This is a genomic window from Streptomyces sp. NPDC054834, assembly GCF_053611185.1.
Genome location: NZ_JBSGZV010000017.1, coordinates 1 through 111,270, shown reverse-complemented (window position 1 = coordinate 111,270; position 111,270 = coordinate 1). Strand labels below are relative to the sequence as shown.

At 70.9% G+C, this 111,270-nt stretch carries 108 protein-coding genes and 4 pseudogenes; 40 read left to right on the top strand and 72 right to left on the bottom strand.

Features of this window, described 5'->3' with window-relative positions:
- Positions 1-946: 946 nt before the first annotated feature.
- A complete protein-coding gene (locus tag ACWGJM_RS23455) occupies positions 947-1,480 on the bottom strand; it encodes a DUF6817 domain-containing protein (protein WP_453413632.1) in 534 nt (177 codons plus the stop codon).
- Between the two features lie 165 nt (positions 1,481-1,645).
- Between ACWGJM_RS23455 and ACWGJM_RS23450 the strand changes: the two genes are divergently transcribed.
- Positions 1,646-2,539, top strand: coding sequence for a LysR family transcriptional regulator (locus tag ACWGJM_RS23450; RefSeq protein WP_453413631.1), 894 nt, complete (start codon positions 1,646-1,648; stop codon positions 2,537-2,539).
- On the opposite strand, the pseudogene ACWGJM_RS23445 reads toward ACWGJM_RS23450, so the two are convergent.
- Positions 2,478-2,837 (bottom strand): annotated as a pseudogene (locus ACWGJM_RS23445) (ATP-binding protein); the annotation flags it as partial. The gene ACWGJM_RS23450 and the pseudogene ACWGJM_RS23445 overlap by 62 nt on opposite strands.
- 35 nt (positions 2,838-2,872) lie before the next feature.
- Between ACWGJM_RS23445 and ACWGJM_RS23440 the strand changes: the two are divergent.
- On the top strand, positions 2,873-3,019 hold the full coding sequence (locus ACWGJM_RS23440; protein WP_453413630.1) for a DUF397 domain-containing protein: 147 nt from the start codon (positions 2,873-2,875) through the stop codon (positions 3,017-3,019).
- Here the strand turns inward: ACWGJM_RS23440 and ACWGJM_RS23435 are convergent.
- From ACWGJM_RS23435 to ACWGJM_RS23425, 3 genes are all read right to left on the bottom strand, one after another.
- Positions 2,979-4,184 (bottom strand): cytochrome P450, encoded by a 1,206-nt coding sequence (locus tag ACWGJM_RS23435; protein ID WP_453413629.1) that lies wholly within the window; start codon positions 4,182-4,184, stop codon positions 2,979-2,981. The two genes, ACWGJM_RS23440 and ACWGJM_RS23435, sit on opposite strands and share 41 nt — an antisense overlap.
- The gene (locus ACWGJM_RS23430; RefSeq protein WP_453413628.1) at positions 4,184-5,191 is read right to left on the bottom strand and encodes a DUF1259 domain-containing protein; all 1,008 of its coding nucleotides are present in this window, start codon (positions 5,189-5,191) and stop codon (positions 4,184-4,186) included. The genes ACWGJM_RS23435 and ACWGJM_RS23430 overlap by 1 nt, the downstream gene beginning before the upstream one ends.
- A gap of 135 nt (positions 5,192-5,326) precedes the next feature.
- On the bottom strand, positions 5,327-7,285 hold the full coding sequence (locus ACWGJM_RS23425) for an AMP-dependent synthetase/ligase (RefSeq protein ID WP_453413627.1): 1,959 nt from the start codon (positions 7,283-7,285) through the stop codon (positions 5,327-5,329).
- 306 nt (positions 7,286-7,591) lie between these two features.
- On the opposite strand from ACWGJM_RS23425, the gene ACWGJM_RS23420 reads away from it, so the two are divergent.
- Together ACWGJM_RS23420 and ACWGJM_RS23415 are read left to right on the top strand one after the other, a co-directional pair.
- Positions 7,592-8,935, top strand: a complete 1,344-nt coding sequence (locus tag ACWGJM_RS23420; protein ID WP_453413626.1) for a 3-oxoacyl-ACP reductase — start codon at positions 7,592-7,594, stop codon at positions 8,933-8,935.
- Between the two features lie 3 nt (positions 8,936-8,938).
- Positions 8,939-9,820 (top strand): MaoC family dehydratase, encoded by an 882-nt coding sequence (locus ACWGJM_RS23415; RefSeq protein WP_453413625.1) that lies wholly within the window; start codon positions 8,939-8,941, stop codon positions 9,818-9,820.
- Here ACWGJM_RS23415 and ACWGJM_RS23410 read toward each other — a convergent pair.
- The 9 genes from ACWGJM_RS23410 to ACWGJM_RS23370 form a co-directional block, all read right to left on the bottom strand.
- A complete protein-coding gene (locus tag ACWGJM_RS23410; RefSeq protein ID WP_453413624.1) occupies positions 9,802-10,503 on the bottom strand; it encodes a TetR/AcrR family transcriptional regulator in 702 nt (233 codons plus the stop codon). The genes ACWGJM_RS23415 and ACWGJM_RS23410 overlap by 19 nt on opposite strands.
- 60 nt (positions 10,504-10,563) lie before the next feature.
- Positions 10,564-10,863 (bottom strand): DUF4229 domain-containing protein, encoded by a 300-nt coding sequence (locus tag ACWGJM_RS23405; RefSeq protein WP_453413623.1) that lies wholly within the window; start codon positions 10,861-10,863, stop codon positions 10,564-10,566.
- A 94-nt stretch (positions 10,864-10,957) separates the two neighbouring features.
- On the bottom strand, positions 10,958-11,482 hold the full coding sequence (locus ACWGJM_RS23400) for an N-acetyltransferase family protein (RefSeq protein WP_453413622.1): 525 nt from the start codon (positions 11,480-11,482) through the stop codon (positions 10,958-10,960).
- 39 nt (positions 11,483-11,521) lie between these two features.
- A complete protein-coding gene (locus tag ACWGJM_RS23395) occupies positions 11,522-12,175 on the bottom strand; it encodes a UdgX family uracil-DNA binding protein (RefSeq protein ID WP_453413621.1) in 654 nt (217 codons plus the stop codon).
- A 35-nt stretch (positions 12,176-12,210) separates the two neighbouring features.
- Positions 12,211-13,374 (bottom strand): aminofutalosine synthase MqnE, encoded by a 1,164-nt coding sequence (gene mqnE / locus ACWGJM_RS23390; protein WP_453413620.1) that lies wholly within the window; start codon positions 13,372-13,374, stop codon positions 12,211-12,213.
- 82 nt (positions 13,375-13,456) lie between these two features.
- The gene (locus tag ACWGJM_RS23385) at positions 13,457-13,912 is read right to left on the bottom strand and encodes an Lrp/AsnC family transcriptional regulator (RefSeq protein WP_132856389.1); all 456 of its coding nucleotides are present in this window, start codon (positions 13,910-13,912) and stop codon (positions 13,457-13,459) included.
- A gap of 67 nt (positions 13,913-13,979) precedes the next feature.
- Positions 13,980-14,636, bottom strand: a complete 657-nt coding sequence (locus ACWGJM_RS23380) for a UbiX family flavin prenyltransferase (protein WP_453413619.1) — start codon at positions 14,634-14,636, stop codon at positions 13,980-13,982.
- Positions 14,637-14,761: 125 nt separating this feature from the next.
- Positions 14,762-15,685, bottom strand: coding sequence for a menaquinone biosynthesis prenyltransferase MqnP (mqnP, locus tag ACWGJM_RS23375; RefSeq protein WP_453413618.1), 924 nt, complete (start codon positions 15,683-15,685; stop codon positions 14,762-14,764).
- A complete protein-coding gene (locus tag ACWGJM_RS23370; protein ID WP_453413617.1) occupies positions 15,682-17,139 on the bottom strand; it encodes a menaquinone biosynthesis decarboxylase in 1,458 nt (485 codons plus the stop codon). The genes mqnP and ACWGJM_RS23370 overlap by 4 nt, the downstream gene beginning before the upstream one ends.
- A gap of 351 nt (positions 17,140-17,490) precedes the next feature.
- Here ACWGJM_RS23370 and ACWGJM_RS23365 point away from each other — a divergent pair, with 351 nt between their 5' ends.
- The 3 genes from ACWGJM_RS23365 (at position 17,491) to ACWGJM_RS23355 (ending at position 18,981) form a co-directional block, all read left to right on the top strand.
- On the top strand, positions 17,491-17,793 hold the full coding sequence (locus ACWGJM_RS23365; RefSeq protein ID WP_453413616.1) for a PLD nuclease N-terminal domain-containing protein: 303 nt from the start codon (positions 17,491-17,493) through the stop codon (positions 17,791-17,793).
- A gap of 217 nt (positions 17,794-18,010) precedes the next feature.
- Positions 18,011-18,631: a DUF6232 family protein gene (locus ACWGJM_RS23360; RefSeq protein ID WP_453413615.1), complete on the top strand. Its 621-nt coding sequence runs from the start codon at positions 18,011-18,013 to the stop codon at positions 18,629-18,631.
- Positions 18,628-18,981, top strand: coding sequence for a hypothetical protein (locus tag ACWGJM_RS23355; RefSeq protein ID WP_453413614.1), 354 nt, complete (start codon positions 18,628-18,630; stop codon positions 18,979-18,981). The genes ACWGJM_RS23360 and ACWGJM_RS23355 overlap by 4 nt, the downstream gene beginning before the upstream one ends.
- Before the next feature lie 190 nt (positions 18,982-19,171).
- On the opposite strand, the pseudogene ACWGJM_RS23350 reads toward ACWGJM_RS23355, so the two are convergent.
- Positions 19,172-19,264, bottom strand: a pseudogene (locus ACWGJM_RS23350) (SPFH domain-containing protein); the annotation flags it as partial.
- Positions 19,265-19,324: 60 nt separating this feature from the next.
- Here ACWGJM_RS23350 and ACWGJM_RS23345 point away from each other — a divergent pair.
- From ACWGJM_RS23345 to ACWGJM_RS23330, 4 genes are all read left to right on the top strand, one after another.
- Positions 19,325-19,777 carry a nucleoside deaminase gene (locus tag ACWGJM_RS23345; protein ID WP_453413613.1) on the top strand — a complete coding sequence of 151 codons (453 nt, stop codon included), beginning with the start codon at positions 19,325-19,327 and terminating at the stop codon, positions 19,775-19,777.
- Complete coding sequence (locus ACWGJM_RS23340) at positions 19,755-20,747, top strand: isopenicillin N synthase family dioxygenase (RefSeq protein WP_453413612.1); 993 nt, start codon at positions 19,755-19,757, stop codon at positions 20,745-20,747. Before ACWGJM_RS23345 ends, ACWGJM_RS23340 begins: the two co-directional genes overlap by 23 nt.
- Before the next feature lie 91 nt (positions 20,748-20,838).
- Positions 20,839-22,965: a hypothetical protein gene (locus tag ACWGJM_RS23335; protein ID WP_453413611.1), complete on the top strand. Its 2,127-nt coding sequence runs from the start codon at positions 20,839-20,841 to the stop codon at positions 22,963-22,965.
- Positions 22,965-24,515: an ABC transporter substrate-binding protein gene (locus tag ACWGJM_RS23330; RefSeq protein ID WP_453413610.1), complete on the top strand. Its 1,551-nt coding sequence runs from the start codon at positions 22,965-22,967 to the stop codon at positions 24,513-24,515. The genes ACWGJM_RS23335 and ACWGJM_RS23330 overlap by 1 nt, the downstream gene beginning before the upstream one ends.
- On the opposite strand, the gene ACWGJM_RS23325 is transcribed toward ACWGJM_RS23330, so the two are convergent.
- Entirely contained in the window at positions 24,512-24,925 is a 414-nt protein-coding gene (locus ACWGJM_RS23325; RefSeq protein ID WP_453413609.1) for an SRPBCC family protein, read from the bottom strand. The genes ACWGJM_RS23330 and ACWGJM_RS23325 overlap by 4 nt on opposite strands.
- Before the next feature lie 283 nt (positions 24,926-25,208).
- Here ACWGJM_RS23325 and ACWGJM_RS23320 point away from each other — a divergent pair, with 283 nt between their 5' ends.
- On the top strand, positions 25,209-25,553 hold the full coding sequence (locus ACWGJM_RS23320; protein ID WP_453413608.1) for a hypothetical protein: 345 nt from the start codon (positions 25,209-25,211) through the stop codon (positions 25,551-25,553).
- Positions 25,554-25,686: 133 nt separating this feature from the next.
- A pseudogene (locus ACWGJM_RS23315) lies at positions 25,687-25,786 on the top strand (IS481 family transposase); the annotation flags it as partial.
- Positions 25,787-25,903: 117 nt separating this feature from the next.
- On the opposite strand, the gene ccsB reads toward ACWGJM_RS23315, so the two are convergent.
- From ccsB to hemL, 7 genes are all read right to left on the bottom strand, one after another.
- Positions 25,904-27,001: a c-type cytochrome biogenesis protein CcsB gene (gene ccsB, locus ACWGJM_RS23310; protein WP_453413607.1), complete on the bottom strand. Its 1,098-nt coding sequence runs from the start codon at positions 26,999-27,001 to the stop codon at positions 25,904-25,906.
- Entirely contained in the window at positions 26,998-28,710 is a 1,713-nt protein-coding gene (resB, locus tag ACWGJM_RS23305) for a cytochrome c biogenesis protein ResB (RefSeq protein ID WP_453413606.1), read from the bottom strand. The genes ccsB and resB overlap by 4 nt, the downstream gene beginning before the upstream one ends.
- A gap of 3 nt (positions 28,711-28,713) precedes the next feature.
- Positions 28,714-29,487, bottom strand: a complete 774-nt coding sequence (locus tag ACWGJM_RS23300) for a cytochrome c biogenesis CcdA family protein (protein WP_453413605.1) — start codon at positions 29,485-29,487, stop codon at positions 28,714-28,716.
- 1 nt (position 29,488) lies between these two features.
- Complete coding sequence (locus ACWGJM_RS23295; protein WP_453413604.1) at positions 29,489-30,076, bottom strand: TlpA family protein disulfide reductase; 588 nt, start codon at positions 30,074-30,076, stop codon at positions 29,489-29,491.
- A 91-nt stretch (positions 30,077-30,167) separates the two neighbouring features.
- Positions 30,168-31,457, bottom strand: coding sequence for a hypothetical protein (locus tag ACWGJM_RS23290; protein WP_453413603.1), 1,290 nt, complete (start codon positions 31,455-31,457; stop codon positions 30,168-30,170).
- 166 nt (positions 31,458-31,623) lie between these two features.
- Positions 31,624-32,307, bottom strand: a complete 684-nt coding sequence (locus tag ACWGJM_RS23285; protein ID WP_453413602.1) for a histidine phosphatase family protein — start codon at positions 32,305-32,307, stop codon at positions 31,624-31,626.
- Positions 32,304-33,623 carry a glutamate-1-semialdehyde 2,1-aminomutase gene (hemL, locus tag ACWGJM_RS23280; protein ID WP_453413711.1) on the bottom strand — a complete coding sequence of 440 codons (1,320 nt, stop codon included), beginning with the start codon at positions 33,621-33,623 and terminating at the stop codon, positions 32,304-32,306. The genes ACWGJM_RS23285 and hemL overlap by 4 nt, the downstream gene beginning before the upstream one ends.
- A 302-nt stretch (positions 33,624-33,925) precedes the next feature.
- On the opposite strand from hemL, the gene ACWGJM_RS23275 reads away from it, so the two are divergent.
- Positions 33,926-34,564: a hypothetical protein gene (locus ACWGJM_RS23275; RefSeq protein WP_453413601.1), complete on the top strand. Its 639-nt coding sequence runs from the start codon at positions 33,926-33,928 to the stop codon at positions 34,562-34,564.
- A 223-nt stretch (positions 34,565-34,787) separates the two neighbouring features.
- Here ACWGJM_RS23275 and ACWGJM_RS23270 read toward each other — a convergent pair whose 3' ends face one another.
- Together ACWGJM_RS23270 and ACWGJM_RS23265 are read right to left on the bottom strand one after the other, a co-directional pair.
- On the bottom strand, positions 34,788-35,108 hold the full coding sequence (locus tag ACWGJM_RS23270; RefSeq protein WP_453413600.1) for a hypothetical protein: 321 nt from the start codon (positions 35,106-35,108) through the stop codon (positions 34,788-34,790).
- A 201-nt stretch (positions 35,109-35,309) separates the two neighbouring features.
- Positions 35,310-36,176, bottom strand: coding sequence for a helix-turn-helix transcriptional regulator (locus ACWGJM_RS23265; protein ID WP_453413599.1), 867 nt, complete (start codon positions 36,174-36,176; stop codon positions 35,310-35,312).
- A 114-nt stretch (positions 36,177-36,290) separates the two neighbouring features.
- On the opposite strand from ACWGJM_RS23265, the gene ACWGJM_RS23260 reads away from it, so the two are divergent.
- Positions 36,291-36,989, top strand: a complete 699-nt coding sequence (locus tag ACWGJM_RS23260; protein WP_453413598.1) for an SDR family NAD(P)-dependent oxidoreductase — start codon at positions 36,291-36,293, stop codon at positions 36,987-36,989.
- Positions 36,990-37,070: 81 nt separating this feature from the next.
- Here the strand turns inward: ACWGJM_RS23260 and ACWGJM_RS23255 are convergent, their stop codons facing one another.
- The 12 genes from ACWGJM_RS23255 to ACWGJM_RS23200 all read right to left on the bottom strand — a co-directional run bounded on the left by ACWGJM_RS23255 (position 37,071) and on the right by ACWGJM_RS23200 (position 48,948).
- Entirely contained in the window at positions 37,071-38,045 is a 975-nt protein-coding gene (locus ACWGJM_RS23255) for an L-tyrosine/L-tryptophan isonitrile synthase family protein (protein WP_453413597.1), read from the bottom strand.
- Positions 38,046-38,181: 136 nt separating this feature from the next.
- Complete coding sequence (locus ACWGJM_RS23250; protein ID WP_453413596.1) at positions 38,182-39,420, bottom strand: cytochrome P450 family protein; 1,239 nt, start codon at positions 39,418-39,420, stop codon at positions 38,182-38,184.
- A 9-nt stretch (positions 39,421-39,429) separates the two neighbouring features.
- Entirely contained in the window at positions 39,430-41,274 is a 1,845-nt protein-coding gene (gene asnB / locus ACWGJM_RS23245) for an asparagine synthase (glutamine-hydrolyzing) (RefSeq protein WP_453413595.1), read from the bottom strand.
- Between the two features lie 16 nt (positions 41,275-41,290).
- A complete protein-coding gene (locus ACWGJM_RS23240) occupies positions 41,291-42,688 on the bottom strand; it encodes an MFS transporter (protein WP_453413594.1) in 1,398 nt (465 codons plus the stop codon).
- A gap of 19 nt (positions 42,689-42,707) precedes the next feature.
- Positions 42,708-43,514 (bottom strand): ABC transporter ATP-binding protein, encoded by an 807-nt coding sequence (locus ACWGJM_RS23235; RefSeq protein ID WP_453413593.1) that lies wholly within the window; start codon positions 43,512-43,514, stop codon positions 42,708-42,710.
- Positions 43,511-44,620, bottom strand: a complete 1,110-nt coding sequence (locus ACWGJM_RS23230; RefSeq protein ID WP_453413592.1) for a FecCD family ABC transporter permease — start codon at positions 44,618-44,620, stop codon at positions 43,511-43,513. Before ACWGJM_RS23230 ends, ACWGJM_RS23235 begins: the two co-directional genes overlap by 4 nt.
- Before the next feature lie 2 nt (positions 44,621-44,622).
- Positions 44,623-45,705 (bottom strand): ABC transporter substrate-binding protein, encoded by a 1,083-nt coding sequence (locus ACWGJM_RS23225; protein WP_453413591.1) that lies wholly within the window; start codon positions 45,703-45,705, stop codon positions 44,623-44,625.
- Positions 45,706-46,023: 318 nt separating this feature from the next.
- Positions 46,024-46,686 carry a sigma-70 family RNA polymerase sigma factor gene (locus ACWGJM_RS23220; protein WP_453413590.1) on the bottom strand — a complete coding sequence of 221 codons (663 nt, stop codon included), beginning with the start codon at positions 46,684-46,686 and terminating at the stop codon, positions 46,024-46,026.
- A gap of 181 nt (positions 46,687-46,867) precedes the next feature.
- Complete coding sequence (locus ACWGJM_RS23215) at positions 46,868-47,536, bottom strand: hypothetical protein (protein ID WP_453413589.1); 669 nt, start codon at positions 47,534-47,536, stop codon at positions 46,868-46,870.
- A gap of 91 nt (positions 47,537-47,627) precedes the next feature.
- Positions 47,628-47,951 carry a copper chaperone PCu(A)C gene (locus ACWGJM_RS23210; protein ID WP_453413588.1) on the bottom strand — a complete coding sequence of 108 codons (324 nt, stop codon included), beginning with the start codon at positions 47,949-47,951 and terminating at the stop codon, positions 47,628-47,630.
- Positions 47,885-48,685 (bottom strand): cation transporter, encoded by an 801-nt coding sequence (locus ACWGJM_RS23205; protein WP_453413587.1) that lies wholly within the window; start codon positions 48,683-48,685, stop codon positions 47,885-47,887. Before ACWGJM_RS23205 ends, ACWGJM_RS23210 begins: the two co-directional genes overlap by 67 nt.
- A complete protein-coding gene (locus ACWGJM_RS23200) occupies positions 48,685-48,948 on the bottom strand; it encodes a hypothetical protein (protein WP_453413586.1) in 264 nt (87 codons plus the stop codon). The genes ACWGJM_RS23205 and ACWGJM_RS23200 overlap by 1 nt, the downstream gene beginning before the upstream one ends.
- Before the next feature lie 167 nt (positions 48,949-49,115).
- Here ACWGJM_RS23200 and ACWGJM_RS23195 point away from each other — a divergent pair, with 167 nt between their 5' ends.
- The gene (locus ACWGJM_RS23195) at positions 49,116-51,506 is read left to right on the top strand and encodes an ATP-binding cassette domain-containing protein (protein ID WP_453413710.1); all 2,391 of its coding nucleotides are present in this window, start codon (positions 49,116-49,118) and stop codon (positions 51,504-51,506) included.
- A gap of 117 nt (positions 51,507-51,623) precedes the next feature.
- Here ACWGJM_RS23195 and ACWGJM_RS23190 read toward each other — a convergent pair whose 3' ends face one another.
- Together ACWGJM_RS23190 and ACWGJM_RS23185 are read right to left on the bottom strand one after the other, a co-directional pair.
- Positions 51,624-51,746, bottom strand: a complete 123-nt coding sequence (locus ACWGJM_RS23190) for a hypothetical protein (protein WP_453413585.1) — start codon at positions 51,744-51,746, stop codon at positions 51,624-51,626.
- Positions 51,747-51,923: 177 nt separating this feature from the next.
- Entirely contained in the window at positions 51,924-53,375 is a 1,452-nt protein-coding gene (locus tag ACWGJM_RS23185; RefSeq protein ID WP_453413584.1) for an amino acid permease, read from the bottom strand.
- A gap of 153 nt (positions 53,376-53,528) precedes the next feature.
- Here ACWGJM_RS23185 and ACWGJM_RS23180 point away from each other — a divergent pair, with 153 nt between their 5' ends.
- The 3 genes from ACWGJM_RS23180 (at position 53,529) to ACWGJM_RS23170 (ending at position 56,269) form a co-directional block, all read left to right on the top strand.
- Complete coding sequence (locus ACWGJM_RS23180) at positions 53,529-54,227, top strand: FadR/GntR family transcriptional regulator (RefSeq protein ID WP_453413583.1); 699 nt, start codon at positions 53,529-53,531, stop codon at positions 54,225-54,227.
- A gap of 44 nt (positions 54,228-54,271) precedes the next feature.
- Entirely contained in the window at positions 54,272-55,738 is a 1,467-nt protein-coding gene (locus ACWGJM_RS23175; RefSeq protein WP_453413582.1) for an APC family permease, read from the top strand.
- 138 nt (positions 55,739-55,876) lie between these two features.
- Positions 55,877-56,269 carry a hypothetical protein gene (locus tag ACWGJM_RS23170; protein WP_453413581.1) on the top strand — a complete coding sequence of 131 codons (393 nt, stop codon included), beginning with the start codon at positions 55,877-55,879 and terminating at the stop codon, positions 56,267-56,269.
- A 6-nt stretch (positions 56,270-56,275) separates the two neighbouring features.
- Here ACWGJM_RS23170 and ACWGJM_RS23165 read toward each other — a convergent pair whose 3' ends face one another.
- Positions 56,276-57,106 carry a M55 family metallopeptidase gene (locus ACWGJM_RS23165; RefSeq protein ID WP_453413580.1) on the bottom strand — a complete coding sequence of 277 codons (831 nt, stop codon included), beginning with the start codon at positions 57,104-57,106 and terminating at the stop codon, positions 56,276-56,278.
- Positions 57,107-57,257: 151 nt separating this feature from the next.
- Here ACWGJM_RS23165 and ACWGJM_RS23160 point away from each other — a divergent pair, with 151 nt between their 5' ends.
- Positions 57,258-57,548, top strand: a complete 291-nt coding sequence (locus tag ACWGJM_RS23160) for a hypothetical protein (protein ID WP_453413579.1) — start codon at positions 57,258-57,260, stop codon at positions 57,546-57,548.
- Positions 57,549-57,799: 251 nt separating this feature from the next.
- Positions 57,800-59,614 carry a phosphatidylglycerol lysyltransferase domain-containing protein gene (locus tag ACWGJM_RS23155; protein WP_453413578.1) on the top strand — a complete coding sequence of 605 codons (1,815 nt, stop codon included), beginning with the start codon at positions 57,800-57,802 and terminating at the stop codon, positions 59,612-59,614.
- Between the two features lie 55 nt (positions 59,615-59,669).
- Here ACWGJM_RS23155 and ACWGJM_RS23150 read toward each other — a convergent pair whose 3' ends face one another.
- The 5 genes from ACWGJM_RS23150 to ACWGJM_RS23130 form a co-directional block, all read right to left on the bottom strand.
- Complete coding sequence (locus ACWGJM_RS23150) at positions 59,670-61,109, bottom strand: HAMP domain-containing sensor histidine kinase (RefSeq protein WP_453413577.1); 1,440 nt, start codon at positions 61,107-61,109, stop codon at positions 59,670-59,672.
- Positions 61,110-61,847 (bottom strand): response regulator transcription factor, encoded by a 738-nt coding sequence (locus ACWGJM_RS23145; RefSeq protein ID WP_453413709.1) that lies wholly within the window; start codon positions 61,845-61,847, stop codon positions 61,110-61,112. It abuts the gene before it with no gap.
- Positions 61,848-62,129: 282 nt separating this feature from the next.
- Positions 62,130-62,720 carry an FMN reductase gene (locus tag ACWGJM_RS23140; RefSeq protein WP_453413576.1) on the bottom strand — a complete coding sequence of 197 codons (591 nt, stop codon included), beginning with the start codon at positions 62,718-62,720 and terminating at the stop codon, positions 62,130-62,132.
- Positions 62,717-63,808, bottom strand: a complete 1,092-nt coding sequence (locus ACWGJM_RS23135) for an LLM class flavin-dependent oxidoreductase (RefSeq protein WP_453413575.1) — start codon at positions 63,806-63,808, stop codon at positions 62,717-62,719. Before ACWGJM_RS23135 ends, ACWGJM_RS23140 begins: the two co-directional genes overlap by 4 nt.
- A gap of 102 nt (positions 63,809-63,910) precedes the next feature.
- Complete coding sequence (locus ACWGJM_RS23130; protein ID WP_453413574.1) at positions 63,911-64,801, bottom strand: NADP-dependent oxidoreductase; 891 nt, start codon at positions 64,799-64,801, stop codon at positions 63,911-63,913.
- Between the two features lie 135 nt (positions 64,802-64,936).
- Here ACWGJM_RS23130 and ACWGJM_RS23125 point away from each other — a divergent pair, with 135 nt between their 5' ends.
- Positions 64,937-65,386, top strand: coding sequence for a winged helix-turn-helix transcriptional regulator (locus tag ACWGJM_RS23125; RefSeq protein ID WP_453413573.1), 450 nt, complete (start codon positions 64,937-64,939; stop codon positions 65,384-65,386).
- A 10-nt stretch (positions 65,387-65,396) separates the two neighbouring features.
- Here ACWGJM_RS23125 and ACWGJM_RS23120 read toward each other — a convergent pair whose 3' ends face one another.
- Positions 65,397-65,882: a MarR family winged helix-turn-helix transcriptional regulator gene (locus tag ACWGJM_RS23120; protein WP_453413572.1), complete on the bottom strand. Its 486-nt coding sequence runs from the start codon at positions 65,880-65,882 to the stop codon at positions 65,397-65,399.
- 69 nt (positions 65,883-65,951) lie between these two features.
- Positions 65,952-66,410: a hypothetical protein gene (locus ACWGJM_RS23115; protein WP_453413571.1), complete on the bottom strand. Its 459-nt coding sequence runs from the start codon at positions 66,408-66,410 to the stop codon at positions 65,952-65,954.
- A gap of 166 nt (positions 66,411-66,576) precedes the next feature.
- On the opposite strand from ACWGJM_RS23115, the gene ACWGJM_RS23110 reads away from it, so the two are divergent.
- The 5 genes from ACWGJM_RS23110 (at position 66,577) to ACWGJM_RS23090 (ending at position 70,194) form a co-directional block, all read left to right on the top strand.
- The gene (locus ACWGJM_RS23110) at positions 66,577-66,915 is read left to right on the top strand and encodes a YnfA family protein (protein ID WP_453413570.1); all 339 of its coding nucleotides are present in this window, start codon (positions 66,577-66,579) and stop codon (positions 66,913-66,915) included.
- Positions 66,916-67,007: 92 nt separating this feature from the next.
- Positions 67,008-67,784, top strand: a complete 777-nt coding sequence (locus ACWGJM_RS23105) for an SDR family NAD(P)-dependent oxidoreductase (RefSeq protein ID WP_453413569.1) — start codon at positions 67,008-67,010, stop codon at positions 67,782-67,784.
- On the top strand, positions 67,781-67,933 hold the full coding sequence (locus tag ACWGJM_RS23100) for a hypothetical protein (protein WP_453413568.1): 153 nt from the start codon (positions 67,781-67,783) through the stop codon (positions 67,931-67,933). The genes ACWGJM_RS23105 and ACWGJM_RS23100 overlap by 4 nt, the downstream gene beginning before the upstream one ends.
- A 14-nt stretch (positions 67,934-67,947) precedes the next feature.
- Positions 67,948-69,228, top strand: coding sequence for a GNAT family N-acetyltransferase (locus tag ACWGJM_RS23095; RefSeq protein WP_453413567.1), 1,281 nt, complete (start codon positions 67,948-67,950; stop codon positions 69,226-69,228).
- Positions 69,229-69,360: 132 nt separating this feature from the next.
- Positions 69,361-70,194 (top strand): LAGLIDADG family homing endonuclease, encoded by an 834-nt coding sequence (locus ACWGJM_RS23090; RefSeq protein ID WP_453413566.1) that lies wholly within the window; start codon positions 69,361-69,363, stop codon positions 70,192-70,194.
- A gap of 43 nt (positions 70,195-70,237) precedes the next feature.
- Here the strand turns inward: ACWGJM_RS23090 and ACWGJM_RS23085 are convergent, their stop codons facing one another.
- A complete protein-coding gene (locus tag ACWGJM_RS23085) occupies positions 70,238-71,431 on the bottom strand; it encodes an RtcB family protein (protein WP_453413708.1) in 1,194 nt (397 codons plus the stop codon).
- A gap of 215 nt (positions 71,432-71,646) precedes the next feature.
- On the opposite strand from ACWGJM_RS23085, the gene ACWGJM_RS23080 reads away from it, so the two are divergent.
- From ACWGJM_RS23080 to ACWGJM_RS23070, 3 genes are all read left to right on the top strand, one after another.
- Positions 71,647-72,564, top strand: a complete 918-nt coding sequence (locus tag ACWGJM_RS23080; RefSeq protein WP_453413565.1) for a DUF3558 domain-containing protein — start codon at positions 71,647-71,649, stop codon at positions 72,562-72,564.
- 118 nt (positions 72,565-72,682) lie between these two features.
- Positions 72,683-73,630 (top strand): DUF3558 family protein, encoded by a 948-nt coding sequence (locus ACWGJM_RS23075; RefSeq protein ID WP_453413564.1) that lies wholly within the window; start codon positions 72,683-72,685, stop codon positions 73,628-73,630.
- Positions 73,631-73,729: 99 nt separating this feature from the next.
- The gene (locus tag ACWGJM_RS23070) at positions 73,730-74,974 is read left to right on the top strand and encodes a DUF2637 domain-containing protein (RefSeq protein ID WP_453413563.1); all 1,245 of its coding nucleotides are present in this window, start codon (positions 73,730-73,732) and stop codon (positions 74,972-74,974) included.
- 92 nt (positions 74,975-75,066) lie between these two features.
- On the opposite strand, the gene lysS is transcribed toward ACWGJM_RS23070, so the two are convergent.
- Positions 75,067-76,836 (bottom strand): lysine--tRNA ligase, encoded by a 1,770-nt coding sequence (lysS, locus tag ACWGJM_RS23065; protein ID WP_453413562.1) that lies wholly within the window; start codon positions 76,834-76,836, stop codon positions 75,067-75,069.
- A 128-nt stretch (positions 76,837-76,964) separates the two neighbouring features.
- Between lysS and argS the strand changes: the two genes are divergently transcribed.
- The gene (gene argS, locus ACWGJM_RS23060) at positions 76,965-78,734 is read left to right on the top strand and encodes an arginine--tRNA ligase (protein ID WP_453413561.1); all 1,770 of its coding nucleotides are present in this window, start codon (positions 76,965-76,967) and stop codon (positions 78,732-78,734) included.
- Here the strand turns inward: argS and ACWGJM_RS23055 are convergent, their stop codons facing one another.
- The 3 genes from ACWGJM_RS23055 to ACWGJM_RS23045 all read right to left on the bottom strand — a co-directional run bounded on the left by ACWGJM_RS23055 (position 78,735) and on the right by ACWGJM_RS23045 (position 82,973).
- Positions 78,735-80,498 (bottom strand): protein kinase domain-containing protein, encoded by a 1,764-nt coding sequence (locus ACWGJM_RS23055; RefSeq protein ID WP_453413560.1) that lies wholly within the window; start codon positions 80,496-80,498, stop codon positions 78,735-78,737.
- 55 nt (positions 80,499-80,553) lie between these two features.
- The gene (locus ACWGJM_RS23050; protein ID WP_453413559.1) at positions 80,554-82,467 is read right to left on the bottom strand and encodes a P-loop ATPase, Sll1717 family; all 1,914 of its coding nucleotides are present in this window, start codon (positions 82,465-82,467) and stop codon (positions 80,554-80,556) included.
- A gap of 86 nt (positions 82,468-82,553) precedes the next feature.
- On the bottom strand, positions 82,554-82,973 hold the full coding sequence (locus tag ACWGJM_RS23045; protein WP_453413558.1) for an ATP-binding protein: 420 nt from the start codon (positions 82,971-82,973) through the stop codon (positions 82,554-82,556).
- 90 nt (positions 82,974-83,063) lie between these two features.
- Here ACWGJM_RS23045 and ACWGJM_RS23040 point away from each other — a divergent pair, with 90 nt between their 5' ends.
- From ACWGJM_RS23040 to ACWGJM_RS23030, 3 genes are read left to right on the top strand one after another with little or no spacing between them, the layout of a single operon-like run.
- The gene (locus tag ACWGJM_RS23040) at positions 83,064-83,891 is read left to right on the top strand and encodes a helix-turn-helix domain-containing protein (protein WP_453413557.1); all 828 of its coding nucleotides are present in this window, start codon (positions 83,064-83,066) and stop codon (positions 83,889-83,891) included.
- Positions 83,888-84,064, top strand: coding sequence for a DUF397 domain-containing protein (locus tag ACWGJM_RS23035; protein ID WP_453413556.1), 177 nt, complete (start codon positions 83,888-83,890; stop codon positions 84,062-84,064). Before ACWGJM_RS23040 ends, ACWGJM_RS23035 begins: the two co-directional genes overlap by 4 nt.
- Positions 84,065-84,101: 37 nt before the next feature.
- Positions 84,102-84,944, top strand: a complete 843-nt coding sequence (locus tag ACWGJM_RS23030) for a DUF4253 domain-containing protein (protein WP_453413555.1) — start codon at positions 84,102-84,104, stop codon at positions 84,942-84,944.
- 16 nt (positions 84,945-84,960) lie between these two features.
- On the opposite strand, the gene ACWGJM_RS23025 is transcribed toward ACWGJM_RS23030, so the two are convergent.
- From ACWGJM_RS23025 to ACWGJM_RS23010, 4 genes and pseudogenes are all read right to left on the bottom strand, one after another.
- Positions 84,961-85,818, bottom strand: a complete 858-nt coding sequence (locus tag ACWGJM_RS23025) for an arylamine N-acetyltransferase family protein (RefSeq protein ID WP_453413554.1) — start codon at positions 85,816-85,818, stop codon at positions 84,961-84,963.
- 20 nt (positions 85,819-85,838) lie between these two features.
- Positions 85,839-87,047, bottom strand: coding sequence for an aminotransferase-like domain-containing protein (locus ACWGJM_RS23020; protein WP_453413553.1), 1,209 nt, complete (start codon positions 87,045-87,047; stop codon positions 85,839-85,841).
- A 124-nt stretch (positions 87,048-87,171) separates the two neighbouring features.
- A pseudogene (locus tag ACWGJM_RS23015) lies at positions 87,172-87,911 on the bottom strand (SAM-dependent methyltransferase).
- A gap of 58 nt (positions 87,912-87,969) precedes the next feature.
- A complete protein-coding gene (locus ACWGJM_RS23010; protein ID WP_453413552.1) occupies positions 87,970-89,262 on the bottom strand; it encodes a helix-turn-helix domain-containing protein in 1,293 nt (430 codons plus the stop codon).
- Positions 89,263-89,470: 208 nt separating this feature from the next.
- On the opposite strand from ACWGJM_RS23010, the gene ACWGJM_RS23005 reads away from it, so the two are divergent.
- Positions 89,471-90,226 (top strand): DUF4232 domain-containing protein, encoded by a 756-nt coding sequence (locus tag ACWGJM_RS23005; RefSeq protein ID WP_453413551.1) that lies wholly within the window; start codon positions 89,471-89,473, stop codon positions 90,224-90,226.
- Here the strand turns inward: ACWGJM_RS23005 and hemB are convergent.
- Complete coding sequence (gene hemB, locus ACWGJM_RS23000; protein WP_453413550.1) at positions 90,220-91,218, bottom strand: porphobilinogen synthase; 999 nt, start codon at positions 91,216-91,218, stop codon at positions 90,220-90,222. The two genes, ACWGJM_RS23005 and hemB, sit on opposite strands and share 7 nt — an antisense overlap.
- Positions 91,219-91,445: 227 nt before the next feature.
- Between hemB and ACWGJM_RS22995 the strand changes: the two genes are divergently transcribed.
- A complete protein-coding gene (locus ACWGJM_RS22995; protein WP_453413549.1) occupies positions 91,446-92,438 on the top strand; it encodes a phospholipase D-like domain-containing protein in 993 nt (330 codons plus the stop codon).
- On the opposite strand, the gene ACWGJM_RS22990 is transcribed toward ACWGJM_RS22995, so the two are convergent.
- Positions 92,439-93,116 (bottom strand): DUF998 domain-containing protein, encoded by a 678-nt coding sequence (locus tag ACWGJM_RS22990; protein ID WP_453413548.1) that lies wholly within the window; start codon positions 93,114-93,116, stop codon positions 92,439-92,441. It lies immediately after the preceding gene.
- On the opposite strand from ACWGJM_RS22990, the gene ACWGJM_RS22985 reads away from it, so the two are divergent.
- Positions 93,001-93,399, top strand: a complete 399-nt coding sequence (locus tag ACWGJM_RS22985) for a DUF397 domain-containing protein (RefSeq protein WP_453413547.1) — start codon at positions 93,001-93,003, stop codon at positions 93,397-93,399. The two genes, ACWGJM_RS22990 and ACWGJM_RS22985, sit on opposite strands and share 116 nt — an antisense overlap.
- A 205-nt stretch (positions 93,400-93,604) precedes the next feature.
- Here the strand turns inward: ACWGJM_RS22985 and ACWGJM_RS22980 are convergent, their stop codons facing one another.
- From ACWGJM_RS22980 to ACWGJM_RS22960, 5 genes are all read right to left on the bottom strand, one after another.
- Positions 93,605-95,311, bottom strand: coding sequence for a uroporphyrinogen-III synthase (locus tag ACWGJM_RS22980; protein WP_453413546.1), 1,707 nt, complete (start codon positions 95,309-95,311; stop codon positions 93,605-93,607).
- Entirely contained in the window at positions 95,308-96,318 is a 1,011-nt protein-coding gene (gene hemC, locus ACWGJM_RS22975) for a hydroxymethylbilane synthase (protein WP_453413545.1), read from the bottom strand. Before hemC ends, ACWGJM_RS22980 begins: the two co-directional genes overlap by 4 nt.
- The gene (locus ACWGJM_RS22970; RefSeq protein WP_453413544.1) at positions 96,315-98,039 is read right to left on the bottom strand and encodes a glutamyl-tRNA reductase; all 1,725 of its coding nucleotides are present in this window, start codon (positions 98,037-98,039) and stop codon (positions 96,315-96,317) included. Before ACWGJM_RS22970 ends, hemC begins: the two co-directional genes overlap by 4 nt.
- Positions 98,036-98,797, bottom strand: a complete 762-nt coding sequence (locus tag ACWGJM_RS22965) for a redox-sensing transcriptional repressor Rex (protein WP_390740330.1) — start codon at positions 98,795-98,797, stop codon at positions 98,036-98,038. Before ACWGJM_RS22965 ends, ACWGJM_RS22970 begins: the two co-directional genes overlap by 4 nt.
- Before the next feature lie 258 nt (positions 98,798-99,055).
- Positions 99,056-99,337, bottom strand: coding sequence for a glutaredoxin family protein (locus tag ACWGJM_RS22960; protein ID WP_390740329.1), 282 nt, complete (start codon positions 99,335-99,337; stop codon positions 99,056-99,058).
- A gap of 94 nt (positions 99,338-99,431) precedes the next feature.
- On the opposite strand from ACWGJM_RS22960, the gene ACWGJM_RS22955 reads away from it, so the two are divergent.
- The 3 genes from ACWGJM_RS22955 (at position 99,432) to ACWGJM_RS22945 (ending at position 103,040) form a co-directional block, all read left to right on the top strand.
- Positions 99,432-100,379: an HAD family hydrolase gene (locus ACWGJM_RS22955; protein ID WP_453413543.1), complete on the top strand. Its 948-nt coding sequence runs from the start codon at positions 99,432-99,434 to the stop codon at positions 100,377-100,379.
- 402 nt (positions 100,380-100,781) lie between these two features.
- Positions 100,782-101,561 carry an ECF subfamily RNA polymerase sigma factor, BldN family gene (locus ACWGJM_RS22950; RefSeq protein ID WP_453413542.1) on the top strand — a complete coding sequence of 260 codons (780 nt, stop codon included), beginning with the start codon at positions 100,782-100,784 and terminating at the stop codon, positions 101,559-101,561.
- A gap of 246 nt (positions 101,562-101,807) precedes the next feature.
- Entirely contained in the window at positions 101,808-103,040 is a 1,233-nt protein-coding gene (locus tag ACWGJM_RS22945) for a DUF5667 domain-containing protein (RefSeq protein WP_453413541.1), read from the top strand.
- Positions 103,041-103,233: 193 nt separating this feature from the next.
- On the opposite strand, the gene ACWGJM_RS22940 is transcribed toward ACWGJM_RS22945, so the two are convergent.
- From ACWGJM_RS22940 to ACWGJM_RS22900, 9 genes are all read right to left on the bottom strand, one after another.
- Positions 103,234-104,295 carry a lysophospholipid acyltransferase family protein gene (locus ACWGJM_RS22940; protein WP_453413540.1) on the bottom strand — a complete coding sequence of 354 codons (1,062 nt, stop codon included), beginning with the start codon at positions 104,293-104,295 and terminating at the stop codon, positions 103,234-103,236.
- 14 nt (positions 104,296-104,309) lie between these two features.
- Entirely contained in the window at positions 104,310-105,371 is a 1,062-nt protein-coding gene (locus ACWGJM_RS22935; protein WP_453413539.1) for an NAD-dependent epimerase/dehydratase family protein, read from the bottom strand.
- A 199-nt stretch (positions 105,372-105,570) separates the two neighbouring features.
- The gene (locus tag ACWGJM_RS22930) at positions 105,571-105,669 is read right to left on the bottom strand and encodes a 30S ribosomal protein bS22 (RefSeq protein ID WP_003948845.1); all 99 of its coding nucleotides are present in this window, start codon (positions 105,667-105,669) and stop codon (positions 105,571-105,573) included.
- Between the two features lie 134 nt (positions 105,670-105,803).
- Positions 105,804-106,016, bottom strand: a complete 213-nt coding sequence (locus ACWGJM_RS22925) for a helix-turn-helix domain-containing protein (protein WP_004984898.1) — start codon at positions 106,014-106,016, stop codon at positions 105,804-105,806.
- Between the two features lie 129 nt (positions 106,017-106,145).
- On the bottom strand, positions 106,146-106,961 hold the full coding sequence (locus ACWGJM_RS22920; protein WP_453413538.1) for a phosphatase: 816 nt from the start codon (positions 106,959-106,961) through the stop codon (positions 106,146-106,148).
- A gap of 347 nt (positions 106,962-107,308) precedes the next feature.
- Positions 107,309-108,484 carry an acetoin utilization protein AcuC gene (locus tag ACWGJM_RS22915; protein ID WP_453413707.1) on the bottom strand — a complete coding sequence of 392 codons (1,176 nt, stop codon included), beginning with the start codon at positions 108,482-108,484 and terminating at the stop codon, positions 107,309-107,311.
- Positions 108,435-109,658 (bottom strand): MFS transporter, encoded by a 1,224-nt coding sequence (locus ACWGJM_RS22910; RefSeq protein WP_453413537.1) that lies wholly within the window; start codon positions 109,656-109,658, stop codon positions 108,435-108,437. Before ACWGJM_RS22910 ends, ACWGJM_RS22915 begins: the two co-directional genes overlap by 50 nt.
- A gap of 79 nt (positions 109,659-109,737) precedes the next feature.
- On the bottom strand, positions 109,738-110,427 hold the full coding sequence (locus ACWGJM_RS22905) for a VC0807 family protein (RefSeq protein ID WP_453413536.1): 690 nt from the start codon (positions 110,425-110,427) through the stop codon (positions 109,738-109,740).
- 69 nt (positions 110,428-110,496) lie between these two features.
- Positions 110,497-111,141, bottom strand: a complete 645-nt coding sequence (locus tag ACWGJM_RS22900; protein WP_453413535.1) for an HAD family hydrolase — start codon at positions 111,139-111,141, stop codon at positions 110,497-110,499.
- Positions 111,142-111,270: the final 129 nt, after the last annotated feature.

Sequence of the window (111,270 nt, the reverse complement as noted above, 5' to 3'; positions counted from 1 at the left end):
GTCGCCTGCGGCGATCGGCCTTGCGGCCGACCCTTGACTCGGCTCGCTCCAGCGCGGGTGAGAAGCGAGCGGGCAGCCCGGGAAAGCGGGGGCCCGGGCGGGCGTCCCTTGCGTGGGCTGGGCTGCTGGGCGGGGTTGGGGGCGCGGTCGCGCCTCGCCCGCACGCCGGGCTGGCTTAGCGGCTTGCGGCCGGTGGTTGGTGGGCGCGCTGGGTGGTGGCGGCACGCCGGGCCGGCTCAGCGGCGATCGGTGGGTGGAGGCGGGGCGCGCAGTCGGCGGGTGGTGGCACGCCGGGTCGGCTAAGAGGCTTGCGGTGTGTGGGGGATGCGGGCGTGGAGACGGCGGCTTTCGTGCGGAACACCTCCCACAGCAGTACCAAAAGGGACAAATCGGTCGGGAGGGTGGGGTGGCGGCCATGATTGGCAGATATGGGCCACCTCCCAACTCAGTGACCTGCGGTTTTGCGGCCCATCCCTGGTACAAATCTGCCAATCACCAGCCGGCCCACGGCGACTGTGACTGGTGGTGTGAGTGTGACGAACCCTCACCGACCGCAAGCCGCCAGGCCGACCTGGCCTGCCGCCCCCCACTCACCGCTAGCCGCTGAGCGTCCCGGCGTGCCACCACCCACCCAGCGCGCATCCGCACCACCCACTCACCGATCGCCGCCGATCCCACCCGGCGTGCTGGCGAGGCGCGTCCGCGCTCCCTATCCCGGCCCGCAGCCCAGCTGGCGGAAGGGAAGACCGGCCTCGGCCCCCGCTTCCCTGGGCTGCCCGCTCGCTTCTTCCCCGTGGTGGAGCGAGCCGAGTCAAGGGTGGCCCGAAGGGCCATCGGCGCAGCCGACGCGAAGCGCCCTTTACTCGGGTCGCGGAGGCACGACAATCGCGAAGAAGCGGGCGGCCCACGGCAACCACTCAACCAGCGGCAACCTCACCCCGCCCCCTTACCCACCCAGCACCCTCACGCAGTCCTGCCAGGCCGGTGGGGTGAGTAGGGGGCGGAGGCGGGTGAAGAGGGTTAGGAGGGCTGGGGCGTGGTGATTGCGGAAGGTGGGGTCTTCGGCGGCCAGGTCCAGTTCGTTGGCGGCTGTGAGTTCGGCGAAGTCTCGGGCCTCGCGGGGCGGCAAGGAGACCGCCCGAGTCGTGAAGCGGTCGTTGAACGGGGAGTTGGGGGCCGTGGCCCCCAGGGTCGGGTACGTCGTGCCGCGGTCGCAGCTCGCGTATGTGTAGACGATCGCTTCCGCTTCCTCCCCGATGGCTGCCCTTAGTTCGTCGCGGTGCGTGTGCGGGAGCAGGGGTTTCGGGAAGCCGTCGGTGCCGTAGCAAGCGTGGCAGAGGCCGGCCAGTTGGAGGGCCGGGCGGGCGCCCCAGCCGGCCAGCCGGGCGCGTACTCGGTCGCAGTGGGCGAGGAGGGTGCCGCCCGGGTGGGGGATCGTATCCGCGTTCAGCCGGCGTAGTAGCGCGGTCGCTTCCTCCATGTGCCTCCCCGTCCCCGTTCCCGTCCCCGTTTCCTCGCCGTGGGCGGTCGGCACCCGCTCCCGGGAGCGGGTTGCCGCCTGGGCCCTGGGGAAATCGTCGTACGGGGCAACTCACCAGTCAATCCTGGGGATTTGGCAGCAGACCCAAGTGTTAACTTGGGGGTCGTGACGCTCGATGATCTGCGCGTGTTCGTGGCCGTGTGCCGGGGCGGGAGCCTCAGCGCGGTGGCCCGGGAGCTGGGGTGTACGCAGTCGGCGGTGAGCCAGCACGTGAAGCGGCTGGAGCGGGAGACCGGCGTGGCCCTGCTGGAGCGGCAGCCCCGCGGGGTCGTGCCGACGCAGGCTGGGCGGGTGCTGGAGGCCGCCGCCGCGGAAGGGATCGCGGGACTCGACCTCGCCGTACGGGAGTTGCGGGACCTCGTCGACGGGCGCAGCGGGTATGTGCGGGTCGCCACGGGGGCCACCACCGTGCGGCACTTCATGTCGGACGCCGTCGTGCGGTTCCGGCGGCGCTATCCGCACGTCAACCTCGAGTTCCGGACCGTCAGTTCAGGGCGCGGCAGCTTCGACGCGCTCGCCGACGGCACGCTCGACCTCGCCTGGATCACCCTCGGTCCCTCCGTGCGCGGGATCGAGCAGCGGGCGGTGGTCGAGCTGCCCTGGGTACTGGCCGTACGGGCCGACGATCCGCTCGCCCGGCGCCCCCACCTCGACGCCGGCGAACTGCGTGACGTACGGCTGATCCGGCTGCCGCCCAACTCCGCTTCCGCCGCCCATCTCGACGTCGCCTGCGAGGAACTCGGCGTGCGTCTTGCCTACGAGCCCAGCGTCGCCGACTGGGACACCGCCCTGCTCCTCGCCGAGCTGGGGGCCGGGCGGGCCGTCGTGCCCGCCGTGCCCGGGTTGCCCGTTCCGGGGGAGGGGCAGCTCCGGCTCGTTCCCCTCCCCGGGCTGCGGCCACTTCCCGTCGGGTGGGCCGTACGCCGCTGGGACGCGCTCAGTCCGGCGGCGCGGGCCTTCGCCGACACGGTCGTCGAGAGCCGAGTGCGGGCGAGCTGAGGGGGAATTCCGCCCACACCGTCTTGCCGACCGTGCGCTCGGTGACGCCCCAGGCTTGCGACAGCAGTGATACGAGGATCAGGCCGCGGCCGTGCTCGTCGTCCTCCGTGGCGAACCTCAGCCTTCTGTCTCCTCTCGCGTCGGTCACCTCGATACGGAGGGTTTCCTCGGGGAGCAGTCGGAGGCGCAGCTCGAAGTCCCTGCCCGGTACGCGGCCGTGCGTCACCGCGTTCGCCGCGAGCTCTGCCACGAGGTGTTGGGCGGTGTCGTTCACGTCTCCGTCGTGGGGATAGCCCCAGCTCGGGTGAGGGCGGCCAGTGCCTCGAAGTCGCCATGCGCCCCCACTCCATCCACATCCGCGACTCCAAAACCCCCACCGCCCCTCACCTGACCCTCTCCCCCACCGCCTGGCTCGCCTTCCTCCCCCTCCCCCTCCCCCTCACCAAGTCACCGGCAGCTCCACAGGGAACCGGCGAATAGTCTTCGCGTCCCACTGGATCTTCTCCGGTGGCACCGCCAACCGCAGCCGGGGGAAGCGTTCCAGCAGCCGCCCGATGGCCACCTCCAGCTCCGCCATGGCCAAGGGCACGCCGATGCACCGGTGGCCGCCCCAGCCGAAGGTCATGTGGGGGGCGTGCGGGCGGGCCGGGTCGATGGTGTGGGGGTCGGGGTAGCGGGCGGGGTCGCGGTTCGCGGTCAGGTAGGAGACGTGGACGAAGTCGCCGGCCCGGATCTTCGCGCCGGACATCTCGACGTCCTCCAGGGCCACCCGGGGGATGCCGACGCCCTTGCGGAACGGGATGTAGCGGAGCAGTTCGTGGATGATCCCGGGCAGGCTGTCGGGGTGCCGCTTCAGGTGGTCCATCAGTTCGGGCCGGGTCAGCAGCAGGTACACCATGTTGCTGATCTGGCAGGTGGCGGTGTCCTGGCCGCTGAGGACCAGGGTGAGGGTCATGACGGCCATTTCCTGGTCGTCGAGCTGGTCCTCGCCGTCCCGGGCGGCGATCATCCCGCTGATGATGTCGTTGCCGGGGGTGCGGCGGCGCTGCTCGACGAGAGTGCGGAAATAGGAGGTCAGGTCGGTCTTGACCTGGGCGGCCGCTTCTTTGTTGTCCCGGCCGGTGACCAGGAGCTTGAGGACGAGCTCGCGCATCCGGGGCCATTCGTCGCGGGGGATGCCGAGCAGGTCGAGGATGGTGTGCTGGGGGAACGGGTCCGACAGGTGGCGTACGAGGTCCGTGGGCGGGCCTTCCTCCGCCATCTCGTCGAGCAGCGAGTCCGCGAGCCGGACGATCCGTTCCCGCATGGCGTCGACGCGTTCCTGGGCGAAGGCCTGGGAGACCAGGCTCCGTACGCGGCTGCTCTGCGGCGGGTCCATGACGTTGACGGACTCGGGGGACACGATGGGTTCCGGGGTCATCCGGGGATAGTCGTGGCCCATGATCTGCGCGCGGCTGAAGCGGCGGTCGACGGTGACCTGCTGGACCGAATGGAAGTCGGTGGCCAGCCAGGCGTCGGCGTCGCCGTACGGGAGGCGGATGCGGGTGAGGGACTCGCGTTCCATGAGGGCGGCGAGTTCGGGGTCGAACTCGAGGGCGTGGCTGTAGTCGAAGGGGCAGGTGCGGGGCTCTTCGTCGGTGGTCATCAGCCGGTCACCCCTGCCATGGGTACGACGTCGGTGGCGTCCACGGCCGGGCGCAGCGCCTTCGCGAGCTGGACGGCGTCGCCGACGGCCCAGTAGTGGACGAAGAAGAGGCGGGGCTCGTCGGTGAGGTTGTGGTGGTGGAGCTCGACGAGGTCGATGCCGGCGCGGCGGAGGGCGACGAGGGTGTCCTGGACCTCTCTGGCGACCAGGACGAAGTCGCCGTTGATCGCGACCCGGCCGCCGCCGAGGGGCTGGTAGTTGATGGAGGTGGTGGAGCCCAGGCCCGGGGGGAGGACGAGGTGGCCGTCGGTGACGGTTTCCTTGCGGACGAAGGTGCTCTTGTAGATGTTTCCGTCGCGTGCGCCCGGCACGCCGATCGCGGCGTCTACGGCGGCGGTGTCCATGTCGAGGGGCGGCAGGGAGTTGGCGGTGGCCGCTACCGGCCGTGGGGTGGCCGTCCGGTCGAACGCCGCGCGGAGGCCGTGGGCGACGGTCACCGGGTCGTGGGCGTGGGCGTGTACATGTACCCACCAGATGTCGGGCCGCTGCGCGAGCAGGTGCTTGTGGATCGCGGTCGTCAGGATGCCGTGCTGCTGGAGGACGTCGATGAACGGCTGGAGTTCCTGCTCGGTGAGCACCACGTCGCCCATGAGCAGCGTGCTGCCGTCGGAGTAGCGGACGAAGGACACGTGGGTGCCGAGGGCGAGGCCGGCGTCGATCCTGACGCCACGTGAGTACACCTTCAGGTCCCGGCGCGGGAGGCCGGTGTGGTACATGAACCGCTTCATGTCGCCGGGGCCGCCGAGGGCCTGGCCCACGTCCGTCCAGTCGGACAGTTGGGTCATCACGGGCTCGATGAGCGTGCGGGCTGCCGTAGTGCGGGCTGCCGCGTGCGCGCTTGCGGCCATCGCCCCGGGAAGTACGGGCGCGAACGCGGCGGTGGCCAGGATGCGGCGCCGGGACGGGATGAACGGGAGTTCGGGGTGCTTCTGCCTGTCGTCAGTCATGTCATATGCCTCCTGGCGCGATGGAAACACGGCAGGAGGCACGGACCCGTGATCCGCACCCGCTGGTGGGCCAGGTGGGCTAAGCGGGCTGCGGCGGGCGGGTGAGCCCTCCGGGGAGCGGCCGTATCAGCCGTATCAGCTGTACAGCTCCTCCACCTGCGTCGCGAAGTCCCGCATGATCGCCTCGCGGCGGAGCTTCATCGAGGGGGTGAGGTGGCCGGCCTCCTCGGTGAAGTCGACGGGGAGGACGGCGAACCGCCGGATGGACTCCGGGCGGGAGACCAGCTTGTTGGCCTCGTCCACCGCCCGTTGCAGGATGGCCGTCAGTTCCGCGTCGCCGATGAGGAGTTCGGGCGGCACCGGGTGCTTGCCGTTCATCTGGCGCCAGTGGGTGATGCCGTCGGGGTCGAGGGTGAAGAGGGCGCCGACGTAGGGGCGGCCGTCGCCGACCAGCATGCACTGGGAGATCAGGGGGTGGGAGCGGATCCAGTTCTCCATGGGGGCGGGGGCGACGGACTTGCCGCCGGCCGTTATGAGGAGTTCCTTCTTGCGGCCGGTGATGGTGAGGTAGCCCTCGTCGTCCAGTTCGCCTATGTCGCCGGTGGCCAGCCAGCCGTCCCGGGTGGCGGGGACCACTCCGCCCGCCTGGGGGTCCCAGTAGCCGCGGAGCACGTGGTCGCCGGAGACCAGGATCTCGCCGTCGGCCGCGATGCGGACCTTGGTGCCGGGCATGGGCCAGCCGACGGTGCCGAGGCGGGGTTTGAGGGGTGGGGTGACCGTGGAGGCCGCGGTGGTCTCGGTGAGGCCGTAGCCCTCGAAGATCTCGATGCCCGCACCGGCGTAGAACGCGGCGAGGCGGCGGCCGAGCGGGGAGCCGCCGCAGATCGCGTACCGCACCCTGCCGCCCATGGCGTTGCGGATACGGCGGTAGACCAGGGGGTCGTAGAGGGTGCGGCCGGCCTTCAGGGAGCGGCTGGGACCGCTGCCGGTGCCGGTCTGGCGGGCTTCGAGGGCCTCGCCGTAGCGGATGGCGGTGGCGGCCGCGCGGTCGAAGGTGGAGAGGCGTCCGCCCGCCTCCGCCTTGGCGCGGGCGGAGTTGAAGACCTTCTCCAGCATGTAGGGGATGGTCAGGAGGCAGGTCGGGCGGAAGGCGGCCAGATCGGGGAGCAGGTCCTCCGCCTTCAGGCTGGGGGCGTGCCCGAGCCGTAGCCGGGCCCGGACGCAGGCGATGGCGACCATCCGGCCGAAGACGTGGGACATCGGCAGGAACAGCAGCACCGACGCCTCCTCGTCGGACTTCGCCTTGAAGACCGGGTGGAGGAGTTCGATGGCGTTGTCGACCTCGGCGAAGAAGTTGCCGTGCGAGAGGGCGCAGCCCTTGGGGCGGCCGGTGGTGCCGGAGGTGTAGATGATGGTGGCGAGCGTGTCGGGGACGAGCATGCCCCGGCGTACGGCGACCTCCGCGTCCGGCCATTGGGCGCCGAGTTCGGCCAGGCGGTCCACGTGGCCCTTCTCGATCACCCACACGTGGTGCAGGTCGGGGAGGCGTTCGAGTTCGGGGCCGACGGCGGCGGCCTGGCCGACGGTCTCGGTGACCAGGGCGACCGCGCCGGAGTCCTGGAGGATCCAGCGGGTCTGGAAGACGGAGGAGGTGGGATAGACGGGGACGGTGACCAGTCCGGCCGCCCAGGCGGCGAAGTCCAGCAGCGTCCACTCGTACGTCGTGCGGGCCATGACGGCGATCCGGTCGCCGGGCATGAGGCCCTCGGCGACCAGGCCCTTCGCCACCGCCAGTACCTGGTCGGCGAACTGGTTCGCCGTCACGTCCTGCCAGCCGCCGTCGGGGGTCTTGCGGCTGAGGACCACCGCGCCGGGGTCCGCCTCCGCGTTGTCGAACGGCAGGTCCGCCAGGGATCCGTGGGTGACCGGCGGGGCGAACGGCGGGACGGACGCCTCCCGTACCACCCCGTTCAGGCGCCGTGTCTCGGGCTCGACGAGGATCGGTACGCCGTCGTAGTCGGTGGCGTGGACGGGGATGCCGGCAGAGACGGGGGCGCCGGAGGAGACGGGGGCGTTCGGGTACGGCGTGGACACGGGCGGCTCCTCGGGCGTGCAGCGTGAACTGCTTGCTGCATGACGTACGTGCCTCGCGCACCGAGGCGTTCACCGGCGGACCTGCCACAGAAAAGGGTTACCGACGGTTGGGCAGGTGATCGTACGAGGTTCCTGTGGTGGGTTTGTGGGGGTTCGGGAATGGTCCGGCGCCAGGCCTGTGCAGTCTCGGGGATCACCTGACGGGCGCTCACGTTCTCGACCTTCTCCTCACCGTGAACCCTGACATAGGCTTACCTCCGGTAACCTTACTCCAGAGTAAGCATTTGAGCCCCTGGGAGTCGTCAGATGGCCGACCGCTACCTGAGCTTCACCGGCACCGCGCCCGGCCGCTTCCTGACCCGCCGGCTCGGGCTGCCGCAGCCGGCGCCGCTGCGGCGCTGGTCGGAGCGGGAGAGCTCGCTGGACGGTCCGCTGCTCCACCTCACCGCCGGGAAGTCCGACCTCGACCTGACCCCCGTCCTCGCCCGTACGGGGCTCGGCGCGGGCCCCGAGAAACCTGCCGCCATCGTCCTCGACGCCACCGGCGTCCGGGACGTCGAGACGCTGGGCGAGGTGCACGGGGCCCTGCACCCTGTCGTACGGTCGGTCGCCGCGAGCGGGCGGGTGGTGGTGCTGGGCGCCCCGCTCGACCCCGCCGACCACCACCAGGCGGCCGCCCAGCAGGCCCTGGAGGGCTTCACCCGGTCGCTGGGCAAGGAGATCGGGCGGGGCAGGACCGTCAACCTGGTCCGGCTCACCGACGCGGCGGCCGCCGAGTCCACCCTGCGCTTCCTGCTCTCCCCCAAGTCCGCCTACGTCAGCGGCCAGGTCATCGGCGTCGGCGTCGGCGTCGGCGTCGGCGTCGGCGTCGGCGTCGGCGTCGGCGAGGGAAGCGTCACCGGCTCCGGCGACTGGGAGCGGCCCCTCGCCGGGCGCACCGCGCTGGTCACCGGCGGCGCGCGCGGAATCGGGGAGGCGGTCGCGGAGACGCTGGCGAGGGACGGCGCCCGGGTCGTCGTACTGGACGTACCGGCGGCGGAGGCGGATGCCCGCCGGGTCGCCGAACGGCTCGGCGGCACCGCCCTCGCCCTCGACATCACCGCCGACGACGCCGGTGAGCGGATCGCGGCGGCGCTGCCCGACGGGCTCGACGTGCTCGTCCACAACGCCGGGATCACCCGGGACCGGCGGCTGGTGAACATGCCCACCGAGCGGTGGAGTTCCGTGCTGGAGGTCAACCTGGCCAGTGTGCTGCGCACGACCGACGCGCTGCTCGCGCGTGGCACCCTGCGCCCCGGCGGGCGGATCGTGGCCACCGCGTCGATCGCGGGGCTGGCGGGGAACGCGGGGCAGACGAACTACGGGGCGAGCAAGGCGGGGGTGGCCGGGCTGGTGCGGTCGCTCGCGCCCCGGGCGCTGGACGGGCACGGGGTCACCGTCAACGCGGTCGCTCCCGGATTCATCGAGACCAGGATGACCGCCTCGATCCCCCTGTTCATCCGGGAGGCCGGGCGGCGGATGAACTCCCTCGCCCAGGGCGGGCTGCCCGTCGACGTCGCCGAGACCACCGCCTGGCTCGCCCACCCGGCCTCCGCCGCGGTCAACGGGCAGGTCGTCCGGGTCTGCGGCCAGAGCCTGCTGGGGGCGTAGCGCATGACCGAGCTCGCCGGACTCCCCGCCCTCCCGCCGCTCCTCCTGCGCGGCGCCCTCCTCTCCCCCTTCAAGCGCCCCCGCCCGGACGCGGACCATCCCCGCGACCGGCTCGTGGTGCCCGGGCTGCGCGTGGACCTGGATCGGCTGGCCGCCTACGAGCGGGTGTGCGGGTTCCCGACCGGCGAGGACGCGCTGCCGGTGACGTATCCGCATGTGCTGGGGTTCCCGCTGGCCATGCGGCTGATGAGCGGGCGGGCCTTCCCGCTGCCGCTGCTGGGGCTCGTCCACACGTCGATCGAGATGACCCGGCGCGGCGCGCTGGCGGCCGGCGAGACGTACGAACTCGGCGTGCGCGTCGGCGGGTTGGTGCCGCACCGGCGCGGCACCGAGGCGGTCGTGGTCACGGAGCTACGGGCGGACGGGGAGGCGGTGTGGGAGTCGCGGAGCACGTATCTGGCACGGCACCGCACCCCGGACGCCACCGCGGCGGAGGCCCCCGGCGGACGTGAGGAGCGCGCCCCTGCCCCACTCTCGGCTTCGCTCGAGCGGGAGGGCCCCCATCCCGAGGTCGAGGAGTGGCAGCTCGGCGGTGACGTCGGGCGGCGGTACGGCGCGGTGTCCGGCGACCGCAACCCGATCCACCTCAGCCCGCTGACCGCCCGCCTCTTCGGCTTCCCCCGTGCCATCGCGCACGGCATGTGGACCGTGGCCCGCTGTCTCGCCGCGCACGGGACACCGGACGCGGTACTGGTGCGGGCGGAGTTCCGGGCGCCGGTGCTGCTGCCGGGGGCGGTGACGTACGCGGCTCAGGGCGGGCGGTTCGAGCTGCGGGGCGGCGAGAAGGTGCACGTGGCCGGGGACGTCTACGCGCTGGTCCCCTGAGCCGTCGGCTCCGGCGGCGACCACGGCCGCCCGGCCATCAGGTTGCCCAGGCCCGACCACGCGAAGTTCATCAGGGTCGCCGCGGCCTGCCGGGCGGTGACGCCCGGGGTGGCGTTGGCCCAGGCGGCGAGGGACTCGGCGGCGCCGACCAGGGCCTCGGCGAGGCCGGCGACCTCGTGCTCGGGGAGATCGGGGTCCGTGGGGGTCCCCCCGCGCGAGCGAAGTCGAGCGTGGGGGAGCGCCTCCCGGGCGGCGACCGCGATCAGCTGGGTGACGAACGCGACGATCTCCTCGCGCATCGCCCTGACCTCGGCGGCGAAGGGCTCACCGTGCGTGCGGGCCTGGAGGTGCAGCACGGACCAGCCGTCCGGGTGTTCGGCGGTGTGCGCGAAGAACGCCTGGAGACCGTCCCAGAGTTGACGGTCGGCGGGCAGACCGGTCCGGACCCCGGTGCGTACGGCCTCCGTGAGCGCTTCGGCCTCACGGCGGATGCAGGCGGTGAAGAGGTCTTCCTTCGAGTTCAGGTACAGGTACACCAACGGCTTGGACACGCCCGCCAGTTCGGCGATCTCGTCCATCGACGCGGCCATGTACCCCCGCTGGCCGAAGGTCCGTACGGCGGCGTCGAGCATCTGCTGTTCCCGCACCGCGCGCGGCATCCGCTTGCTCTTCACGGCACCCATGGGGCAAGACTAGTTGGGGGCACCGCTCGCGCTCCCCGGCTTGCCCTCAGGAGGTCTCCCTCAGGAGGTCTGGCCGTGCGCCCGCGCGGTGTCGTCGGCGAGGTCCTCCTGGCTGCGGTTGGCCTCGAGGTTGGCCTTCGCGCGGTCGACCCGCTCCACGATCTGCTCGGAGGCGCGGTCCCGCTCCTTGCGCAGTACCACCCAGCTGATCGGCGCCGAGAGCACCATGGAGAGCAGCAGGACCCACAGGAAGTTCGAGTCGCCGAAGCCGCGCGGGAAGATGCCGGAGTAGACGGCGCCCCAGACGACCACGAGGCAGCCCGCGAAGATTCCGAGGCGCATCAGCGTGTAGCGGAGCATCTCAATCCAGTCTTCCGATTACGAAAAGGGGCACCGTCCAGTGAAGCACGCCCTGCGACCGATCTTGGACGGGGGTGGGATGCGTACGGAAGCATCACCGCAGAGGCAGGAGCATGGTGATGTCGTCCCGGTCGTCGCCGGGGGCGACGCGGATCGCGGCGGGGACCCGGCCGACCTCCTTGTAGCCGCAGGAGCCGTAGAACCGCTCCAGGCCGAGTCCGCCCCGGCAGCCGAGCCGTATCGCGTCTACGCCCTCGAAGCCGCGGGCGGCGTCCTCGGCGGCGGCCAGCAGGTCTCGGCCGTACCCCTGGCCCTGGTGCTTCGGGTGCACCATCACCGTGTACAGCCACACCCAGTGCGTCATCAGCCGGTGCGTGTTGAACGAGAGGAAGGCGGTCGCGGCCACCTGCCCCGCCTCGTCGTGCCCGACCAGGAGCCGGTGCCGGCCCTCGGCCATCGCGGCCAGGTGCTTCACCAGCTCGGGGCGTATCTCCTCGCGGGTCACGGGGGCAACGAAGCCGACGGCTCCGCCCGCGTTGGAGACGTCGGTCCACAGGTCGAGGATGCCGTCGCGAAGGTCGGGGGTGACGGCGGGATCGAGAGTGAAAGTAAGAGGCACCCGGGGATGCTACCTATTACTCCGACGCTTGCCCAGCCATTATCCGAGCGCCTGCGCGGCCACCTTCAGATCCGCCACCAGCCCCCGGTACGCCCCCTCCCGGTCCTCCGCCCGCAGCACCGCCGACGGGTGCACCGTCGGCACCAGCCGCTCCGGACGCCCGTGGATCTCCCGCTCCAGCACGGTCCCGCGCACCTCGGTCACCCTGAACGACGACCCGAGCAGCGCCTTCCCGGCGGTGGCGCCCAGCACCACGATCAGCTCCGGCTCCACCACCGCGAGCTCGGCCGCCAGCCAGGGCCCGCACGCGGTCATCTCGCGCAGGGTCGGCGCCTTGTGGATGCGGCGCTTGCGGGGCTCGGCCTGGGTGAACTTGAAGTGCTTGACGGCGTTGGTCACGTACGCCTCGCCCGGATCGATCCCGGCCTCGGCGAGCGCCTTGTCCAGCAGCTTCCCGGCGGGCCCCACGAAGGGCCTGCCCTGCCGGTCCTCCTGGTCCCCGGGTTGTTCGCCTACGAGCATGACCCGCGCGTGGGCCGCTCCGACCCCGAACACGGTCTGGGTGGCGTTCCGGTGCAAGGGGCAGCCACGGCAGTCGGCGGCGGCCTCGCGGAGGTCGTCCAGGCCGGCGGCGCGGTCCGGCACGAAGGGCTCGGCGGTGTAGGCCTCCTCAGGGGCCTTCGTGGTGGCCATGCCGGACGGGTACCCGTCCGGCCGACGGCGTCACATCAGACGCGCATGGGCTGCGGCGACTCCCGGCGCAGCGGGTCCGGCGCGTCGTACTCGCGGATGATCTCGTACCGCGTGTTGCGTTCCACCGGGCGGAAGCCGGCGTCGCGGATGAGGTCGAGGAGGTCCTCGCGGGTCAGCTTGTTCGGGGTGCCGTAGTTGTCGGCGTCGTGGGTGATCTTGTACTCGACGACCGAGCCGTCCATGTCGTCGGCGCCGTGCTGGAGGGCCAGCTGGGCGGTCTGCACGCCGTGCATCACCCAGAAGACCTTGACGTGCGGGACGTTGTCGAAGAGGAGGCGGGAGACGGCGAAGGTCTTGAGGGCCTCGGCGCCGGTCGCCATCTGGGTCCGTGCCTGGAGGCGGTTGCGGACCTTGCCGTCCTGCATGTCCACGAAGTCGTGCTGGTAGCGCAGCGGGATGAAGACCTGGAAGCCGTTCGTCTCGTCCTGGAGCTCGCGGAGGCGGAGGACGTGGTCGACGCGGTGGCGGGGTTCCTCGATGTGGCCGTACAGCATGGTGCACGGGGTCTTGAGACCCTTCTCGTGCGCCAGGCGGTGGATCCGCGACCAGTCCTCCCAGTGGGTGCGGTGGTCGACGATGTGCTGCCGGACCTCCCAGTCGAAGATCTCCGCGCCGCCGCCGGTGAGGGACTCCAGGCCGGCGTCGATGAGTTCGTCGAGGATCTCGGACGCGGACAGCCCCGAGATGGTCTCGAAGTGGTGGATCTCGGTGGCGGTGAAGGCCTTCAGCGAGACGTTCGGCAGGGCGGCCTTCAGCTCGCGCAGGGAGCGCGGGTAGTACCGCCAGGGGAGGTTGGGATGCAGCCCGTTGACGATGTGCAGCTCGGTGAGGTTCTCCGACTCCATCGCCTTGGCGAGCTTCACCGCCTCCTCGATGCGCATCGTGTACGCGTCCTTCTCGCCCGGCTTGCGCTGGAACGAGCAGTAGGCGCAGGACGCCGTGCACACGTTGGTCATGTTGAGGTGCCGGTTGACGTTGAAGTGGACGACGTCACCGTTCTTGCGGGTGCGCACCTCGTGGGCGAGCCCGCCGAGCCAGGCCAGGTCGTCCGACTCGTACAGCGCGATGCCGTCCTCGCGGGTCAGCCGCTCACCGGAGCGGACCTTCTCCTCCAGCTCGCGCTTGAGCCCGACGTCCATGCCAACACCTTTCCTCGACAGACCACGTAACCGTACTCCCCCATCCTTCGGGCGGGCGGTGCCCCCATACGGCGCTTCGCGCCTACACCTCCTCCGGCAGCTCCCCGACCCGGTTCTCCCACTTCGTGGACAGCACGATGGTGGTACGGGTCCGCGAGACGCCCTTCGTGCCGCTGAGCCGGCGGATGGTCTTCTCCAGCCCGTCCACGTCCGTGGAGCGCACCTTGAGCATGTAGGAGTCGTCGCCCGCGATGAACCAGCAGTCCTCGATCTCCGGCAGGTCCTTCAGCCGGCCGGCCACGTCCTCGTGGTCGACGGCGTCGGAGAGCGAGATGCCGATCAGGGCGGTGACTCCGAGGCCGAGGGAGGCGGAGTCGACGGTGGCCCGGTAGCCGGTGATGACCCCGGCCGCCTCCAGCCGGTTGATGCGGTCGGTGACGCTGGGTCCCGACAGGCCGACGAGGCGCCCCAGCTCCGCGTAGGAGGCCCGGCCGTTCTCCCTCAGGGCCTGGATGAGCTGCCTGTCCACCGCGTCCATGCGATCGAAGCCTTCCGGTGAAAAGTTCTCGGAGTGATGAGAGGTACTGCGTACCGCGTACTGCCGCTCATGTCGTGCGGGTTGCGTCGCCGCCGCCCAGCTCCCCCTGCCAGCGGCGGTAGAGGCGGTGCTCCACGCCCGCCGCGTCGAGGACGCGTCCGGCGACGAAGTCCACCAGGTCCTGGATGTGGGTGGCGCCCGCGTAGAAGGCCGGGGAGGCGGGGACCACGGTGGCGCCCGCGTCGTCCAGGGCGACCAGGTGACGCAGGGTCTGCCCGTTCAGCGGGGTCTCCCGTACGGCCACCACGAGCGTGCGGCGCTCCTTGAGGGTGACGCTCGCGGCCCGTTGCAGCAGATCCTTCGACAGCCCCAGCGCGACCCCGGCCACGCCGGCGGTGGAGGCGGGCACGATCAGCATGCCCTTCGCCGGGTACGACCCCGAGGACGGCCCTGCCGCCAGGTCCCCCGCGCTCCAGTACCGCACCCCCTCGACGTCCACCGCGAACGTGTCCGGCTTGCCGTCGGCCCCCCTGGCCAGCCATTCCCGCAGGTCGTCCCGCCAGTGTGCGTCCCGGAACGAGATCCCCGTCTCGTCCAGCAGCGTGAGCCGTGACGCCCTCGACACCACGAGGTCGACCGACTCCCCGGCCTCCAGCAGCGCCCGCAGCACGGCAGCCGCGTACGGCGTCCCCGACGCTCCGGACACCCCCACGATCCAAGGCACGCGCTGCGTTTCTCCTGCGTTCACACCTTGAGCGTACCGGCGGGGCGAGCGGTGTTCAGGGCGGGTAGGACGCTGTCCGGGGCGCCCGGCCGGGCCCACCGGGGAACGGGCCTCACCCGAACGGGCTACACCGTGAGGCCGCGCACCAGCAGATCGAGCAGGGCGCACACGAACAGGGCGATCCCGATGAAGCCGTTGACCTGGAAGAACGCCCTGTTCAGCCGGGAGAGATCGTGGGGGCGGACGATCCGGTGCTCGTACCCGAAGGCGCCCGCGACGATCAACAGGCCCAGCCAGAAGAACGCACCGGCGTGGGTGGCGAGGGCGTACCAGACGAACAGGGCCGTCGTCACCGTGTGGCAGGCGCGGGCGCCCCAGATGGCCGCGGGGATGCCGAAGCGGGCCGGGACCGACATGACGCCGATCTCACGGTCGGTCTCGACGTCCTGGCAGGCGTAGATCAGGTCGAAGCCGCCGATCCAGACGCCGACGGCCAGGCCGAGGATCACCGCGTTCCAGGACCACTCGCCGCTGATCGCGAGCCAGCCGCCGACCGGGCCCATCGCCTGGGCGAGGCCCAGGATGGCCTGGGGGAAGTTGGTGAAGCGTTTGCCGTAGGGGTAGACCACCATCGGGATCACGGCGATGGGGGCCAGGGCCAGGCACAGGGGGTTCAGCAGGGCCGCCGCGCCGAGGAAGACCACCAGGGCGATCAGGGCGCCCGTCCAGGCGTGGCGGACGGACATCGCGCCGGTCACCAGCTCACGGTGGGCCGTGCGGGGGTTCCGGGCGTCGATCTCGCGGTCGATGATCCGGTTGACCGCCATCGCGAAGGTGCGCAGGCCCACCATGCAGACGGTGACCAGGAGCAGTCGGCCCCAGTGGATGTTCCGGTCCCACTGGAACATCGCGGTGAGGGAGGCGATGTAGGCGAAGGGGAGCGCGAAGATCGAGTGCTCGATCATCACCAGGCGCAGGAACGCCGGTACACCTCCGCGTCGGCGGAGAGGCTCCGCGCTGCCGTCTCCAAGGATGGCCTCTCCGCTCACAGCCCGTACTCCTTCCAGCGCCGCGTCACCCGTTCGGCGGTATCCGGGTCCGACTCCACCATGTCCGGCCACCCGCCGTCGCGCGTGTAGCCCTCCTCGGGCCACTTCTTCGTGGCGTCGATGCCCGCCTTGCCGCCCCAGAACTGCTGGTAGGAGGCGTGGTCGAGGTGGTCGACGGGGCCCTCGGCCACCGTCAGGTCGCGGGCGTAGTCGGTGTTGCCGAGGGCCCGCCAGGCGACCTCGTGGAGGTCGTGGACGTCGCAGTCGGAGTCGACGACCACGATCAGCTTGGTGAGCGACATCATGTGTGCCCCCCAGATCGCGTGCATCACCTTCTGCGCGTGCTTGGGGTACTTCTTGTCGATCGAGACGATCGCGCAGTTGTGGAAGCCGCCCGCCTCGGGCAGGTGGTAGTCCACGATGTCCGGGATGATGATCTTCAGCAGGGGGAGGAAGAAGCGCTCCGTCGCGCGGCCCAGGGGGCCGTCCTCCGTCGGGGGCCTGCCCACGACGATCGACTGGAGCAGGGGGCGGCGGCGCATCGTCACGCAGTCGATCTTCAGCGCGGGGAACGGCTCCTGCGGGGTGTAGAAGCCGGTGTGGTCGCCGAAGGGGCCTTCGGGGAGCATCTCGCCGGGCTCCAGCCAGCCCTCCAGTACCACCTCGGCGTTCGCCGGGACCTGGAGCGGGACCGTCTTGCAGTCGACCATCTCGATCCGCTTGCCCGCGATGAACCCGGCGAAGAGGTACTCGTCGATGTCGCCGGGGAGGGGGGCGGTGGAGGCGTAGGTGACGGCAGGGGGGCAGCCGAAGGCGATCGCGACCGGGAGGCGCTCGCCCTTGCGGGCCGCTACCTGGTAGTGGTTGCGGCTGTCCTTGTGGATCTGCCAGTGCATGCCGATGGTGCGCTTGTCGTGGCGCTGGAGGCGGTACAGGCCGAGGTTGCGGATGCCCGTCTCGGGATCCTTGGTGTGCGTGAGACCCAGGTTGAAGAAGGAGCCGCCGTCCTTGGGCCAGGTGAAGAGCGCGGGGAGCCGGTCGAGGTCCACCTCGTCGCCGTGCAGTACGACTTCCTGGACGGGCGCGTTGTCGGACTTCACCTTCTTCGGCGGTACGTGCGCCATCGCGCCGAGCTTGCCGAAGGCCTCGCGCACACCGACGAAGCCGTGCGGCAGTTCGGGCCGCAGCAGCCCGCCGATCTTGTCGCTGATCTCGCCGTACGACTTCAGGCCGAGCGCCTTCAGCAGTCGGCGGTCGGTGCCGAAGACGTTCATCGCCAGCGGCATCGCGGAGCCCTTCACGTTCTCGAAGAGCAGGGCGGGACCGCCGGACTTCTGCACCCGGTCGACGATCTCCCCGACCTCCAGATACGGGTCGACCTCGGCCTTGATGCGCTTGAGGTCTCCCTCGCGCTCCAGTGCCCTGAGCAGGGAGCGAAGATCGTCGTAAGCCATGCGTCCCAGTATCGCGGAGGCCTGTCCGCGGCCGACGCGCGCCCCGCTCGGAGTCGCGCGCGACCGTGTCGGCGGGCTTCACCGAGCCGGTGAGTCGCATGGCGCCCGGCGGAGAGCGGGGTGGCCGGCGGAGAGCGGGGTGGCCGGCACCGGGGGCGGCACCGGGCTGCGGCCTGCACCGGGCTGCGGTCTGCGCCGGTCGGCGGCGCACCACACCGCCGCGATCACGAGGAGGCCGACGCCTCGGCCCGTCGACCGTCCCGCCCGGACGCGGAGGCGACGGATTCCGTCCACCCGCTACCCTGGCCCGGTCACCGGGGCCGTCCCACTTCGCGAGGAGATCGCACACCCATGCTCAGGTATCTGCCGCTCCTGCTGGTCCTGGCGCTGTGGATCTATGCCTTCGTGGACTGCCTGAACACCCCCGAGGAGGAGGTGCGCGCGCTGCCGAAGGTGATCTGGGTGATCGTCATCCTGCTCTTCGGCGAGGTGCTCGTCGGCCCGGTCGCCTGGCTGATCGCCGGCAAGAACCGCGGCGCCCGCGCGGGCGGCCCGGGCCTGAGCGCGGGCGCAGGCGGGGGCCGTTGGGTGGCGCCCGACGACAACCCCGAGTTCCTGAAGTCCCTGAACAAGGACGACCCCAAGGGGGACTGAGCGGGCGGTGCCTCCCGGCGTACGTGCTCTGCCTGTGCGGGCACGCCCGGCACAGGGGCACCCGCCAGACACCCCGTCGGCACAACTCTCCACACGAGCCGCACAGTTGACCACCGATTCCGGCTTGCACCGGGGGCCACTTCAAGTGGTTAATGACCACCGGACAGTGATGAGTCGTGTGATGGGTCGTGTCATCACCCATGCTTCAGGGGGACGCATGAGCAGTACGGAACAGCCGCCTGCACAACCACCGGGCCAGTTCGACATCCCACCGCCGCCCGCTCAGCCACCGCGGTCGATGACGGCCATCGACCTGCGGGTCGGCAAGCGGCTGCTGTGGGCGGGCGGGGCGGCGTATCCGCTGGAGAACGTGACGCGGGTCCACACCTTTCTGCTCAAGCCGAAGCGCCAGGAAGCCACCGTGCTCTTCCTGAAGCGTCTGGGGATCATCCTGTCGGTGGCTTTCGCCCTGACGATCCTCGGCGGCATCGCGGGCATCGCGAGCCGGGACGCGGCCGGCGGGATCGTCACGTTCGTGTGGCTGGGCGCGGTGGCCGCGCTGGTCTTCAGCGTGATCGAGCTGTTCTCCGTGCTGACGGCGCAGACGCAGTACGTCCTGGCCGTGGAGACGTCCGGCCCGTCCATCGCCGTTGTGACCAGCCCCGATCCGCACCAACTGGACGCGCTGGTCGGCTCCATCGTGCACGCGATCGAGCACCCCGAGACCGAGTTCCAGGTCAGGGTGGACCGCCTCATGGTCAACCCCAAGAACTACTACTTCGGAGACAACGTCAACATGTACGGCGGCACGGGCAACGTGGGGGTGGGGCACGCGTGAGCGGCGACAACTACTACTTCGGCGACAGCGTGACCATGCACGGCGGTCAGGGCAACACCGGCATCCTCAAGAACCAGTCGGCGGCCGCCGCGCCCGCCGCCTCGCCCGAGTTGGAGGCCGCGGTCCGGGAACTGGTCGTCCTGGTGACGGAGTTGCGTACACAGGTCGCGCCGGCCAGCGCCCAGGCGATCGACGACTCCCTGCCGGCGATCACGGCCGACCCCGCCGCACCGGCACAGCAGCGGCACGGCGCGCTGATGGCCGTCGCGGGTATCGCGGCGACCGTCGGGGCCGTGGGCCAGCCGGTCGTCGAGGCGGTCAACAGGATCCTCCAGCTGCTGAGCTCGTAACCGGCGGGCCCGGTTCCCCGGCCCGCCGCCCGTCGACCGCCGCTCAGCGCAGTCGCGACGACGACAGGATCGACAGCAGGTGGGCCGGGACCATCACCCAGGCGATGACGGCCAGTGCGGCCAGTGACCACCGGGTCGGCTCGATGCCTCCGGTCACCGTGTCCGCGACCGCCGCCGCCAGCAGCACCGGGCGCAGGTCGAGACGGTTGCGAACGGTGTCCAAGGCGACCACAGCGTTGACGCCGGGCACGAGCGTTCGTGTCCAGCGGCCGAACCGCTCGACCCCGTCGAAGGATCCGCTCCGCACGTTGCCCCGGCGTCCGCGCCGAAGGAGAGTGAGGGCATGGACCAGCAACAGGCCCGCGCCTGGCTCGCCACCGCCGTCGCCGAGGCCCGGGCCGGGCTCGCCGAGGGCGGTATCCCGATCGGGGCCGCGCTCTACGGCTCCGACGGCACCCTCCTCGGCCGCGGCCACAACCGGCGGGTCCAGGACGGCGACCCCTCGACGCACGCGGAGACGGCGGCCTTCCGCGCGGCGGGACGGCAGCGGACGTACCGGGGCACGACGATGGTGACCACGCTCTCGCCGTGCTGGTACTGCTCCGGTCTGGTCCGGCAGTTCGGCATCTCACGGGTGGTGGTCGGCGAGGCGGTCACCTTCCACGGCGGGCACGACTGGCTCGCCGGGAACGGAGTGGAGGTCGTCCTCCTCGACGACCCCGAGTGCACGTCGATGATGCGCGACTTCATCGCGAGGAACCCGGCTCTGTGGAATGAGGACATCGGCAGTGACTGAACCCCGTATCCCCACCATCGACCTCCGGCCCTGGCGGCACGGCGACCCGGACGCCCGCGCCCGGATCGCCCGTACCGTCGACGAAGCCCTCCAGACCGCCGGGTTCCTGCTGGTCAGCGGGCACGGCGTGGCGCCGGGCCTGCGGGAGCGGATCCGGGTGGCCGCGCGGGCGTTCTTCACGCTGCCCGCCGAGGTGAAACAGGCGTACGAGGCGAGGGTCGGCGGGCGCGGCTGGCTGGGGCCGGGCGCGGAGGCCAACGGGTACGCCGAGGGGACCGAGACGCCGCCGGACCTGAAGGAGTCGCTGACCTTCGCCACGCACGAGCCGTTCGAGGATCCGGTCGTCAACGCGGAGTGGTACGCGCCCAACGTGTGGCCCGCCGAAGTGCCCGGGCTGCGGCCCCTGTGCGAGGAGTACCTCGGGAGGATGGCCGGGCTGGAGAAGGAGCTGCTGTCCCTGCTCGGGTACGCGCTCGGGGTCGAGCCGGACTTCTTCAGCAGGCACATGGACCATCCGACGTACGGCTTCAACATCAATTGGTACCCCGGGTCCGAGGTGATCGGCGAGGCCCGGCCCGGGCAGTTCCGGATCGGGCCGCACACCGACTTCGGGACGGTCACCATCCTGGACCGGCAGGCCGGCAAGGGCGGGCTCCAGGTGTACACGGACCCCTCGGAAGGAGGGGCCGGCTGGGAGGACGCGCCCTACGACCCGGCCGCTTTCACCATCAACATCGGGGATCTGATGGCCCGTTGGACCGGTGACCGGTGGCGGTCCGGGCGGCACCGGGTGCTGCCGCCGCCCGCGGACGCGCCCGCCGAGGAGCTGATGTCGCTCGTGTACTTCGGGGAGTGCACGCCGGGGACGCTGGTGGAGTCCGTGCCCGCGCCGGTGGGGTGGGTGGCGTATCCGCCCGTCGACTCGCATGTTTATCTGCGGGCGAAGCTGGATTCGATCACCGTCGGCTGACGACCCGGGCAGATTCGTAACCCAACGGACATCACGCGATCTGGCCGGAAGCAACTGCCCCTTCCTACACTGGAGTTCGAGGGGGGATGCGGTGCACAGACGTCTGCATGGGCGTGGGGCCCTGTTCGACACGGATCCGGCCGGACTCGCTCCGCGGCTGGTGGGCCTGCGCCCGTACCAGCACCGCGCGCATCCGGTCGAGCATCCGAAGGAGCTGCCCCTCGTCCTGCTCACGGGGGCCCGGGGGCTGGGCAAGAGCTCGGTGCTCGGGGAGTTGCGGGAGGCGTACAGGGGGCACACGCCGGTCGCGTTGATCGACTGCGCCGACGTGCAGTTCGCCGGGCCGCCCCCGGAGCGGCCCGCCGAGTCCTGGTCGCCTGTGGCGCAGGGGCTGCTGGTGATCGCCGAACAGCTCGCCGAGCCGGTGACCGGCGCCGGGCGGATCCAGTTCCCGCGGCTGATGTCGGGCCTGGTCGCGGTGGCCGCGAGCGGCTGGGGCGACGCCGATTCGGAGCGGATCCGGCGGGAGGTCGAGCGGATCCTGCTGCTGAACGAGAGCGGGTCGTGGATCAGCGGCTTCGCCGGGCGGTGGGCCGGGAAGGTGGCGGCGAAGGTCGTGGCCGCCGCGACCGGGACCGGGCCGCTGCTGTCCGGGGCGATCGAGGCCACCCTGGAGTCGGTCGCGGAAGGGTTCACGCACCGGCGGCACCAGAAGGCGTCCGTGTGGTACCGCTCGTACCCGAACGCGGGCGGGCACGCCCAGCGCGGGCTGATGCTGCTGGCGGGGCACTTCCGGGCGGGCGGCACCTCCCGGGAGCACGCCGAGCGGTATCTCGTACGGGCCCTGCTCGCCGACCTGGCGGAGGCGTACGCGGGGATGCTGCCGCGCATGCAGCGCCTGGGCCGGCCGCTGGTGCTGGTCGACAACGCACAGAGCGCGCCCGGGCCGGGGCTCGTCGACGCCGTGCTGCGGGACCGGGCCGAGGGCATCGCCGACCAGGTCGTGTTCGTCGGCGCCCGGCGCGGCGACGGGCGGGAGGCGCTGCGCAACGCCGCCCGCCGTGGCCTGCCCGAGGTGGCCCGGCGCAGCGACTGGACCCCGGACGCGGCCGTGCCGTCCTCCCGGGCGCTGCTGGTGTCGCTGCCGCCGCTCAGCCCCGACGACACCCTGCACATCGTCGGCGCGGTCTGCGACGAGGTCCCGGTGCCGCCCCAACTGCCGCACGCCACCCACCGGCTGACCGGCGGGAACCCGCTGGGCATCGCCCTGCTCGCCGAGTCGGCCGCACAGCACCTGCCCGGGGCCGCGTCCCTCGGTGAGCTGCTCACCGCCGACGTGCGGCTACACGAGGACCACGACGGAGCACCCGCCTACCGCGAGCTCCTGGACCGGCTGGTGCCCGCCGACCGCCTGGACGAACTGACCGTGCTGGCCGCCGCCCACGACCACGACTCGGCCTGCGCGCTGGCCGGCGCGCTGCTCCCGGACGACTTCGGCCCGGCGGACGTACGGGCCCTGCAGACCCGGCTCGCCCAGGAGGGGCTGCCGGGTACGCCCGGGCACTTCGTCGGCGACCCGTTCGTACGGACCCTGCTGCTGCTCCGGCTGCATCTGCGGGACACCGACCACAGCGGCTGGCGCACGGCGCACGAGACCCTGGCCGCGCACTACGCGCCGGACGGCGCCGAGGATCCCGGCCGCGCCCGCTACCGGCTGTACCACGAGCTCGCCCTGGGCACGGCGGACTCGGCGGTCGCCCATCTGCGCGACACCTTCCCCACCGCCGACAGCCGGGCCTGGCTGCGTACCCTCCGCTTCGTCGCCGCCGCGCCCTACTTCCACGCGCACGACGCCGAAGGCCGCGACTTCACCGGCCGGGGCGACCGGCGGGCCGCCGTGGCACTGGGCCGCACGGACACCGATCTGGCGGTGCCGGAGGGCGTGGACGGCGTACTGCACCTGCGGGTGCGGCGGCTGCTGCACGCGGTGTGGCAGCTGGCCGACCCGCTGGTGCTGCCCGACCCCAGGGTCTGTGACCGGCTGCGGTTCGAGCTGGAGCAGCTGTCCAATCTGCGGCCGGCGGGCAACGCGCTGCTGTGGCGGGCCTCCCGGGACTGGCCGGCGGCCGCGCTCGCCGGACGCCGGCCGGACGCGTGGGACGACCCGGACGAGCCAGACGACCCGGAGGACCCGGACGACCCGAGCGGGGAGGCGTGATGGCGCGCAGAGGCGTGGGCACGTGGGTGCGCGAGGGCGTCTGGGAGATCCCGCTGCGCCGCTATCTGGCGCTGCTGGTGACGGCGGCCCTGCTGACCGGCCTGGTCTTCGCGGTGCGGACGCTCGCGCACGACGACCGGTCCTGCGCGCCCGGGGTGGTGCGGCCGGAGGGCAGCGACGAGTGCGTGGGCGTGGCGACGAGCGTGTACGACTTCGGGCGGCCCCAGTTGCGGGACGCGGCGCGGGCCATCGACCGGGAGAACCGGCGGCTGAAGAGCGGCACGTACGTGACGGTGGCCCTGATGCTGCCGTACACCTCGACCGCGCCGGCGAACCTGGCCGACATCCAGCACCAGCTCCAGGGCGCCTACCTGGCCCAGTACCAGGCCAACCACCACTCCAACGGCGAGGCCCCGCAGATCCGGCTGCTGCTCGCCAACCCCGGGGCCACCGGCGACCACTGGCAGCGGACGGTGGACCAGCTGGCCCGGATGACGAAGACCGCCGACCGGCTGCGGGCGGTCACGGGGATCGGGCAGAGCACCGACAACAACAAGAAGGCCGTCAAGGAGCTGACCCGGCGCGGGATCCCGGTGGTCGGCTCGTCCATCACCGCCGACGACCTGGCCAACGGGCAGGGCGGCAAGAACCCCTTCCCCGGGATGGCGCGGGTCTCGCCGACCAACACCGACGAGGCCCGGGCGCTGGCCTCCTTCGCGAAGGTCAGCGCGGGCAAGGCGCTGCTGGTGTACGACAGCCCCGGGGACCCGTACACGCGGACGCTTCAGAGCGCGTTCACGGCGCTGCTGAAGGGTTCGCGGTACGAGCCGCGGCCGTTCTACCCGCCCGCCGACCGCAGCAAGGAGGGCACCACCGCCAACACGTTCTGGGAGATCACGCAGATCCTGTGCTCCACGCCAAGGACGACGGACACGATCCTGTTCGCGGGCCGGCACACCCAGTTGCGGCAGTTCATCAACGCGCTGGGTCAACGCGGCTGCGAGGACCGCAGGTTCACCCTGCTCACCGGTGACGAGGGCTCGTACCTGACCGGTGACAAGAAGCTGGACCCCGGCGCCCTCGAGCACAACCTCTCGGTGCGGTACACCTCCCTCGCCCACCCGGACGCGTGGAACGGGGTTCCCGCGACGGCCACCGGCGGCTCGGCCAAGGACGCGCAGGACCTGGCGGAGCTGGTGACCGACGGCAAGCGGGGGCCGGTCGGGCCGATCGGCTCGGTGGCCCTGGACGACGGCCAGCTGATCATCGGCTACGACGCCCTGCGGCTGGCCGTACGCGGCGTCCGCATGGCCACGCACGGCGGTACGGCGACCCCGACGCCGGCGGCGGTGGGCCACGAGTGGACCCAGGTGCAGGGCGCGCTGCGGCTGGGCGGGGCGAGCGGCTGGATCTGTCTGGACGCGCACGGCAATCCGTACGACAAGGCGGTGCCGATCGTGGAGCTCGTGCCCGAGGGCGGTTCGCGTTTCGTGAAGACGGCCTGGCCGGAGGGGAAGCCGCCGGGGAAGGAGTGTCTGCCGCCGTCCTAGGAGGCTCCGGCGACCTCTCCCATTCGCTCGATCAACCGTTCGAATCGAGCCCGCCAGCCCGATCCCGACTCCCCCTCGCCCTGGAACTCGTGGGTGAACCGCAGCACGGCCCCGCCCTCCCCGTCCCGCTCCAGATGGAAGCGGACGCGTCCACCGCCCTCCACGGTGTACTCGGCGACCCGGTCCACGTCCCACGCGGTGATCTCCCCGGCCCCCAGCCCGCGCAGCGCGACGGTCCCGCCGAGCCGTGGCTCCAGCACGTCGACGTCCGTGAACCAGCCCGCCAGCCCCTCCGGCGTGGCGAGCGCCGGCCAGACCTTCTCGACGGGCCGCGGAAGCCGTACCAGGAAGTGCAGGATGTGCACGTTCCCGTGGGTCTGGCTGGTGCCCTGTTCGATGGAACCGGTCATGACACCAGCCTGACCCTTGGCCGAGGGTTGCGCACCCGGTTACGGGCGTCGCCGTCAGCGGCTCACACGCCGGCGTAGGAGTGCTTGCCGGTCACGAAGATGTTGACGCCAAGATGAAGGCCTGGCGCGGCATCGCCACCCGCTACGGCCAAACGCCCGAGAGCTAAGTCATGGACATGATCCACGACGGATCAGTATTGTGCTCCCCGACCAGCCTGTCGGTCATCCACAGCCGACGGCGCGCGGCCGGCCTGACCAGCTGGCCCGAACAGAGGGGGATCTTGTGCTCAACAGGAAGACGCTCGGCAAGAGGAAGCTCACCTCGGTCCTCTCGACACCGCTGCTGCTCGGCGGCATCGCCGTGGCCGCGCCCATCGCCGTGGCCACCCCGGCCAGCGCCGCGGTGCACGGCTGCGGGTTCCACCAGATCAACACCTACTCGATCAGTCAGACCTGCCACTACGGCCCGGGAGAGCAGCGGCTCAAGATCCTCTGCACCGACGGCATCAACGGCAACACGTACACCGTCTGGGGTCCGTGGAAGCAGTGGTACCAGGACTCCGTGGCCGCGTGCGGCGCGCCCCAGCGGACCACCGCGAAGTTCCTCGACACGCAGGTCAGGGACTGACCCGCAGGCCGGACAGGCTCTAGTCGTATTGATCACGAGCGTTGTTGACACCGGCCGGGCTTGATCACGGCGAAGACCTCCGGTGTGGTGGAGCTGTCTAGGAATCCACCACACGGAGGTCTTCGTGTCCCGGCATCGCATCCTGGTCCGATACGGCCTTAACCGGCTGGCCTTTGGACCGGCCCACCGGTCAGGTGATCCGCCGCTACGAGCGCGACCGGCCAGGCGAACTGGCCCTCCAATGGCGCGGTGAAGGCACCGGCGTCCCTCCAGACCCGGAACCGGCCGTAGACCGTGGGCCAGCGACCGAATTCCCCGCTTCAGGCCGGCCCCCGGGCCGGCCCGGGTGCTCAGACGCCCGCGTAGGAGTGCTTGCCGGTCACGAAGATGTTGACGCCGTAGTAGTTGAACAGCCAGCAGCCGAAGGCGATCATCGCCAGGTAGGCGGCCTTGCGGCCCTTCCAGCCGGCCGTGGCGCGGGCGTGCAGGTAGCAGGCGTAGGCGACCCAGGTGATGAAGGACCAGGTCTCCTTGGGGTCCCAGTTCCAGTAGCGGCCCCAGGCGTCGCCCGCCCAGATCGCGCCCGCGATGATCGTGAACGTCCACAGCGGGAAGACGGCCGCGTTGACCCGGTAGGCGAACTTGTCGAGCGAGGCGGAGGCGGGCAGGCGCTCCAGGACCGAGGTCGCGAAGGTGCCGGGCTTGCCGCCGGTCTGGAGCTTGTTCTCGTACGAGTCCTTGAAGAGGTACAGGATCGTGGCGACCGCGCCGACGTAGAACACCGCACCGCAGAAGATCGCGGTGGAGACGTGGATGTAGAGCCAGTACGAGTGCAGGGCCGGGACCAGCTGGTCGCTCGCCGTATAGAGGACGGTGACCGCGAGGCCCAGGTCGAGCAGGACCGTGGTGACCAGGAACAGGCCCATCCAGCGGACGTTCTTCTTCAGCGCCAGCAGTGCGAGGTACACGGCGACGGCGACCGTCGAGAACGTGATGTTGAACTCGTACATGTTGCCCCACGGCGCCCGTTCCACGGAGGCCGCGCGGGCGACGACACCGGCCAGCTCCACGAGGAAGGCGAGCACGGTGAGGGAGACGGCGATCCGGCCGTAGAGGTCGCCCTGCTCGTCACCGCCGTGGGCGCCGGGCCCGTCCGGCACGTCCCGGGCGCCGGCCGCGGACCGGACGACGACCTTGGGCCGCTCCAGCACGGCGGTCCCGCCGGCCTGCTGCACGGTGACGGCGGGCCCCTGTGCGGCCTTGGTGTCCGCCGTGAGCGCGGCGGCCGTGCGGGCCACCTTGCTGCGGCTGCCGAAGAGCCATTCGGCGATGTAGGCGAAGAAGGCCAGGGTGTAGACGGCCATCGACGAGTAGATCAGCGTGTTGCTGATGCTCGCGAGATGTTCGTTGGTGGCGGCGGCGAGATCGGTTGCGGCGGCGAGAGTCACTGCTCAGCCCCTTCGGCAGGTACGACTTGGGGGTCGGGGGATTCTGAGGGGTCATGGTCGGGGTCGGGTGCCCCCGGCGCCTGGTCGTAGAGGATTCCGGCGAGGTCGCCCAGTTCCTCGGGGACCTTGGCGGACTCGCTGCGGCCGAGGCCGGCCATCTCGACGACCGTGACGCCGTCGGCGCCGCGGACGGCCCGCACCCAGACGCGGCGGCGCTGTATGAACAGGGACGCGGCGAGGCCGAAGATCGCGGCGAACGCGCCGCCGAGGGCCCAGCCGCTGCCCGGCTCCTGGACGATCTCGAAGCCGGCCCACTCCTTGACGTCCTTCTCGAAGGTGATCGAGCCGGCGCCGTTGGGCAGCTGCATGGTCTGCCCGGGCTTGAGGTTGTCCCTCAGCTGCGCGCCCTTGGCGTCCTTGTACGCCTTCATGTGGGTCTTGTCGAGCTGGTACACGCTCTGCGGGATGCCCGCGTCGACGCCGAGGTCGCCGTGGTACGGCTCCAGGTTCAGCACCGGGTTCAGCAGCGCCGGGAACTGGGAGAGCACCGAGGCGCCACCGCCGTAGGTCGGCAGGAAGAAGGCCTTCACGCCCAGCTGCTCGCTGAGGCCCTGGGCGTTCTTGTAGCCGTCCATCACCTTGATGACGCCCTGCGAGCTGACGTTCCCGTCGAGCGGCAGCAGCGGCACGGCGTCCTTGTAGACGACGTCGCCCTTGCCGTCGCGGACGGTGATGACGGGCGCGTAGCCGTGGCTGACGAGGTAGACCTTGGCGTCGTCGATCTTCAGCGGCTGGTTGACCTTGATGGTCGTCGGCTGCGGCTTGCCGTACGCGCCCTTGCTGTAGTCGATCTTCGCCTGGAAGGTGCGCGGGGTGCCCTTGTTCGGGCCGCTCATCTCGTAGGTACCCTGGAAATCCTTCAGGTCGAAGCTGAAGGGCACCAGGTCGTCGCTCTTGAAGAGGCTGCCGGACTTGAAGTCGTCGTACAGGATGATCGAGTTGGAGAACCCGGCGCCCTCGACGACCAGCTTGGTGCCGTCCGACTTGAACAGCTGGCCCGAGGCGAAGGCGACCAGCAGCACGATCAGCGCGATGTGGAAGACCAGGTTGCCCAGCTCACGCACGTAGCCCTTCTCGGCGGCGACGGCGTCACCGGTGGCGTGCGCGCGGAAGCGGCGCTTCTTCAGCAGGGCGAGCGCGGCCTCGCGGACCTGCTCGGGCTCGGCCTCGGTGCGCCAGGTGGTGTAGGCGGGCAGCCGGGTCAGCCGCTTGGGCGCGGCGGGCGGGCGGCCACGCAGCTGGCCGACGAACTGCCAGGTGCGCGGGACGATGCAGCCGATGAGCGAGACGAACAGCAGGATGTAGATCGCCGAGAACCACACCGAGCTGTAGACGTGGAAGAGGCCCAGCTTGTCGTAGACCGGCGCGAGTGTCGTGTGGGACTTGCGGAAGTCGGCGACCTTGTTGATGTCGGCGCCGGTCTGCGGGATCAGCGAGCCGGGGATCGCGCCGAGCGACAGCAGCAGGAGCAGCAGCAGCGCGACCCGCATGGAGGTCAGCTGGCGCCAGAACCAGCGGACCCAGCCGACGACGCCGAGGGAGGGAAAGCTCACCGCCTCTTCCTGCGGGGCGGTGGACAGCTGGGAGCCGGCCGCCCCCAGGTCCTGGTCCTCGGAGCCCGGGGCGTTGTCGGTTGTGGTCTTGCTCATCGATCAGATCCCCACAGTGAAGCCGTCGGACCAGGTCTGCATCTCCTGCACCAGACGGTCCCACGCGCCGGTCAGCAGCAGCACACCGGTCACGATCATCATGGTGCCGCCGATGCGCATCACCCAGACATAGTGGCGCTTGACCCAGCTGAACGCACCGAGGGCCTTGCGGAAGGCGACGGCGGTGAGGACGAAGGGGACGCCGAGGCCGAGGCAGTAGGCGACGGTCAGTACGGCGCCGCGGCCGGCGCTGGCCTGCTGGGACGACAGGGCGACGACGGCGCCGAGCGTGGGGCCGATGCAGGGAGTCCAGCCGATCCCGAACAGGGCGCCGAGCACGGGCGCGCCCACCAGGCCCGTGGCCGGCCGCTTGTGGAAGCGGAACTCACGCTGGGTGAGCCAGGGCATGAGCCCCATGAAGAAGACGCCCAGCAGGATCATGAGCACACCGAGCACCTTGGAGAGGGTGTCCTTGTGTTCCTGGAGGGTGTATCCGAAGAAGCCGAACAGTGCGCCGCCGGAGACGAACACGGCCGTGAAGCCGAGCACGAACAGTGAGGCGCCCGCCACCATCCGGCCCCGTCGGGCGTCCTCCAGGTCGGTGCCGGCGACCCCGGTGACGTAGGAGAGGTAGCCGGGGACCAGCGGCAGCACACAGGGCGAGAAGAAGGAGACGAGGCCGCCGAGCACCGCGATCGGCAGCGCCACCAGCAGGGCGCCGCTGAACACGGTCTGGTTCCTGCCCACCTCGCCGGCGAGCGTGACGAGTGCGCTCACGTCACTTCTCCGCGAGGACCGGCTTGAGCATCTTCAGCAGGCTCTCCTCGCTGAGCGCCTCCAGCGCCCGCGCGGCGATCTTCCCGTCCCGGTCGAGGATCAGCGTGGTGGGGACCAGCTGCGGGTTGAGCGTGCCCTTCTTGAAGCGGAGCATCAGCTTGCCGGTCGGGTCGTAGAGGCTGGGGTAGGTGATCCCCTGGTGCTTCTCGAAGGCGACCGCCGGGGTGGTGCTGGTGTCCCGGGTGTTGATGCCGACGAACTGGACACCCTTGCCCTCGTACTCCTTGGAGACCTTGGCGAAGTACTTGCCCTCCGCGCGGCACGGCCCGCACCAGGAGCCCCAGATGTTGACGACGACGACCTTGCCCTTGTAGTCGGCGACATCGAGGGTCTTGCCGTCGATGGTCTTGCCGGACAGGTCCGGCGCCGGGTCCCGGTGGCCCTTGGCGGCCGTGGCGATGCCGTTCTTGCCGGTGACGAAGTTGGTGTCGCCGCCCCCGCCCGACATGCCGCCCGAACTGCACGCGGACAGGGTCAGGGCCGCTGCGGCGGCCGTGGCGGCGAGCAGGAGGCGGCTGCGGGTAGTCATGTGAAAAGTTTCGCATGCCCGTTCTGGGGATGTTGCGCACCCCCCTTGCGGGCGGAAACCCGCATTTCAGGCGGCGTTTCAGGCAGTGCTTTCAGGCGGCGTTCGAAGAGGCCGACTTCGTGTCCGAGAGGAAGCCCTTCCAGCCGCCCACCGGGCGCTGCCCGACATCCAGGGTGCGCAGCTTGGCGAGCACCTCGGGCTTCTGCACGTCCAGCCAGTCCACGAACTGCTTGAAGGAGACCAGCCGTACGTCCGCGCCCTTCTCCTTCTCCCGGGCGATGTGCTTGAAGGCCTCCTCGACGGCGTCCATGTAGAGGCCGCCGTTCCACTGCTCGAAGTGGTTGCCTATGAAGAAGGGTGCCCGGTTTGACTCGTATGCCCGCTGGAATCCGGATATGTAGGCCTGAGCGGACTGCCGGCGCCAGCCCGGGTAGTTGTAGGCCGGGGCTTTGGTGGAGTTGACGGACTGGTTGGCGAGCATGTTGTAGTCCATGGAGAGCACTTCGAACGAGTGCCCGGGGAAAGGAATCTGCTGCAACGGCAGGTCCCAGATCCCCAGCTTCTTCTGCGGCCACGTCTGGCGACCGCCCGGCGAGGAGGCGTCGTAGCGCCAGCCGAGCTCGCGGGCGGTGGGCAGCAGGTTGTTCTGGCCGAGCAGGCAGGGCGTACGGCCGCCGACGAGCTCCTTCTCGTAGTCGAACGGCAGCGCCGGCATGTCCTTCCAGCCGGTGTTGGTCCGCCACTGCTTCACGAAGGACTTCGCCTGCGCGATCTCGCTCTTCCACTGCTGCGGGGTCCAGTTGCCGACCGTGCCGGAGCCGGAGCAGAAGTGCCCGTTGAAGTGGGTGCCGATCTCGTGGCCCTCGAGCCAGGCGCGGCGGACGTTGGTGAGCGTCGCCTTGATGTGCTCGTCGGTGAGGTAGCCGATGTCGGAGGCGCCGCGCGGGTTGTTCGGCGGGTCGTACAGCCGCTTCTTCGACTCGGGCAGCAGGTACAGCCCCGAGAGGAAGAAGGTCATGCTCGCCCCGTGCTCCTTGGCGAGGTCCAGGAAGCGCGGGAAGAGACCGTTGCCGACCTCGCCCGCCCCGTCCCAGGAGAAGATGACGAACTGCGGCGGCTCCTGACCGGGCTGAAGCGGCTCGGGCTTGGCGGGCTGGTGGGGCTGCTTGCCGGTGAAGGAGGTGGAGCCGTCGCCGAGGGGGCGGGCGGGGTGCGCACTGCTTCCGCTGCCCCGGGAACGCCCCTTGCCGGAACCGGAACCGGAACCAGAACCGTGCCCGTCGCCGTCTGACGCGTCGAGCGTTCCGCACCCGGCGAGTGAGGCGGCGGCTGCGGCACCCGCGCCGAGGCCGATTATTCCGCGTCGGGAGAAGGCGCGCATGAGAACCCCGATTCGTCACGTCCTGCTGGTGGTCACCCACTCAGAGGGCGTGACGAACAGGTAGGTTCCGCTGCTTTTCAGATAATTCACAACAAACGTAACGGGCGTGTCATGAGTGCCTGTGACGTACGTCTCAGGCCCGAAACCTCAGACCCGGCGGAAACCCTCAGGCCCCGAACGCCTTCCCCTGCCCCTTCACCGGCTTCGCACCGGCCAGCAGATGGGCCGGGACGAGGTCGCGGGCGGGCTCGGAGTAGCCGACGGAAACGATCCTGTCGCCCTGATATGTGAAAGTCGTCAGGGAGGCGAGGGTGCACTGCCGCTTGCGCGGATCGTGCCACAGCCGCCGCCGCTCGACGTACGAGCGCACGATCCAGATCGGCAGCTGATGGCTCACCAGCACCGCCTCGTGCCCGCGCGCCCGGTCCTTCGCCGCGTTCAGCGCGCCCATCATCCGCACGACCTGGTCGACGTACGGCTCCCCCCAGGACGGCTTGAAGGGGTTGACGAGGTGCTTCCAGTTCTCCGGGCGGCGCAGCGCCCCGTCCCCGACACCGAAGGTCTTGCCCTGGAAGACGTTGTCGGCCTCGATGAGCCGCTCGTCGGTGTCCAGGTCCAGGCCGTGCGCCTTGGCGATCGGGGTCGCGGTCTCCTGCGCCCGCTCCAGCGGGGAGGCGACGACGTACGTCACATCGCGCGGGGCGAGGTGCTCGGCGACCCGATCGGCCATCTGCCGGCCCAGCTCGGAGAGACGGTAGCCCGGCAGCCGCCCGTAGAGGACGCCGGTCGGGTTCTCCACCTCGCCGTGCCGCATGAGGTGGACGACGGTGATGTCCTTGCTGTCACTCATGCTGCCGTGGCCTCCGCCGCCGCTCGGGCCGCCGCCGGAAGGGCGTCGGCGATCTTCTGGATGGCCCGCTCGTCATGGGCCGTCGACACGAACCAGGACTCGAAGGACGACGGCGGCAGGTAGACGCCGTTCGCCAGCAACGAGTGGAAGAACGCCGTGAAGCGGAAGGAGTCCTGTGCCTTGGCGTCCTCGTAGTTCCGCACGGACCGGTCCGTGAAGAAGACGGAGAACATGTTGGAGGCCCGCTGGAGCCGGTGCGCCACCCCCTCCTTGGTGAGCGCCTCGGTGACCAGGCCCTGGATCTGCTCCGACACGGCGTCGACCCTGTCGTACGCGGCGTCGTCGAGCAGCCGCAGCTGGGCGAGGCCCGCGGCGGTGGCGACCGGGTTCCCGGAGAGGGTGCCGGCCTGGTAGACGGGCCCGGCGGGCGCGAGGTGCGCCATGACGTCGGCCCGGCCGCCGAAGGCCGCGGCCGGGAAGCCGCCGCCCATGACCTTGCCGAAGGTCATGAGGTCCGGCCTGACCCCGTCGACGCCGTACCACCCGGCGCGGCTGGTACGGAAGCCGGTCATCACCTCGTCGGAGATGTACAGCGCCCCGTTCTGCGCACAGGCGTCCTTCAGTCCCTGGTTGAAGCCGGGCAGCGGCGGTACGACGCCCATGTTGCCGGGCGAGGCCTCCGTGATCACGCATGCGATCTCGCCGGGGTGGGCGTGGAAGGCGGCGTGCACGGCCTCCAGGTCGTTGTACGGCAGCACGATCGTGTCGCCGGCCTGGGCACCGGTGACACCGGGGGTGTCGGGCAGCGCGAAGGTGGCGACGCCGGAGCCCGCGGCGGCGAGCAGCGAGTCGACGTGCCCGTGGTAGCACCCGGCGAACTTGATCACCTTGGACCGCCGGGTGAACCCGCGGGCGAGCCGGATGGCCGACATGGTGGCCTCGGTCCCACTGGACACCAGCCGCACCTGCTCGACGGGCTCGACCCGGGCGACGATCTCCTCCGCGAGGGCGACCTCGCCCTCACCGGGCGTACCGAAGGACGTACCGCGCGCGACGGCCTGCTGCACGGCGGCGATCACCTCGGGGTGGGAGTGCCCGAGGATCATCGGCCCCCAGGAGCACACCAGATCCACGTACTCCCGGCCGTCGGCGTCGATCAGATACGGACCGTTGCCGGACACCATGAACCGGGGCGTACCGCCCACGGCGCCGAAGGCGCGCACCGGGGAGTTCACGCCGCCCGGCGTGACAGCGGCCGCACGGTCGAACAGGGCCTGCGAGACGGGCGCCTCGTATGGGTAGGGCGCTGCCGGCAGCGCTCCCGAGGAGTTGGCTTCACTCATGACCTGCGGCTTCTCCCACCTTCTCTGACAGGGTGACCTCATCAGGGTAGGCCGACGAGGGGACGGGTCCGACAAAGCGGGGGCGGCTACGCCAATCACGTGGTCGAACTTCTGCCATCTGCGAGACTGGGAAGACCTGGGAAGACTGGGACGTGATCCTGCGGACTGTTGTATCCCCGCACGTTTCGGCGTGCGGCCGTGGGGGAGGTCACTGACACGATGATCGGGTTGCGCGGCGGGGGCCACGCGTCCTAGAAAAGCAGTCGGGTGGAGATATGCATCGCGGTGGCGGACTGGGCGAGGGGACTGATGACCTGGGTCCTCGACGTGCCCGGCGGGGAAGGCACCGACGCGAGGCGGAGGAAGCGGCCGAAGCACGTCAGGCACAGGGCGTACCGAATGAGCCGGAGGGGCTCGAACGACGTATTGATCGTCGAGTGGACCGGTTGAAGGCGGAGAGCAGAAATGGTGGTCGGGTGGGGGTGACGTACAAATACTTCGGCGCGCCCGACGGCGCGACCGCGGCCCGCGTGCCGATCTCCATGCGCCCCGAGGAGCTCGGCGGCGACGAGCTCGGCATGAACGGCATGTTCACCAAGATCAAGCCGGAGACGATGGCCGCGATGGTCCTCACCGGGATCGAGGGCGTCCCCCTGAACAAGGTGCCGCCCCTGGAACTGGTCGTCCTGCACCCCGACTACGCGGTCGTGAAACTCCCGATGACCGTCGTCGACCCCCTGCGGGGCATCGGCGAGGAGGCGGTCGGCGCGGCGGCGTTCATCTGGTCCACCGTGCCGGACCGGGGCGGGCCCCGGGACGCGTTCAACGTGTACCAGCTGCTGCACGAGTGGCAGGACTTCTCGCATCGGCTGCATGAGGCGGGGCATCAGCCTTATTGCCTTGTTTGGCCTTGAGCTGGGGGTTTCGCGGGTACCGGGCGGGGCTTTCGGGTCCCGCCCTTGTCATGTGCCCGGTGGGGCGTCAGGCGGCCAGGGCACGTTGGTTTCGCCGGGGGACTGAATGTGCCCGGAGCTTCCTGCGCCGGATTCTTGCTCTCACCGCGTCCAGGAGCACAGAGGCGTAGGCACGCCTCGCACGCACGGCCTCAGCCGGCGAGGGCATTCACTCGGTAGCTGTTCACGCTGTCTCGTGGTTCAGGTGGATGAGCCCTTCAATGGAGCCCAGGCGGGTCTGCAGGGCGGGGTCCGGCGCCGGCGTGGTGGTGAGCAACAGCACCTGGGTCGCTGGGTGTTCCGGAGCATAGAGGTCGTCATCCTCATCGCCGGGGATCGCGTTGGGCTGGATCTCGATCCGTCCGTTGAGGCTGCCGGCGAGGTGGTAGATGCCCCGGTAGTCGCTGTCGCGCTCGGTGAAGACGAGCCCGAGGCAGTCACTGACGAGTCGGACCAGCTCGCTGACGGTGTGGGTGCTGGTGCCGTAGGTGTGGTGGTCGGTCATGGTGGACCAGACCCTATGCCGCGACGGTGGCGGGGCGCTCGACCAGTTGGCCGCGTTCGAAGCGGGCTCCGGCGCGGACGAGGGCGACGAGGACCCGGCATCGTTCCCCTCACGCGCTGGCGTCCCGACCCCGCGGACACGGGCCGCGGCCGCGACATCGACGAGTTCTGCGCGGTGGCCCGCAAGCCGTGACCTCTCGGATCAGTTGCGCGTGGTGGCCGGTGGGCCGGCGATGGCGGTGAGCCGGAGCTTGGTCTCGTCCTCGCTGCCGGGCACGGCGGTCATGATGACGATCTTGAGCTCGGAGTCGCCGTCGGTCAGGACGTCGCAGTCCACCGTGACCGGGCCCACCGACGGGTGGTCGATGGTCTTGTGGTCCTCGCGGTGCGCGGCCACCTCCCCGGTCGCCCACAGCTCGGCGAACCTCCTGTTGCCCGCGTTCAGTTCGCGGATCAGCGTGGCCAAGCGGCTGTCCCGGGGGAAGCGGCCGGTGGCGCGGCGCAGGTCGGAGACGACGGCGGCGTCGGTGGCGTCGCGGTCCGCCTCGGTCACCGGCCACAGCGCGAGGCGGGCGGGGCCGGCGTCCACCGGGAACCTGTCGCGGGCGAAGTTGCGCAGCCCCGGCGGCGAGGCGGAGGGGTCGCCCAGCAGGGCGGCCCACCCACGGTTCCACCACACCAGTTGCCAGTCCGCCGCGAACACGGCGACCGCCACGTCCCCGAGGCGGGCGAGCACCCGCTGCATGCCGGGCGGAAGATGGTCGGAGATCGCGCCGCCCGCGGGCGGTACGAGCCGGGCCAGCCGGTACAGGTGGTCCCGTTCGGCGGTGGACAGTTGCAGGGCGCGCGCCAGTGACGCCACCACCGACGCCGAGGGTGTCGTGGCCCGCCCCTGCTCCAGGCGCACGACGTAGTCGACCGATACCCCGGCCAGGTCGGCCAGCTCTTCGCGCCGTAGCCCGGCCGCCCGGCGCCCCCGGGGCACCGGCAGCCCGGCGGCCGACGGGGGCAGCCGGTCCCGCCACGTGCGGATCATCAGGCCCAGTCCGGTTCCGGGTGTCGTCGACATGGGCTCCATCCTCCTGCGTCCCCGGTCGTGTGTGCGGGCGCGAGGGTGGTACTGGTCTTCCTACCGTCGAAGCGTCCCTGGCCCACCTCCTTCGCCGGGACCAGCATCGGACGCATGACGATCACCTTCATCACCGGAGCCAACAAGGGCCTCGGCCGCGAGACCGCCCGCCGTCTGATCGAGTGCGGCCACACCGTGCTCGTCGGAGCCTGCGACCGCGAGCGGGGCGAGGAGGCCGCCGCCGCGCTCGGCGCACGCCACGTCCCCGTCGACGTGACCGACGACGCGTCCGTGGCCGCCGCGGCCGCGAACGTCGCCGCACACGAGGGCAGGATCGACGTCCTGATCAACAACGCCGGTGTCCACGGCCCCGTCGGCGATCCCAGCGACCTCACCGCCGCCGACGCCCTCGCCGTCCTCGACGTCAACGTCATCGGTGTCGTCCGCACCACCACCGCGTTCCTGCCGCTGCTGCGCCGCTCGGACGACCCTGTGATCATCAACGTCAGCAGTGGCATGGGCTCCCTCGCCCTCACCCACGACCCCGCCCGGCCCGAGTCGCACGTCATCGCGCCGCTGTACAACTCCTCGAAGGCGGCGCTGACGATGTTGACCACGCAGTACGCCAAGGGGCTCAAGGGCATCCGCGTCAACGCCGCGGACCCCGGCTACACCGCGACCGACCTCAACAATCACAGCGGCCCGCAAACCGTCACCGAGGGCACGGACGCGATCGTCGCCCTCGCCACCGAGGAGCCCGGCGCCGGCACCGGACGCTTCGTCTCCCGCCACGGCGAGATCGCCTGGTCCTGAGACACGGGTGGTGGCTTCCCGAGGCCGCGCCTTCCCCGGCCCGGCCCCCGCCGGCCTGAACGCCTCCGTCCGGCGGGGAGGTCACCCGGGCCGGTTCTGGGTGAAGTGGCTGGGCCGGCCGTCGGTGTCGACGAGGTGTCCGGACTCGGCGGCCCTGGCGCGGGGCATCAGGGTCCAGGTTCCGTCGGTGCGTTGCAGGGCGGCGGAGTGCCAGGGGGTGGTCCAGGCATCGGGGGTGTCGAGGAGCCGGATGCCGAACTTGGGCGCGCCGGCGGGCTGGGGGTGGATCGACAGGCGTACGGCGTCGGGGTGGTGCTCGGCGATGAGGTCGCCCCAGGCTCGGCTGCGCTGGATGACGCCGTAGGCGCGCTGCCGGCAGACGCGTTGGAGGGCGGAGCGGGTGCCGGTCCAGCCGGCGGTGTCCTCGACGAGGAAGCGGGTGATGCCCCGGTAGAGGGCGAGGGCATGGCCTGTGCGGATCTCGGCGCGCAGGGTGTCCAGGGTGGGGGCGTAGCGCTCTTGGACGTGGGCGCGTTTCGTGTCGTGCGGGAGGTCGCCGAGGACGTCGCGGAGGTCGAAGACGGAGAGTCTGCGCAGGCCCAGTCGGCTTATCTGCGTGCGCAGTTCGTCGGCGTAGGCGTCGATGTGTTCGTCCGGGACGCCGATGAGGTCGCCGAAGACGTGACCGTCGGAGCAGATGACGACGTCGGCGCCCGGCGGGTAGATCCGCTCGATCTCCCCGCACAGGGTGTCGAGGAAGCTGAGGGAGAGGCGTTCGCCCTGGTCGGGGAGGTGACCGAGCACCTTTGCGGGGTTGGGGGACTTGCAGGGGAAGCCGGGCAGGGTGAAGGCGATGGGGGCGCCGTCGCGTACGAAGCCGGTGATCCGGCGCAGTTGGTGCGGGAACGCCTCGGCGGAGGTACGGGCCCGCTCGGTCGTGCGGTGGTGCGGCAGCAGCAGGTTCAGGATCGCGGCGCTGGTGCTCGTGAGGCCGGTGAGGCTAACGAGGCTGGCGAGGCCGCTGAGGCGGATGTCCGGCGCGGTCGTCAGTGCCATGGCGGGTCTCCGGAGGGTGTGCGGGCATGTCGGCATGGCGCCGTGGCGGGGGTCCAGGCGCCTTCGGGCGGTGGGAGCGGTTCAGCGGGGACCGGGGCGGGTGGTGGTGCCGGGCCCGGTCAGCGGGTGGGCGGTGTCAGCGGCGTCGGTCGTAGCCGACGGGCAGGTGGTCGGTGCCGCGGCCGAGGACGGCCGGGATCCACTCGATGTCCTCGTCCCCGATGGCCAGGTGCAGGCCGGGCAGGCGGGCCAGGAGGGTGCCCAGGGCGATCCGGAGTTCGGCGCGGGCGAGGGCGGCGCCGGGGCAGAAGTGGATGCCGTGGCCGAAGGCCAGGTGAGGGTTGGGGGCGCGGTCGAGGTCCAGGGTGTCCGGGTCGGGGAAGCGGCGCGGATCACGGTTGGCCGCGCACAGGGAGACGATCACCGAGTCGCCGGCCGGGACCTCGGTGCCGTGCAGGTCGCTGTCCTGGTCGAAGAAGCGCCAGGTGGTCAGCTCGAAGGCGCTGTCGTAGCGGAGGAGTTCCTCGACCGCGCGGGGCAGGAGGGAGGGGTTGTCCCGCAGCCGGGCGAGTTCGGCCGGGTTGTGGAGGAGGGCGATCAGGGCCGTGGTGATCTGGTTGGTGACCGGCTCCTGGCCTGCCACCAGGAGCTGGAAGATCATCGAGTCCAGTTCCTCCTGGGACAGTTCGCGGTGGTCGCGGGCCACCACGAGGCGGCTGAGCAGGTCGTCCTGCGCGTGCCGGCGCTTGTGGGCGACGACCTCGGCTATGTAGCTCTGGAGCCCGTGCAGGCGGGCCTCGTACAGCGGGCGTCCGGGGTCGGTGGGGCCGACCGGCTGGACGACCTTGCCCCAGTCGCGGTCGAAGCGGGCCGCCAGGTCCCGCGGCAGGCCGATGACCTCCGCGAGGACGCGGAAGGGGAAGTGGGCGGCGAAACCGGTGACGAGGTCGGCGGGGCCGGTCTCGGGCAGGGCGTCGACCAGTTCGTCCGCCAGTTCCTGGAAGCGGGGGCGGAGCCGCTCGACGCGGCTCGGGGTGAAGGCGTCGGTGACGAGGCGCCGCATCCGGGTGTGCTTCGGCGGGTCCTGGTGGAGGAGGTGGACCTGAAGCTGCGAGTGCTGCGGCTCGGGCATGATCGAGGCGCGGGCGCGCCAGCGGTCGTTGCCCCGGTCGTGGTTCTTGCCGAGGCGGTCGTCGCCCAGGGCGGAGTGCGCGGCGTCGTAGCCGGTGACGAGCCAGGCCTGTACGCCGCTGGGGAAGAGGACGCGGTGGACCGGGCCGGCCTCGCGCATCCGCTCGTACAGGGGGTAGGGGTCGGCCTTGTAGGGGCAGCCCGTCAGCGGGACCGTGTCGGGCAAGGGCTCCTGGATGGTCAACGGGACTCCTCAGAGGGCGAGTTCGGGCCGGTAGTGGTCGAGCCACAGGGCGAGGTCGACTACGCGTTCGAGGCGCAGCCGGTGGCCCCACTCCAGCCGGTCGGGCGGGGTGTCCAGGCAGGGCTTGATCAGGGTCTCGTCGGCCAGGGCGCGGACCTGTTCGGTGGCCAGGGCGTCGCGGGCCATGTCCTGAAGGCCGCGGTTGTAGTCGGGGTGGTGGGTGGCCGGGTAGTGGTTCTTGGGGCGGTACAGCACCGAGTCGGGGGCGAGCCCGGAGCCGGTGGCGCGCAGCAGGCTCTTCTCACGGCCGTCGAAGCTCTTCAGCGCCCATGGGGTGGCGAAGGCGTACTCGACGAGGCGGTGGTCGCAGTAGGGGACGCGGACCTCCAGGCCCTGGGCCATGCTCAACCGGTCCTTGCGGTGCAGGAGTTGGCGGAGCCAGCGGGTCAGGGACACGTGCTGCATCTCGCGCTGCCGGTGCTCGGCGGGGCTCTCGCCGTCCGGGTGCGGTACGGCGGCCAGGGCTCCGCGGTAGGTGTCGTCGCGGAACTCGCCGATGCGCAGGTCGAGTTCGGGGTTGAGGGGCATGGCGGCCTCGTCGCCGGTGACCAGCAGCCACGGGAAGGTCCGGGCGGCGAGGGCCTTGGGGTTGTGGAACCAGGGGTAGCCGCCGAAGACCTCGTCCGCCGCCTCGCCGGACAGGGTGACGGTGGAGTGCCGTCGTATCTCCCCGAAGAGGAGGAAGAGCGAGGTGTCCATGTCGCCTACGCCGATGGGCGAGTCGCGGGCCACGACGACCGCCTTGCGGTGCTCGGGGTCGAGCAGGGCGCGCGGGTCGAGGACGACGGTGCTGTGGTCGGTGCCGATGAAGGCGCCGGCCTCGGTGGCGTACGGGGTGTCGTGGCCCGTACGCAGTACATCTCCTTTGAAGTGTGACGCCTGGTCGCTGTAGTCGACGGCGTAGGAGCGGATACGGGCGTCCGGACCCTCGCGCAGGCGGAGTTCGTCGGCTACCAGGGCGGTCAGGACGGTGGAGTCGAGGCCGCCGGAGAGCAGGCTGCACAGCGGGACGTCGGCCTCCAGTTGGCTGCGGGCCGCCGCGCCGACGAGCTCGCGGATACGTTCGACGGTCGCTTCCTGGTCGTCGTCGTGCGCGCGGGCCTCCAGCTGCCAGTAGCGGCGCTCGCGGATGCCGTCCCGGTCCAGGACGAGGATCCCGCCGGGCTCGACCTCCCGTACGCCGGCCCAGACCGTCGGGCCGGTGTTGAACAGCAGGCTGTACGCCTCCCGCAGCCCGTCCGCGTCCACGCGGGGTCGTATCTCAGGGTGGGCGAAGAGGGCCTTGGGTTCGGAGGCGAAGGCCAGGCCGCCGTCGACGGCGGCCCAGAAGAGGGGCTTCACGCCGAGGCGGTCACGGACGAGCACCAGCCGCTGGGCACGTTCGTCCCATACGGCGAAGGCGAACATGCCCTCCAGGCGGTCGGCGGCGTGCTCGCCCCATTCGGCGTACGCGCGCAGCACCACCTCGGTGTCGCTGCGGGTGCGGAAGTCGTGGCCGCGGGCTCGGAGTTCGGCCCGCAGCGCGTGGTGGTTGTAGACCTCGCCGCTGTAGGTGAGCACGAGGTCAGGGCGGTCGGGGTGGTCGGGCCGGTCGGGCCGGTCGGTCATCGGCTGCCCGCCGCCCTCGATGTCGATGACGGCGAGGCGGCGGTGGCCGATCGCGGCGCGCTCGCCGAGCCACACGCTCGCGGCGTCCGGGCCGCGTGGGGTGAGGGTGGCGGTCATGGCCTCGATGACCGCGGCCTGGGTGCGGGCGTCGTGGTGGAAGGACGCCCAGCCGGTGATTCCGCACATGGGGAGGTCTCCTGGGTCAGGTGGTGTGGGCGGCGCCGGTGGTCTGCTCGGGCACAGGGGCGGGTGGCCGGGCGGGCAGCGCGAGGAGGGGTACGGCGAGGCAGGCGGCGGTGGCGGCCAGGGCCAGCCCTGCCCGTGGACCGTCGGCCAGGCCCCATACGGCGGTGGCCAGGGCGGGGCCCAGGGTGAAGCCGAGGCTGCGGGCGAGCTGCACCGTGGAGCCGACGGTGGCGATACTGCTGGGCGGCGCCGTGCTCATGACCAGGGCTTGGGTGGGGCCACCGTTCAAGCCCATGCCTGCGCCGGCCAGCGCCAGCCGCCAGGCCACCTGCCCCGGTGACCAGCCATCGGCCAGCGGCACGAGCAGGGACAGTCCCGCGGCGGTGAGGGCGGCGCCCGTCACCGCGACCAGCCGGGCGCCGATGGGGGTGCCCCCGCTCGAGCGAAGCCGAGAGTGGGGGATGTCGGCGAGGCGTCCGCCGAGCGGTCCGGCCAGGGCCATGCCGAGCGGGAAGGCGAGGACGGTCAGGCCGGTGGTCGTGGCGCTGACGCCTTCGTCGCGCTGGAGGTGCAGGGCGACGACGTAGTGCGCCGCGGCGAAACCGGCCGCCAGCGCCAGCACCGCCCCGTGCGCCCGGAACAGCCCCGAGACGCACAGCACGCCGGTCACCGGACGACCGCCCGGGCCACGCAGCCACCACCACAGCGGCGGGATCGCGGCAAGCCCGAGCGCGAGCCACGCCGGGTCGTCGGCGGCCAGGGTCAGTGCGAGCAGCAGTACCGCCACACCGGCGGCCACCAGCAGGGCATCCGCCGGTGAGCGACGGTCCGGCCGCCGGGGACGGACGTCGCCGCGTGGCATCGTATGCCGGGCCACGAGCAGGGCGAGCAGGCAGAAGGGGAGTTTGACGAGGAAGACGGCGTGCCAGCCGAGGTGGTCGAGGAGCAGGCCGCCCACGGCCGGTCCGGTCACCGCGCCGAGCGGCCCCAGGGTCGCGGGCACGCTCATCGCCCGCGCCCGCAGCTCCGGCCGTACCGAGCGCATGGCGAGCACCGGCATCAGCACGAACAGCGCGGCCCCGAACGCACCCTGCGCGAGCCGGGCGGCGATCAGCCAGGCCGCCCAGGGCGCGGCGGCCGCCAGCGCGCCGCACAGGCCGAAGCCGGCGGTGGAGACCAGCACGGCGGGACGCGTTCCGACGCCGTCCAGCCACCGCCCGGCGGGCAGCAGCAGAGCCACGACGGGCAGTTGGTAGCCCAGTACGGCCCACTGGGCGGTCGCGGCGGACACATGCAGCCCGTCGGCGATGTCCGCGAGGGCCACATTGACGATGTTCATGTCGAGCATCGCCACGAACGAAAGCAGGCCCGCCACGGCCACCAGCGGCCAGCGGTTCTCCGTCACCTCAGCCACTTCAGCCACCTCAGCAACCTCATCCACCTCTCACCGTCACGGGTGGGAGGTCGGCCGGCAGCAGGCGATGGTCGAAGGCGATCAACGGGTCCCCGGTGAGGGGGTGGTCGACCACGGCCGCCCGCACTCCGAAGACATCGGCCATCAACCGGGGTGTGAGCACTTCACGCGGCGAGCCGGAGGCGACCACGGCTCCGGCGTGCAGGACGTGGAGGCGGTCGCAGACGGACGCGGCGGCGTTGAGGTCGTGCAGCGACACGAGTGTCGTACGGCGCCGGTCGCGCAGCAGGGCGAGCAGCTCGACCTGGTGGCGGACGTCGAGGTGGTTGGTCGGCTCGTCCAGGACGAGGACGTCGGTGTCCTGCGCGAACGCCCGTGCCAGAAGCGCGCGTTGGCGTTCACCGCCGGACAGGTCCGTGAAACGGCGTCCGGCGTGGCCGGCCATGCCGGCGTCGGCGAGTGCCCGGGCGACGATGCCCCGGTCGGCGGCGTCCTCCCCGGCGAAGGCCCGTTTGTAGGGCGTACGGCCCATCGCGACGACCTCCCGCACGGTCAGCTCGAAGTCGCCGCCCCGCTCCTGCGGGAGAGCCGCCACATGCCTGGCCGACCGGGCCGGGGACAGCTCGCGGAGGTCGGTGCCGGCCAGCAGCACCCGGCCCGCGCTGGGCTTCAGATGCCGGTAGACGGTGCGCAGGAGGCTGGACTTGCCGCTGCCGTTGGGGCCGACCAGGCCCGTGATCTCCCCCTCGGCCGCCACCAGGTGGGCGCCCGCCACGACCGTACGTCCCGCGTAGGCGATGCGCAGGTCCTCGATGTCGATCCTCAACTGCCGCTCCCCAGCCGCCGGTCCAGCAGATACAGCAGGGCCGGAGCCCCGATGAGCGAGGTGACCACGCCGACCGGCAGCTCCTGCGTGTCCATGGCCGTACGGCAGACGATGTCGACCACGACCAGCAGCAGGGCGCCGAACAGCGCGGACAGGGGCAGGAGCCGGCGGTGGTCGCCGCCGACGACCAGGCGGCAGGTGTGCGGCACCATCAGCGCGACGAAGGCGATCGCGCCCGAGACCGCGACCAGGACGCCGGTCAGCACGCTGGTCACGGTGAACAGTTCGCGGCGCAGACGCGTCACGTCGACCCCGAGTCCGGCCGCCGTCTCGTCCCCCATCAGCAGGGCGTTCAGGCCCCGGGCGCGCGCTTGCAGCCACAGCCCGGCGGCCGGCACCGCCACGGCGGGCACCGCCAGCAGCTCCCAGTTCGCGCCGCCGAGGCTGCCCATGAGCCAGAACAGCACGCTGTGGGTCTGCTGCTCGTCCCCGGCCCGCAGCACCAGACAGCTGGTGAAGCCGGAGAGGAACTGCCCGATGGCCACACCGGCCAGGACCAGCCGCAGCGGCGCGAACCCCCCGCCGCGCCGGGCGACCGCCCAGACCAGTGCGAAGGTGGCCAGCGCACCGGCGAAGGCCGCGCCGGACAGTCCGAGCCCGAGGGCCCCGCCCGCGCCGAGGCCCAGCACGATGGCGGCGACCGCCCCGAGGGAGGCGCCGTTGGAGATGCCGAGCAGGTAGGGGTCGGCCAGCGGATTGCGCACCAGGGCCTGTACCGCCGTGCCGACGAGACCGAGTCCGGCGCCGACGAGTGCGGCCAGCAGGGCGCGCGGGACGCGGAGCTGCCAGACGATGAGGTCGTTCGTGCCGGGACGCGGTGCCTCGCCGGACAGCCGGCGCCACACCACGCTCCACACCTCCGCGGGCGGGATGGACGTCGAGCCCCAGGCCACGGCAGCGGTCAGCGCGGTCAGCAGCGCCACGCCCAGAAGGGCCGCCAGTGGTCCGGCGGGTCTGGTGCGCGCCTCCGCGGCCGTCGGGGCCGTGGCCACCGGGTTCGCGGCCACCGGGTCCGCGGCCTTCCGACGTAGCGGCGTGAAGGCCATCGTCAGCCGACCTTGCCCGGGTAGAGGGTCTTGGCGATCGTCTCGACGGCGTCGGCGTTCTCGACCCCGGCGATGGTGGTCTGCTCGGAGCCGATGCGCAGGAAGTGGCCTTCCTCGACCGCCTTGAGGCCCTTGGTGGCCGGGTTCGACTTCAGCCACTTCTCGGCCTCGTCGAATGCCTTCTTGTCCGCCGCCTCGCTCCCCCGGTTCCGTACCCCGAGCTGGATCCAGTCCGGGTCCTTGGCGATCACGTCCTCCCAGCCGGTCTGCTTGTAGTCGCCGTCGCAGTCGGCGAAGGCGTTGCGGGCGCCGGCCAGGGTGATCACCACGTTGGCGACCTGGCGGTTGCAGACGACGGTGGGCTGCTTGGTGCCGGCGTCGTAGTCGAAGAAGAAGAACGTCGGCCGCGCGTTCCGAGCGGTGCCGCCGACCGCCTTCCGTACGGCGTCGGTCTTCGCCTTCATCCCGGCGACGAGCTCCTTCGCCTTGGCGCCGGTGCCGGTGACCGCGCCGAGGGAGGTGATGTCGGCCTCGACCGCCGACAGGTCGGTGACCGCGCCCTTGCCGGTCGCGGCACAGGCGGTGGACTTGAGGTAGACGTGCTTGATCCCGGCGGCCTTGAACTCCTCCTCGGTGGGGGCGTCCCCCGTCCCGCCGCCCATGTTCATCGAGGTGAAGGTGTCGATGAACAGGTCGGCGCCGGAGCCGAGCAGCTTCTCCTTGGGGATGACGGTGTCGCTGAGGACCTTGATCTTCCGCGCCTGCGCGTCGAGGTCGCCGGGCAGGGTGCCCTTGCCGGGCGGGAAGCCGGTGCCGATCACCTTGTCGCCGGCGCCGAGGCGGAGCAGCAGCTCCAGGCTGGACGCGTTGCTGGTGACGATCTTCTTCGGGGCGCCGTCGAAGGTGGTCCTGGCGCCTGCGCAGTCGGTGACGGAGACCGGACGGTCACCGGACACGGCCTTCCCGGCCTGCCCCGCGCTCCCGTCCGCCGAGTCCTTCCCGCCGCCGCAGCCGGCTGCCAGCAGGCCGCCCACCAGGACGGCCGCTGTCGCCGTACCGCCCCACACACGAGAACGCGAACGCATCGAACAACTCCCGGATCCACTCGGCACGCGGGCGAACCTCCGTCACCCGGTCCAGTAGTCGAGCCGAACACGCCTTGAGTTCCCGGCCGGTTGGACGGGTTGCCACGCGGTCGCCTCCGGCCTTTCGGTCCCCTCGTTTCGAGGGGCAGCCGTGACGCGAACGCCATCCGGGCCCGCTCCACGTACGCCGCTGCCCGCATGCCGGCCTGCGAGCGGAACAGCCGGCGGGATCACCGCGTCGGCGTCGGCCGCCTCCGTCAGGCAGAGGCGCTGCCGAGGGTGTCGGGGCCGGACCCCCGGCACCCTCGTGCGGCGGGCTCAGGCTGCCGCCAGTGCGGTGGGCTGGTCCTCCTCCCCCACTGCCTTGAGGGCGTGGGAGGTGCCCGCATCGTCCAGCAGGTCCATCAGGGTTGCCCGGGCGCGGGCCACGCGGGAGCGGACGGTGCCGATCGGGCAGTCGCTGACCTCGGCCGCCTCCGCGTAGGGCAGGCCGACCAGCTGGGTGAGGACGAACGCCTCCCGGCGCTCGTCGGGCAGGGCGGCCAGCAGGTCCAGCAGGGCGATGCCGTCGTCGAAGCCGGGCAGATCCAGCGGCTGGGCCAGCTCGACGGCCATCTGCCAGTCCGGTACGTGGGACAGCCGGGGCCGGGCGGCGGCGTACCGGTAGCTGTCGATGACCGCCCGGCGGGCGATGGACAGCAGCCAGGCGCGCGCCGAGGAGCGGCCCTCGAAGCGGTGGAGGCTGCCGAGCGCGCGCAGGAACGTGTCCTGGGCGAGGTCGTCGACGGCCTGGGGGTCGCCGCACAGGTGGGCGACGTAACGCTGGACGTCACGGTGGAGGGCGCGCACGAAGTGCTCGACGGCAGCCGTGTCACCGCCGCGGGCGGCGAGCGCCCAGGCGGTTATCGACTCGTCGACCGATGCCGGTTTATCAGGATTGTCCGTCTTGCAGTGCGCATCGAGCAGGTCGGAGGTGATCACCTGGTGTCCTTCGCGGAATCCGTGATCCGGACCGGGGCGCGCGAGGGCGCGGACGGTCCGGTGAGTGGGGAGACGGCCCTACGGCAGGCAGGCGCGACGGCGTGATGACGCTACGGCGCGCACGCGGGCGTACGACCGGGGCCCGAGGCGCACACGGGCGGCCTCGGGAAACCAGCTGTCGTCAGATGACAGCGGTCCCCACGGGCGGTCCCCGAGAGGTGATCGCGTGGACGAGAAGACGCAGGCTCGGTGCCCGGTCCGAACGAGGGCGACGCGGGCCGACGCGAGGGCGGTCCGGGGCGGCGGGCAGAGCGAGCAGCAGCCGCAGTGGCGCCGCCAGCCATCCGGGCACGGCCCGCAGGATGCGGAAGGCGGCCTTCTCCCCGTACGCCAGCCACAGGCCGGTCAGGAGCGCGGCGAGCAGGTGGGCGGCGAGCATGCCGGACGACGAACCGCCGCCACCGTCCAGCGATCGCCCCAGGTCCGCCATGTGGTCCGTGGGGGACATGGGGGGCATTGAGCTCATGCCCGTGCTCCCCATGTCCATGGAGTCCATCCGCATGGAGCCCATGTCCATGGAGGCCGGCCCGCCCGACGTCGACTGCGCGAGGGAGAACGCCTCGTGCAGCAGCGTCTGGACGGCGACCACGACCGTCACGATCAGCGGCAGGCCACGTTCCCGGCTCGCCAGGCACCAGCCCGCGGCACCCGTCCCGGCCACTCCGGCGGCCAGTGCCCATACGGGCACGTGGCTGCCGGACATCATGACGTGGCCCAGGGCGGCGAGCACCACACAGACGGCCGCGAACACCGCGGCCCGTACTGTGCGAGAACACCACCCTGCTGTCATGGCGCCTCATCCTCGCACTCGGGCACGGTCGACATGCGGGGGTACGGAAATCCACGGGGGCCGACACTCAGTCCACAGCCTGTGATCCAGGTCATGCGCCGCTCGGGCGGACGACGACCGCGAGGGTCTCGATCGCCCCGCTGTGCTCGAAGCGCAGCGTGAACGACACGAGGTCGCCCGCCTGCCACCCCGCCTTGGAGCGCAGGACCGCGTCCAGCCCCTGGGGTGACATGGACAGCTTGCCGCCCGCGCGGACGGTGGCCGAGGACACGCCGTCCCGGACGGCGGCCGCGCTCCCGGTCATGCGGTGGCGGCTGAGGCCGATCTGCCCTCCGGTCGCGGAGGACGTCACCCCGACCAGCCGGTCGTCCGCGCCGCCGGTGTTGGTGATGTCGAAGAAGGCCGCCGTCTCCATGTTGTCGCCGTACGGCAGGAAGACCCGCCCCGATCGAACAGCGGTACTCCGACGACCGCTTCGAGATAGATGTGCGCGACACCGTCCGAGGCGGAGGTGACGAGGCCGAACGGCATCCGCATGCCGGGATCACCCGCGCCGCCGAGGAACAACGCGTACGCCGACCACGAGAAGGAGGCGGCCACGCCGAGGGACACCAGCGTGTCCATCGTGGCCGCCGAGTGCCGCAGCCCCCGCACGGCACGCGTGTGGAAGGGCCAGGCGCCCCACACGGCGACGGGCGCGGCGAGAACGAAGCACAGCCACTGCCAGTTGCGGAACTGAAGGCCGGGGGCCATCGACAGCACGAGCACCGGCAGCGCGAGCAGCGCGGTGATCAGCAGCCGGTCGCGTCCCTGCTCGGTGTCCTGGGACTCGTCGTCCTGGGACTCGGTCCCCTGGGACTCGGTCTCCTGGGACTCGTCGTCGTCCGCGGGGCGCCGCTTCCTGGGCGGCTCGGGGAGCGCGGCCGTGTAGCCGGCCTTCTCCACGGTCTCGACGAGTTCCCGGGGGCTGATCTCCGCAGGATGACTCACCCGGGCACGGCCGGTGGCGAGATTGACGGTCGCTGTGACGCCGTCCAGCCAGCCGAGCTTCTTCTCGACACGTTTCACACAGGCCGCGCAGGTCATGCCGCCGACGGTCAGATCGGTGGTCACCAGGGCGGTCACGGATTCCGCGGATTCCGCGCCCATCAGTGGCCTCCACCGTGCGCGCCGCCGGCGTCACCCATGTCCATGCCGTCCGCGTCGCCCCGGTCCCCGCCCATGTGCGCGCCGCCGCTGCTCGTTCCCGTGCCGTGCATGCCCGGCGCCACCGGACCGGCGGCGGCCCCGACGGCGTACGACACCGTGAACATCAGCGTCAGCAGCAGGAGGAAGCCGCAGAGCGCGGGCGGAGGCGCGAACCCCCGCGACACCGCACCCGCGCCACAGGAGGCTTGCCGGGACTCGTACATGCTTCAGGAGTCGGACGAGGCCGGCGGGGAGTTCCCGGGAACACCGGTCAGGAATCGAGAAGCGCGGGCGCCGGAGCCGCCTTTAGGGTGCATGTCGTGGCCGTCGCCCTTCACGCGGCCTCCACGAAGTGGAACCGGACGTACTGCTGGACGGAGACCTGAAGACCATGGCCACGAGCACGGACACACAGTCGCCCGCCTCGCACGTCGCCGACAGCCACGATCTGATCCGGGTGCACGGCGCGCGCGAGAACAACCTCAAGGACGTCAGCATCGAGATCCCGAAGCGCCGGCTGACGGTGTTCACCGGTGTCTCCGGCTCGGGCAAGAGCTCGCTGGTGTTCGACACGATCGCCGCCGAGTCGCAGCGGCTGATCAACGAGACGTACAGCGCCTTCGTCCAGGGCTTCATGCCGAACCTGTCGCGGCCCGAGGTCGACGTCCTCGACGGTCTGACCACCGTGATCAGCGTCGACCAGCAGCGGATGGGCGCCGACCCGCGCTCCACGGTCGGCACCGCCACCGACGCCAACGCGATGCTGCGGATCCTGTTCAGCCGGCTCGGCAAGCCCTACGTCGGCCCGCCCGGAGCGTTCGCCTTCAACGTGCCCTCGGTCTCGGCGTCCGGTGCGATCAAGGTGGAGCGCGGCGCCAAGAAGGCGGAGAAGGTCACCTTCAACAAGGTCGGCGGCATGTGCCCGCGCTGCGAGGGCCGCGGCTCGGTCTCCGACCTCGACCTGACCCAGCTCTACGACGACGGCAAGTCGGTCAACGAGGGAGCCTTCACCATCCCCGGCTACACCGGTGGCGGCTGGAACACCCGGCTGTACGCGGAGTCGGGCTTCTTCGACCCGGACAAGCCGATCCGTGAGTTCACGAAGAAGGAACTGCACGACCTCCTGCACCGCGAGCCGACCCGGATGAAGATCGCGGGCATCAACATGACCTACGAGGGTCTGATCCCGCGCATCCAGAAGTCGATGCTGTCCAAGGACAAGGAGGCGATGCAGCCGCACGTCCGGGCGTTCGTGGAACGCGCGGTCACCTTCGCCACCTGCCCCGACTGCGACGGCACCCGGCTCGCCGAGCACGCCCGCTCCTCGAAGATCGAGAAGATCTCCATCGCGGACGCCTGCCGGATGGAGATCAGGGACCTGGCCGACTGGGTGCGCGCCCTCGACGAGCCGTCGGTGGCGCCGCTGCTCACCGCGCTCCAGCAGAGCCTCGACTCGTTCGTGGAGATCGGCCTCGGCTATCTCTCGCTGGACCGGCCCGCGGGCACGCTGTCGGGCGGTGAGGCGCAGCGCGTCAAGATGATCCGCCACCTCGGTTCCTCGCTCACCGACGTCACGTACGTCTTCGACGAGCCGACCGCGGGCCTGCACCCGCACGACATCCAGCGGATGAACGGCCTGCTGCTGCGGCTGCGGGACAAGGGCAACACGGTGCTCGTCGTCGAGCACAAGCCGGAGGTCATCGAGATCGCCGACCACGTGGTCGACCTCGGCCCCGGCGCCGGTACGGCGGGCGGTACCGTCTGCTTCGAGGGCACCGTCGACAAGCTGCGCGGCAGCGACACCGTCACCGGGCGCCACCTCGGCGACCGCGCCTCGCTCAAGGACGAGGTGCGCGAGCCCACCGGTGCCCTGGAGATCCGCGGTGCCTCGGCGAACAACCTCCGGGATGTCGACGTGGACGTCCCGCTCGGCGTGCTCACCGTGATCACCGGTGTCGCGGGGTCCGGCAAGAGTTCGCTCGTGCACCGGTCGATTCCCGAGGACCTCGGGGTCGTCTCGGTCGACCAGAGCCCGATCCGGGGTTCGCGGCGCAGCAACCCGGCGACGTACACCGGTCTCCTCGAGCCGATCCGCAAGGCGTTCGCCAAGGCCAACGGGGTCAAGCCCGCGCTGTTCAGCGCCAACTCCGAAGGCGCGTGCCCCACGTGCAACGGCGCCGGCGTCATCTACACCGACCTGGCGATGATGGCCGGGGTCGCCAGCACCTGCGAGGACTGCGAGGGCAAGCGGTTCGACGCCTCGGTCCTCGAATACCGCCTCGGCGGCCGGGACATCGCCGAGGTGCTCGCGATGCCGGTGTCGGAAGCCCTGGAGTTCTTCGCCGAGGGCGAGGCCCGCACCCCGGCCGCCCACAGGATCCTCGAACGCCTCGTGGACGTCGGGCTCGGCTATCTCACTCTCGGCCAGCCGCTCACCACGCTCTCCGGCGGTGAGCGGCAGCGCCTGAAGCTGGCCACGCACATGGCGGAGAAGGGCGGCGGCCGATCCGTCTGCGTTCTCGACGAGCCGACCACGGGTCTCCACCTCGCCGACGTCGAGCAACTCCTCGGTCTGCTCGACCGGTTGGTCGACTCCGGCAAGTCCGTGATCGTCATCGAGCACCACCAGGCGGTCATGGCACACGCCGACTGGATCATCGACCTCGGCCCGGGCGCCGGCCACGACGGCGGCCGCGTCGTCTTCGAGGGCACCCCCGCCGAGCTCGTCGCCACCCGCGCCACCCTCACCGCCGAGCACCTCGCTTCCTACGTCGGCGCCTGAGCCGACGCCGATCGCGGGAAGCACCAGGGGACCGGAGCAGCCGGCGGGTCTCACGGGGGCCGCCGGCAGAGGCGCCCGCGAGGCCGGCACGAGTGAGGCAGCCCGGCGCGTGCGTGATCAGACGCGGGCCTCGATCGTGTCCTCCCCCTTGGGCGGGGCCGGGGCCGGGGCCGGGTGCCGCCGGAAGCCGGAGACCACCGCGTCCCGCGCCGACTCCCCGTGGACGTACGACTCCCGCATGCGCGAGACGAGGGCGTACGACAGACCGCCGCACGTCCACCACGCACCACCCGACCGGGTGGAGCCGCCTGTGTGTGCACGCCGCGGCCACAAGGACGCGATTCCTCCCACGTCGTAGGAACGACGCGACGGCGGTGCGGCAGGAGTGCCGCACCGCCGCCCGGCGGGTCCTGGTCCCTATGCGGAGGGGACCGCGTCGCGCGTCCGGCCGAGCCGTTCGCGGACCAGTGCGACGGCCACCACGGCGACGGCCACCAGAGTGGACAGGACCACCTGGTCGCGGCCGCCGCCGTCGGCGGTGTCGGTGAGCATGTAGCCGAGCACGAAGGTGATCAGGGCGATGGTGGCCCAGGTCAGGTAGGGGTAGAGCCACATCCGGACGATCAGCTTCTCGGGCGTCTCCCGCTCGATGATCTTGCGCATGCGCAGCTGGGAGAAGCAGATGACCAGCCAGACGAAGAGGGCGATCGCGCCGGAGGAGTTCAGCAGGAACTGGAAGACGGTGTCGGGCCACAGGTAGTTGAAGGCGACGGCGACGAAGCCGAAGACCACCGAGGCGAGGATGGCCGTGCGGGGGACGCCGCGGTCCGTGGTGCGGCCGAAGGAGGCCGGCGCGTCACTGCGGCCGCCGAGGGAGAACGCCATGCGGGAGGCGGTGTACAGGCCCGAGTTGAGACAGGACAGCACGGAGGTCAGCACGATGGCGTTCATGATCTCGCTCGCGTGCGGGATGCCGATGGAGCTCAGGGCGGCGACGTACGAGCCGTCCTTGAGGATCGCCGGGTCGTCCCAGCGCAGCAGCGACACCACGATGAGGATCGAGCCCAGGTAGAACACCGCGATCCGCCAGATCACGCTGTTGGTGGCCTTGGTGACCGCGCCGCGCGGGTCCTGGGACTCACCGGCGGCCAGCGTGACGATCTCGCTGCCCATGAAGGAGAAGACCACCATCAGGACACCGGTGAGGATGGCCCCCGGCCCGTGCGGCAGGAACCCGCCGTGCGCGGTGAGGTTGGAGAAGCCGGACGCCGGGTGGTCCGAGCCGGGCAGCAGGCCGAAGATCGCGAGGGCGCCCAGCACGATGAACGCGGCGATGGCGACGACCTTGATGCCGGCGAACCAGAACTCGAACTCGCCGTAGGAGCTGACCGAGGCCAGGTTGCTGGCGGTGAGGACGAGCATGACGATCAGTGCCCAGCCCCACTGCGGGACCGCGGGGACCCAGCCGGCCAGGATCTTCGCGCCGGCGGTCGCCTCGACCGCGAGCACCACGACCCAGAAGAACCAGTACAGCCAGCCGATGGTGAATCCGGCCCAGCGGCCGAGCGAGCGGTCGGCGTAGGCGGAGAACGAGCCGGAGGTGGGGTTGGCCGCGGCCATCTCGCCCAGCATGCGCATGACGAGGACGACGAGGGCGCCGACGAGCGCGTAGGAGACGAGGATGCCGGGGCCGGCGGCGGCGATGCCGGAGCCGGAGCCGACGAACAGGCCGGCGCCGATGACACCGCCGATCGCGATCATCGACAGGTGGCGGTTCTTCAGGCCGGCTTGCAGGCCGGAGCCCGCCGGGGTGCTCTCGGCGGTCGGGCTGGGCTGGTCTGTGGCGGGGAGCGGGGGACGCGCGGTCATCTCGACATCCTGGGAGGCAGTGGGGACGAGGGCATGCGTCCGGAAATTAGTTCAGTACGATCTAAAAAAACAAGAGCTGTTCACCTTGTTTAAGTGTTCAGTGTGCTCTATTTTTCACGCATCCCCGCTCAGCAGGACGGTTAGGGTGACGCCGTGGCGAATGCAGCGGGCAAGTTCGGACCCTATGGCGGCGCGGACACCCGCCTCCTGCCCGGCAGGGGGCCAACAGGATCGGAACTCGTCCGGTCACGGATCGCCCTGCGGGTACGCCTGAAGGCCGTCTCCCCCGGAGACCGGCTGCCGGACGTCGGCGTCCTCGCCGAGGAACTGGGGATCAGTGAGATCACCGTGCGCCGCGCGCTGGAGGGAATGTGCCAGGACGGCCTGCTCGACCGCCGGCGGGGCCGCGCGGGCGGCACCTTCGTCGCACCGGACTGGGACACCGTCGTCGCCCTGATGCACGACCCCGACGAGGCGGCCGCGCTGGACGGCTTCCACCTGCTGCTCGAGTGCGGCCTGGTCGCCCACGGGGCCGGCGAGGTCCCGGCCGATCGGCTGGACGGCCTGCGGTCGCTGGTCGACGCGATGGACCTCGTGTCCGACCCGGCCCGGCTGGTCGAACTGGAGACCCGCTTCCACCTCGACCTCGCCGAAGCGCTCGGCGGCGCCGGGATCCGCGAGTTCGCCGCCGACCTGCTCGGCCGGCAGTGCCTGCTGCGGCCCGCTCCGGCACCCGACGAGGTACGGGCACGCAACCGCTGCCACGCCGACCTGCTCACCGAACTCGGCCGCGGCGCCCTGGGCCCGGCCGTGCGCGCCGTCAAGGCCCACCGACACGCCCGCCCGGAATGACGCCGCATCGATCGCACCGCCCCACCGCAGAAGGAGCCGCCGCCATGCCTGACCTCGGAGCCGTCGGCCCGTCGTCGACATCGGGCCCCGCCGGCGGCACGCCCCAGCGCCTGCGCGGCGGCGTCCTCGGCATGGCGGACATCGCCGCCGCCACGATGGCCAACGTCGGCCCGGCCATGAGCTTCTTCTTCGGCTTCGCCTTCCTCGCCACCACCGCGGGGATCGCGTCACCGCTGACCATCGTGACCGCGGGCATCGCGGTCGCGCTGCTGGGCAACACGCTCGCCGAGTTCTCCCGGGCGCACCCCTCCGCGGGCAGCTTCATCACCTTCGTCGGCAAGACCTTCGGGCCGGTCAGCGCGGTGACCACGGCCCTGCTGGCCGGCCTCGGCTACATCATCGCGATGGCCTCCGTCATCGCGATCTCGGGCGGGTTCGTGCAGATCACGCTGTACCACTACACCGGCGTCGACCTGCCCTGGATCATCTGGACGCTGCTGCTGACCGGGCTGGCGGTGGTGCTGATGCTGCGCGGAGTGGTGGTCTCCACCAAGTGGGCCGGCTACTTCTTCGGCGTGGAGATGCTGGTGCTGGCCGTCGTCTCCGTCGCGGCGCTCGTCGAACACCGCGGCCACCTGTCCGCCGACCCGTTCCTGCCCGGCCACATCAGTCACGGCCTCAAGGGGCTGGCCGCGGGCTTCCCGCTGGCGGTGTACCTGTTCATCGGCTGGGAGAACTCGGCGGCACTGGCCGAGGAGACGGAGAACCCGCGGCGCAACGTCGGCCGGGCCGTGTTCTTCTCCGTCGCGATCATGACCGTGAGCTACGTCCTCTTCTCCTACGCCACGGTCACCGGCTTCGACTACGACGTGGCCAGGCTCGGCGACGCCCGCATCCCCTTCATCGACGTCGCCCACGACACCCTCGGAGGGCTCGCCTTCCTCGCCTACCTCGGGGGCCTGACCTCCACCCTCGGCGTGCTGATCGCCGGCATCAACTCCCAGGCCCGCCTGGTGTTCAACGCCGGACGCGAGGGTCTGCTGCCGTCCTTCTTCGGCTATGTGCACCCCACCCGCCGGACGCCGACCAACGCGATCGTCACCTTCACCGCCATCTCGCTGCTGATCATCGGGGGCTGGGGTCTGGGACATCTGCTCGGGGGCGGGCCGATGAACCCCGTGGTCTTCTTCGCCGAGTCCTCCAGCCTGGGCTCCATCCTGATCCTGCTGGTCTACCTCGCGTCCAACATCGCCCTGCCGCTGTACTACCGCCGGTACCGTCCGCAGGAGTTCCGGACGGTACGGCACCTGGTGCTGCCCGCGATCGGCACCCTGGCCATCCTGGTCCCGCTCTACTACCTCGCCAAGCCCGGTCAGCCCGCGCCGTACAACTGGTTCCCCGTCGCGGCACTCGTCACCCTGCTGGCCGCCGTCGGCTACGCCACGCTCCTGGTCCGCCGTGACCCGAGCCTGGCCGAACGGGTCGGTTCCGTCGTCGCCGACGCGGAGTGAGCGGGGTGCCGGGGTGCTGGGTGCCGGGGTGCGGGGTGCCGGGGCAGTTCTGCCCCGCTGCTTGTGGGCAGTTCTTTCCCTTGATCCACTCGCGCGAAAGTCGGACGTTGGGGGGAAGTCGACAAGCTAGGAGAAGCCATGCGTAATCGCATCGCCATTCTCGCCGTCGCGGCGGCCCTTCCCATGGCGGGCGTGACCGCGCTCGCGGCGGCGGGCCCCGCGGCAGCCGACCCGAGAAGCGGAGTGGTCACGGTCTCGGGATCGGTCGACGACTGCGCCGACGGGACCTCACCCGTCAAGGTGTCGATTACCGCGGGCTCGGAAACCCGGGTGGACCAGGGCACGGACCTGGCGGACACGAACAGCTACTCGGTCACCTTCACGAGCATCACCGAGAACGAGACGGGCGCGATGGCCACAGCGATCGTGAGCTGCGAAAAAGGCTCCTCCTACGCCGCGAAGAGCTTCACGGTCAAGCGGCCGAACGGCACCGGAACCAGCATGAACCGCGATCTCCAGTCGCCCGGCTGAGGCCCGTCAGCAGTACGGCGGCTGATTGGTCAGTGAGGCCGCCACCCGCATCCACACGCCGAACTGGCGGTAGAGGGAGGGCAGGCGGCCGCTCGCCCGGACGGTGCGGCTGTCGGTGGCGGTCACGCCGGGGATGCCCAGCAGAGTGGCGGCCACGGAGGAGGACTGCCAGCGGACGGCGAGGGTGGCGTCCCCGGCGGCGGTCCGGGCGATGCGAGGGCGGGCGGAGAGGGCGCGGGCGACCGCGTCCTCGATCTCCTGGCGCGCCTCGGCTGCGGGGCGCAGCCGGGCCGCGAAGCGGTCGTGGGCGTACTTCACGGGGGCCGTGACGATGCCGCCGTCCCAGTCCGTCGCCTCCGCGCAGGCCATGTCGTCACCGGAGAGGGCGACCACGGGCACAGCGAGCGCCGCCGCGGTGGCCTGGGCCAGACCGATCTCGCCGACCGGGCGGCCGTCCAGCCACATGTCCTCGATCTCGTGGCCCATGAAGCTGTGGCTCAGCACGCCGTGGACGCCGGCCCGGGCGTGGTAGCCGACGCAGACGACGGCGTCGTACTCATCGGTGAGCCCCTCCAGCATGCCCATCTGCTTGGGCTTGCCGCGGACCAGGCGGGCCGCCGGGTGCAGGGCCTCGGGCAGCAGGTTGCGCATGGGGCCGTGGGCGTCGTTGACAAGAACGGTGCTCGCCCCCGCCGCCACGGCGCCCCGGACGGCGGCGTTCACGTCCTCGGCCATCATGGCCCGGCCCCGCTCGTAGTCCCGCCCGCCCGGCTGGACGTCGTCCGCGTCGACCAGTCCGGTGACGCCCTCCATGTCCGCACTGATGTATATCCGCACGGTGCCCACCCTAGGGTGAACCGGACCCTACGTATTGTAGGTTCCCAACCGCCTCTGGGTAGAGATGGTCCCAGAGACGACCAGCAGACATTGATCAACGGCGGCGGTTCACACGTATCCGTGCCCAGGCATCTGTTCGACGGGGGAGATCATGCAGGACACACGGGAAGCGTGCCCACCACAGCCCGGCATGCCGCCGGTCGCGCGGGCGCTGGCGCCGACGGTCGTCGTGCTCGTGGTGAGCCTGACGATCGCCGCCGCCGGGGTGTACGAGCTGTGCGGGTTCGGGCTGCACAGCCTGGACCGGCGGCCGCACCTGTTCAGCGACGGGCTGACCACGGCCGGGGTGATCGCGGCCGTGGTGGCGGCCGGTGCCGCGGTGGGCAACCTGGCCTGGATACTGACGACGGCCCGGCGCCGCACGGACCACCGGACCGACTAGGGTCTGGCCGGTAAGGCCCGGCCCGGCGGGTGGGACCGGAGTCCCGGACCGGCGCACTACCCGCCGCACACGCCCTCGCGCACCCCCATCCGCGTGGCGCGATACGGAGGGTGCGGGACGGTGCACCTCTACCGGCAGTACCCTACAAAATGTAGGGTCTGCTGGTCTGCGGTGGCGCGGACGCGCGACGGACCGCGCGACCGGCTGCCCACCCGTCCCCATACCGCCCCGTCCCAAGGTGACCGGTCACCATGCCCCCACTGCCCGCACAGCAGTCGACCACGCACCCGCCGCGGCCCTCCGCCCAGCACTCCCCACGCCGTATGCCCGGGTTCCCCGGCCCGCGGCTGCGGGCACGGGCGGCCGCGGCCACCGTCTGGTACCTGCGGCTGCTCGCCGCGCTGAACATCGCCGCGGTCGTCTCCCTCCCCTTCCGCGAGGAGGTCCACGAGCACAACGCGGGCGAGTACTTCACGCCGTACCTCGCCACCGCCGGCCTGGTCTCGGCAGCGCTGGCCTCCTTCCTCGCACTCGTGATGCGGCGCCGCAAGCGCGCCGCCTGGGCCTTCAACCTGCTGCTCTCCGGCGCCCTCCTCGGGCTGTACACCCTCGCGCTCACCCGCGACTCCTACCGCGATCACCTGTTCAACTGGCTCTCCGCCCTGCTCACCGCCCTGTTCGTGGCCGCCCTGCTGATCGGCCGCCGGGAGTTCGACGCCATCGGCGACCGCTCCAACCCCAGGCTCGCGCTGGCCGTCGGCGCCGGCGGCATCCTGGTCAGCGCCACCATCGGCACCCTGCTCGTGGGCGCGACGAACAAGGTGCCCGGCGCCACGCTCCAGGACCGGATCGCGTACACCCTGTTGCGCGGCATCAGCGTCGGCCCGCTCGCCGACCGGGTCGACGCCGTGCACGCCCCCCGCTGGGTCGACGTGATCATCAACGTCCTGATCGCCGCGACCTTCCTCCTCGTCCTCTACGCCTGCTTCCGCGCCCCGCGCGGCCAGGCCCTCCTCGGCGAGGACGACGAACGGCGCCTGCGGTCCCTGCTCGACCGGCACGGCGAACGCGACTCCCTCGGCTACTTCGCCCTGCGCCGCGACAAGGCCGTCATCTTCTCCCCCAGCGGCAAGGCCGCCATCGCCTATCGCGTCGTCGGCGGCGTCAGCCTCGCCTCCGGCGACCCCATCGGCGACCCCGAGGCCTGGCCCGGCGCCATCGACGCCTGGCTCGCCGAAGCCCGCAGACACGCCTGGACGCCCGCCGTCATGGGAGCGAGCGAGGAGGCCGGCACGATCTACGCCCGGCACGGCCTGGACGCCCTCGAACTCGGCGACGAGGCGATCGTCGACATCGCCGACTTCACCCTCGAGGGCCGGGCGATGCGCGTGGTCCGCCAGGCCCACAACCGTGTCCGCCGGGCCGGCTACACCGTCCGCATCCGCCGTCACGAGGACATCCCCGAGGCGGAGACGGCCCTGCTCGTCGACCGCGCCGACCACTGGCGCGACGGCGCCACCGAACGCGGTTTCTCCATGGCCCTCGGCCGCCTCGGCGACCCCGCCGACGGCCGCTGCGTGATGCTCGAATGCCGCGACGCCCAGGGCGAACCACGCGCCCTGCTGAGCTTCGTACCGTGGGGCGGACACGGCCTCTCCCTCGACCTGATGCGCCGCGACCGGGACTGCGAGAACGGCCTGATGGAGTACATGGTGGTGGAGCTGCTGCTGCGCGCGGAGGAGCTGGGCGTACGCCGGGTGTCCCTGAACTTCGCCATGTTCCGGTCGGTGTTCGAACGCGGCTCCCGGCTCGGTGCCGGCCCGGTGCTCCGCCTGTGGCGGTCGGTCCTCACCTTCTTCTCCCGCTGGTGGCAGATCGAGTCCCTCTACCGCGCCAACGCCAAGTACCGCCCGGTGTGGGAACCGCGGTTCCTGCTCTTCGCCAAGAGCAGCGACATCCCGCGCATCGGCCTGGCCAGCGCGCGGGCGGAGGGGTTCCTCACGGCACCCGCCCTGCCGGGACTGCCCGGCCTTACGGGACGACGCAGGTCCGCACCCTGTCCGTGACCGCCGCGGCCGCCCCGGTCACGGTCCGACGCCCGCAGCCCCGGACCGGCGCCCCTCAGCCCCCGCCATGGGCCCCGCCCGCGACGCCGCCGCCCACCGTGAAGCCGATCACCGAGCCGCCGCCCTCGCGCCGGAACGCGAAGGGGGATCCGCCGTGTGCCAGGGCCACCTCCCGCACGATGGACAGACCGAGACCCGAGCCGGGCAGGGAACGGGCGTCGGCTGCCCGGTAGAAGCGGTCGAAGATGCGGATGAGGTCACCCTCGGTGACGCCGGGGCCGCGGTCGAGGACCTCGACGCGGACCAGGCCGGGCCGGGCCGGACCGGCGAGGTCGACCTCGATGGGGGCCTTGCCGTCGCGGTCGAACTTGGCGGCGTTCTCCACCAGGTTCGACATGGCGCGCTGGAGCATGCCGGGGCGGCCGTCCGTCGTCGTGTCGCCGCTCACCCGCAGGACGATGTCACGGCCGGTACGGCGCCGGGCCAGGCCCACCACGTCCTCGGCGATGTCGGCGAGGTCCACCCGCTGCGGCGGCTCGTTGTCGGACTGCCCGGCGGCGAGATCGACGAGCTCGTTGACCAGGTCGGTCAGTTCGCGGGCCTCCTGGGTGAGGTCGGCGACGAGATCCTCGCGGGTGGCCGGCGGGAGTTCGTCGATGCGGCGCAGCAGCGAGATGTTCGTACGCAGGGAGGTCAGCGGGGTACGCAGTTCGTGGCCCGCGTCCTGGACCAGGCGGCGCTGGTCCTCCTCCGACTGGGCGAGGCGGCCCAGCATGCGGTCGAAGGCACGGCCGAGGCGGCCCACCTCGTCGTATCCGGCGACGGGCACCTCGATGCCCAGCTGCCGGGTGCGGGCGACGTCCTCGGCGGCCGAGGTCAGGATCACCAGGCGGCGGGTGATGCGGCGGGCCAGCCACCAGCCGAACAGGCCCGCGGCGACCACGACCGCGGACATCAGCGCCAGCGTCCGCTGCTGGAGCGCCCGCAGGAGGTCCTCGGTGTCGCTGAACTCCTGCGCCACCTGCACCGCGCCCCGACCGTCGCCGAGCGCGACCGTCGCGATGCGGAAGAGGTCCTCGCCGACCCGGACGTCCTTGTGCTCGACCAGCTTCCCGGCCGCCGCCGCACCGGCGGTACTCCGGTCGCGGGCGGTGACGGGCAGTACGGGACTGCCGTGGTCGACGATCTCGCCCTCGGCGCCGAGCACCTGGACGTCGGTGCGGGCCGGCCGGACGACGTCGTGGCCGGGGCGGGACGAGGAGAAGTCGTCCGGCACCATGTCGTGCTGCCGCACCTCGTCCTGCACGTCCTGCACGACCTGCGTGAACACCGACTGCTGGTCGACGCGGACCAGGCGGGCGGCGGCACCGTAGGAGAGGATGCCGACGAGGATCGTGACGGCGGCGGTGACGGCCGCGAAGGACACGGCGAAGGTGGTACGCAGCGACACCAGCTTGGGCCGGCGCCGGGCCAGCAGCCGCCCGAGGCGGCCCACTCAGTCCTCCCGCAGCACGTAACCGACGCCTCGGACGGTGTGGATCAGCTGCGGCGCGCCGGGCTCGTCGAGCTTGCGGCGCAGATAGCCGACGTAGACGGCGAGGTTCTTGGAGCCGGGGCCGAAGTCGTAGCCCCAGATGCGGTCGTAGATGGTGGAGTGGTCGAGGACGATGCCCGCGTTGCGGACGAGCAGCTCCAGCAGCTCGAACTCGGTCCGGGTCAGCTCCAGCTCGCGCCTGCCCCGCCAGACCCGGCGGGCCTGGAGGTCCATGCGCAGTCCGGCGGCATCGATCTGCCGGTCGGAGATCTGGGGGTCGGCCCTGCTCGCCTCGGGGGTGCCGCCGTTGCCGCCCGCGGCACCCGCAGCGCCCGCGGTGACCGGGCTGGTACGGCGGAGCAGGGCACGCAGGCGGGCGAAGACCTCCTCGACGTCGAAGGGCTTGACCACGTAGTCGTCGGCGCCGGCGTCCAGGCCCGCGATGCGGTCGGCGGTCTCCACCAGCGCGGTGAGCATGAGGATCGGGGTGCGGTCGCCCTCGGCGCGCAGTACCCGGCAGACCTGGAGGCCGTCGATGCCCGGCATCATCACGTCCAGGACGAGGACGTCCGGCGGGGTCCGGTGCGCCTGCGCGAGCGCCTCGACGCCGTCGGCGACCGCCGTGACCTCGTAGCCCTCCAGGCTCAGGGCACGCTCCAGGGCATGACGGATGGCACGGTCGTCTTCGGCGAGCAGCACAGTCTGGGGCACGTTCCCAGTCTGCCAAGGCCTCCGGCGGTTCGGCCGGGGCGAGTGGGCCTACGATCACCCTTTTTACCTGGCTCTCACCGTGCGCGAGGCAACCACCTGGGGCCTGCCGCCCCCAGACCCCGCCGATCAGCCGCCGTAGCTGCGGGCAGTCGTGCCGCTGGGGCGGCACGGGTGGGCGGTGGGGGTCCCCCCGCTCGAGCGAAGCCGAGAGTGGGGGAGGCACCCCGTCACGCCGGGCTGCGCGACTCCCGCCCCAGCAGCAACCCCGGGTCAGCCCCTCAACGCCGCCAGCTGCTCCTCGAACGGCACCACCGCAAGATCGTCCTCGGCCTTGGCCGGACCGGTCCCCGACAGCCCCGCCATCAGCGCGGCCAGCTCCCCGCCGGCCCGTTCGATCCGCTCCGCCAGCCCCTCCGCACCCCAGTCCTCGGAGGCCGCGTACACGGCGGTCGGCACGACCACGGCTCGCAGGTAGGCGAACAGCGGGCGCATCGCGTGCTCCAGCACGAGCGAGTGCCGGGCCGTCCCGCCCGTCGCCGCGATCAGTACCGGCTTCCCCGCCAGCGCGTCCTTGTCGAGCACGTCGAAGAAGGACTTGAACAGCCCGCTGTAGGAGGCGGTGAACACAGGGCTGACGACGATCAGACCGTCGGCCGAGCCCACCGCGTCCAGCGCGTCCGCCAGCGCCCGCCCGGGAAACCCGCTGGTGAAGTTGTGCGCGATCTCCACCGCGAGGTCCCGCAGCTCGATCACCCGTACCTCCGCCGAGGTCCGCTCGGCGGTGGCGTTCGCCAGTCGGTCGGCCAGCAGCCGGGTGGAGGACGGGACGCTCAGTCCCGCCGAGACGACTACGAGCTTCATGCGACGGTCACCTCTTCCGAAGCGGCGGCGAGCAGGGACTGGTGGGTGGGCGCCTCCGGCACATCGGCCGGGCGGCCGACGGCGAACTCCTTGCGCAGCACCGGCACGACCTCCTCGCCGAGCATGTCGAGCTGCTCCAGCACGGTCTTCAGGGGCAGCCCGGCATGGTCCATCAGGAACAGCTGACGCTGGTAGTCACCGGCGTACTCGCGGAAGGACAGCGTCTTCTCGATCACCTGCTGCGGCGAGCCGACGGTCAGCGGGGTCTGGTCGGTGAAGTCCTCCAGGGACGGGCCGTGCCCGTACACGGGGGCGTTGTCGAAGTACGGGCGGAACTCCCGCACCGCGTCCTGCGAGTTCTTCCGCATGAACACCTGTCCGCCGAGGCCGACGATCGCCTGTTCGGGCGTGCCGTGGCCGTAGTGGGCGTACCGGGTCCGGTACAGCTCGACCATCTGCTTGGTGTGGTCGGCCGGCCAGAAGATGTTGTTGTGGAAGAAGCCGTCGCCGTAGTACGCGGCCTGCTCGGCGATCTCCGGCGAGCGGATGCTGCCATGCCAGACGAAGGGCGGAACCCCGTCCAGCGGACGCGGGGTGGAGGTGAAGCCCTGGAGCGGGCTGCGGAACTTGCCCTCCCAGTTCACCACGTCCTCCCGCCACAGGCGGTGCACCAGGGCGTAGTTCTCGATGGCGAGGTTGATGCCCTGGCGGATGTCCTGGCCGAACCAGGGGTAGACCGGGCCGGTGTTGCCGCGGCCCATCATCAGGTCCACCCGGCCGTCGGCCAGGTGCTGGAGCATCGCGAAGTCCTCGGCGATCTTCACCGGGTCGTTGGTGGTGATGAGGGTCGTGGAGGTGGAGAGGACCAGCTTCTCCGTCCGCGCGGCTATGTAGCCGAGCATCGTGGTCGGGGACGAGGGCACGAACGGCGGGTTGTGGTGCTCGCCGGTCGCGAAGACGTCCAGGCCGACCTCCTCGGCCTTCAGCGCGATGGCGACCATGGCCTTGATGCGCTCGCGCTCGGTCGGCGTACGTCCCGTGGTCGGGTCCGGCGTGACATCACCGACGCTGAAGATCCCGAACTGCATGGTCGCTCAACCTCCAAGTTGTTTACTGTTCAACTATAGCCCTCCAACGAGTCCCAGTGTCCGTGTATTCCGCCGGTCCGGCGGGTCCCTCCGTGCACAGTGTCAGGGGACGAGCACCAGCCGCCCCCGCACCCCGCCCTCCGCCAGCCGGGCGTGGGCCTTGGCCGCCTCCTCCAGGGGGTAGGTCTCCGCCACCCGCGGGGTCAGCACGCCCTCGTCCACCAGGCGGACCAGCTCGGCGAGCCGGGCCCCGTCGGCGCTCACCTCGACGGCCGTCGTACGCACCCCGCGGACCGGCGCGGGCTGGGCCTGCGGGATGACACCGACGTACACCCCGCCGTCCCGCACCCACTCCAGCGCGGACTCACCCAGCACCGCCGCGTCGAGCACCGCGTCGAAGCCCGCCGGCGCGATGCCGCCGGACGTGAAGTCGGCGGCCCCCAGGGAGCGCACGAACTCCTCGTCACCCTCCCGGGCCAGCGCGGTCACCGAGAAACCCTGGCGCGCGGCGAGCTGCACGGCGTACCCGCCGACCGCGCCCGCCGCGCCCGTCACCAGCAGTGACCGACCGGGCGCCGGCTCCAGCAGGTCCAGGGCCTGGGCGGCGGTCAGCGCGTTCAGCGGCAGGGTGGCCGCCTGCACCGCGTCCACCGTGGCAGGCGCCTTCGCCACCGCGTCCGTGGGCACGACCACGTACTCGGCGTGCGCGGCCAGCGGCTTCACCATGCCGTAGTCGAGCGCCACCACCTCGTCGCCCACGCTCCACGCGCTCGCCACACCCACCGCGTCCACCGTCCCGGCGACGTCCCAGCCCAGCCCGATCTGCTTGCCGGCCCCGCCGAAGGCCCCGGACCGCGTCCCCGCGTCCACCGGGTTCAACGCGCTCGCCGCCACCCTGATCCGCACCTGCCGCGCAGCCGGCTCGGGCACCTCCGCCTCCACGACCTCCACGGCCTCGGGCCCGCCGAACGTCTTCACCACAGCAGCACGCATGCCAACTCTCCCTGCAGGTTGGGTAGTTCACCTTTGTTCGCGGTGCTTTCCGACCGCTGCGACAACCCTAGGAAGAGCTACTATCCATTGGTAAGTAGTTACCCGAAGGTGCGTAGAGGACCCGGAGGAGAGCCCATGGCGACCATGACGGCGGCCCAGCGACGCGAACAGGCCCGCGCCGAGTACGACGCCTTCGTGCGCGGCTGCCCCACCAACCAGCTCCTCGGCAGGCTCAGCGACAAATGGGTCAGCCTGGTCGTCGCCGCCCTCTCGGCCGGTCCCATGCGCTACAGCGACCTCGGCCGCAAGATCGCCGGCGTGAGCCCCAAGATGCTCACCCAGACCCTCCGCTCCCTGGAACGCGACGGCATCCTGACCCGCACGGTCACCCCGTCCGTCCCGGTCCGCGTCGACTACGAACTCACCCCGCTGGGCCGCAGCCTCTCCCTCCTGCTGACCGCGGTGAAGAGCTGGGCGGAGACCCACTTCGACGAGGTCCACGCCGCCCGGGAGCGGTACGACACGGAGAGCACAGAGAGCACAGAGAGCGCGGAGAACACGGAGAACACAGAAGGCCCCGAGTAACCCCCGGGGGTCAGAACCGGCCCTCCCGGAGCCGGGCGATCTGTTCCCCGCTCAGCTCCACCGTCCGCCTCATGTGCCGGACGATCAGCGCGAGTTCGGTGTCGTCCAGGTCGTCGAAGAGCGTCTCCCAGGTGCCGCCGAGGCGGTCCCACATCCGCCCGAACTCGGCGATCTTCTCCGGCACGGTCGCCACCAGCACCCGCCGCCGGTCCACCGCGTCCCGCTCCCGGACGACATACCCCGCCTTCTCCAGCCGGTCCACCAGCCGCGTCGCCGACCCCGTGGTCAGCCCCGTCAGCTCCGCGATACGGCCGGTGGTGACCGGGGCCTCCTCCAGCGTGAGCAGATTCAGGCATTGCAGATCGGTGGGGTGCAGGCCGAGATGGTCGGCGACGGCCTGGTTGAACAGGGCGTACGACGCCATGTACCGGCGGGAGACCGTGGACAGCTCCGCCAGCAGCCGCGACCGGCCGCCCCCCGCACCGTTCCCGGACATGACCGCCCCTTTCGTCTGCGCCGTGCAGATATCGTAGGCGCAGCGGTCGCGCCAGCCCGATGCCACGACTCAGAACGCGTACGTGTCCCCGGTGGCCAGCACCAGCACCCGCGCCGCGTCATGCGCCTTGCCGGCGTCGGCGGCGCCGCCGTGCCACGCCGTCTCGACCTCCATCGTCACCTCCGACGGCTGCCCCTTCAGCCGCACCGAGAGGGCGATCTGCTCACCCAGTGCGTGCGCGGCCAGCGCCCCCGTACGGCACACCACCGCACGCTCGTCCGTGCGCGCGCACCCCGCCGGGAGCTGCTGAAGATCCGCGAGTGCCGCCGACCAGCGCAGCCGCACGCTCGCGTCTGGGACGGCGGACGGCCCGTCGTTGCGCGGGGTCAGCCATACGTCCACCTGGTCACCGACCAGCACCGCGGCACCGTGATAGGCCAGACCGGCCGAGGGATCGCCGGAACCGGCCCAAGCGGCCCCACCAGCCGTGACCACGGCCAGCCCGGCCAGCCCGGCCAGCCCGGACATGGTGACGCTCCGTAGACCCCGGCGACCCCGCAGACCCCGCACACCTCGCATGACACCACTCCTCACATATACGTACCTGACATATGCGTATCTACGGGATGTATGCCACGAGGAGCGGACGGCAGGCGCCATCCATCAGGTGACGCGACCGTGCGAAGCTGCGCCCATGCTCGTCCTCCGCTCCGCCGCTCTCTTCCTCGTCGCCGCCCTCTTCGAGATCGGCGGCGCCTGGCTCGTCTGGCAGGGCGTGCGCGAGCACCGGGGCTGGCTCTGGGCGGCCGGCGGCGTGCTCGCACTCGGCGCCTACGGATTCGTCGCCACCTTCCAGCCCGACGCCCACTTCGGCCGCGTCCTTGCCACCTACGGCGGGATCTTCATCGCCGGTTCCCTGCTGTGGGGCGTGATCGCCGACGGCTACCGCCCCGACCGCTGGGACATCACCGGCGCGCTCATCTGCCTCGCCGGAATGGCCGTCCTCATGTGGGCGCCGCGCAGCGGGGGCTGACCGTTCGCAGGGCGGACGGCCCCGCCGTGGGCCCGGCGCGGTCCCCTACCCTTGGGCACGGACCGATCACCGTACGCCCGAGGAGCCGCCCCATGGCCACCGCAGCCCCGTCCGCCGCCTCCCGCATCGCCGTCGTCACCGGTGCGAGCAGCGGAATCGGCGCCGCCACGGCCCGGCAGCTCGCCGCGGCCGGCTACCGCGTCGTCCTCACCGCCCGCCGCAAGGACCGCATCGAGGCACTCGCGGAAGAACTGACGGCGGCCGGCCACTCCGCGACCGCGTACCCGCTCGACGTCACCGACCGCGCGGCCGTCGACGAGTTCGCCGGCGCCTTCAAGACCATCGGCGTCCTCGTCAACAACGCCGGCGGCGCACTCGGCGCCGACCCCGTCGCCACCGGCGATCCCGCGGACTGGCGCACGATGTACGAGACGAACGTCATCGGCACCCTGAACCTGACCCAGGCCCTGCTGCCGAAGCTCGTCGCGAGCGGCGACGGCACCGTCGTGGTCGTCTCCTCCACCGCCGGGCACGGCACCTACGAGGGCGGCGGCGGCTACGTCGCCGCCAAGCACGGCGCCCACGTACTCGCCGAGACCCTGCGCCTGGAGATCGTCGGACAGCCGGTCCGCGTCATCGAGGTCGCGCCCGGCATGGTCCGCACCGACGAGTTCGCCCTCACCCGCTTCGGCGGCGACCAGGAGAAGGCGGCCAAGGTGTACGAGGGCGTCGCCGAACCCCTCACCGCCGAGGACGTCGCCGACACCATCAGCTGGGCGGTGACCCGCCCCAGCCACGTCAACGTGGACCTCCTGGTCCTCCGCCCCCGCGCCCAGGCCTCCAACACCAAGGTCCACCGCGAACGATGACACCCGACGACGACAAGGCACTGGAGCGACGCCGCCTCGACCAGGAGACCAAGGACGAGCGCAAGGTGTGGTACTTCCTCGCCTACTTCCTCTTCGGCATCCACTTCGTGGCCTTCGTCATGATCTACGCGGTACGCCATGCCCACTGAGTGCACACTGTGGTGTGGACAGACACATACCTTTCGACTGCCTGCACAACTTCCGTGACCTGGGCGGCTATCCGACCCCGGACGGCCGCCACCGCATCCGCCCCGGCCGCCTCTACCGCGCCGACTCCCTGGGCAGACTGACCGAGGGCACCCCCGACTGGGACCGCTTCCTCGCCCTGGGCATCGGCACGGTGATCGACCTGCGCCACGACTGGGAAGGGGAGGCGCGGGGCCGCATCCCGGCGCACGACTCCTTCGCGTACCACAACCTCAGCATCGAGCACCGCCCCTACGACCAGGCGGCCCTCACCCCCGACACCGCCCCCGGCCCCTACCTGGCCGAGCGCTACATGGAAGTCGCGGAGGACGGCGCCAAGGAGATCCGCGCGGCACTGGAACTGATCGCGGAGGCGGCCGAGTCGGACACCGCCCTGGTCTTCCACTGCGCCTCCGGCAAGGACCGCACCGGCCAACTGGCCGCCCTGGTCCTCTCCCTCCTCGGCATCCCCGAACCCACGATCATCGAGGACTACACCCTCACCGAGCTCGCCACCCCGGCCCTGCTGGCCGCCTGGCAGTCCAGAAACCCCGGCCGCACCCCCACCTGGCCGGCCTGGGGCCACGCCCCGGCCTCGGTCATGCGCCGGTTCCTGACCGCCCTCACCGCCCGCTACGGCTCGCCCGAGGCATACGTGACCGGCGCCCTGGGCCTGGACGCGGAGTCCCTCGCGGAGACCCTGCGCACCCACCTCCTGGAGCTCACGCCAACGACCTGGCCCCCGCTGACGTTCCGCAAGGCCACCCCCGCCGACCTCCCCGCCCTGGTCCGCCTCCACGACACGGCGGCCCTGTGGCAACTGGCCCGCGGCATCGACCAGTGGAAGCCGGGCGCGAAGGACGAGGCCCACTTCCGCGCACGCATGCGGGACGGCGAGGTCTGGCTGGCCCACAGCGGCGACCACCTGGCAGGCGCCTGGGAACTCTGGTGGGACGACCCGGCGGCCTGGGGCCCCCGCCCCCCGGACGCCGGCTACATCCACCGCCTGATGGCAGCCCCGCACACGGCTCCCCCCGGCACGGGCCGCCGCATGCTGGCCGAGGCGGAATCCCGCATCACCGCCGAGGGCCGCCCGTACACCCGCCTGGACTGCCTCGCCTCCAACCCGCGCCTACGCACGTACTACGAGGCGGCGGGCTACCGCGTCGCCGGCGAACAACCCTCAAAAGACGGCGGCTCGGGCAGCCCTTACGCGGTGACCCTGCTGGAGAAGCGGCTCGTTAACTCGCAGGGGTGAACATCGTCGATCACCCGAACAGCCTCTGAACTGGCGATCTAGGCTCGCGCCACAACGTCAAACACGACGGCCCTCACCTGGGATGCCGGTCCCGGGCGAGGGCCTGACCAACAAGGAAGGATCAGCTTCCTCATGGCTGACTGCGAGCCTAACGGTCTTGGGTTCATGGACCTCACCGTCCCCGAATACGCGTACATGTTCGGGTTCTTGCAGACGGACGGACATCTACAACGAGGTGACGGCCAGAAAGGCAAGTTGACCGTCGAGATCAACACACGGGACATCAAGCTCTTGCACAAGTTCCAGAAGTTGACGCCCTACTACAGCAGCGTCACCGAGCGCACTCGGACCACGAACTTCGCAGAGACTTCTCATACGGCCGTCTGGAGCCTTTGCTCCCTTGAGGCCAGGACCACACTCAACGAACTCGGCCTGCCCTACGGTCGCAAGTCAAAGACGATCGCTCCCCCGAACAGCCAGTTCTCACACCGCGATTACCTCCGAGGCCTGATTGACGCAGATGGCTCAGTCGGCTTCACCAGCAAGGGCTTCCCGTTCGTCTCCCTGACCACGGCCAGCAGCGCCGTCGCGTCCTGCATGCGCGACTACGGCAGGGACATGACGGGAGCGGAGCGCATCCTCAAACGCAACGCTCGCGACAACATCTACAACGTCCTCTACACGATGGAGGTAGCCCAACTCCTGGTCGCTGACCTGTACTATCCCGGCTGCCTATCCTTGGAACGCAAGCGCTCAGCCGCCGATTCTCTCGCCAACTGGGTACGTCCCACAGGCATGAGGGCCGCGTACACGAAGCGCCGCTGGACCGCACACGAAGACCAGACCCTGCTGAAACTCAACAGTCCGATGGCCGCCGCAGAGGTACTCGGCCGGACCACTCAGAGCTGTAGTCTCCGTCTCTGGCGCCTGCGCACCGGCCAAGTGCCCATGCCCAGCGATCAGTGACCAAGTGAGCGAGGCACCCGGCGTCGACCGGGGGCCTTTCGCGTCAGCCCTTCACGCACACGACCTGCTTCAGCTTGGCCACGACCTCCACCAAGTCCCGCTGCTGGTCGATGACCTGCTCGATCGGCTTGTAGGCGCCGGGGATCTCGTCGACGACGCCGGAGTCCTTGCGGCACTCCACTCCCCGCGTCTGCTCCTCAAGGTCCTTGGTCGAGAAGCGGCGCTTGGCCGCGTTGCGGCTCATGCGCCGACCGGCGCCGTGCGAAGCCGAGTTGAACGCCTTCTCGTTACCGAGCCCTCGCACGATGTACGAACTGGTCCCCATCGAGCCAGGGATGATCCCGTACTCTCCCGAGCCCGCGCGGATCGCACCCTTGCGGGTGACCAGCAGGTCCATACCCTCGTACCGTTCCTCCGCCACGTAATTGTGGTGGCAGGAGATCTCCGGCTCGAAGGTCGGCTTCGCCTTCTTGAACTCCTTGCGGATCACATCCTTGAGAAGCGCCATCATGATCGTGCGGTTGTACTTCGCGTACTCCTGCGCCCAGTACAGGTCGTTCCGGTACGCCGACATCTGCGGAGTGTCCGAGACGAAGACAGCGAGGTCGCGGTCGATCAGGCCCTGATTGTGCGGAAGCTTCTGGGCGATACCGATGTGGTACTCAGCCAGCTCTTTGCCGATATTCCGCGATCCCGAGTGAAGCGTGAGCCAGACCGCATCACCAGAATCGAACAACAGTTCGACATAGTGGTTGCCGGCTCCGAGCGTCCCCATCTGCAAAGCCGCCCGCTCCCGCCGAAACTTCACAGCCTCCGCGACCCCATCGAACCGCCCCCAGAAGTCCTCCCACCCCGAAGTCGCGAGCCCATGGAACCGCCCCGGCTCGACGGGACTGTCATGCATCCCCCGCCCCACCGGAATGGCCTGCTCGATCTTCGACCGCAGCCGCGACAGATCCCCCGGCAGATCGTTCGCCGTGAGCGACGTCTTCACCGCCGACATCCCGCAGCCGATGTCCACCCCGACCGCCGCGGGGCACACGGCACCCCGCATGGCGATGACCGACCCGACCGTCGCGCCCTTGCCGTAGTGGACGTCCGGCATGACCGCCAGGCCCTTGATCCACGGGAGGGTGGCGACGTTGCGGAGCTGTTGCAGGGCCACGTCCTCGACCGTCGCGGGGTCGGTCCACATACGGATCGGGACCTTCGCGCCGGGCATTTCCACGTACGACATGTCTTCCTCATTCCCCCGGGGGTGCAACAAAAGTCTTAAGAAGTGCAAAACGCAAAAGCAGCGCCAAGGTCGGCGAAAAGGGACAGCGGACCGGCGTTCACAGCAGTGCGTGCGATACACATTGTCTCCAGGGGGCGCCCCGCCGCGGCAAGCGAATTACCAGCGGGGACACTGGATGACCCATCGCCCGGGACACCGTCGAGAGGAGCCTGACCGTGCAGCGGAAGGCGTATGTAACCGGCACCGCCGCCCTCCTCGCGGCGCTGCTGGCCGGCTGCACGAGCGGCTCGGGCGACAAGGGCTCGACGGACGACGCGAACCCGGGCGACGCCGGTACGGCGACGGCGGTGGCGCAGCCCGGCAAGTACCGCACGCTCCCCGAGCCCTGTGGCGCGATCGATCACGGCACGCTCGACTCGCTGCTGCCCGGTGTCAAGCAGATCGCCGACCAGGACCAGCGGGACACGGCGTACCAGGGCGAGGCGACGCTCACGTATGACACGGATCGCAAGGTGGGTTGTCGCTGGAAGGTCGATTCCACGGACGCGACCGATCATCTCCTGGTCGATTTCGAGCGGGTGGTGTCGTACGACAACGCGGTGAGCGACGACAGTCAGGCGGAGAAGCTCTTCGGGGAGCGGCAGACCGCGGCCGACCTTCCCGAGCCGCAGGTCTCGGCGTCGGGGTCCGCGCCGGCATCCAAGTCGGGGTCCGACTCCGGGTCTCCTTCCGTTTCCTCGTCCGCCTCGGCCGCCGGCGGGGAGTCGACGTCCACGGTGGCGCCTTCGGCGAGCGCCTCCTCCAGCGCTTCGCCGTCCGATTCGTCCGGTAGTCCCTCCGATGGCTCCTCCGATGGCTCCTCCGATGGTTCCTCGGGTGCCGACTCGGCCGATCTCCAGCCCCGTGTTCTCGACGACCTCGGCGACGAGGCGTTCATCGACGACGAGCTGACGAGCTCCGGTTCGACGGCGGAACAGCGAACGGTGACTGTGGTGTTCCGCACGTCCAACGTGATCGTGACCATCGAGTACGCGGAGCAGCCGACGGCGATCGGTGTCGCCCCGGACAGCAAGGAGATGCAGGACAGGGCCCGTAATCTGGCCGCCCAGCTGGATGACGTGCTCAACGGTTAGGGGTGCCGCGGGGACCCTGGGGGGCCGTACGCAAAGCCCGCGAAGGGAAGCCGCACAGCTCGCTCAACGCGTACCGTGACCCATCGGACCCGATCCGACCGCAGGAAACACGAGCGTCATGAGTGAAGGAACCATGCAGCGAGCAGCCCAGCGAGACGACCAGCGTGCCCAGCGAGTCCAGCTCCTCCCCCGCCTTCTTGTCTGTGCGGCGGCGGTCCCCGTGATGCTGGTGGCGGCCGGCTGTTCGTCGGACTCCGGGTCCGACGAGGGTGCGAAGGGGTCGCAGCAGACCGCCCCGGCCGGTGAGGACGCGGGCAGTGCCTCCGCGAGTGCCTCTCCGACGGTGCAGGCGGCCGCGTACGCGAAGTTGCCGGAGCCGTGTGCGGTGCTGTCGAAGAAGACTCTGGGCGAAATGGTTCCCAAGGGTGCGAAGTCGGGCAAGGAGGGCACGTCGAGTGACACTTCGTCCCGGTCCAGCTGCTCCTGGAGCAGCCTCGACAACAACGGGGTGAAGGGCTCGCAGTTCCGCTGGCTCAACGTCTCGTTGCTCCGCTTCGACTCGGACGCCAACCGCGGTACGGGTGAGAAGCAGGCGCAGGTGTACTACGCGGACCAGGTCAAGGCCGCACAGTCGGTGTCGGGTGCGAAGAACGCCAAGACGGAGCCGGTCGCCGGGACGGGTGACGAGGCGTCGGTCGTGCACTACGACCTGAAGAAGAAGGAAGGCAGCTTCAAGCAGCAGACCGTGGTCGCGCGGGTGGAGAACGTCGTCGTCACCCTCGACTACAACGGTGCGGGTCTGGCGGGTGAGAAGACTCCGGACGCGAGCAGCCTGACGAAGGCGGCGGAGAAGGCGGCCAAGGAGGCGGTGGCCGCGGTACCGAAGGCCAACGGCCAGGGGTCGCGCGGTAGTTCGGACACGGGCTCGGGTGCGGGCTCCGGTGGGGCGAGCTCCTCGCCGTCGAAGTCGGCCTCCAAGTCGGCGTCTCCGTCGTCGTCGGCTTCGGCTTCCAAGAAGGCGTCCGCGAGTGCCTCCCCGTCGAAGTCGTCGGCCTCGAAGGGCTGACCGGCACCACGTTTGCCGTACAGGTGTGCCACCCTATGCGCGCAACAACACGCACTGGGAGGGGAGTAACGAGTGGCCGCGCCACTGCAGCTGACTCGGATGCACCGCATACTCATCGGCGTGGTCGTGACCGGCGCGGTGATCATCGCCGGCATCGGCTTCGCCGGTTCGTACGCGGCCGTCCGTGAGTTGGCAATCAAGAAGGGCTTCGGGAATTTCGCCTACGTCTTCCCGATCGGCATCGACGCGGGCATCTGTGTCCTGCTGGCCCTGGATCTGCTGCTGACGTGGATCCGTATCCCCTTCCCGTTGCTGCGTCAGACGGCCTGGCTGCTGACGGCGGCGACGATCGCCTTCAACGGTGCCGCGGCCTGGCCGGACCCGCTGGGCGTGGGCATGCACGCGGTGATCCCGGTGCTGTTCGTGGTCGCGGTCGAGGCGGCCCGGCACGCGATCGGCCGGATCGCCGACATCACGGCCGACAAGCACATGGAGGGCGTGCGTCTGACGCGCTGGCTGCTCTCCCCGGTACCCACCTTCCTGCTGTGGCGTCGTATGAAGCTGTGGGAGCTGCGCTCCTACGACCAGGTGATCAAGCTGGAGCAGGAACGTCTCGTCTACCAGGCGCGGCTGCGTTCCCGGTTCGGCCGGGCGTGGCGGCGGAAGGCTCCGGTGGAGTCGCTCATGCCGTTGCGGCTGGCGCGGTACGGGGTGCCGCTGGCGGAGACGGCTCCGGAGGGTCTGGCCGCGGCGGGCATCGAGCCGCCCGTGCTGCCCGCGGCACGTGCGGTGGAGGTTTCCGCACCTCCGCGGGCCGTCGAGGCCGCGCCCGCACCCGCGCCCGTACCGCGGCAGGCGCCGCATGCCGAAGAGCGCTACCAGCCTGAACCGGAGGAGGAGCAGAGTCCCTGGTTCAACGTTCCTCAGCAGGTCGAGTACCACGGCGGCTACGACCCCGCGTACGACCCGGCGGAGCAGTACGCCCAGTGGTACGCGGAGCAGCAGGAGGCCGAGCAGTACCAGCAGCAGCAGTTGCAGCGGTTGCAGCAGCAGTTCCAGTACGAGGAGCCTTCTCCGGAGGAGACCGGCAGCTTTCCCATTCCGGTGAGCCCCGGCCGTACCCGTGAGCTCGGCGAGGGCGGCGGTTCGCCGGAGCCGGACGAGGACGCGTACTACCAGGTCTTCAAGCAGTCGATCAACGGCAGCTACCCGACGCCGCGTGAGTTCGGCGAGAACGTCGAGGCCGAGTTCAGCATCGGTCTCGCGCCGGAAGACGCCAAGCGCATGGTCAACCGCTTCACGAACCGCTACAACGCGGAGCTGGAAGAGGACCACATCGCCTAGAACCGGTGGATCCGGCAAGCAGAACAAGCGGGCACGCAGAAGGCGCCCGGTGCTGGAAGGCACCGGGCGCCTTTCGTTCGGTCTTGCTCGCCTTACTCCCCGAGCAGGGCCCGCACCCGCTCCTGGCCCACCGCCAGCAGCAGTGTGGGCAGCCGCGGGCCGGTGTCGCGGCCGACGAGCAGGTGGTAGAGCAGCGCGAAGAACGTCCGCTGGGCGGTCTTGATCTCCGGCGGCAGCTCCTTGGGCGTGGCGTCGGCGGGGAACCCGGCCTGCACCTTGGGTACGCCGTAGACGAGGTGGGTCAGTCCGTCGAGCGACCAGTGGTCGGCGAGCCCGTCGAGCAGCAGCCGGATCGACTGCTGGGAGGGCTCGTCGAGGGACTTCAGCAGCTCGGCGTCGGGTTCGTCGCGGACGATGGTGCGCTGGTCGGCCGGGACGTGGGTGTTGATCCAGGCCTCGGCCTTGTCGTACCGGGGCCGGACCTCGTCCAGGGTGCCGAGCGGGTTGGCGGGGTCGAGCTCGGACAGGATGCGCAGGGCCTGGTCCTGGTGGCCGGCGGTGATGTCGGCGACGGAGGCGAGGGTGCGGTAGGGCAGCGGACGCCGGGTCCTGGGCAGCTCACCGGCGGCGGTGCCCATGGCCCGGGTGTACGCGGCGACGTCGCCCGGCAGGGCGGAACCGTCGGCCACCTTGCCCGCGAGCTTGTCCCACTCGTCGTACAGCCGCTGGATCTCCTGGTCGAAGGCGATCTTGAAGGACTGGTTGGGCCGGCGCCGGGCGTACAGCCAGCGCAGCAGCTGCGGCTCCATGATCTGGAGCGCGTCGGCCGGGGTGGGCACGCCACCGCGCGACGACGACATCTTCGCCATACCGCTGATGCCGACGAAGGCGTACATCGGGCCGATGGGCTGCTTACCGCCGAAGATCCCGACGATCTGCCCGCCGACCTGGAAGGAGGACCCCGGCGAGGAGTGGTCGACACCGCTCGGCTCGAAGATCACACCCTCGTACGCCCACCGCATCGGCCAGTCGACCTTCCAGACCAGCTTGCCGCGGTTGAACTCGCTGAGCCGGACGGTCTCGGCGAAGCCGCACTCGTCGCAGGTGTACGACAGCTCGGTGGTGTCGTCGTCGTACGAGGTGACCGTCGTCAGGTCCTTGCCGCAGTCGCCGCAGTACGGCTTGTACGGGAAGTACCCGGCGGAGCTGCTGCCGTCGTCCTCGGCCGCGGCGCCGGAACCCTCCTCGGCCTCCAGCTCGGCCTCGTCGACGGGCTTCTGCTGCTGCTTCTTGGCGGCGGGCTTGGGCTTGGTGCGGTACTGGGCGAGGATCGCGTCGATGTCGCCGCGGTGCTTCATGGCGTGCAGGATCTGGTCGCGGTACACGCCGGAGGTGTACTGCTCGGTCTGGCTGATCCCGTCGAACTCGACGCCCAGCTCGGCCAGCGACTCGGTCATCGCGGCCTTGAAGTGCTCGGCCCAGTTCGGGTACGCGGAGCCCTCGGGGGCGGGCACGGAGGTCAGCGGCTTGCCGATGTGCTCCTTGTAGGCGTCCTCGTCGACCCCGGGGATGCCCTTGGGCACCTTCCGGTAGCGGTCGTAGTCGTCCCAGGAGATCAGGTGCCGGACCTGGTACCCGCGGCGGCGGATCTCGTCGGCGACCAGGTGCGGGGTCATGACCTCGCGGAGGTTGCCGAGGTGGATCGGGCCCGAGGGGGAGAGGCCGGATGCGACGACCACCACCGGAGCGGTAGCGACTGATGTCGCCGCGCCCGGGGCCCGACGCTCCGACTCCTCGATGACCTCATCCGCGAAACGGGAGACCCAGTCGGTGGTCTCGGTGCTCTGAGCCACGATCGGCACGTCCTTCTTTCTGAACGGGGTGACACCCCATTCTCACAGACCGGCTCGCGCCCGGGAAAACGGCTTTACCCTCCGTGGGATACTGGCTGGGTCTATCCATTCCCACGAGGAGAACGGCACCCATTCCTATGGCCTCGGTCACGTCCCTCAGCGACTCCGTCCAGCAGCAGCTCGCGTCCGCCCTCTCGGCCACCCTGCCGGAGGCCGCCGGCGCGGACCCGCTGCTGCGACGAAGCGACCGGGCCGACTTCCAGGCCAACGGGATCCTGGCGCTCGCCAAGAAGGCCAAGGCGAACCCGCGGGAGCTGGCGACGCAGGTCGTCTCCCACATCGTCACCGGTGACGTGATCAAGGACATCGAGGTCTCCGGGCCCGGCTTCCTGAACGTCACGATCACCGACCAGGCGATCACGCGGAACCTGGCCGCGCGGTACGCGGACGAGTCCGGCCGCCTCGGCGTGCCGCACGCCGCGAACCCGGGCACCACGGTCATCGACTACGCCCAGCCGAACGTGGCGAAGGAGATGCACGTCGGGCACCTGCGGTCGGCGGTGATCGGCGACGCGGTGGTCCAGATCCTGGAGTTCACCGGCGAGACCGTGGTCCGCCGTCACCACATCGGCGACTGGGGCACCCAGTTCGGCATGCTCATCCAGTACCTGGACGAGCACCCGCACGAGCTGGACCACAAGCGGGCCCAGGTCACCGGTGACGAGGCGATGTCGAACCTCGACCGCCTCTACAAGGCGGCGCGGAAGCTGTTCGACTCGGACGAGGAGTTCAAGACGCGGGCCCGCCGCCGGGTCGTGGACCTCCAGGCCGGCGAGCCGCACACCCTCGCCATGTGGCAGAAGTTCGTGGACGAGTCGAAGATCTACTTCTTCTCCGTCTTCGAGAAGCTGGACATGGAGGTCCGGGACCCCGACATCGTCGGCGAGTCCGGGTACAACGACATGCTCGCCGAGACCTGCCGCCTCCTGGAGGAGTCCGGCGTCGCCGTCCGCTCCGAGGGCGCCCTCTGCGTCTTCTTCGAGGACGTCAAGGGCCCGGACGGCAACCCGGTCCCGCTGATCGTGCAGAAGTCCGACGGCGGCTACGGCTACGCGGCGACGGACCTCTCCGCGATCCGCGACCGTGTCTTCAACCTGAAGGCGAACACTCTGCTGTACGTGGTGGACGCGCGGCAGTCCCTGCACTTCAAGATGGTCTTCGAGACCGCGCGCCGGGCGAACTGGCTGGGCGAGGACGTCACGGCGCACCAGCTGGCCTTCGGCACGGTCCTCGGCAAGGACGGCAAGCCGTTCAAGACGCGTGAGGGCGAGACGGTCAAGCTCCAGGACCTCCTCGACGAGGCCGTCGACCGGGCCACGGCGGTCGTCCGGGAAAAGGCCGAGAAGGTGGGCCTGACCGAGCAGGAGATCACCGAGAACGGCCGGTACGTGGGCATCGGCGCCGTGAAGTACGCGGACCTGTCCACCTCGGCGGTCCGGGACTACAAGTTCGACCTGGACCAGATGGTCTCGCTGAACGGCGACACGTCCGTCTACCTCCAGTACGCGTACGCCCGTATCCAGTCGATCCTGCGCAAGGCGGGCGAGGCGAGCCCGGCGGCCCACCCGGAGCTGGCGCTGGCCCCGGCCGAGCGGGCCCTCGGTCTGCACCTGGACCAGTTCGCCGAGACGGTACTGGAGGTCGCGACGGCGTACGAGCCGCACAAGCTGGCCGCGTACCTCTACCAGCTGGCGACGCTGCTCACGTCGTTCTACGACCAGTGCCCGGTCCTGAAGGCCGAGACGCCGGAGCAGGTGGAGAACCGCCTGTTCCTGGTCGACGTGACGGCCCGCACGCTGCACCAGGGCATGGCGCTGCTGGGGATCAGGACGCCTGAGCGTCTGTGATCATCCGCGTCGGCCTTGCCCGTTCAGCTCCTTGATGAGCTTTTCGAGCGCGCCGATGCGGACCACCGCCCAGTGCCGGTCCGTAACGAGTTGGGTAACACGTGCGTCAACCTGCGTGCGGTCGTAGCCCCGCCGCATCAGCTCGAAATGGTAGGACGGGGCGTCCGGGCGCCGGACGCCCCCTTCGTGGCGTGCGACTTCGTCACGCTCGGCCTGGAGGTACGCGGCGGCGATGAGGCCCCGGCCTGGTGTGCCTGGCCACGAGCCGGCGGCCTCTTGCATGACCTGCCGTTCCAGCTCGGCGACGCGGGCGAGTGCGCTGTCCCGATCGGATACGAGCTTGGCGATGCGATCGTCCACTTGATCGCGGTCGTAGCCCCGCCGGACGAGCTCGAAGCCGGGGGACTCGGACCGCACGAAGTCCGGCACCGTGAAGTCGACGGTCTTCATCCGGGGCAGCGGGGTCGCCACTGTCTCGCGGGCCGGCGTCGTCCGTGCGGTCAACGCCTCTACGACCGCGTCGGGGTGCAGCCGCTCGGCCCCGGTCTCCGCCTCCTTGCGCACCCGCTGGGCCTCGGTCTCCGCCACTTCGGTCACCCGCGCGGCCTCGTCGGCAGCTGCCTTGCTGATGGCCGCGGCCTTCTCCGCCGCCTTGTCGAGGGTGTCCTGGGCAAGGCGGTCGAATTCGTCGAACCGCGCCTCGATCTCCGTGTCCGCCTCGTCCAGCAGCCGCTCGGCTTCCGCGCGCGCCCTGCGGAGCACTTCTTCGGCCTCCGCCTCCGCTTCCGCCCGCCGGGCCGCGCTCTGCGCCTCCGTCCTCTGCAACAGCTCCCACGCCTTGCCCAGGATCCGCCCGGCGACGGAGTCGGCGCGCGAGAGCTGGGCGGTCTCCAGGATGGTGCCGCCGGAGAGCGCCACGGACTGCTCCACCAGGAGCGTGCTCAGGGCGTCGTGGACGGCGGCGGCGTCGGCCGGCCGGTCGTCGGGACGTTTGGCGAGCAGGCTCAGGATCAGGTCGTTCAAGGGGTCGGGGAGGCCCTCGACCAGGGTGCTCGGCGCGATCGGGGGGTCGTCCGTCTGCATACGGGCGATGGCCAGGTCGCTGCCGGCGACGAAGGGCGGACGGCCTGTCACCGCGTGGTACAGCAGGCAGCCGAGCGAGTAGAGGTCGGTGCGGTGGTCGATCTCCTGGACGCCTTCGACCTGTTCGGGCGACATGTACCGCGGCGTGCCGAGCCGGTGTCCGGTGGCGGTGAGGTCGTGGGCGCTCAGGGTGTCGCCCACGAACTTGGCGACACCGAAGTCGAGGACCTTCGCCGTCCCCTCGGCTGTGAGCAGGACGTTCGCAGGCTTGATGTCCCGGTGGACCACGCCGCGGCTGTGCGCGGCGTCCAGGGCCTCGGCGATCTGCGCGGCCCAGCCCACGGCGAGCGGCCAGGGTGGGATCCCCTCCTTGAGCCTCTTGGCCATCGCGACGCCCCGCACGAGCTCCATCACGAGGAAGAAGGCCTGACGCCCGCCGAGCAGTGTCTCGCCCCAGTCGTGGACCGTCACGATGTTCCGGTGGGACAGCCGCCCCACCAGCTGGACCTCGCGCCGGAACCTGGCCTGCGTCGCCGCCTCCCGCGTCGGCACCGTGTGGACGAGTTTCACCGCCACGTCACGCCGCATCCGCTCGTCCTGCGCGACCCAGACCTCGCCAAAGGCGCCCGCGCCGAGCCACTCCCCGATCCGGAACCGCTCAGCCAGCACTGTGCCCTGCACCGGCCACCTCCCCCGTCCCCGGATCATCCGGGTGTGTCCTTACGAGTGTCACCGCTTAGTTGGGCGAGTCGCCCGAGCTTCCGAACGACCCACCTGCCAGCTGGCGAAGTCTCCGGGCCTCGTCCTCCAGGCGGCGGGCGACGCCCGCCGTGCCGTCCGCGCCGTTGGCGAGGCCACTGGCGTTCAGTTGTGCGGCCAGGGAGGTGAAGTAATGCGCGGTGGAGAACAGTTGGTCCTCCGCGTCGAGGGGCGGGACGCCGGGCGCGGGGAGGGCGTTGGCGTTGCCCAGGACCCTGTCGATCTCCCGTGTGATCTCGTCCCGGGCGTCCTGCGTGAGGGCCACGGCCCGTCCGACCTGGGCGAGGACGGAATGGCAGGAGCGGCCGACCTCCTGTAGCAGCCGGTCGTCCCGGTTCTGGACGCTGTTGCCCGTCGACACGCTTCCGAAGACGAAGCCGCCCTGGACCAGACGGTCTCCCGCCACGATCGGCTCGTACCGGCGCAGGGCGACCGCCCTCGTGGCACCCAGCGCCGCCCGGAAGCACGGATGGATGTGGAACTCCGTCTCGTGCGGCTGCACCGGAAGGTCGTCCTCCCCGGCGAACACCACGTCGTTGCCGCGCCGCACACCGAGAAAGCCCACCCCGTACAGGACGTCGATGACGCCGGAGAGCGTCAACGCGTCCGCGTACGCCGGGAACAGCCCGTGCAGGGAAGCGGCCGCCGCCTCGAAACGGCCCTGAAGAGCAGCGCGGGAGACGACGTACCCGTCGTTCTGGAACAGCGGGAACAGATGCTTCAGGAAGGGGTGGGCGACCAGGTACTCCAGGGAGAGGTCCTTGAGCTTCCACGCGGAGAACTGACGGGCCGCCTGAAGGACGTCCGCCTCCGTGATCCGGTCCCGGCCGTGGATCAGCCAGGCGGTCTCCTGGCAGAGGTTCAGGAACTGGATGGCGTCGCGCGGCCGGGGCAGACAGCGGCGGAAGAGGTAGGCCGGTGTCTCCTCGTTCTCCACGGTCGGCGGGAAGATCTCCCGCCACAGCTGCTCGGAGGTCAGGACCGGGCCCACGGAGGCCCGCGCCCGGGCCAGGGCCAGGTCCCGCAGCGCGGACTGGGTCCAGACGATCCGCAGCTCGTCCCCGTGGAACTTGTCGCCCTCGCCGAACAACAGGGAGTCGTAGATGTCGGCCCGCAGGAACAACAGGATCCGCACCGACCGCTTGTACAGGCTCGCGGCATGCTTGGCCGCCAGCAGCAGCCCGATCACCATCGAGTTGCTGTCCGTCTCGGCCGACCACACCAGCTCCAGCTGGTCGACCATGAGGAGCACGGGCGGGTGCCCGCCGGCACAGCCGAGTTCGGTGAAGGCCTTCGCCACGCCCTGCTCGACGATGTCCAACTGCCGTGTTGCGTGGTCCCCTTCCGACGGCGCCTGCGCGAGGTCCAGCCCCGCCTTGACGCCGAACGCCTCCAGCGACAGTGAGGTCTGCAGCCCCCTGGCGCTGCGCGCCAGGCGGGCCCCCAACCGGTCCCCCGCCAGCTCCCCGTTCTGCTTCAGGAACTTGGCGAGCGCCGTCACCGAGTCGGACCTGCGGCCGTGCGCGTCTTTGGCGTGCGCCACCAGGTGGCGGGCCGCGTGTACGGCGAACACGTACCGCCACATCAACGCCCTCGCCGAGTCGCCCGGCAGTCCCTGCAACTCGAACCGCCGGATCTCCTCGCCCGCGGTCTCGTCCGGGGTGACCAGGACCTTCCCGGCGTGGTCGCCGCCGTCCGCCATCAGCTGCATGCAGATGGCGCTCTTGCCGGCGCCCTTGCGGCCGATGATCAGCATCTTCCGTCCGTCCACCGCGGCGCGGTACGCGGCATTGGGCAGGAACCCGCCGCGTAACAGCAGCCCGTCGGTCACGTCCCGCTCGGCGTCCTCGCGCCCGAAGTGCAGGTGCGCGAGAAGCGGCCCGTCGGCCATCCCGTCCCCCTAGATGTCGCCCGGCAGCCGTGATCCGCAGTACGGATCCCGCTGGTCGACACCGTATCGGCAAGACCGGGTCCCGCTCAGCCGTCTTGCACTCCCGAAAGACGCTCGAACTCGCACCAGACCACCTTGCCGAACTCCCGTTCCCGCATGCCCCACTTGTCGGACAGCGCGGCGACGAGCAGCAGTCCCCGCCCGCCCTCGTCGGCCCGGTCGGCGATGCGCGGGAAGCCGGGGCCGCTGTCGTGAACCTCCACGTGCAGTAGGCAGCCGTCGTAGCGCAGGAGCACCCGGAACTGCCGCCCTGGCGGCACCCCGTGCAGCAACGCGTTCGTCGATAGTTCGCTCATGCACAGCAGCACGTCGTCAGTGCGGCGGTAGTCGGCGAGCCGCCAGCCGGCCAGCGTCTCGTACGTGAACCGCCTGGCAGCGGGCACGGATCGGCGCTCGCGACGGAAGAGCCTCTCGCGGAAGACAGGGAGTTGGATCGTCTCGTTCACGAGACGAGCGTTGCGGAGAGTCACTACCGTACATCAGTGAGTGAAGTCGTACGGGGATTCCGTACGGGTCGTGTACGGGAGTCGGAACAGATGAGCTCCAGGAAGTTGCCGCGTCAGAAGAACCTCTCGACCATGCGCATGCTGGGCGCCCAGCTCCAGACGGTCCGCAAGGCCGCGGGCTACACCCAACGCTCCCTCGGCGAGGCGGTCCTGGCCGACGAGGAGACGATCGCGTCGATCGAGCAGGGCAGACGGCCCCTGTTGATCGACCTGGCCCGAACGCTGGACGAACTCCTCGATACGAGAGGGATGTTGGCGACGGGGGTGGCGAACATGCCGGAGATCGACCAGTTCCCCCTGTTCGCCGAGCAGTACATGCTGCACGAGCGCGAGGCCATCGCCCTGTCGTGGTACGACGCGCTGGTCGTCCCCGGCCTGCTCCAGACCGAGGCGTACGCACGCGCCTTGCTGCGCGGCCGCGTTCCGCCGTACGACGAGGACGAACTGGAGACGAAGATCGCGGCACGCGTCAGCCGGCAGGAGATCCTGCACCGCAAGGTCCCGCCCACACTGAGCTTCGTCGTCTGGGAACCGGTGCTGCTCATGCCCACCGGGGGCCGCGAGACGCACCTCGCGCAGTTGCGGCATCTGCGGGTGTACTCAGACCTTCCGGGTCTGGCTCTCCAGTTCCTGCCGCTGAACCGTACGTCGCATGCCGGAGACGCGGGGCCGTTCATCCTCCTGGAAACACCCGACCACCAGCACCTCGCCTACACGGAGTCTCAACGTGGCAGCCAGTGGGTCTCCGACCCTGACGAGGTGTCCATCCTGTCGCGCAAGTATGCGATGCTGCGGACGCAGGCCCTCACCGTTGAGGACTCCAGGAGCCTGCTGGACCGTCTCCTAGGAGAGAAATGAGCACCGCACGACAGTGGTTCAAGTCGACCTACAGCAGTAGCGAAGGCGGCGCCTGCCTCGAAGTCGCCGCCTCCCCTCACACCATCCACATCCGCGACTCCAAGAACCCGGAAGACGGCCCCACCCTCCGGATCAAGCCGGAGGCCTGGAAGGCGTTCACCGCCACCAGGTGACCGGCCTCTGTCAGTGGCTGCCCCTACAGTCGGCGGCATGGCGACTCTTCCCAACCCGCTGCCCAAGATGGCGTCCGATCCGAGCGGACGTTCCCTGGGCCTCCAACTCCCGCCCGGGAGGCTCATCGACGCGACGATCGACGGGCCATGGCCGGAGCCACTGCTGTGGCACGCCGACAAGCAGGCGGGGCCCGGCACCTGGGCGGCGCTCGGTGTGCCCGCCGGCCGGGCGGGACTGCTGCCCGTGCTCGTCGAGGCGGGCGGCTCCCCGGGCGGGCCCGAGCGGTGGCAGCTGGGCCCCGACTACGCCTCGTACCCCGGGGACCACGATGCCGAGGAGGTGCTCGCGGAGTACTGGGAGGACGACGGGGCGGAGGAGGACGCGGAGTACGGGCCCGACGAGGAACTCGGCGAGCTGCGGGCCCCGTTCGGACCCGTCTGGCCCGGCCTCGCGCCGGCGGGTTCACTGACCGTCGAACCCGGCACCTGCGCGGCCCGGCTCGCCGACTCGCTGACCGACGGCTCCGACGCCTGGTTCAAGGATCCGCGGCTCGCCCTCGTCCCGGCCCGGCGGTCCGCCGACATTCCCGCCGCGATCGGCTGGTCCGGGCCGGTGAACCACGACAACGACGTGGCGCGTCTCTGCGCGGTCCTCCGTTCCTGGGAGGACCGCTTCGGCATACGTGTCGTCGGCCTCGGCTTCGACACCCTGGCCGTCTCCGTGGCCGCCCCGCCCACCACCCTCGCCTGCGCGGAGGCAGTGGCCGCGGAGCACTTCGCGTTCTGCCCTGACAACGTCACGCAGAGCGGAGTGGGCACGCTGGGCGCCTACGCCAAGGAGCTGGTCGGCGAGTCCGTCTGGCACTTCTGGTGGGACTGACCCGGCCCGGCCGGCCTCACCCGAGGAGGGTCATCCCTGCCGGGGCGGTGATGCCGAACTCCTCGTCGAGCAGACGGCGCGCCTCGGCCTCGTCCGTCACCTCCTGCTCCGTGACCGTGCCGTCGGCGCGCGTCTCGGTCAGGAGGCGGCCGCTCAGGAGCAGATGGCTGTCGGCGGTGACGCGCTGCACGTAGAGGCGCTGGGTGAAGGGGGAGCGCGGGTTCGTGCCGATGTGCCAGTTGATGACCTCGAAGTCGGGCTTCTCGAAGGGCTCCAGGGTGAACGCGTACTGCCCGGCCCAGGCCCCTTCCCCGGACGTGCCGCTCTTCGCTTCGTAGGCCTGGAGCACCCACATCTCCAGCGGGCCGTCGTGCGGCACGTGGACGAGGCGGTGACGGCGCCCCGCGTCGTGGAACTCGACGCCCGCGACCAGCGGCACGGGTTCCAGCAACGCGCCGATCGCCCCGAAGCCGACGTCCGCCAGATACGGCTGCGGATCGTCCGGCGCCTCGACCAGCAGGGCCATGTGGGTGCGCGGGCGGCTCGCGATGTCCTCCGCGCCCACGACGACGCGCGCCGTCAGCCGGGTCACGCGGTATCCCAGCGCCTCCAGAGCGAGGGAGAGAAGCGTGTTGTGCTCATAGCAGTACCCGCCGCGGCGGCTGCGCAGAAGCTTGGCCGCTAGGTCGGCAGGCTCCAGGGACGGGGCCGTACGGCGCAAGGCGTCCAGGTTCTCGAACGGAATGCCCCGCATGTGCGCCAGATGCACCCCCCGCAACGTCTCCGCGTCGGGCCGCTGCTCCCCCTCCCAACCGATCCGCCGGAGGTACGCGTCGAGTTCGAATCCCACATCGGATCCCACTGTGTCGGCCATGCCCTCACAGTAGGCCCGTTCTAGATCCGCAATCCCTTCGCCAGCCTGCGCAGCCCCTCCGCGATCTCCTCGGGTGTCTGCGTCACGAAGCAGAGGCGGAGGGTCGAGTGGTCGGGTTCGCCGGTGTGGAAGGGGGCGCCGGGGACGTAGGCCACGTCGTGCCGTACGACGTCGGGGAGCAGGGCCGTGGTGTCGTACGGCTCCGGGAGGCGGGCCCAGAGGAACATGCCGCCCTCGGGACGGTTCCACGTCGAGCCCTGCGGCAGCGCTGTGGACAGGCCCGCGAGCATGGCGTCGCGGCGGTCGCGGTACGCCCCGGCGACCCGGGTGACATGGGCGTCCAGGTCGTTGTCGGCCAGGTAGCGCGCCGCGGCGAGCTGGTTGACCGTCGGTGTGTGCAGGTCGGTCGCCTGCTTGGCGATCGCGCAGGCCCGGCGCAGCTCGGCGGGCGCCCGCAGCCAGCCGAGGCGCAGGCCGGGTGCCATGACCTTGGAGAAGCTGCCGAGCAGGACCGTACGGTCCGCGCCGCCGGGGTACGAGGCGATCCACGGCACGCGCTCGCCCTCGAAGCGGAGTTCGCCGTACGGGTCGTCCTCGATGATCCACAGGCCGCGCCGTGCGGCGATGTCCGCGACCGCCGCCCTGCGTGCGGCCGGCATGGTGCGGCCGGTGGGGTTCTGGAAGGTGGGGACGGTGTAGAGCAGCTTGGGGCGTTCGCGTGCCACCAGCTCCTCCAGGGCGTCGGGGTCTACACCGTCGGCGTCCGAGGGGACGGGCAGGATCCTCGCGCCCGCGAAGCCGAAGACCTGAAGTGCCGCGAGGTAGCAGGGGTTCTCGACGAGGATGGTGTCGCCGGGCTCGACGAGGGCGGTGGTGAGCAGGGACAGCGCCTGCTGGGAGCCGGTGGTGACGAGGATGTCGTCGGGGTCCGTGGGCAGGCCGCGCGCGGTCGTACGCTCTGCGAGCGCGGTCCGCAACGCGGGCTCGCCTTCCGTGGTCGAGTACTGGAGGGCGCGGGCCGGCAGTTCGGTGAGCACCGCGCGGTACGCCTCCGCTATCCCCTCCGTGTCGAACAGCTCCGGTGCCGGCAGCCCACCCGCGAAGTTGATGACCTCGGGGCGGGCGGTGACGGCGAGGATGTTCCGTACGGGAGAGCCGCCGATCGAGCGGGCCCGGGCCGCGAGCGGCGGCATGGGGGCGGAGGTGGGCACGGGCTCGGCGACCGTCATGGCACGGCTCCTTCGGCTGCGGTGACGTCTCGTGCCCGCAGCCTAAGGATGTACGTGCCGTCTACAAGCAGGTTTCCGGGATGCGGACGCGGTGGCGGACGCGGCGGCGGACGCGGTGGCCCGTTCAGGCCTTCTCGCCGACGGCCGCGTACACATTGATGTCGGCGTCCGTGACGTCGCTGATGTCGGCGTACCGGACCTTCTCGATGTCGTCGAGGGTCGCCAGGTGGCCTGCCTCCGGCTGCTCCGGGACGGGAGCGGTGCCGTCGGGGCGCCAGCGGTGGGCCGGGACGACACCCGGGTCGGCGAGCTCCAGGCCGGTGTCCGCGAAGAAGCGCTCGACCTCCCCCCTGGAACGCAGCACGAAGGTGAACCCGCGCTCGGTGTACGTCCGCTGGACCGCGCGGATGTTCTCGGGGTTCAGGTCCTCGGTGAGGTGGCTGACGACCAGTCGGCTGCCGACGGGCAGCGCCTCGAGGAGTTCGCGCACGACCGGGTACGCCTCCTCGTCCTCGACGAAGTGCAGGATCGCCACCAGACACAGCGCGACCGGCCGGCCGAAGTCCAGTGTTCTCGCGGCTTGTTCGATGATGTGCGCGGGGTTGTCCGCTGGGCTGTCTGGTGGACGTTGTCCGCGGTGGGCAGGCCGGTGCCGATGTCGAGGAACTGGCGGATGCCGTCCTGGGCGGCCAGCGTGGTCACCGCGCGACGCAGGAAGTCGCGGTTGTGCCGTACGTCGAGGTAGCCGCGGGGGTTGGCCGCGAGGGCGGCGGCGGCCGCGGCACGGTCCACCGGGTGGTTGTCCGTGCCGCCGAGGAACACGTCGTAGACCCGGGCCGGGTGCGCCTTGGTGGTGTCGATCATCGTGAGACCCTAGCCCCGGGCGGGAGTTGTTGGTCCTCGAAAGCGCGAACCGGCGCGTTCAGCCGCCGGAGACCCGCTCCCAGCCGTCGCCCCCGAGCGGATAGGCGTAGTAGGCCTGCTGGGAGCCGCTGGTGCGGAATGGCTTTCCGTGGTCGTCGACGCGTACGGTGCCGTGCCGGCTGCCGCTGGACCAGTCCAGCTCCAGGTACCAGCTGACGTCGTGCCCGGTGGTGTGCCCGCTGACGTAGAAGACCTCGGGGTCGGACTCGCTCACCTTGAACGGGAAGTTCCGCTGCCCCGCGACCGGGTGGACGAGCGGATTGCCCAAGTCGAGTGAGACGTCGAAGGACTTGGTGCTCACGTTGCCGCCGCAGCCATCGCCCATCTCGTACTTGTTCCAGGTCAGCGGCGCGTCGCTGCGCACCTCACGGACGTGCAGCGCCTGAAGGACGACGGTCTCGGCGCCGGTGCCCTGCACGGTGAGCGCGACCATCTGGTGGTCGGCGGCGACCGCACCGAGCGCCGTGACCCAGCCGGCCGCGTCCTGCTGGGCGGGCGGCGGCGGTACGTTCCCGGGGCTGCGGTTCACCAGGAAGCTCTGGTCGCAGGGCCCGTCCCAGGTGTACGGGGTGACGGCCACCGTGACCGACACCGCGCCCGAGCCGGTCCTGTCCGCACCGCCGGAGGAGTCGCCGGCCGAGTCTGCCGCCCGGTGGCTGCCGGAGGGCGTGGCGCTCGGCGTGGCGGTGTGGCTCCCGGACGCGGACGCCGACGGCGAGGGGCTCCTCGGGGTGGCGGACCGGGCGGCGGACGAGGCGGTCGCGGGGGAGGTGACGTTCGCGGCGGCACCCCGGGTGCCGTGGGACCCGTCCGCGTGCCCCGGGACCAGGCCCACCACGAGCGCGACGGCTGCCGCGGCGGCGACTCCGGTACCGGCCAGCAGCGCGGCGGGCCGGCGCCGGGGCGTCCCGGCCACCGGGGTCGGTTCCGCTTCCGCCGACGATTCGAGCGGCTGCGGCTGCGGGACCTCGGGCTCCGTTTCCGCCCCGGCTTCAGCCTCCGCCTCTGGCTCCGTCTCTGGCTCCGCCGCCGTCCTGGCTTCCGTCTTCACGCCCCGCAACGCGTCCGCGCGGATCCAGCGGCGATGCAGTTCGAGCAGCTCCTCCGGAGTCGCCCGGCAGACGCGGGCCAGCCGCTCGACGGGGGCGTAGTCGGCGGGTACGACGTCACCGCTGACGTAGCGGTGCAGCGTGGACGCGCTCATGTGCAGCCGCTTGCCCAGCGTTCCGTAACTGAGCCCGGACCGCTCCTTCAGCTCCCGCAGCAGCCCCGCGAAGTCGTCCCCCGACACCGTCTCTCCCTCCCCGCGTCCCGGAACCGTGTCCCAGGCCTACATCGTTCCCCCAGCTCAGACCAGTTTTCGGCATCCCATGGTTCCGTGTTCCCCGCAGCCGATGGCGACTGGGACGGGTTCTCCCCCAAGCTGCTGGTCAGCCAAGCACGCCGCTCCCGGCATCCGGTCGAGCGGCATTCCCATGCACATCCGAAAGGGTCCACCCATGTCCGCACGCACCACCCGCACCCGCCTGTTCGCCGCCGCCACGGTGGCGCTCGCCGCGTTCACACTGACGGCCTGTGACGGCGGAACGGGCCCGCGCGCCGAGGGCTCGTCCCCGTCCACGACGGCCACCGGCGGCCAGGGCGGGAAGTCTTCCGATTCCGGCTCCAGCGGCTCCGGCTCCAACGGCTCGGGCTCCAGCGGCTCGGGCACCGCGAGCGGTACCACCGGGTCCGGCGGATCCAGCGGCTCGAGCAGCTCCTCCGGTTCCAACGGCTCCTCCAACTCCTCCGGAACGAGCGGCGGCAAGGGCTCGTCGGCTTCGTCGACCGGCCAGGGCGGCTCCGGAGCCCCCGGCAAGTGCACCGCCGCCACCACCCGGACCACCGCGACCGAGGTGACCCGGCCGCTCAACCACCTCCTGCTGACCGTCACCAACACCGGTTCGAAGGCGTGCGTGCTGCCCCCGTACCCGAAGGCCCGGTTCGGTGAAGCGCAGTCGGTGCCGCCGGTGGCGAAGGAGACGCAGCCGCAGGCGGTGACGGTGCTGGCGCCGGGCGAGTCGGGTTACGCGGGTGTCCTGCTGTCGGCCGGCGACGGAAGCGCCGAGGGCGGCGGCACCGTGCACAGCCTGACGGTCCCGTTCGACGACGGCTCGACCGCCACCGTGGCACTGCCCGCCAAGGGCGTCTACGTCGACAACAGCCTGACGGTGACGTACTGGCTGCCCAGCATGGACAACGCCCTCGACTACTGACCGCGCAGATTCCGCGCGACCTCGGTCGCCCAGTAGGTGAGGATGTTCCGCGCGCCGGCCCGCTTGATGCCGGTCAGCGTCTCCAGGATCGCCCGGTCGCGGTCGATCCAGCCCTTCTCGGCGGCGGCCTCGATCATCGAGTACTCGCCGGAGATCTGGTAGGCGGCGACGGGCACGTCCACGGCGTCCGCGACGCGGGCGAGGATGTCGAGGTAGGGGCCGGCGGGCTTGACCATCACCATGTCGGCGCCCTCCTCAAGGTCCAGCTCCAGCTCCCGCAGGGACTCGCGCCAGTTGGCGGGGTCCTGCTGGTAGGTCTTGCGGTCGCCCTTGAGGGAGGAGGCGACGGCCTCGCGGAAGGGGCCGTAGAAGGCGGAGGAGTACTTGGCGGTGTAGGCGAGGATGGCGACGTCCTCGCGGCCGATCTGGTCGAGGGCGTCACGGATGACGCCGATCTGACCGTCCATCATGCCGCTCGGGCCGACCACGTGGGCGCCCGCGTCGGCCTGCACCTGGGCCATCTCGGCGTAGCGCTCGAGGGTGGCGTCGTTGTCGACGCGGCCCTGCGCGTCCAGTACCCCGCAGTGGCCGTGGTCGGTCGTCTCGTCGAGGCACAGGTCGGACATCACCAGCAGGTCGTCGCCGACCTCGGCGCGGACATCGCGGATGGCGACCTGGAGGATGCCGTCCGGGTCGGTACCTGGCGTGCCCACGGCGTCCTTCTTGCCCTCCTCGGGCACCCCGAACAGCATGATCCCGGAGATCCCGGCCGCCACAGCCTCCGCCGCCGCCTTCTTCAGGCTGTCACGGCTGTGCTGTACGACACCGGGCATGGCGGCGATCGGCACGGGCTCGCTCACGTCCTCCCGGACGAACGCCGGGAGGATGAAGTCGGCGGGGTGCAGCCGCGTCTCGGCGACCATCCGCCGCATGACGGGCGACGTCCGCAGCCGCCGGGGACGCGTACCAGGGAAGGATCCGTACTTCGTCATGCCCTCTACGCTACGCCCGCCCGGCCCCCGCCTTTGCCGACGCCCTGTCGGCCCAAGAGGGGCGTAGCGGAACCCCGATACGAAGTTTTTGCGCGCTCCTGGCCGTCCCTGGAATCGCCCGACTCCTCATCGTTCTACGCGCGTGGTGTCATGCCCGCGCCACCCCCCACTCAAGGCATTCCTCAGGCACCCCCCAGGCATCCCCTAGGCACCCCCAGGAGTCACGCATGCTGTGGAAGGTCCTCGGCCGCGCGGGCGTCGCGCTCGCCGCCGGCGCCACCGTCGTCGCCACCGCCCTCCCCGCGAACGCCGCGAGCTACTCCGCGTTCGCCTTCTCCCAGAGCGGCAGCCAGCCCACCATCTACGACTTCATCAACTCGGCCACCAGTACGCTCGACATGACCATGTACGAGCTGGAGGACACCACCGCCGTCAACGACCTCATAGCCCTGAAGAACAAGGGCGTCACGGTCCGCGTCGTCCTCGACCGCCAGCACCAGAGCGCCAACGGCACGGCGTACACGTCGCTGACGAACGCGGGCATAGGCGTGGTCTGGTCCTCCTCCGCCTACGTCTACACCCACCAGAAGACGATCACGGTCGACGGCACCAAGTCCCTGATCCTGACCGGGAACCTCACCTCCCAGTACTACACGACCGGCCGCGACTACGGCGTCTTCGACGACGACACCCGTGACGTCGCCTCCATCGAGAAGGTCTTCAACGCGGACTACGCCGGCACCTCGATCACCCCCACCGACGGCGACCACCTCCTGTGGTCCCCGACCGACTCCCGCAGCCGCCTGGTGTCCTTCATCAACGCGGCCACCAAAACCCTCGACGTCGAGGAACTGGAACTCAGCGACAGCACGGTCGTCAACGCCATCGTGGCCCGCGCCAAGGCAGGCGTTGCGGTACGAGTGGTCCTGGAGAGCCCCTCCAGCTACTCCAGCGAGGTCTCGGCCATCAAGGCGGCGGGCGGCACCGTCGTCGGCTACTCCGACCCGAACGGCTTCTACATCCACGCCAAGGCCATGGTCGCCGACTACGGCCTGTCCACCCAGGAGGTGGAGGCGGGCTCGGTGAACATCAGCAGCAACTCGCTGGGCAACAACCGCGAGCTGGGCGTCATCCTCACTGGCACAGGCGTGGCCCAACCGGTGACCACCACCGTCGAAACGACGTTCAACAGCGACTACGCGGGCGGCACCGCGGCGTGATCACCGGCCGGCGGGTGCCCGCTGCACCCGCCGGTCCTGATATCGCACACGAGTCGCCTGGTGAAACAGGCCGCGGACACCGGCTGACAGCGCCCACACCAGAAGGGGAAACGCCGCTACCCGCTCCATGCCTCCCATCCCGAGTCCGAGATAACCGTGGGAGAGAAAGAGCCCGAAGGCCGTCATCGCCGTTACCCCCAGCAGACTGGTCGCCCAGCGCAGCGGCCCCGGCACATCGTCCGCCAGGCCGACTCCCGCCAGCACAAGGCCGATGTTGCCCATGGCCATGATGAGCAGCGCACCCAGGACATGCTGGTTCTCGTGGACGTCCGCAGGCGCCAGCCCGGCCATCACGAATCCCACGCCGGCGCAGACCAGCAGGCACCGGGAAACGATCGCGGTCACGCCTCGGCGCCACAGAGCCCCGGCGAAGACGACGCCGACCACGACGAGCGTTCCAAGAGCGATGAACGAGGCGTTCATCAGGCCGTGTTCGGGCGAGCAGATGTAGCGGGGCTCAGGTTCCGACTGCATGGCGCAGTGAGCATTGCCCAAGTCGCTGATGTTGTTCCGCGCCCAGCTGTACGGCCTGGTCCAGGCCGACTGGACGATCACCTGGGTCACAAAGAACTGCGCCACACCCGCGGCCCACGCGATGTATCCGATCCGAGCCTTCAACTGTCCACCTTCTCTCGCACGGTTCACGTGCGAACAGCGGATCATGACCGGCCGGCCTCAGACACTCCGGCAAGCCCCCGGCCACGAGGTGAGGCAGACCCTACGTGCAGCCACCACTCAGAGGTCGAGCAGCTACAGCACGGACGAAGGCCCCGACTGCGTCGAGGTGGCAACCATCCCCGCCCACATCCTCGTCCGCGACTCCAAGACCCCCGACGGCGCCCGCCTCGCCGTCACCTCCACCGCCTGGGCGACCTTCCTGCCGTACGCCTCAGGCCGCTGACGGACCACCGCACGGCGCCGTCCCCTCCGGACGGCAATTGGTAGATATGGGCCAGCATCCGAGCCCGTCACCTGCGCGTTCAGGGCATCCGGCCGGCCCATGTCTGCCAATTGTGCGCCCGCACGGCCCCGAGCGGAAACGCGCGATGGCGGGGCGTGCCCCTCGGCACGTCCCGCCACCCGCTCACGCTCAAAGCGTCACGCCGTCACGTCGTAGACCGGCGCCTCCGCGCCCCCGGACGCCGCTCGCTCGGCCGCGTCACCGGGTCGCCCGCCTCCAGTGCGGCCGTCCGGCGCTTGGTGCCGAAGTCCGCCAGGGCCTCCGCCAGCTTGAGGACGGACGGCTCGGGGGCCATGACGTCGACGCGCAGGCCGTGTTCCTCGGCCGTCTTGGCGGTGGCCGGGCCGATACAGGCGATCACCGTCACGTTGTGCGGCTTGCCTGCGATGCCGACCAGGTTCCGGACCGTGGACGAGGAGGTGAAGAGCACCGCGTCGAAGCCGCCGCCCTTGATGGCCTCGCGGGTCTCCGCCGGGGGCGGCGAGGCGCGGACCGTGCGGTAGGCCGTGACGTCGTCCACCTCCCAGCCGAGTTCGATCAGGCCGGCGACCAACGTCTCCGTGGCGATGTCGGCGCGGGGCAGGAAGACTCGGTCGATCGGGTCGAAGACCGGGTCGTACGGCGGCCAGTCCTCCAGGAGGCCCGCGGCCGACTGTTCGCCGCTCGGCACCAGGTCCGGCTTCACGCCGAAGGCGATCAGGGCCTTCGCCGTCTGCTCGCCCACCGCAGCCACCTTGATACCCGCAAAAGCCCGAGCATCAAGGCCGTACTCCTCGAACTTCTCGCGGACCGCCTTCACCGCGTTGACCGACGTGAACGCGATCCACTCGTAACGGCCGGTGACGAGACCCTTGACCGCTCGCTCCATCTGCTGGGGCGTGCGCGGCGGTTCCACGGCGATCGTCGGCACCTCGTGCGGGACGGCGCCGTAGGACCGCAGCTGGTCGGAGAGCGACACCGCCTGCTCCTTGGTGCGCGGTACGAGCACCCGCCAGCCGAACAGCGGCTTGGACTCGAACCACGACAGCTGGTCGCGCTGGGCGGCGGCGGAACGCTCACCGACCACGGCTATCACCGGCCGGCCGCCCTCGGGCGAGGGCAGCACCTTGGCCTGCTTCAGCGTCTGCGCGATCGTGCCGAGTGTGGCGGCCCAGGTGCGCTGGCGGGTCGTCGTACCGGCGACGGTGACCGTCAGCGGGGTGTCCGGCTTGCGGCCGGCGGCGACCAGTTCACCCGCGGCGGCGGCCACGGAGTCCAACGTCGTCGACACGACGACCGTGCCGTCGGAGGCACCGACCTCGGTCCAGCAGCGGTCGGATGCCGTACGGGCGTCCACGAAACGGACGTCCGCGCCCTGCGCGTCCCGCAGCGGCACACCGGCGTACGCGGGCACGCCGACCGCGGTCGCGATGCCGGGGACGACCTCGAAGGGCACTCCGGCGGCGACGCAGGCGAGCATCTCCTCGGCTGCGTACGTATCGAGTCCGGGGTCCCCGGACACCGCACGGACGACCCGCCTGCCGCCCCGTGCGGCCTCCATGACAAGATGAGCGGCATCCCGCAAGGACGGGACGGCCGCGGTTGTTGACGTGCCGTCAACGACCGTCAGTTGAGGCGTGCCTGTGCCCGCATACGGGTCCGAGGACGGATCCGTGTCCGTACGTAGGACGGAGACGTTTTGCCTGGCGTGTACGCGGATCACGTCGAGCACATCGTGCTCGGCGACCAGGACGTCCGCGTTCGCCAGCGCCTCGACGGCGCGCAGAGTCAGCAGTCCCGGATCCCCGGGTCCGGCACCCAGGAAGGTGACGTGCCCGTGTTCAAGGCCGGCGGGAAGGGTGGTGGGGCTCAATGTGCTCGCTCCCCCATCAGACCGGCCGCGCCCTGGGCAAGCATCTCGGCGGCGAGTTCGCGACCGAGCGCCATCGCCTGGCCGTGTGTCTCGGGCACGGGACCGGTGGTGGACAGCTGCACCATGTGCGTGCCGTCGGTCGTACCGACGACGCCGCGCAGGCGCATTTCCTTGACAATCTGTTCGTCGGCGTGGGGGTCCCCCCGCTCGAGCGGAGCCGAGAGTGGGGGAAGGTCGGCCAGCGCGCCCACAGGGGCGCTGCAACCGGCCTCCAGGGCGGCGAGCAGTGACCGTTCGGCGGTCACGGCGGCCCGGGTGAACGGGTCGTCGAGTTCACCGAGAGCGGCGATCAGCTCCGCGTCGTCCGCGGCGCATTCGACCGCCAGTGCCCCCTGGCCGGGGGCCGGCAGAACTGTGTCGACCGACAGGAAGTCGGTCACCTCGTCGATCCGGCCTATTCGGCTCAGGCCGGCGGCGGCGAGGACGACGGCGTCGAGTTCGCCGTCGTGGACGTATCCGATCCTCGTATCCACGTTGCCGCGGATCGGGACGGTCTCGATGTCCAGCCCGTGGGTGCGCGCGTACGCGTTCAGCTGCGCCATGCGGCGCGGCGAACCCGTGCCGATCCGGGCGCCCCGGGGCAGGTCGGTGAACTTCAGCGCGTCCCGGGCGACGATCACGTCGCGCGGGTCCTCGCGGACGGGGACGGCGGCCAGCGCCAGCTCCTCGGGCTGCGTGGTCGGCAGGTCCTTCAGCGAGTGCACCGCGAAGTCGACCTCGCCCCTGAGCAGCGCGTCACGCAGCGCGGTGACGAAGACGCCGGTGCCGCCGATCTGCGCGAGGTGCTCGCGGGAGACGTCGCCGTACGTGGTGATCTCGACGAGCTCGACGGGCCGTCCGGTCAGTCGGCGCACGGCGTCCGCCACCTGCCCGGACTGGGCCATGGCGAGCTTGCTCCGCCTGGTCCCCAGCCTCAGTGCCCGTGTCTCCTTGCGTGGCGTACTCATACCGGCCCTCGGTTCCTGGCCTCGTTCTCGGTGCTGTCCCCGGCCCGGGAGACGGCGGCCACCGTCTCGGGGTCGAGGTCGAACAGGGTGCGCAGCGCGTCCGCGTACCCGGCGCCGCCGGGCTCGGCCGCGAGCTGCTTGACCCTGACGGTCGGCGCGTGCAGCAGCTTGTCGACGACGCGGTGCACGGCCTGGCGGATCTCGCCGCGCTGGCGGTCGTCCAGGTCGGGCAGCCGCCCGTCGAGCCGGGCGATCTCGCCCGCGACGACGTCGGCGGCCATGGTGCGCAGGGCGACCACGGTCGGTGTGATGTGCGCGGCGCGCTGGGCGGCGCCGAAGGCTGCCACCTCGTCGGCGACGATCAGGCGGACCTGGTCGACGTCGGCGGCCATCGGTGCGTCGGCCGAGGCCTCGGCCAGCGACTCGATGTCGACCAGCCGCACCCCGGCCAGGCGGTGCACGGCCGCGTCGATGTCGCGGGGCATGGCCAGGTCGAGGAGGAAGAGGACGGGGGCCGGGCGCGATATCTCGGCCACCGGCTCGGGCCTGCGGCGCTCGGGGATACGGCCGACGGTGGCGGCGGTCGCGGCGAGCGCGGTGATCAGCTCGGCGTCGGCCTCGGGAGTGCGGCGGGCGGCGTCGCGGCGGTCGACGGTGCCGTTGTCCACCCAGGCGCCGTGCTGCTCGAGCGTCGCCGCGTCGATGCCGGCCACGGCGGCCTCGCCCATCACGGAGAAGCCGGTGCCGCCCTGCACGACGGGCAGGTCGAGCGGGCAGCCGTCGTCGGTGCCGATGCTGGTGGGCGGCAGCGGGGCGGGGCGTACACCGGTCCGGGCGGGCGTACGGCCGTCGCCGTCGGCCGCTGCCGTGGGCTCGCCGGTGCGGCCCTCGACCGCGCCCGCGATCGCGGCGGCCGTCAGGACCAGGCCGGTCGCGCCGGTGCAGGAGACGGCGATGTCGGCACGTGTCAGCTCCAGCGCGACGGCGTCCATCGGCACCGCGCGGGCCCGTACGTCGGTCTCGGCGGCCTCGGTGAGTATCTGTGCCAGGCGGTCGGCGCGGTCCTGGGTGCGGTTGGCGATGACGATCTCGGCGACCCCGGCACGCGCGAGCGTGGCCGCGGCCAGGGAGGACATCGAGCCGGCGCCGATGACCAGTGCCTTCTTGCGCTTGGCCCAGGCCTGCACGTCCGTGCCCGCGGCCAGCTGCTCCAGGCCGAAGGTGACCAGGGACTGGCCGGCGCGGTCGATGCCGGTCTCGGAGTGGGCGCGCTTGCCGACCCTCAGGGCCTGCTGGAACAGGTCGTTGAGCAGACGTCCGGCGGTGTGCAGCTCCTGCGCCCTGGCCAGGGAGTCCTTGATCTGGCCGAGGATCTGGCCCTCGCCGACGACCATCGAGTCCAGCCCGCAGGCCACCGAGAAGAGGTGGTGGACGGCCCGGTCCTCGTAGTGCACGTAGAGATAAGGGGTGAGCTCCTCCAGGCCGACGCCGCTGTGCCGGGCAAGCAGCGTGGACAGCTCGGCGACACCGGCGTGGAACTTGTCCACGTCGGCGTACAGCTCGATGCGGTTGCAGGTGGCGAGCACCGCGGCCTCGGTGGCCGGTTCGGCGGCGACCGTGTCCTGCACCAGCTTGACCTGGGCGTCCATGGCGAGCGCGGCGCGTTCCAGGACGCTGACCGGGGCGCTGCGGTGGCTCAGGCCTACGACGAGGAGACTCATGCCGGCATCACGGCGGGTACGTCCCCGTCGGGTCCCTGGTCGGCGGACTTCTCGCGGGTGGCGGCGGGCAGCGCGCCGTCGCCGGCGGCGGTCTCCTCGCCGGCCTTGCGCTGCTCGTGGAAGGCGAGGATCTGGAGCTCGATGGAGAGGTCGACCTTGCGCACGTCGACGCCGTCGGGGACGGACAGGACGGTCGGCGCGAAGTTCAGGATGGAGGTGACGCCGGCGGCGACCAGGCGGTCGCAGACCTGCTGGGCGGCGCCCGCGGGGGTGGCGATCACGCCGATGGAGACGCCGTTGTCCTCGATGATCTTCTCGAGGTCGTCGGTGTGCTGCACGGGGATGCCCGCGACGGGCTTGCCGGCCATCGCCGGGTCGGCGTCGATGAGCGCGGCGACGCGGAAGCCACGGGAGGCGAACCCGCCGTAGTTGGCGAGGGCGGCGCCGAGGTTGCCGATACCGACGATGACGACCGGCCAGTCCTGGGTCAGACCGAGCTCGCGGGAGATCTGGTAGACGAGGTACTCGACGTCGTAGCCGACACCGCGCGTTCCGTAGGAGCCCAGGTAGGAGAAGTCCTTGCGCAGCTTCGCGGAGTTGACCCCCGCTGCGGCGGCCAGTTCCTCGGAGGAGACCGTGGGTACCGAGCGTTCCGACAGTGCGGTCAGGGCTCGGAGGTACAGCGGAAGCCTGGCGACGGTGGCCTCGGGAATCCCTCGGCTGCGGGTCGCCGGTCGGTGAGTTCGGCCAGTTGCCACGGTGCTCCTGCGGGTAGAGCGGGGCTGCGGGCGGTCACACGTCCCCAGACCGCCCCGTCGAATGCAGGCTATGTCTTTGTGAACGCGTGCACAAAGATGGTGTCCGATTTGCCCGCCCAACGTGACCGGGCTCACGCGCCTCAGCGGTGGAGCCACTGGTGGGGGCACTGGTGGGGGCAAAACCGACACACTCCTCAAGAATCCCGCCCCCGAGACCAAGTCGCCGTCGATCCTAAGCCAGGTTCCGCCTGACTTGGACTACTCGGTCAGTTCCTTGCGCAGACGGCCCTCGTCGACGCGCCAGAACGTGTGCTGCCTGCCGTCGACGAGGACCACGGGGATCTGCTCCCAGTACTCGTCGTGGAGCCGCCGGTCCTCGGTGATGTCCTTCTGCTCCCAGGGCACACCGAGATCGCCACAGACTTTCTCCACGACCGCTTGAGCGTCGTCACACAGATGGCAGCCCGGCTTACGGATGAGTGTGACGAACCGGTCACGCGGGTCGGCCTTACGCCGAAAGAGGGGACTCATGCGGGCCATTCTCGCGCTTCTTTAACGGCCGGGTCGCGGAGAGTTCACAGCCTTCAAACCTCACGACTCCGGAACCACCGAACAAACTGGCTATGCTCACGCCATGGCCGCTCTCGGATGGCTCACTCCCCGTAGGCGCTCCGCCACGGCGCGGAGCGTGTTGGCAGGCGAGGCCTCGGCTGAGGCTGCGCGCAAGTCCTCGCAGGACGCCCAGGACACGCAGGACACCCTGGACGCCCTGGACGTCGCGGATCGGGAACCGGAGTTCCCGGTGCTCGGCGACGACAAGGCCGCCGCGTTCTTCGACCTGGACAACACCGTGATGCAGGGTGCCGCGCTGTTCCACTTCGGGCGTGGCCTGTACAAGCGGAAGTTCTTCGAGACCCGGGACCTGGCGAAGTTCGCCTGGCAGCAGGCCTGGTTCCGGCTGGCCGGCGTCGAGGACCCCGAGCACATGCAGGACGCGCGCGACTCGGCGCTGTCGATCGTCAAGGGCCACCGGGTCGCCGAGCTGGAGTCGATCGGCGAGGAGATCTACGACGAGTACATGGCCGACCGCATCTGGCCGGGCACCCGGGCGCTGGCCCAGGCCCACCTGGACGCGGGCCAGAAGGTCTGGCTGGTCACGGCGGCCCCGGTGGAGATCGCGCAGGTCATCGCGCGACGGCTGGGCCTGACGGGTGCCCTGGGCACGGTGGCGGAGTCGGTCGACGGGGTCTACACCGGCAAGCTGGTCGGTGAGCCCCTGCACGGCCCCGCCAAGGCGGAGGCGGTGCGGGCGCTGGCCGCGGCGGAGGGCCTGGACCTCTCCCGCTGCGCCGCCTACAGCGACTCCCACAACGACATCCCGATGCTCTCCCTCGTCGGTCACCCGTACGCCATCAACCCCGACGCCAAGCTGCGCAAGCACGCCCGGGACAAGGACTGGCGCCTGCGGGACTACCGCACCGGCCGCAAGGCGGCGAAGGTCGGCATCCCGGCGGCGGCGGGCGTGGGCGCCGTGGCGGGCGGCACCGCGGCGGCGATCGCCCTGCACCGGCGCCGCCGGTAATCACGTACCGCGGAACACGGCTGGAGCCGCGGGTCGAGCCACGGCTGGATGCACGGGCCGGCACGGCTTGAGAGCACGGGCCGACACGGCTTGAGAGCACGGGCCGACACGGCTTGAGACATGGCTCGAACACGGGTCGGACGCGAATACCCGACCCGCACCCCAACACGCCCGCAGTTCGCCGCAACACGCACTTTTCCGATCAACAAGTGCTCAGACTGCGACACTCGAACGGGCGTCAAACGATTACGGAAGCGACGTAATCGATGTTTTGAGCAACTGGGTGTAGCAGTGCCTGCACGAAGCGTTATTCTCCTGGGACGCAAACCGGCACCCCTCCGTCGCTACGACGGGTGAAAGGTCCGGCACTGCACGTGATGAAGCTCTGCCTCTGGGAGTCCCGTGTACCCACACGTCGGGGTTGACGCCTCGGGCCTTGCTGCGCTCCGCGCGACAGTCGCGACGGTCAAAGCGACGTTGCGCGGCTTCGTCCCCACCGCGTACGCCGTCCCCGCCTTCGCCACGGCCGCGCCCGTAGGCCCGTGCTACGCACTCGCCGAGGGCGGCGCCGCGGTCGGCAGAAGGGGGCGCTCGGCGGGCTCGGCCACCACGCGCCGGCCGGCCGCGGACAGCGACAGCGCCCGGATGATGGATCTCGTGGAGCGGGCCCAGGCCGGCGAGGCCGAGGCCTTCGGCCGGCTCTACGACCAGTACAGCGACACGGTCTACCGGTACATCTACTACCGGGTGGGCGGCCGGGCGACCGCCGAGGACCTCACCAGTGAGACCTTTCTGCGCGCCCTGCGCCGGATCGGGACCTTCACCTGGCAGGGCCGCGACTTCGGCGCGTGGCTCGTCACCATCGCCCGCAACCTCGTCGCCGACCACTTCAAGTCCAGCCGCTTCCGCCTCGAGGTCACCACCGGCGAGATGCTCGACGCCAACGAGGTCGAGCGCTCCCCGGAGGACTCCGTCCTGGAGTCCCTCTCCAACGCCGCCCTGCTGGACGCCGTACGGCGGCTCAACCCGCAGCAGCAGGAGTGTGTGACGCTGCGCTTCCTCCAGGGGCTGTCCGTCGCCGAGACCGCCCGTGTCATGGGCAAGAACGAGGGCGCCATCAAGACCCTCCAGTACCGGGCCGTGCGCACGCTCGCCCGGCTCCTGCCGGACGACGTGCGCTGACGACGGTCCCCGCACGGGCACGCTGGGCGACGCTCAACTCACGCCTGGTAAAGGCGCGTTGACTTTCCGATCCGGGTGCCCGTCGTCCGTAACCCAAGTGCCGCGCCAGTCGTTGTGCGGGATACAGGCTCCCTGTGGTCACGTCCTGGTCGACCCTGATCACTCGATCAGGTGGATCGGTCGAGGTCGTGCAACCCTCAGGACCCCCTGGGGAGTCGACCGTCATGACGAGAGGAGGTGCCGCCAGTGATCGCGAACGTATCGGCGCACCGGCGGGCGAACGCCTTCGCCCAGGCCCTGGAGGAGCAGTCCGACCGGGACACGGTGGCCGAACAGACCGCAGGACCGGCACAGCCGGACCCGGCCGCCGCGGAACAGACCGAGCAGGGCCGGCTGATGGCCCTCACGGGATGTCTCGGCGCACTGCCCAAGCCGCAGCTCGACCCCGACGTCAAGGTCGTCCAGCGGGCTCAGCTGGTGGCCGCGATGGAGGCCATGCTGCGGGAGGGCACCGCGGGCGAGGCGGCTGACCCATCGGTTCCCGGGCAGCGATCCCAGCGGGGCCGTGGCGCCCACCGGGCGAGCCCGCTGGGGAAATTGCGACCGCGTTCACGGCTGACCAAGGGACTCGCCGTCGGCGGGCTCAGCGTCGGTGTGGCCGCGGGGGCGTTCGGCGGAGTCGCCGCCGCGAGTTCCGACGCCCTGCCCGGCGACTCGCTGTACGGCCTCAAGCGCGGCATCGAGGACTTCAAGCTGAACTACCTGGCCGACGGGGACAACGAACGCGGTCAGGGCTATCTCGACCAGGCCTCGACCCGGCTGAGCGAAGCACGGCGGCTGATGGAGCGCGGCCGTGGCGGCCACCTCGACCACGAGTCGATCGGCGAGATCCGCCGCACGCTGTCCGGGATGCAGCACGATGTCTCGGAAGGCCACCGGCTGCTGCACGCGGTGTACGAGCGCGACCCGGACTCGCTGGGCCCCATCCAGGCCCTCTCCGCCTTCTCGCGGTCCCACCGCGAGGCCTGGGGCGCGCTCCGCGACAAGCTGCCCGTCCAGCTCGGGGACGTCAGCAAGCAGGTCTCGTCGGTGTTCGACGCCATAGACGAAGAGGTCGCCCCGCTCCAGTCCCTGCTGCCGCAGCCCGCCCAGCCCGGCGACGGCAAGCGGCAGAGCTCCGGCACGACGCCCAGCGGCCCCGCCGGCACGCACCGGTCGAGCACGCCCGGCACCGGCGACGGCTCCGCCTCCGGCCACCAGTCGAGAAGCGGCAGCCCCAGCGGCTCCGCCACGGGCAGCACCGGCGACGGCCTGCTCGGCGGCAGCACGGGCGGCCTGCTCGACCCGCCGAAGAGCAGCGGCAGCACCTCCCCCGCCACCAGCAAATCCCCCACCACCGCGCCGGACGTCACCCTCCCACCCCTCCTACCGGGCCTCCTCCCCGGCCTGGGCATCGACGGCGAGAACAACAACGGCTAGCGCCCAAGCGTGAGTACGTCGACGGGGGCGCCCCTCTCACAAGGAGCGCCCCCGCTGGCATGTCCCCCCTCAGAAGAACACCGACCGGCGCTGCACCAGCAGCTTGTAGAGCGTGTGCTGGATCTGTTCCCTGACCTGGTCGGTCAGATTGAATGGGAAGCCCAGGAAGCGCGCGAGCGCCCCCCCAACAGCCTCAGAAGAACACCGACCTCCGCTGCACCAGCAACTTGTACAACGTGTGCTGGATCTGCTCCCTGACCTGGTCGGTCAGATTGAACATCAGCATCGGGTCCTCGGCGGCCTCCGGCGGGTAGCCGTCCGTGGGGATCGGCTCGCCGAACTGAATCGTCCACTTGGTGGGCAACGGGACCGCGCCCAGCGGACCCAGCCAGGGGAACGTGGGCGTGAGCGGGAAGTACGGGAAGCCCAGGAGGCGCGCGAGCGTCTTGGCGTTGCCGAGCATCGGGTAGATCTCCTCCGCCCCGACGATCGAGCAGGGGATGATCGGAGCGCCCTTGCGCAGGGCCGTGGAGACGAAACCGCCCCGGCCGAACCGCTGGAGCTTGTAGCGCTCGCTGAAGGGCTTCCCGATGCCCTTGAAGCCCTCCGGCATCACCCCGACCAGCTCGCCCTGCCCGAGCAGCCCCTCCGCGTCCTCGGCGCACGCCAGCGTGTGGCCCAGCTTGCGGGCGAGCTCGTTGACCACCGGCAGCACGAAGACCAGGTCGGCGGCGAGAAGGCGCAGGTGCCGGCCCGCCGGGTGATGGTCGTGGACGGCGACCTGCATCATCAGGCCGTCCAGCGGCAGCGTCCCGGAGTGGTTGGCGACGATCAGCGCGCCGCCCTCGGCCGGGATGTTCTCGACGCCCTTCACCTCGACCCGGAAGTACTTCTCGTACACCGGCCGCAGCAGGGACATCAGGACCTGGCCGGTGAGCTCCTCGTCGTAGCCGAAGTCGTCGACCTCGTAGTCCCCGGTGAGCCGGCGGCGCAGGAAGGCCAGCCCGCCGGCGATCCGCCGCTCCAGACCGCCGTCACCGCCCTCGGCCCGCGGCTTCTCGAGCGGCGTCTCCTCGCTGGTCACGGGAACATCATCCTGCGCGGGTGTCCGGTTGGGCAGGGGCTGTACCTCGCGGACCGGGCCCCCTTCCCCGTTCTTGAGCCTGCTCCCCGCGCTCCGGCGCCGCGGCGGCCGCTGCACGGCGCCCCCGCGGGACCGGTCGTCGTCGAACGGAATGACCTTGGCGTCAGCCATCGTTGCTGCGCTCCTCAGTTGGCGCTCTGCGTCGGGAGGTGGCCGCTGCCCCGCAGGGTCAGCGCGGCGATCCGGTCGACGGCCCCGGCGAGGGCCTCCGGCGGCAGCAGCCCGGGGCCGTGGCTGCGGGCGAAGTCCGCAAACGTTTCCGCAGTCGTGTACTTGGGCTGGAATCCGAGCGTCTCGCGCATCTGGTCGGTCGCCACCACCCGCCCGTGGGTGAGCAGCCGGATCTGCTCGGGTGAGAAGTCCGTCATTCCCAGCGTACGCACCAGGGACCCGGCCCACGTGACGGCGGGCAGCAGCAGCGGCACCGTGGGGCGGCCCAGCCTCCTGGAGCATTGCGAGAGCAGCAGGACGCCGTCCCCGGCGATGTTGAACGTGCCGCTGTTGAGCGTGCCGCGGCGCGGCTCGTGCGAGGCGATCCGCAGCACCTCGATCACGTCGTCCTCGTGCACGAACTGGAGCCGGGGGTCGTAGCCGAACACGGTCGGCAGGACCGGCAGCGAGAAGTACGAGGCGAGCGGGGTGTCCGCGGTCGGGCCCAGGATGTTGGCGAACCTCAGCACGCACACGGCGACGTCCGGCCGCCGGCGCGCGAAGCCCCGCACGTATCCCTCGACCTCGACCGTGTCCTTCGCGAAGCCACCGCTGGGCAGGGACTTCGGCGGGGTCGTCTCGGTGAACACCGCCGGATCGCGGGGCGCGGACCCGTACACGTTCGTACTGGACTTCACCACCAGCCGCTTGACCGTCGGGGACTTCTGGCAGGCGCCGAGCAGCTGCATGGTGCCGATGACGTTGGTCTCCTTGACCGTGGTCCGGCTGCCGGTGCCCAGCGCGGTGCCCGTCACGTCCATGTGGACGACCGTGTCGGCGCCCGTCTCGGCGAGCACGCGCGCGATGGTGGACTGCCGGATGTCGGCCTGGATGAAGTCGGCGCCGCCCAGGTGGTGCTCGGGCTGTACCGCGTCCACGGCCACGACCCGGTCCACCTCCGGGTCACGCTGGATCCGTCGTACGAAACGGCCCCCCAATTGACGGGCCACTCCGGTCACGAGCACGACCTTTCCCAAGATCAGCGCCTTCCTTCCAGCCCTCGTCACAGACTTCGCCCAGCCCGCGTTCCCCGTGTGCGGCCAACTTAGCGGGTCGACGTTGCGCTGTGATGACCGCCCGACGCGGCAGGTGACGGAAATTCCCCCTTCGGAATATGACTGTGGCCCCCCACCGGTTTCCCCGTGGGAGGCCACAAAGCCACGCTCTCGGCGTCGCTTACTTCTTGTTGCGACGCTGAACGCGCGTGCGCTTGAGCAGCTTGCGGTGCTTCTTCTTGGCCATCCGCTTGCGCCGCTTCTTGATAACAGAGCCCACGACTACCCTCGCTCACTTCTCATCACTCGGTGTTGGGCGCCATGGGCCCATACGACCTACGAGGGGCTAGCCTACCCGCCCGAGCGCCGAGGTCGTAATCGAGGGGTGACCGGAGGGTTCTCCGGCGGTTGCCGTCAGGCGGTTTCCACCCCCACATAGCTCTCTCGGAGGTACTCGTGTACCGCTTGCTCCGGGACGCGGAACGACCTCCCGACCCGGATCGCGGGCAGATGACCGCTGTGCACCAGCCGGTACACGGTCATCTTCGACACTCGCATCACCGAGGCGACTTCCGCCACGGTAAGGAACTGAACCTCGTTCAGAGGCCTCTCGCCAGCTGCAGCCATGACACACCTGAACCTTCCGCACTCGACGGCCACCGGCTTCCCCTTCCGGTGACTCTTCGTCGTTGCGTGCTCACTCCCCAATGTAGGGGCGGGTGATGCGAGTGGGGAAGAGGTGCACCCATCGGCGGCCTACTGTGACAGACACGCTCGATTGAGTACGTAGCGGGTAAGCGGACGGTAGTAAGGGGACCGCACACCGTCATCAAGTGGAACGACGACCGACACCGATCCCTCGGCCTCCCCCACGAACAGGGCCGGGTCGTCCGTATCCGCCAGCCCGATGGCCTCGAACCCCAGCTGACCTGCCCCGCAGACCCAGCCGTGGTCCCCGATCACCAATTCCGGCAGCGGGCCTCCCGCCTCGGCCGCCGCCGCCAGCGCGGTCCGAACCGGGAGCGGTGAGTGCGTGTGTGCGCCGGGCTCACAACCGGGGCGTTCGGCCTCCTGGTCTCGCATCAGCCCGACGCCTCGTACGTAATCAAGGTTGTGCGTGCGTAGGCCGAACCGGGTCGTTATGTCGACACAGCGACCCTGCGCCGGTGTGAGGACCTCACATCCCGCCGCCGACAGGGCGTCCGCCAAAGCGGCGTAGAAACCCAGCAGCCGATGGGGGTGCCCGGTACCCAGCAGCACCGGCCCCCGCCGCCGGGCGACCGCCCCGACCCGCTCCGCGAAGGCATCCAGCGCGGCCAGCGTAAGGTCCGGGTCGATCACATCATGCCCTGAAGTGTGCGCCGGATCGGCCGAAACCCCACACTTGTCCGCCATTAACGCGATCAGATCCCGCTCCCCCCAGGTCCACTCGGGATCTATCCCGATCAACACCCTCGGATCGCGAGCCGCGAAGAGCCGATAACTGCGCAGGCTCACCTCCCTGGAGGTCGCCACGATCCCGGCCAGCCGGGCAGCCAACAGATGCGCGCGAAGCGCTCCCGTGCTCAACACGGGAGCGATGCTGACGGACGGGACGTGCGGGCAACCGGGGAACACGGGAAGACCGCACGGTTGGCCTAACACTTCCCCCGCTCTCAGCCCGTCCGGCGCTTGAGGCCGAGGCCGTTCAGGCCGATGGGGTCCGGGCGAAGTCCCGGCGGGGGTTCAGGGGCGAAGTCCCGGCGGGGCTCAGGGGCGGAGCCCCGCGGGGGTCCGGGGGCGAAGTCCCGGCGGGGCTCAGGGGCGGAGCCCCGCGGGGGTCCGGGGGCGGAGCCCCCTGGCGGGGTCGAAGGGGCGGAGCCCCTGGGGACGGGAAAGGGTAGGGGCGGCGGGGGCGGAGAAAGGCCCGCCCGGTCCACCTACACCAACAACCCCCGCAACGGAAACACCGCCCGCCGCGTAGCCAACACGGCCTGATCCAGGCGATCAGCCGGATCGTACCCGTCCTCCCACGCCGCCCACCCCACCGGCCACCGCCCATCAGTCATCCGCGCCGGCGCCAACTGCCGCGTCCGCGCGAACACTTCCTGCCGCCACCCGTCAGGGATCACCGCCTCCGGCGCGACCTCCCGCCCCGCCGCGACCCCCACCAGGTGCGTCCACGACCGCGGCACCACCTCCACCACCGCGTACCCGCCCCCACCGAGGGCGACCCACTTCCCCCCGGCGTACTCGTGCGCCAGCGCATGACACGCCACCTGCACGGCCCGCTGGGCGTCCAGCGACACCGCGAGATGAGCGAGCGGATCCTCGAAATGCGTGTCAGCCCCGTGCTGCGTCACCAGCACCTGCGGCCGGAAATCAGCGATCAGCTCCGGAACCACCGCATGGAACGCCCGCAACCACCCCGCGTCCCCGGTCCCCGCCGGCAGGGCCACATTCACGGCCGACCCCTCCGCCACCCCCGCCGCGCCCGTCTCCTGCGGCCACCCCGTCTGGGGGAACAAGGTACGGGGATGCTCGTGCAGAGAGACCGTCAGAACCCGCGGATCCTCCCAGAACGCCGCCTGCACCCCGTCCCCGTGATGCACATCGACGTCCACGTACGCGACCCGCTCCGCACCCAGCTCCAGCAGCCGAGCGATCGCCAGCGCCGCGTCGTTGTAGATACAGAACCCCGAGGCCCCCCCGGGCATGGCATGGTGCAGCCCGCCCGCGAAGTTCACGGCGTGATCCGCGTCCCCCCGCCACACGGCCTCCGCCGCCCCCACCGACTGCCCCGCGATCAGCGCGGACACCTCGTGCATACCGGCGAAGGCGGGATCGTCCATCGTCCCCAGCCCGTACGACCCGTCCGCCGACCGCGGATCCGCCGACGCGGCCTTCACGGCCTCGATGTAGTCCTCCCGGTGGACCAGCCGCAGCGTCGACTCCCCGGCGGGCTTCGCCGCGACGACCTCCACCTCCCGGTCGAGCCCGAAGGCACCCACCAGTCGCCGGGTCAGCTCCAGCCGGACCGGATCCATCGGATGGTCCGAGCCGAAGTCATAGCCCGTTACTGCCTCGTCCCACATCAGCTGTGCGCGGCCGCTCATGCCCGCCACCGTATCGGTCCGGTTGAGCGGCGAACGACCTGGCATACACCAACGTCACCAGCACCAACACCATCGGCACCAGCATCGCCCCGCGATAGCTCCAGGCGTCCCCCAACGCCCCCACCAACGGCGAACCGACCAGGAATCCCACGTAGTTGAAGATGTTCAGCCGCGCGATGGCCGCGTCCGACGCCCCCGGGAACAGTCGTCCCGCCGCCGCGAAGGTCTGCGGCACCAACACGCACAGCCCCAGCCCCAACAGGGTGAACCCGAGCATCCCGACCCACGCCCCCGGCGCGCCCGCCACCACCACGAACCCGAGCGCCGCCACCAGGGACCCCAGCCGCACGACCGTCGCGGCCCCGAACCGCCGCACCCCGAGGTCCCCGATGGTCCGGCCCAGCAGCGTGGTCACCATGTACACGTTGTACGGAACGGTCGCCAGCTGCTCCGAACTGCCGAGCGTGTCCTGAAGATACTTCGCGCTCCAGTTGGAGACGGTCGAGTCCCCGATGTAGGCGAACGTCATCACCAGGCACAGCGGCAGCAGCAGCTTGAAGACGACGCTCCCGCCGTCCCCCTGTTCCCGCTCCCCCTGACCGTCCACGGCCGCCGGGTCACCGTCGACGTACCACCGGCTGGCCACGAGAGCCGCCGGCAGCAGCACCGCCACCACCGGCAGATACGACACCCACAGCGCCAGATGCCAGTGCGCCCCCACCCAGGCCAGCGAGGCCCCGACGATCCCGCCCAGGCTGTACGCCGCGTGGAAGCTGAGCATGATGCTGCGCCCGTACGTCCGCTGGAGGCTCACGCCGAGCATGTTCATCGAGGCGTCCAGCGCACCGACCGCGAGTCCGAACGCGGCCAGGGCCACCCCCAGCTCGGCCATCTCCCCGCCCGCCCCGACGCCCAGCAGCGCCAGCAGCACCACGGGCTGGGACCAGCGCAGCAGCCGACTGGGCCGTATTCGCTTCACCAACTGCTCGGTGGTCACGCTGCCGACTCCGGCGAGGATCGGCACGGCGGCCAGGAAGACGGGCAGCAGGCCGTCGGAGACGCCGTACCGGTCCTGGATGCCGGGGATGCGCGTCACCAGCAGCGCGAACGTGGCGCCCTGTGCGAAGAAGCTGAACGCCAGCGAGGCCCTACCGCGCCGCAGCACATCTGTCATGGCGGCGAGCGTAGGGCCCCGGCGTACCGGTGGGTAGATCAAGCAGAAGATGAATTCCGCTCAGCTTTGCTCTCGGCGCTCAGCCGGCGAGTACGACCTCACGCTCCTCGGCCGCGTTCTCCGCCTCGGCCCGCACCAGCTCCTCCACCGGCCCGGCGGCCAGCGCACCGCTGACGAGCATGCCCAGGAGGATCGCGACGGCCATGATGACCCCGCCCAGCCAGACCATGGTGTCGACGGGGATCGTGTAGGCGCCCACGACCCGTGCGACGCACTCGGCGAGCAGCGCCACCCCCCAGACGATGGAGAAGACCCGCTCCTTGCGCAGGAAGACCGCCGAGCTCACCGCGGCGCCCGAGGCCAGCCGCTGCCAGGCGGCCTCCTTGGCGGCGTCGCCCTTCACGAGGAACGGCTTCAGACCCGCGGTCATCATGGGCTTGCCGAGCGCCACGGAGACCAGCACGCCGATCGCGACCGTACTGCTGACCGCGCTGTCCTTGGCGAGCATCAGCCGCGGGTCGCCGGAGACGAAGCTGAGCAGGAGGGAGACGACGTTCACCACGAGGATGAGCCCGGCGAGGCCGTTGGTCTTCCGCTCCTTCACCGCGCTCCACGCGGTCCGCACGGCCGGCACCACGCTGCTCCAGGCGAGCGCCGCGAAGGTGCTCATCCCGAAGGCGTCCTTGAACAGGTAGTACGAACCGAGAGGCACCGCCACGTCCACGATCAGCGGGGCGAAGGGGTTCTTCTTGCTCGTCTTCGTCGTCATGCCCTCAGCTTCGCGTAGCGGGCCCGTACCGCAGTAGAAACGATCGTCCAGGGCTCGGCATGACATTTGTCAGCCCAGCAGGGCTGACAACTCACCCATGTCGGCGAAGAGTTGGCCGGCGCTCGCGAGTTTCGCCGGAGGCGTCATCGCGGTGAACCCGTACACCTCCATCCCGGCCGCCCTGGCCGCCTGGACCCCCAGCGGGCTGTCTTCCACGACCGCACACCGCTCCGGCGCGACGCCCATCCGCTCGGCCGCGTACAGGAACAGATCCGGCGCCGGTTTGCCCCGCCCCACGTCCTGGGAACTGAAGATCCGCGACTCCTCGAACCACCGGTCGAGGCCGGTCGCCCGATGCCCCACCCGGATCCGCTCATGACTCCCGGACGAGGCCACGCAGTACGGCACCCCGTCGGCGGCCAGCTTCTCGAGTACGTCGCTCACACCTGCCACCGGCTTCAACTCCCGCGCGAACGCGGCGAAGACGCGGCCGTGGAAGACGTCGTCGAACTCGTCCGGCAGCCGCTGTCCCGTGCGCTCCAGGACCAGATCGTGGATCCGGTGCATCGCGGACCCCATGTAGTCGCGGATGGAGTCCTCGTAGGTCGTCGGGTGCCCGAGCTCGGTCAGATAGGCGGCCAGCAGCCGGTTGGAGATCGGCTCGCTGTCGACGAGAACGCCGTCATTGTCGAAGATGATCAGGTCATAGCGCATACCGTCGAGCCTAAACGGCGTAAACGGCCCGAACGCAGAAAACCCCCGCACCGTGAGGTGCGGGGGTTTTCTCAATATTTGTTCGGCGGTGTCCTACTCTCCCACAGGGTCCCCCCTGCAGTACCATCG

Coding starts and splice junctions, on each gene's coding strand:
- ACWGJM_RS23455 (WP_453413632.1), bottom strand. CDS start 1,480: ATGGAGGAAGCGACCGCGCTACTACGCCGGCTGAACGCGGATACGATC.
- ACWGJM_RS23440 (WP_453413630.1), top strand. CDS start 2,873: ATGCGCCCCCACTCCATCCACATCCGCGACTCCAAAACCCCCACCGCC.
- ACWGJM_RS23435 (WP_453413629.1), bottom strand. CDS start 4,184: ATGACCACCGACGAAGAGCCCCGCACCTGCCCCTTCGACTACAGCCAC.
- ACWGJM_RS23430 (WP_453413628.1), bottom strand. CDS start 5,191: ATGACTGACGACAGGCAGAAGCACCCCGAACTCCCGTTCATCCCGTCC.
- ACWGJM_RS23420 (WP_453413626.1), top strand. CDS start 7,592: ATGGCCGACCGCTACCTGAGCTTCACCGGCACCGCGCCCGGCCGCTTC.
- ACWGJM_RS23415 (WP_453413625.1), top strand. CDS start 8,939: ATGACCGAGCTCGCCGGACTCCCCGCCCTCCCGCCGCTCCTCCTGCGC.
- ACWGJM_RS23410 (WP_453413624.1), bottom strand. CDS start 10,503: ATGGGTGCCGTGAAGAGCAAGCGGATGCCGCGCGCGGTGCGGGAACAG.
- ACWGJM_RS23405 (WP_453413623.1), bottom strand. CDS start 10,863: ATGCTCCGCTACACGCTGATGCGCCTCGGAATCTTCGCGGGCTGCCTC.
- ACWGJM_RS23395 (WP_453413621.1), bottom strand. CDS start 12,175: ATGGCCACCACGAAGGCCCCTGAGGAGGCCTACACCGCCGAGCCCTTC.
- mqnE (WP_453413620.1), bottom strand. CDS start 13,374: ATGGACGTCGGGCTCAAGCGCGAGCTGGAGGAGAAGGTCCGCTCCGGT.
- ACWGJM_RS23385 (WP_132856389.1), bottom strand. CDS start 13,912: ATGGACGCGGTGGACAGGCAGCTCATCCAGGCCCTGAGGGAGAACGGC.
- ACWGJM_RS23370 (WP_453413617.1), bottom strand. CDS start 17,139: ATGGCTTACGACGATCTTCGCTCCCTGCTCAGGGCACTGGAGCGCGAG.
- ACWGJM_RS23365 (WP_453413616.1), top strand. CDS start 17,491: ATGCTCAGGTATCTGCCGCTCCTGCTGGTCCTGGCGCTGTGGATCTAT.
- ACWGJM_RS23360 (WP_453413615.1), top strand. CDS start 18,011: ATGAGCAGTACGGAACAGCCGCCTGCACAACCACCGGGCCAGTTCGAC.
- ACWGJM_RS23345 (WP_453413613.1), top strand. CDS start 19,325: ATGGACCAGCAACAGGCCCGCGCCTGGCTCGCCACCGCCGTCGCCGAG.
- ACWGJM_RS23340 (WP_453413612.1), top strand. CDS start 19,755: ATGAGGACATCGGCAGTGACTGAACCCCGTATCCCCACCATCGACCTC.
- ACWGJM_RS23330 (WP_453413610.1), top strand. CDS start 22,965: ATGGCGCGCAGAGGCGTGGGCACGTGGGTGCGCGAGGGCGTCTGGGAG.
- ACWGJM_RS23325 (WP_453413609.1), bottom strand. CDS start 24,925: ATGACCGGTTCCATCGAACAGGGCACCAGCCAGACCCACGGGAACGTG.
- resB (WP_453413606.1), bottom strand. CDS start 28,710: ATGAGCAAGACCACAACCGACAACGCCCCGGGCTCCGAGGACCAGGAC.
- ACWGJM_RS23295 (WP_453413604.1), bottom strand. CDS start 30,076: ATGACTACCCGCAGCCGCCTCCTGCTCGCCGCCACGGCCGCCGCAGCG.
- ACWGJM_RS23290 (WP_453413603.1), bottom strand. CDS start 31,457: ATGCGCGCCTTCTCCCGACGCGGAATAATCGGCCTCGGCGCGGGTGCC.
- ACWGJM_RS23285 (WP_453413602.1), bottom strand. CDS start 32,307: ATGAGTGACAGCAAGGACATCACCGTCGTCCACCTCATGCGGCACGGC.
- ACWGJM_RS23275 (WP_453413601.1), top strand. CDS start 33,926: ATGCATCGCGGTGGCGGACTGGGCGAGGGGACTGATGACCTGGGTCCT.
- ACWGJM_RS23270 (WP_453413600.1), bottom strand. CDS start 35,108: ATGACCGACCACCACACCTACGGCACCAGCACCCACACCGTCAGCGAG.
- ACWGJM_RS23265 (WP_453413599.1), bottom strand. CDS start 36,176: ATGTCGACGACACCCGGAACCGGACTGGGCCTGATGATCCGCACGTGG.
- ACWGJM_RS23260 (WP_453413598.1), top strand. CDS start 36,291: ATGACGATCACCTTCATCACCGGAGCCAACAAGGGCCTCGGCCGCGAG.
- ACWGJM_RS23255 (WP_453413597.1), bottom strand. CDS start 38,045: ATGGCACTGACGACCGCGCCGGACATCCGCCTCAGCGGCCTCGCCAGC.
- asnB (WP_453413595.1), bottom strand. CDS start 41,274: ATGTGCGGAATCACCGGCTGGGCGTCCTTCCACCACGACGCCCGCACC.
- ACWGJM_RS23230 (WP_453413592.1), bottom strand. CDS start 44,620: ATGGCCTTCACGCCGCTACGTCGGAAGGCCGCGGACCCGGTGGCCGCG.
- ACWGJM_RS23225 (WP_453413591.1), bottom strand. CDS start 45,705: ATGCGTTCGCGTTCTCGTGTGTGGGGCGGTACGGCGACAGCGGCCGTC.
- ACWGJM_RS23215 (WP_453413589.1), bottom strand. CDS start 47,536: ATGACAGCAGGGTGGTGTTCTCGCACAGTACGGGCCGCGGTGTTCGCG.
- ACWGJM_RS23210 (WP_453413588.1), bottom strand. CDS start 47,951: ATGGAGACGGCGGCCTTCTTCGACATCACCAACACCGGCGGCGCGGAC.
- ACWGJM_RS23205 (WP_453413587.1), bottom strand. CDS start 48,685: ATGGGCGCGGAATCCGCGGAATCCGTGACCGCCCTGGTGACCACCGAT.
- ACWGJM_RS23200 (WP_453413586.1), bottom strand. CDS start 48,948: ATGTACGAGTCCCGGCAAGCCTCCTGTGGCGCGGGTGCGGTGTCGCGG.
- ACWGJM_RS23195 (WP_453413710.1), top strand. CDS start 49,116: ATGGCCACGAGCACGGACACACAGTCGCCCGCCTCGCACGTCGCCGAC.
- ACWGJM_RS23190 (WP_453413585.1), bottom strand. CDS start 51,746: ATGCGGGAGTCGTACGTCCACGGGGAGTCGGCGCGGGACGCGGTGGTC.
- ACWGJM_RS23185 (WP_453413584.1), bottom strand. CDS start 53,375: ATGACCGCGCGTCCCCCGCTCCCCGCCACAGACCAGCCCAGCCCGACC.
- ACWGJM_RS23175 (WP_453413582.1), top strand. CDS start 54,272: ATGCCTGACCTCGGAGCCGTCGGCCCGTCGTCGACATCGGGCCCCGCC.
- ACWGJM_RS23170 (WP_453413581.1), top strand. CDS start 55,877: ATGCGTAATCGCATCGCCATTCTCGCCGTCGCGGCGGCCCTTCCCATG.
- ACWGJM_RS23160 (WP_453413579.1), top strand. CDS start 57,258: ATGCAGGACACACGGGAAGCGTGCCCACCACAGCCCGGCATGCCGCCG.
- ACWGJM_RS23155 (WP_453413578.1), top strand. CDS start 57,800: ATGCCCCCACTGCCCGCACAGCAGTCGACCACGCACCCGCCGCGGCCC.
- ACWGJM_RS23140 (WP_453413576.1), bottom strand. CDS start 62,720: ATGAAGCTCGTAGTCGTCTCGGCGGGACTGAGCGTCCCGTCCTCCACC.
- ACWGJM_RS23135 (WP_453413575.1), bottom strand. CDS start 63,808: ATGCAGTTCGGGATCTTCAGCGTCGGTGATGTCACGCCGGACCCGACC.
- ACWGJM_RS23130 (WP_453413574.1), bottom strand. CDS start 64,801: ATGCGTGCTGCTGTGGTGAAGACGTTCGGCGGGCCCGAGGCCGTGGAG.
- ACWGJM_RS23125 (WP_453413573.1), top strand. CDS start 64,937: ATGGCGACCATGACGGCGGCCCAGCGACGCGAACAGGCCCGCGCCGAG.
- ACWGJM_RS23120 (WP_453413572.1), bottom strand. CDS start 65,882: ATGTCCGGGAACGGTGCGGGGGGCGGCCGGTCGCGGCTGCTGGCGGAG.
- ACWGJM_RS23115 (WP_453413571.1), bottom strand. CDS start 66,410: ATGTCCGGGCTGGCCGGGCTGGCCGGGCTGGCCGTGGTCACGGCTGGT.
- ACWGJM_RS23110 (WP_453413570.1), top strand. CDS start 66,577: ATGCTCGTCCTCCGCTCCGCCGCTCTCTTCCTCGTCGCCGCCCTCTTC.
- ACWGJM_RS23105 (WP_453413569.1), top strand. CDS start 67,008: ATGGCCACCGCAGCCCCGTCCGCCGCCTCCCGCATCGCCGTCGTCACC.
- ACWGJM_RS23100 (WP_453413568.1), top strand. CDS start 67,781: ATGACACCCGACGACGACAAGGCACTGGAGCGACGCCGCCTCGACCAG.
- ACWGJM_RS23090 (WP_453413566.1), top strand. CDS start 69,361: ATGGCTGACTGCGAGCCTAACGGTCTTGGGTTCATGGACCTCACCGTC.
- ACWGJM_RS23085 (WP_453413708.1), bottom strand. CDS start 71,431: ATGTCGTACGTGGAAATGCCCGGCGCGAAGGTCCCGATCCGTATGTGG.
- ACWGJM_RS23075 (WP_453413564.1), top strand. CDS start 72,683: ATGAGTGAAGGAACCATGCAGCGAGCAGCCCAGCGAGACGACCAGCGT.
- ACWGJM_RS23070 (WP_453413563.1), top strand. CDS start 73,730: ATGCACCGCATACTCATCGGCGTGGTCGTGACCGGCGCGGTGATCATC.
- argS (WP_453413561.1), top strand. CDS start 76,965: ATGGCCTCGGTCACGTCCCTCAGCGACTCCGTCCAGCAGCAGCTCGCG.
- ACWGJM_RS23050 (WP_453413559.1), bottom strand. CDS start 82,467: ATGGCCGACGGGCCGCTTCTCGCGCACCTGCACTTCGGGCGCGAGGAC.
- ACWGJM_RS23040 (WP_453413557.1), top strand. CDS start 83,064: ATGAGCTCCAGGAAGTTGCCGCGTCAGAAGAACCTCTCGACCATGCGC.
- ACWGJM_RS23035 (WP_453413556.1), top strand. CDS start 83,888: ATGAGCACCGCACGACAGTGGTTCAAGTCGACCTACAGCAGTAGCGAA.
- ACWGJM_RS23030 (WP_453413555.1), top strand. CDS start 84,102: ATGGCGACTCTTCCCAACCCGCTGCCCAAGATGGCGTCCGATCCGAGC.
- ACWGJM_RS23025 (WP_453413554.1), bottom strand. CDS start 85,818: ATGGCCGACACAGTGGGATCCGATGTGGGATTCGAACTCGACGCGTAC.
- ACWGJM_RS23020 (WP_453413553.1), bottom strand. CDS start 87,047: ATGACGGTCGCCGAGCCCGTGCCCACCTCCGCCCCCATGCCGCCGCTC.
- ACWGJM_RS23005 (WP_453413551.1), top strand. CDS start 89,471: ATGTCCGCACGCACCACCCGCACCCGCCTGTTCGCCGCCGCCACGGTG.
- hemB (WP_453413550.1), bottom strand. CDS start 91,218: ATGACGAAGTACGGATCCTTCCCTGGTACGCGTCCCCGGCGGCTGCGG.
- ACWGJM_RS22995 (WP_453413549.1), top strand. CDS start 91,446: ATGCTGTGGAAGGTCCTCGGCCGCGCGGGCGTCGCGCTCGCCGCCGGC.
- ACWGJM_RS22985 (WP_453413547.1), top strand. CDS start 93,001: ATGTTGTTCCGCGCCCAGCTGTACGGCCTGGTCCAGGCCGACTGGACG.
- hemC (WP_453413545.1), bottom strand. CDS start 96,318: ATGAGTACGCCACGCAAGGAGACACGGGCACTGAGGCTGGGGACCAGG.
- ACWGJM_RS22970 (WP_453413544.1), bottom strand. CDS start 98,039: ATGAGTCTCCTCGTCGTAGGCCTGAGCCACCGCAGCGCCCCGGTCAGC.
- ACWGJM_RS22960 (WP_390740329.1), bottom strand. CDS start 99,337: ATGGCCCGCATGAGTCCCCTCTTTCGGCGTAAGGCCGACCCGCGTGAC.
- ACWGJM_RS22955 (WP_453413543.1), top strand. CDS start 99,432: ATGGCCGCTCTCGGATGGCTCACTCCCCGTAGGCGCTCCGCCACGGCG.
- ACWGJM_RS22940 (WP_453413540.1), bottom strand. CDS start 104,295: ATGGCTGACGCCAAGGTCATTCCGTTCGACGACGACCGGTCCCGCGGG.
- ACWGJM_RS22925 (WP_004984898.1), bottom strand. CDS start 106,016: ATGGCTGCAGCTGGCGAGAGGCCTCTGAACGAGGTTCAGTTCCTTACC.
- ACWGJM_RS22915 (WP_453413707.1), bottom strand. CDS start 108,484: ATGAGCGGCCGCGCACAGCTGATGTGGGACGAGGCAGTAACGGGCTAT.
- ACWGJM_RS22910 (WP_453413537.1), bottom strand. CDS start 109,658: ATGACAGATGTGCTGCGGCGCGGTAGGGCCTCGCTGGCGTTCAGCTTC.
- ACWGJM_RS22905 (WP_453413536.1), bottom strand. CDS start 110,427: ATGACGACGAAGACGAGCAAGAAGAACCCCTTCGCCCCGCTGATCGTG.
- ACWGJM_RS22900 (WP_453413535.1), bottom strand. CDS start 111,141: ATGCGCTATGACCTGATCATCTTCGACAATGACGGCGTTCTCGTCGAC.